This is a genomic window from Marinobacter sp. THAF197a (assembly GCF_009363275.1).
In the GTDB taxonomy this organism is placed as follows: Bacteria; Pseudomonadota; Gammaproteobacteria; order Pseudomonadales; family Oleiphilaceae; genus Marinobacter.
Map to the genome: position 1 here is coordinate 2,468,212 of NZ_CP045324.1, position 115,343 is coordinate 2,583,554.

Consider the following 115,343-nt stretch of genomic DNA (forward strand, 5'->3'; position numbering starts at 1 on the left):
GAATATCGATATCCAGGTCAGAACAGGCCTCGGCGATTCCGCCACAGATAACCTCGGGGCTCAGGGGCATCTGATCATCAGACATCTGAATCTCGGGCATCAGGTGGCGCACCCGAGCGGCCAGCATCCGGACCGGCTCCTGGTAGCGATTGCGCAGCTTGGTCACCAGATTATCAATGGCGACCTGTTGCTCCAGTTCTGAGTGATCCAGAAGGCTCAGGGAATCCTGATCGACTTCCTCAAGGGCAGAGCCGGAGTGCGAGGGTTTGAAGCGCCCAAATTCATTGAAGGCCTGGCTGACATACTGAAGCATCGAGACCGCCATGGATTTGCGGCGCAGTCTGAGCTCCCGCATGGCATCGAAGTACGCTGTCTGGTCCTGATTAGAACCAGCCCGATCCGCAAGGGCGAACAGACTGTCGTCTGCCTGCTCGAAGAAAGACCCCAGCACAGATTTCAGAGACTGACCGGATGCGTCACGTAACCGTATAAGAGCAGGCGGAAGCGAAAACCGGCCCACCGGTTTCTGGCCGGATAAATGGACAACCTTGTTATCGTGCGCCATGGAGATGCTCCGGTGTTGATCGGCGATATCGCTAGGAATTTCTATTAATGACATGATACGGCCGATCATCGTCACCTTGTGTCAGAATTTGTCACCTTTTGTGTAACAACGACCTGCGTCACATTTTAGCAGTTATTGGCCAGGGCATTTTGCGAAACGGCAGGCTGGCAGTAGAATTGCCGGGCTCGCAGATTTCAACTCATCCAGACCGCCGGAAACCCGACATGATTGCCCCTGAACTGCTCCGCCAGGCCCTTATTGAATCCGTTGCCCAAAGCCTTCGCGAGGACATTGGTGATGGCGACATTACCGCCATGCTGATTCCGGCGGATAAAACCGCAACCGGCCGGGTGATCACTCGCGAACCGGCACGCCTGTCCGGACGAGCCTGGGTTGAAGAAGTATTCCGGCAGGTGGACCCGGCAGTTGAACTGACCTGGTTTTTCAAAGACGGCGATGATCTGGCGGCCGATGACGTTATCTTCCGGATGGCGGGCCGGGCCCGATCACTTCTGACCGCAGAGCGAGCCGCCCTTAACTGGCTACAAACACTGTCTGGCGTCGCCACCACCTGCGCAGCCTACGCGACGAAGGTCGCCCATACCGGAGTGCGATTACTGGATACCCGGAAAACCCTGCCGGGCATGCGACTGGCGCAAAAGTACGCAGTCACATGCGGGGATTGCCACAATCACCGCCTGGGCCTGTGGGATGCCTTTCTGATCAAGGAAAACCACATTGCCGCCTGCGGCTCAATTGCCAACGCCATCAGTGAAGCCCGGCGCATTGCACCGGGCCGCCCGGTGGAGGTAGAAACGGAATCGATGGACGAGCTAAATCAGGCCCTGAGCGCGGGCGCCGACATCATCATGCTGGATGAATTCTCGCTTGAGGACATGGTTGAAGCCGTGCGAATTACCGCCAGCAAGGCAAAACTGGAAGCTTCCGGCGGCATCAATGCCCAGACACTGGTACCAGTGGCGGAAACCGGGGTGGATTACATCTCCATCGGCGCCCTGACCAAAGACGTCAGGGCGATCGACCTCTCCATGCGGCTGGACTGATTCCACCGCCTGGAGTCGAACTCAACGACCAGACAACAACCGGTCCATCTCTTCCAGCGCCTCAACAAGGCGCTGGCCTGACTGCGCCCGCCCCCGGAAATGCTCTTCCGCCATGGGCGCAATGCCAGACACCGCGGGTAACGGTTGCCCCGCCTCCACCAGCGCCTTCATCTTCTGCAAGAAGACAAACTGCAGCCACTGGGTGAACTCCATAGTGTCGAGGCAAAACGGCTGGGTACTTTGGAATGCATGCTCCGGTGGTGGGCTCGCTTCCCAGACGTCCATCCGCCGGAGCTCAATCTCGATTCTCAACAGGCTATCGGTTACCTGATCCACTCGATTACTCATGGTCACCTGATCAGTCGGCCAAGGGCTCAAGTTCAACCGACTCTCCATGCAATACCCGGTACAGGTCTTCAAACTGGCGGGTCAAGGCGTGCTTGGGCGCCATGTGAATGAGCGGCTGCCGGCTTTGATGGGATTCTTTCATTTTTACCGAGCTGGATAGCCGCACCGGCAACACTGGCAACCCCTCCTCCGTGAGTTCTTTCACCAGCTGCTTGGGCAGGCTGGCACGCGGCTGGAACTGGTTGGCAATGATACCCTCCACCACCAACTCCTGATTGTGATCTTCCTGCAGCTCTTTGATTTCATGCAGAATGTTGTACAACGCCTGACGTGAGAAATCATCACAGTCGAAAGGAATCAAACACCGCTGAGCCGCAATCAAAGCCGAGCGGGTGTAGAAATTCAGGGCGGGCGCGGTATCGATGTAGATCTCATCGAAAGATTCGCTGAGCTTTTTCAGAAATTCACGGAGCTTGTAGATCTTGTGCTTGGCTTCGAGTTTGCGCTCCAGGAAGTCCAGCTCCGGGCTGGACGGCAGAACAAACAGATTATTGAAAGATGAGGCATGCACAAACTCATCCGGGCGGCGGGTGAACATACTGAAGGCAACGGTCTGCTCCAGAAGGTCCGCTGCGGTATCTTTCAGTTCAGACGCCGGCTTGCCCAGCAGATAGTGTGTTGAGTTGCCTTGCGGATCCAGATCCACCACCAGGGTGCGCTTGCCCCGGGCCGCGCTGATCGCCGCCAGGTTACAGGTGATGCTGGACTTACCCACACCGCCTTTCTGATTGAATACAACCCGTCTCATGTCGTCTCTCCAATGGCCTTTATCGTTATAAATCCGTCACTACCATCCCATTACCGACTTCACAAACGGAATGGTCAATCTCCGCTGGGCCTGCAGGGAGTTCTCATCCAGTGTGTCCAGAATCCCAAGCAGTTTACCAAGGCGGCGCGGAGCCCGGCGCATGATAAATCCGGCCACATCATCGCTCATCACCAGACCACGCTGCTCGGCCCTGGCCATCAAAATTCTTGACCGGTCTTCATCCCGGTAAACACCGAGCTGAACCAATAAGCCGTGTGCCAGCCGGGAACCAAGGTCAGCGAGACCAAACGGCAACGCCGCCGGCACCTCCGACAGGGTCACCATCAACAGCCCCTGGCGGTCCAGAATCCGGTTGTACAGATGGAAAACGGCCTCCTCCCAGTGAGCATCACCCGCGATCAAGTCAAGATCATCCAGGCAGACCACATCATGCCCTTCCAATCCCGCAAGCGCCTCCGGCCCAAACGGCATCAACTCACCGATACTGATGCACACAGCGCTCTGGCCCCGCTGCTCGGCAAAATGACAGACCGCTTGCAACAAATGGCTTTTGCCAGTGTCGGAGTCACCACAGATCACCACAACAGGTGCTCCGGCCGGCTGCGTGCAAACCGCCTCCAGCCGGAGCGCCGCATCTAGATTGCGATCGCCATGGAAGTTATCAAACCGGGCGTCGTCACGGAGCTTCACCCCGAGAACCATCTGTGACGTGGTCATGAGCGTTTGGCTCTCCAAGCGCGCGCACCCCAAATCAGAATGTAATGGCAGCCGCTGAATATGGCCGACAAGGCAACCAGCCATATACCAACGTCCATTACCCAGGGCTGCATTGGCAGGTCCGCCATCAGAATGATAATCGCCAACGCCACGAGAATCTGAATAAAGGTATTGATCTTGCCCGGAATACTCGGCTCCATCTCAAAACGGCCAACACCATAGTGATACATCAATGCACCGCCGACAATGACCAGATCGCGGCCAAGTACCAGTGCGAAGAGCCAAAGCGGAATAATTCCGGTGATGGTCAGCATCAGGTAAGCGGTGATCAGCAATGCCTTATCAGCCAGCGGATCGGCAATGGCTCCGAGCCGGGAACGCCAATTAAACTGCCGCGCCAGAAAGCCGTCCAAAGCATCAGTTGCGGCAGCAAGAAAGAAAATCAACAGCGACTGGCGATAATTCCCCTCCAGCAATGCCCACGCGAACGGAATAATGAGCAGTATCCGCAGGAATGTCAGGGCATTGGGAATCCATCGCCAACGCTGCAAAGTCACGCGCAGACCTCCGCCGTCGCCTAGCTGCCGCCACCACGGACAACCGGAGCCGGCTGCCAGCGATAGTAAAGCACCTGGTACAGGGATTCGAACGCCTGCTCGGCATCCTGTTCGTCGCCGTCATCGAGTGGCTGGTAAACGAACATGGCACCCTCCGGGTACTGGTCGCCGGCCTCGCCCGGTTCCTCAGCACCGTTCGGTTCGGCAACTGGCGCTACTGAGGTCGCACTACGCGGTGCAGGTGCAGTTTCCTCTGGCTGCCCCTCCATGACCACAAAGCGGGGATCAAGCGCAATGTACTCTTTCAGCTGGTCCAGTTCGCCTGTAAAGGTCACCTGAACGGTCATACGCTCGTTACGCACTCGGGAGGCACCGACAGACACCACTGGCGTAAAGCTGTTCAGCGCTTTTCCGACATTGCCGTAGTCGGCCAGGGAATTCACCCCCTCCAGAACGATATCCACACGCGGAGCCTCACCTACCTCGCCGGCAGCAACCGCGTAGCGGCTGGCATATGCATCGGCCCAGCGACCAACAGCACGCCGAGCGAGTTCTTCCGGGTCTGCCGCGGTCACCGACTGTTCAGAAGCATCCATGCTCATACCGTCGAAGACCCAGCCTGCGCGCCATTGGCCACCAGAGCGACTAACACGCATCAATGCCAGGGCATCATGAGACAGATCCGACGATGCTTCCTTAATGCGGCCCACAAACTGGCCCCAGAGATCCGACAGCAGCGCCCGGTCTCCCTGGACACTCTGCGGCGGGAAGGCCAGGGGCAAGCCGCGCTCTTCCGCTGCCGCCTGGAATGCCCTGCGCCAATCCGCAACGGCGCTGTCACCCTGTGCGCCGTCATCCGCTGCTGCCGTCAGCAGCTTGCGTTCACCGCGGTCTTCAATCGCAGCCCAAACCAGTGTGAGCGGGCGATTGGCGCCCCAGACCGGGGCATTAATCGAAGCCAGGGCGCGATTGACGCCAACCGCCCCGAAGCTCATCTGCAACCGGGACTCGCCACGCTCACGACGTACCTGGTAGGACAGCAGCAGGGATTCTGCGTCTTTGAGCACATCGTCTACGCCCTCAAGTTGCAGTACGTCCCGCGTGCCCGAAACCCTGACCAAAACCCGCCGCAAACCCTCGGCATAACCTGTCTGAAGATCATTTGGGCCAGTACCGTCGACCGCCACCTCAATATTATACAATCCCGACACCGTGACTGCCGACGCAGTCCCGGCCAACAGCATTGACAATGCCCCGGCCATTACCAGCCACAGAGTCATTGCCCGGAAAGTCCGAACGTCATTTTTTTCCGTTCCAGTCATGTAACACCCTGCCGTTCCCATGATTGGCGCACAGGATACACCATCACCACATGCGAGAGTAGCAAGGCCCCGTTGCAGGTTGGCAATGATGTACCCTGAATATTTGCACGCATTGCCGAATTCCGGTTGGAGCGCCCGTGCGCACCTGTTAAAATCCGCCGCCTGACCCACAGGCCAACGGTTACATTTCCATGAGCGAACAGAAGCCTTCCCTCACCTATCGCGATGCCGGCGTTGATATCGACGCAGGTAACGATCTGGTCAACCGCATCAAGAACACGGCAGCCCGTACCCGCCGCCCCGAAGTCCTCGGCGGGCTTGGCGGCTTCGGCGCCATGGTTTCCATCCCGGCCGGTTACCGGGAGCCGGTACTGGTCTCGGGCACCGACGGCGTTGGCACCAAACTGCGCCTGGCCATGCAACTCGAAAAGCACGACAGCATCGGCATTGATCTGGTCGCCATGTGCGTGAATGATCTGATCGTAGGCGGCGCAGAGCCCCTGTTTTTCCTCGATTACTACGCTACCGGCAAGCTGAACGTGGATATTGCCGCCCAGGTCGTGGATGGCATCGGCAAGGGCTGCGAGTTGTCCGGATGTGCACTGGTGGGTGGCGAAACCGCCGAAATGCCCGGCATGTACGAAGGCGAAGACTATGACCTGGCCGGTTTCTGTGTGGGCATTGTGGAGCGCAGCGAAGTCATCGATGGTAGCCGCACCCAGCCGGGTGATGTGATGCTGGCCCTGGGCTCTTCCGGCCCTCATTCCAACGGCTACTCACTGATTCGCAAGATCATTGAAGTCAGCGGTGCCGACCTGAGCCAGCCCATGGGCGACAGCACCCTGGCTGACGCGCTGATGGCGCCCACCCGCATTTACGTGAAGAACATACTGCAACTGATTCGTGAAGTGGACGTGCGGGCCCTGTCTCACATCACCGGCGGTGGCCTGCCTGAAAATATCCCCAGAGTGCTGCCGGCTGGCACCGTTGCAGCCATCGACACCCAGAGCTGGGAACTGCCACCGGTATTCCAGTGGCTGCAAAACTCCGGCGGTGTCGCCAGTGAGGAAATGTACCGCACCTTTAACTGCGGTATTGGCATGATTGTCTGCGTTCCCGCCGACCAGAAAGAGCTGGCCATGGATGCCCTTAACGCCATGGGCGAGAAAGTATGGCAGGTAGGCGTCATTGAAGCGGCCGGCTCAGCCGATGATGAGCCTAAAGTGCGCTACGCACCGGGATTACTCACGGCATGAAGGCTGATCCCGCGCCACTCCCGACCATCCTGGTACTGGCCTCCGGCAGCGGCACCAACCTGCAGGCGTTGATTGACGCCTCGCGGAACAGGGACTTCCCGGGCGACATTGTGGCCGTAGGCTGCAACAAACCCGGTGCCTTTGCCCTGGAACGGGCAGCCCAGGCGAACATCAAAACCTTTGTGATCAATCACAAGGACTACGGCAGCCGTGAGGAATTCGACGGTGCCCTGATGGCCGAGATCCGCCGCCACAACCCGGATCTGATTGTGCTGGCAGGCTTCATGCGGATTCTGACCAAAGACTTTGTTCGGGCCTTCCGCGGCAAGATGCTGAACATTCACCCATCCCTGCTGCCAGCTTATACCGGCCTGAACACGCACCAGAGGGTACTGGAGGCTGGCGACAGGGTGCATGGCGTGTCCATCCACTTCGTAACCGAAGAACTGGACGGCGGGCCGGTGATTGCCCAGGCCGAGGTAGCCGTGCTGGAAAACGATACGCCTGACTCACTGGCGGAGCGGGTTCAGCAACAGGAGCACGTGCTATACCCGATCGTGGTTCGCTGGTTCTGTGAAGGCCGGATTCAACTGGCGAGTGACGGCGTGCTCTTTGATGGCGCCCCCCTGTCACAACCCATGCGCTTACCCGCCAGCTGAACAGATTGTCATCCCCCTCGGGCTTTTGAAAAGCTACACTGTCGCAAACACCTACAGTGAAAGAGGCTCCGGATGAAGACACTCAGAGCATCCTCGCGCATCGTTACCTGGCTGGCCGGACTCTGGTTCGGCTTGGCCTCGTTAACGGTTGCCGCAGCCGATACTCAAGACACGACCCCAGCCCTCTTCCCCCACGAGGCCACCTACTCTGCGTCCATGTCAAAAGGCATCAGCCTCAGCGGTGCTGGTACGCGCACCCTGACCGATCAGGGCAATAATGTCTGGCTGTATCGCACACAGGTAAGGTCGTTTATTGCAGATATAGACGAATCGGTGGTCCTTCTCTGGGAAGATGACCGCGTGGTTCCGCTTCGCTACCGCTACAGCCTCAAAGGCCTGATGATTCGGAATCGGGAACAGTCCATAGATTTCGACTGGCAGACAGGTATTGCAACAGGGAAGTACCGGGGCAAATCCTTTGAACTGGAGCTCAAGGACGGGGCCCTGGACCCACTGGGCTTCCAGCTGCAGATGCACCAGGATCTGAAAGCCGGTGAACGGGACCTGACTTACAACATCATTGATAAAGGCCGTTATAACGAGGATCGTTTTGCGGTTGTTGACGACGACAGCACCATCAACACCAATGGCCAGACAACACAAACCCTGAAGGTGGAAAAGGTGCGAGGCGAGGACTCCAAGCGCCAGACGCTGATGTGGATAGATCCGAACCAGGGCCACCTGCTGCTCAGATTACTGCAGGTGGAGCCGGATGGCAGCGAATACGAGCTGAAGCTGAAAGACGCGACCATTCGGGACTGATTACCCCTCGGGCGGCTCCGGCCCTAGCGGCCGGTTTCCGCCCAGACCGCTTTTACCTCATCTGCGATAATCCTCAGCCCTTCTGCCACCTGTGCGTCGTCCTGAGAGTAGGTTACGCGCAGGCATTCGTGACGGTGGCGCCAGTCATCTTCCGGCAAGCCCGGGAAGAAATAGTGGCCAGACACCACCAGCACCCCTCTCTGCTTCAGCCGCTGATACAGCTCCAGGCTGGAAATCGGCAGATCAGGAAACCACAGCCACAGGAACATCGCGCCTTCTGGCTTATGGATGTACCAGCGGCAACTGTCCTCACCCATGGCGTCACGAAAAACCTCCACAGCCCGCTCCATCTTGGCTTTATAGAACGGACAAACCACATCACGGCTCAGTGACAGGATCTCACCGGACCGCACCAATGGCTCCGCCAGCATGGCACCAAAACTTCCGGTCGCCAGGTTCATGATGGCGTTGATGCCAGACAGCGCCTTGATGATCGGCTCCGCCGCGATCACGATACCCGTGCGAGCCGCCGGCAGACCCAGCTTGGACAAACTCAGGCAAAGAATGATCTGCTCGTTCCAGGTGGGCTGGGCGTCCACAAAAAGCAGGCTGGGGAACGGTGTGCCGTAGGCGCCGTCGACAATCAACGGAATATCGTGCTGCCGGGCCAAGCCTTCGAGCCTTGCCAGCTCTTCATCAGTGACCACATTGCCGGTCGGGTTGGTGGGCCGGGATACGCAGATAGCCCCGGTTTCACCGGTGACTTCCACGGCATCGAAATCGACCCTGTATTTGAACTCATGGGCGTCGGTGAAGGAAATGTCGGGCCTGACCGCCTGAAACAGACCGGGCTCGATACCAGCATCGGCATAGCCAATATATTCCGGCGCCAGGGGCAGCAGGATGTGTTTGCGCTGCCCATCGCCATAGTCGCCGCCAAACATATTGAACAGCATGAAGAACGCCGCCTGACTGCCATTGGTCAGCGCGATGTTCTCGGGCTTCAGCCCCCAGTTGTATTCCTTGTTCAGCAACTCCGCCAGCGAGGCGATAAACTGCTTCTCACCCTGGGGGGGATCATAAATCCCTACCAGCCGGCGCATCTGCCCCTCATCTGCCGCGATGCCCGCCAGAATTTCCTGCACCCGTTCCTGAATCTCGGGAATATGCCCGGGATTACCGCCTCCCATCATGATCATCCCCTCACCGGAGGCCATGGCGTTACCCAGGTCATCCATCAGGGAGGTGATACCGGCGTCGGCGGTGAACTTACGACCAAAAGCAGAGAGTTTCATGGCGCTTATCCGTTCAACAGGCAATTCAATAGGTAGCTGATAAGTGTAGCGTGAGCCGGAACGGCTCAGCTATCGAGGGAAATACCGAGATTGCTGACGCCGTCGTTGGCAGCATCCGCCTTGAGTTCGGCGATAAAGTCTTCCAGTGGCGTGCGCTGGCGCTTGAGCGCGAGTACGGTGTCACGCTGGAAGATTTTGTCTTCCTTGAGCAGCGGGTGCTGTTCAAAAAGGCGTACCAGCTGGTCTTCATCCAGCTCTTCACCCTCGGACATTTCGACGAAGTCCATAATGGTCCTGGTGGCCAGCTGGGATGCGTCAGTTGCCCGGTGTTTGTTGGGGTTCAGGCGGTTGAGCAGTGCCTGTTCCAGCAACTGGCAAAAGTCGAAGGCCGGGTACACACCGTAGGCGTCGTAGTCGTCAACGTTGGGGCTCAGGCTTTCGAGCTTGGTGAGCAGCTGGGGGATGGCCGCTTCGGTGGCCTCCTGCTGGAGCGTGTCCCAGGCAAGGTCAAGCAGCTGGCGCATTTTGCCACCGCTTTTCATGCCGACGGCATCAGCGAACAGGGCGTAGTTGGGAAAGGCCCGTTCGGCCAGGGCCAGCAGGAAGGCGCATTCGCGCCAGCCCTGCAGTTGTGAGACGGCTTTAAGAAACTGGTTGGCGTTCATGTCCTGGGCAGGGTCACGCCGGTCTGGCCAAGGTACTTGCCGCCGCGGTCTTTGTAGCTGGTTTCGCAGATTTCGTCGGATTCGAAGAACAGCATCTGGGCGACGCCTTCGTTGGCGTAGATTTTCGCTGGCAGGTTGGTGGTGTTGGAGAATTCCAGGGTGACCTGGCCTTCCCACTCCGGTTCCAGCGGGGTAACGTTCACGATGATGCCGCAGCGGGCGTAGGTGCTTTTGCCCAGGCAGATGGTGAGTACGCTTCTGGGGATGCGGAAGTATTCCACGGTGCGCGCCAGGGCGAAGCTGTTCGGCGGGATGATGCAGACGTCGCCGGTGTAGTTGACGAAGCTGTTTTCGTCGAAGTTCTTCGGGTCTACGGTGGCGCTGTGGACGTTGGTGAAGATTTTGAATTCGTTGCTGCAGCGTACGTCGTAGCCGTAGCTTGAGGTGCCGTAGGAGATGACTCGGCCTTTTTCGTTTTCGCGAACTTGCCCGGCTTCGAAGGGTTCGATCATGCCGTGCTGTTCGGACATCCGGCGGATCCACTTATCGGACTTGATGCTCATGGTGAATTCTCGTTTCCAGCTGGGAAAAATTGGGGCGTAGTTTACCTTGTACTTCGGTGACTGTCGAAGCCTCGGCGTTCGTGCTCGCTGTAGCCTGTGAGCTTGGAGTCAGAGGAAGTGAGGGGCGCTTTCCAAAAAACGCTACGAGCACATCCATGTGCGCTTCGCTCCGGCCATCCATGGCCTCCGAGATTTTTGGAAAGCGCCCCTCACTTCCTCTACGCAGACTGCTCAGGAATCGCCTTACGACGGGCCTGATTAATCAGACAGGCTTAGGGCAAGACTAACTGAACAGGCGGCTCAGTGTTCCGTGACAGAAACACTGGAGATAGTCCCACCAAGATTGCGCTCCCGGGTAGACAGCTCCGCCCCCACCCTTCTGGCGATATCCAGGTACCGTCTGGCCACTTCGGAATCCGGTTCAGCCGCGACGGTCGGGGCGCCGCTGTCGGTTTGTTCGCGGATGGTCATGTGCAGGGGGAGCTGGCCCAGGAGGGTGGTTTCGTATTCTTCTGCGATGCGTTCGCCGCCGCCGTGGCCGAAGAGGGGTTCTTCGTGGCCGCAGTTGGAGCATATGTGCACGCTCATGTTTTCGACCACGCCCAACACCGGGATGTCGACTTTGCGGAACATTTCGATGCCTTTTTTGCCGTCCAGCAGGGCGATGTCCTGGGGGGTGGTGACGATGACGGCGCCGGTGACCGGGACTTTCTGGGCCAGGGTGAGCTGGATGTCGCCGGTGCCGGGGGGCATGTCGATGATGAGGTAGTCGAGTTCATCCCACAGGGTTTGCTGGAGCAGCTGCATGACGGCGCCGCTGACCATGGGGCCGCGCCAGACCATGGGGGTTTTGTCGGTGGTGACGAAGGCCATGGAGTTGGCTTGCAGGCCGTGGGCCTGCATGGGGACGAAGTATTTGTTTTCTCGTACGTCCGGGCGTTTGCCTTCGGGTACGCCGAGCATCATGCCGATGCTGGGGCCGTAGATGTCGGCATCGAGGATGCCAACCCGGGCGCCTTCGGCCTGCAGGGCCAGGGCAAGGTTGACGGCGGTGGTGGATTTGCCGACGCCGCCTTTACCGGAGGCGACGGCGATGATGTTTTTTACGCCGGGTACGGCCGGGAGGTCTTTGTTGGTTTTGTAGCTGTGGATTTTCTGGGCTACGTGGACTTCGGCGCTTTCAACGCCATCCACAAATTCCAGGGCGTTGGCTACGATCTGTTTGAGGCCTCCAGCGATGCCTTTGGAGGGGTACGGCAGTTCCACCATCAGGGTGACCTTGCCGTTGTCGTCGACGGTCAGGTTTTTCACGGCACCCAGTGCGTACAGGTCCTTGTTGAGATAGGGGTCTCGGTATTCTTTGACGGCGGTTTCTAGGGCCTGTTGGGAAATCTGGGTCATCGGGGTCTCCGGAATAAGCTCATAAGCTTGAATGCAGGTGAAAAATGATGGCTTGGAAGGTATCATCTGTGCCCGTTTCTGACCATATGGGGTCTTTACCTGGAACAATCAATTGCGATTGTCGCCGGAACCCCGTTTTTGTCTTTCCAACCCGACTCAACATAAGGTTCGGACATCACCATGACGCAAGCGAGCAAGCAACAGCGCGATATCCTGGTTACCAGCGCCCTGCCCTACGCCAACGGGCCCATTCATCTGGGGCACCTGCTGGAATACATTCAGACCGATATCTGGGTGCGCTATCAGAATATGCGTGGCCACAACTGCTACTACGTTTGCGCCGACGATGCCCATGGCACCGCCATCATGTTGCGGGCCGAGCGTGAGGGGATTACCCCCGAGCAGCTGATTGACCGGATTCGTCAGGAGCACCAGGAAGACTTTGCCGGCTTCCATATCCGTTTCAACAACTACTATTCCACCCATTCGGAGGAGAACCAGTTTTTCTCCGAGTACATTTACCGCCAGATCCAGCAGAACGGGAATATCGCCACCCGCAATATCACCCAGTTCTATGATCCTGAAAAGCAGATGTTCCTGGCGGACCGTTTCATCAAGGGCACATGCCCCAAGTGCAAGGCGGAAGATCAGTACGGCGATAACTGCGAAGCCTGTGGCGCCACCTACACCCCTGCCGAGCTGATCAATCCGCGCTCTGCGGTGTCTGGTGCCACCCCGGTGGAAAAAGAATCCGAGCACTATTTCTTCAAGCTGCCGGAGTTCCACGATTTCCTGAGCAAGTGGACCCGCAGTGGTGCCCTGCAGCCGCAGGTGGCCAACAAGCTGGCCGAGTGGCTGGATGCGGGCCTTCAGGAGTGGGACATCAGCCGGGATGCGCCCTATTTCGGGTTCGAAATTCCGGACGCGCCCGGCAAGTATTTCTATGTCTGGCTGGACGCACCTATCGGTTACCTGGCCAGCTTCAAGAACCTGTGTAACCGCGAGGGCATTGATTTCGAGCATTTCTGGAAGAAGGATTCCACCGCCGAGGTGTACCACTTCATCGGCAAGGACATCATCAATTTCCACGCCCTGTTCTGGCCGTCGATGCTCCACGATGCCGGCTTCCGCACGCCAACGGCGGTCTGGGCCCATGGCTTTGTCACGGTCAACGGCAAGAAGATGTCCAAGTCCCGCGGCACCTTCATTATGGCCCGCACCTATCTGGACCATCTGGACCCGGAATACCTGCGCTATTACTTCGCCGCCAAGCTGACTGGCGGTGTGGATGATATGGACCTGAACCTGGAAGACTTTGCTGCCCGGGTGAACTCGGATCTGGTGGGCAAGGTGGTGAACATCGCCAGCCGCAGCGCCGGGTTCATCACCAAGCGCTTTGACGGCAAGCTGGGCAAGGTCACCGAACAGGACAAGCTGAAAGAGTTTATCGATGCGGGCGAACAGATCGCCGAGTTCTACGAAACCCGCGAGTTCGGCCGAGCGATGCGCCGGATCATGGAGTTGGCCGACATTGCCAACCAGTACGTGAACGACGAGCAGCCGTGGGTGATCGCCAAGCAGGAAGGCCAGGATGACAAGCTACAGGCCATCTGCACCAACGCCATCAACATGTTCCGCCTGCTGATCACCTACCTGGCACCGGTACTGCCCAAGATGGCCCAGGCCTCCGAGTCGTTCCTGAATGACCGGCTGAACTGGAATCGCCGCCATGAACTTCTGGAAGATCATGGTATCGACAAGTTCAAGCCGCTGATGAACCGGGTGGATATGGTTCAGATCGAGAAAATGCTGGATGCCTCTAAAGAAGAGCTGCCAGCGGCGCTGGGCGACACCAACAAACAACCTGCGCAGGATCTGGAGCCGGTTGCCGATGAAATTGAGTTCCCGGATTTCGCCAAAGTGGATCTTCGCGTGGCAAAGATTGTCAAAGCCGAACATGTGGAAGGCGCAGACAAGCTTCTTCGCCTGACTCTTGATGTGGGGCATGGCGAGCGCAATGTGTTTGCTGGTATCAAGTCAGCTTACAAACCGGAAGATCTGGAAGGCCGTATGACCGTGATGGTGGCCAACCTGAAACCCCGGAAGATGAAGTTCGGCATGTCCGAAGGCATGGTCCTGGCGGCAGGCCCCGGGGGTAAAGAGATTTTCATTCTGTCGCCCGATTCCGGTGCCACGCCCGGCATGCGGGTCATGTAAGCAGCAACAGGCAGAGACACTCCGATGACAGAGTATTTGCTGATACTGGTCAGTACCATTCTGGTGAACAACTTCGTACTGGTGCAGTTCCTGGGGCTATGTCCGTTCATGGGGGTTTCCGGCAAGCTGGAAACCGCCATGGGTATGTCCCTGGCCACCACGTTTGTGCTGACTCTTGCATCGGTGTGCAGTTACCTGGCTTACACCTATTTGCTGGAACCCCTTGATCTTGCGTTCCTGAGAACCATCACGTTTATCCTGGTGATTGCCGTGGTGGTTCAGTTCACCGAAATGGTGGTCCGCAAGACCAGTCCCCTGCTCTACCGCGTACTGGGCATTTTCCTGCCGCTGATCACTACCAACTGTGCGGTGCTTGGCGTGGCGCTGTTGAACATCAACAAGAACAACAACTTCGTTGAATCGGTTTTGTACGGCTTCGGCGCTGCTGCAGGCTTCTCGCTGGTGCTGGTGCTGTTTGCCGCCATGCGGGAGCGGATTGCCGTGTCGGATGTACCAGTGGCCTTCAGGGGGGCGTCTATCGGCTTGATCACCGCAGGCTTGATGGCGCTGGCATTCCTGGGTTTCACTGGCCTGGTTGCGGTCTGACGGAGCGGTTGATTTATGTGGACAAGTTTCCTGATTGCCGTTGTGGTACTGCTCGCCCTGGCCCTGGTGTTCGGCGGATTGCTGGGCTTTGCTTCGGAGCGTTTCAAGGTTGAAGGCAACCCCCTGGTCGAGCAGATAGATGCTCTGCTGCCTCAAACCCAATGCGGCCAATGCGGTTTCCCCGGCTGCCGCCCCTACGCCGAAGCCATTGCCAACGGTGATGCCATCAACAAATGCCCGCCAGGCGGTGAAACCACCATCAAGGCGCTGGCCGACCTGCTGGATGTGGAACCTCAGCCGCTGGACGCCGAACATGGTGTGGCTCAGGCCAAGCGGGTTGCGGTTATTCGCGAAGACGAATGCATTGGCTGCACCAAATGCATTCAGGCTTGCCCGGTGGACGCCATTCTTGGCTCCGCAAAACATATGCACACCGTTATTGAGAGCGAGTGCACAGGCTGTGACCTGTGTGTGGAGCCCTGCCCCGTGGACTGTATTGACATGGTCACCATTGAGCCAGACATCCGAAGCTGGACCTGGTCTCCTCCGGAACCAACCATTATTGCTACTGATCGCCAGGGAGCCCGTGCCTGATGACGCAACTATGGGATTTTTCCGGCGGCGTTCATCCGTCTGAAAACAAACACCAGTCCACCAGCCGCCCCATTCGCATGGCCGGCATACCCGAGCGGCTGGTACTTCCGTTACAACAGCACATCGGTGAGCCGGCTGAAGTCATTGTTGAGGTTGGCGAGCGTGTACTCAAAGGCCAGAAGATTGCCGATGTCACCACTGGCATGGGCGTGCCGGTGCATGCGTCTACATCTGGCGTTATTGAAGCCATCGAACTGCGACCGGTTCCGCACCCTTCTGGCATGTCTGACTTGTGCGTGGTGCTGAAACCCGATGGTGAAGACCAGTGGTGCCAGCTTGAGCCCATCGGCGATTATCACAAACTGGACCGGGAGACGGTACTGGACTTGATCCGGGAAGCGGGCATTGCCGGTATGGGCGGCGCCGGCTTCCCTACCGACATCAAACTGCGCCCGCCCCGAGACCGAAAAGTCGAAACCCTGATCCTCAATGGCGCTGAATGCGAGCCCTACATCACCGCCGACGATATGACCATGCGCGAACGCGCCACAGAGGTTGTCAATGGCTTGAAAGTGATGGCCTGGATTCTTCGGCCGTCCCGCTGTGTGGTCGGTATCGAAGACAACAAGCCGGAGGCCATTGCCGCCATGCGGGAAGCGGTTCAGGGCACCCAGATTGAGATTGCAGTGATTCCCACCAAGTATCCGTCCGGTGGGGAAAAGCAGCTGGTCCAGATTCTGACCGGCCTGGAAGTGCCCAGCGGAGGCATTCCTGCCGATATCGGGGTAATGTGCCAGAACGTCGGTACCGCAATGGCGGTGTCCCGGGCTGTTTTCGAAGGTAAGCCTCTGATCTCTCGTATTGTCACCGTCACTGGCAAGGCCATTCGGGAGCCGGGCAACTTCGAGATACTGGTGGGCACTCCGGTCAGTTACCTGTTGGAAAGTGGCGGCCTGCAGGAGGGCCAGCTGAACCGACTGGTGCTTGGCGGGCCCATGATGGGGTACACCCTCACGACAGACACCATACCGCTGGTTAAAACATCCAACTGCATCATTGCCGCCACCGTTGACGAGTTGCCCGCACCACCACCGGAACAGCCGTGTATCCGCTGCAGCCAGTGTGCCGAGGCGTGCCCGATGGAACTGCTGCCCCAGCAGCTGTTCTGGTACTCGAAGGCCTCCGAATTCGAGAAAGCGGAACACCTGAACCTGTTTGATTGTATCGAGTGTGGCGCCTGCTCCTACGTTTGCCCAAGCTCCATTCCACTGGTTCAGTACTACCGCTACGCCAAGGATGAGATCCGCAAGCAGCGTGCAGAGCAGCTGAAATCCGACCACGCCCGCGAGCGCTTTGAAGCCCGCCAGGCCCGGTTGGAGCGGGAACAGCAGGAGAAAGAACTGCGGCGCAAGGAACGGGCAAAGGCGGCCGCCGAAGCCCAGGCTCAGAAACAGGCCGAAGCGGAACAATCGGTTGCCGAGGGTGAAGCCACCGATGAGCGGGCGGCAAAGGCAGCACTGGTGCAACAGGCCCTGGAACGCAAGAAAGCCAAGGCTGCCCAGGCAGCAGAACCGGCGCCCGCTGCTGTTGAGCAGCCGGACATCGAAACGCTGGAAAAACAGCTGATGCAGGCCGAAACCAAACTCAGCACCATGCAAGGGATGCTGGATGAAGCCCGTGCCCAGCAGGCCGACAACGTGGAGAAGCTGGAACGGGCTGTGGCCAAGAATCACGACCGGGTGGAACGGGCCCGCGAGGCCCTGGCCGAGGCCCGGGGCCAGATGGCCGCCAACACCTCGGATGCGTCCTCCGAGTAACCCACTGCAGGCTTATCGTTTATGGCATTAGTTCAACAGTCATCACCCCATGCCCGAAATGCCCGGCCGACATCCCGGGTTATGCTCTGGGTTATTCTGGCGGCCATACCCGGCCTGATTGCCCAGACCCTGTTTTTCGGCTGGGGTAACCTGATCAATGTGGTCTGGTGTATCGCCCTGGCCCTGGCGTCGGAAGCGGCGATCCTGAAGCTGCGCGGCAAGCCCATTTCGTTTTTCCTTAAAGACAACACCGCAGCAGTAACGGGTCTGCTGCTCGGCTTGTCGCTGCCACAGTTTGCGCCCTGGTGGGTTTCCGCCATCGCGGTAATTTCCGCCATTGTCGTGGCTAAACAGCTCTACGGCGGGCTGGGTTCGAACCCATTCAATCCGGCCATGGTGGGCTATGCCCTGGCACTCATTTCCTTCCCGGTGGCAATGACCACCAATTGGGCCCAGGCGGCAACCTTATGGGGCGGCGCACCGGGTTTTGGTGAAACCCTGGCCACTATCTTCTCCGCCAGCCAGACCACCATCGATGCCTGGACCATGGCGACGCCACTGGACGAATACAAACACAAGATCACCACCCACACCGCCGCCGAGGTACTGCAGCACCCCACCTTTGGCGATCTGGTTGCCCGTGGCTGGGAATGGGTCAACCTGGCCTTTCTGGCCGGCGGCCTGTTACTGATCTGGCTCCGAATCATCACCTGGCATATACCCGTCGCTTTCCTGGCCGCCATCGTTGTGATGAGCCTGGCATTCGGCAGCAATGCCGATCTGTATGCACCGTTGCAGCTTCACTTACTGGCCGGCGGCACCATGTTGGGCGCGTTCTTTATCGCCACCGACCCGGTATCCGCCGCCACCAGTCATCAGGGCAAACTCATCTATGGCGCCGGCATTGGCGTGCTGGTTTATCTGATTCGAACCTGGGGCAATTACCCCGATGCAATAGCGTTCAGTGTGTTGCTGATGAATTTCGCGGTGCCGTTTATCGACCACTACACCCCGCCCAGAACCTACGGTCATCACAAGGCCAAGCGTGGCGTGCCCAGCAAGAGTGGAGGTTAAGCGATGAATGCCATTACGACCTCTATCCGTCGCAGTGCCATCGGCCTCGGGCTGTTTGCCGTGATTACGGGTGGCACCATTGCCCTGACCCAGGGCATCACCAAAGACCGCATCCAGGAACAGGCCGAGCGGGCCGAAGCACGTGCCCTGTTTGAGATTATTCCCGAACACCAGCACGACAACGATATGCTGCGCGATGTCATCACCCTGCCCGCCAACGCTCGCCAACCGGGTAGTGAACCGGTCAGGGCCTGGGTCGCCAGACGCGACGGCCAGCCAATCGGCATGATTCTGCCGGCGGTTGCGCCAGATGGCTATGCTGGTGAAATCCGGCTGTTGGTGGGGATTGATCTGGACGGCCGCATACTGGGCGTGCGGGTCACCAACCATCGGGAGACCCCAGGGCTGGGGGACCGTATTGAAACCCGAAAATCCGACTGGGTGTACAGTTTTGACGGCCGCTCGCTGGGCAATCCGCCTGCCGACCAGTGGAACGTAAAAAAGAACGGTGGAGTGTTTGACCAGTTCACCGGTGCCACCATCACCCCCAGGGCGGTGGTCAAAGCCGTACAGCATTCGCTGGTCTACTTCCGCCAGAACCGGGATATTATCCGGGAGCGGCTGAACGAACCACCCGCGCCCAGAAACCGAACCCTGACTCCGGAAGCCATTGCCGGTGAATCCACTCCTGCGGAGCATTCCTGATCATGGCCACTAAATCATCCGCTGAAATCATCAGAGACGGCCTGTGGACCAATAACCCTGCCCTGGTTCAGGTGCTCGGCTTGTGCCCACTGCTGGCCGTAACCAGCACCGTGGTGAATGCCATTGGCCTCGGAATCGCCACGCTGATGGTACTGATTGGCTCCAACCTGTCGGTCTCCATCATCCGTAACTTCGTCAACGAATCCGTCCGCCTTCCAGCGTTTGTGATGATCATCGCGTCGTTTGTAACCTGTGCCGAACTGCTGATGCAGGCCTTCACCTACGAGCTTTACCAGATTCTTGGCATTTTCATTCCCCTGATCGTGACCAACTGCGCCATCCTCGGCCGTGCCGATGCCTTTGCCTCCAAGAACCCGCCACTACCGGCCCTGCTGGACGGCGCGATGATGGGTCTGGGCTTTTTGGCGGTGCTGGTGGTACTGGGTGGAATGCGGGAACTCGTAGGCCAGGGCACACTGTTTGCTGACATGCACTTGTTGTTGGGGCCCATGGCAAGCGATTGGGTGGTCCGCCCCTTTGAACACTACCCGGACATGCTGTTTATGGTACTGCCGCCGGGGGCTTTCGTTGGCCTCGGCCTGCTGATTGCACTCAAGAACGGCATTGATCACCAGATCAAAGAGCGCCGGAAGGCGGCAGAGCCCGCAAGCACCAGCGCAGGCAGCAAACGGGTACGGGTAACCGGCACCATTTCCTGAACAACGAATTTTGAGCCACCATGAACAAACAGAAGCGAATTGAGATTTTCACCCGGCTACGGGACGAAAACCCCAATCCCACGACAGAGCTGAACTACAGCACACCGTTTGAGCTGCTGATTGCCGTGATTCTGTCTGCTCAGGCAACGGACGTAGGGGTGAACAAGGCCACCGATAAACTGTATCCCGTCGCCAACACACCTGAGGCCATCTACGCCTTGGGCGTGGACGGCCTGAAGGACTACATAAAAACCATCGGCCTGTTTAACAGTAAGGCCGAGAACGTTATAAAAACCTGCAAGATTCTGATTGAGCAGCACAACAGTCAGGTACCGGACAACCGTGAGGCCCTGGAAGCCCTGCCCGGCGTTGGCCGTAAAACCGCCAATGTAGTGCTCAATACGGCGTTCCGACAGCCTGCGATGGCGGTTGATACCCATATTTTCCGGGTTTCCAACCGCACCGGTATTGCGCCGGGCAAAAACGTGGTCGAAGTTGAGAAACGACTGATGCGGCTGGTACCTAAAGAATTTCTGATGGATGCCCACCATTGGCTGATTCTGCATGGCCGATACACCTGTACCGCCCGCAAGCCCAAGTGCGGGGCCTGCCTGATTGAAGATCTTTGCGAATTCAAGCAGAAACGGGACTACCAGTAATCCAGCATTAAAAAAGCCGGCAAATGCCGGCTTTTTCGTAGGCAAACAGATTGCTTCAGCGTTTGCCCAGCATCTTCTCTTTCAGGTCTTTCTGAGCCGGCTTGTCAGACAGCCAGATACCAAACAAGGCTTTCTTGAACTCCAGGTCGCCCACGGTGTCGCGCTGTTCACCGTTTTTAAGCACCTGAACGCCCTGCTCCGGCACATAGACCAGATCAAAGACATCGCCTTCTTTGATCTCTTCCTGGAACACCGCCATGAACTGGTCCACTTCAGCCTGAATACCAGACAGGTCACCACCGGTGGACGCGTGGAATCCCTCCATAGTGGCTTCTGTCATCCGCTCGCTGGTGATCATGCCAGAGGTGATATGCAGGGTAATGGCCTGGGGTTCATCGGCATCAATAACAGCTTCAGCATCGGCCACTTTCTCCGGGACATAAAGGCCACCAACGTACAGATTCATAAACCACTTGGAGCGCGTGCCTGCGCCGTTAAGCTGCAACTCCTGGCCCATGGCAGAATAGGTGTCCGGCACATCGACACCGCCAACATTCAGGGCATAAGCCGGTGCAGCCAAAGCGCCTGTCAGCAGCAGAGATGCGCAACCTGTGATAAGCGTCTTCTTCATAGTCCTTTCCTTTCGATCATTATTATTGAATGTTTCATTCGTCCCCGGATTCGACACCCTATTCCCGCCGGGAGACGACATTCTAACAATGAAAATTAGAGGCCTATCGCCACCTGGTTCTCAATTGCTGCCACATTTAACAAAAAAGCCAGCCATGTTGCCATGGCTGGCTTTTTCCTCCTCCCTGGCCCCGGGCTATTTAAACAGCAAGCTACCAGACAAACCTTCTTTCTCCAGAATTTCCCTGAGACGCCGTAACGCCTCAACCTGGATCTGGCGCACTCGCTCACGGGTCAACCCGATTTCCTGGCCCACCTCCTCCAGGGTACTGATGGGGTAACCACGCAACCCAAACCGGCGGGAAAGCACTTCCTGCTGTTTGTCGCTCAGCTGGTCAATCCACTTTTCCAGGCAGGAACACATGTTGTTGTCCTGCAGCAGATCCGCCGGGTCCAGAGCGCCTTCGTCGGCCACCGTATCCAACAGCGATTTGTCGCTGCCCGCGCCAATCGGCGTGTCCATGGAGGCCACGCGCTCATTCAGGCCGAGCATGCGCTTCACATCCGCCACCGGCTTGTCCACCATGCGGGCTATTTCCTCGGCGGTGGGCTCGTGGTCCAGCTTCTGGGTCAACTCCCGGGCTGCCCGAAGATACAGGTTCAGCTCCTTGACCACGTGAATGGGCAGGCGGATGGTGCGGGTCTGATTCATGATCGCCCGCTCTATGGTCTGGCGAATCCACCAGGTGGCGTAGGTTGAAAACCGGAAGCCCCTCTCCGGATCGAACTTTTCAACAGCCCGGATCAGCCCGAGGTTACCCTCTTCAATCAGGTCCAGCAGGGTGAGACCGCGATTCACGTAGCGCCGGGCGATCTTCACAACCAGTCTCAGGTTGCTTTCAATCATGCGTTTACGGCCAGACTCTTCGCCTTTGCGGGCCAGCCGCGCGAAGTAGACTTCTTCCTCGGGAGTGAGCAGTGGTGAGAAACCGATTTCATTGAGGTACAGCTGCGTGGCATCGAGCTGCTTCTGACTGGTGAAATATTTTCCCTGGGTGGGAAAGTCGTCTTCCGCTTCTGCCATCGCGTCGTCTGCTGATGGCTTTTCAGGTTTGTCTTCCGCTAACAGATGATCGTCTGCGTCATCCAGATCTGCAACACGATCGATAATGATGTCTTCTTGCTCTGCTGACATGGTGTACCCCGCCTCTCAATAATCCTGTTTCGCCCGATACTTCTTGTTATTGCGGGCTGGTTCCGGTTGTGGTTTTCTTCAGGACATTAGCTTGTTGGCTGGCAATCACAGTTGCCGTTTTTATTTTTTACTTTGCGGTTTTCTGTCAGGCCTTACTGGCAATCACCTCAGAAACATCCAGCTTTCTGATCAATCAACGTCTTGGCAGGTATCTGGCCGGGTCAACCGGGTTGCCGTTCTTGCGAATCTCGAAATGCAACATCGGTTTGTCTGTACCAGAACTGCCCAGTTCCGCGATTACCTGTCCGGCTTTTACCTCCTCCCCTTCCTGCACCAAAATCTTCCGGTTGTGGGCGTATGCACTCAGGTAGTGCTCGTTATGATTGACGATAATCAGGTTTCCGTAACCCAGCAACCCATTACCGGCATACACCACACTTCCACTTGCCGCCGCCTTCACAGCATCACCGGGATTCCCGGCAATATCAATACCTTTATTGACTTTTCCTGACTCTGAGAAGTTTGCAATAACGGTGCCAGAGTGCGGCCAATTCCAGCGGATATCAGAAGCTACCTGACTACTCGTGCGTGTCTGGGGCGCTGGAGCCGCTGCTCTGGCAGCAGGTTTGGACGCCGTGGGCGCCGGTGCCCTGGTGCTGGGTCTGGGAGCAGGCGCAGATTGTCTGGGCGGAGGAGATGCCTGGGCGGTCTGGCGAATGGTGCCCTTCTTGTCGAGCCGGAGCACCTGCCCGGCTCTGATGTTCCAGGGTGGCGCCAGACCGTTGGCATCACCCAATTCCCGATAGTCCCGGCCATAACGCCAGGCAATGCCGTATAGCGTTTCCCCGGGTTTCACAACATGACTACCCCAATACACAGGGGGGTTGTAGAGGTCGTCGCCATAGATCGCGTTGGTGTTGCAGCCGGATAAGCCAAGCATTGCCAACAGCAGCAGGACAGCAGATACCGCAACGGGCAGGCCAGTGCGCCGCCGGCAGAACGCTTCCGTAGCAGGCGGGAGCCTGGTCGGAAAAACAGCTTGAATGTGCCGGCTAAAGAGAATCACGTAATAACAAACGCCTGATTATGATAAATCTATCTAAGAAACTGATCACTTTCGATGCAATTTCTCATGTTTCAGGACTAACTTACTAATATATTGCACATTTTATAATCAATTCCAAGTTACTCTGCGCACAGGTTTGTTACCGTCCGGAACGACATTTTGTGCGTCAGGTAACACTTTTATCGGTCAGGGCGCGACATTCTGGTGCCGTCGGGCCGATATCCTCCCAAACCATTCCAACGCAAGCACAACGACCAAACCCGCAATAGCCATGGTGATAGCCATCATTATCTGCGGGTCCTGGCCATACAGGCTGGCCCAGGTTTCCGGGCCTACCGGAGACTGGCTCACGGCGACTTGTTCACCAGCACTATTGGTGCGCCAACTCAGGGTTTTCTGCCATGGCCATACCTTGCTCAGTGCCCCCACCATAAAGCCCGTCAATAGCGCTAATACGGTGTCGTGAAAATGCCGGAACGCCAGGGTGATTATCCGGGCAACAGACAGAAGCCCAATCAGGCATCCTGCAGCAAACAATCCCAGATGGGCCAGCTCAACGGATTTTATCGCGGCCAGAACCGGCGCATACATCCCGATAATCAACAACAGAAAACTGCCAGAAACGCCGGGCAGGATCATCGCACAGATAGCCAGCGCCCCCGCCCCCAGGAACGCAATGCCCGTTGGTGCCAGCTCACTGGCGGGTAAGGTGGTTACCCACCAGGCAAACACGATGCCGCACGCAAGCGGAATCAGCAATACCGGCGCTACCCGGCGAACCTGCTGCCCCACGTGCCAGACAGAGGCAACAATCAAGCCGAAAAAGAAGCTCCAGATTAACACCGGGTGGGTATCCAGAAGCCAGGTGATCAGCGAGGCCAGGCTAACAATACTGGTCAACACACCGGCCAGCAGGCACACCAGGAAGGTACCATCCACCGAGCGCCAGAAGCCGGCCACATCCCCTTTCAGCAGGTTGCGGACAAAGGCCACCGGTGTGGCGCTAATGGCTTCCAGCAGGCGAAAATAGATGCCGGTTATGAATGCAATGGTCCCGCCAGACACCCCCGGCACGATATCCGCTGCCCCCATAGCCATGCCCCGCAGGAAAACCGCTGCAGGATGATGTTCACGGCTCGTTTCGCTATTGGTGGTAGGCTGCATCAGCGAACAACCCCACCCAGCAAGGGTACAAAATGAACCGGTTCCAGCTCGCGCCGCTCGAAACGGTCACCACGGCGGATGATCTCCACCAGAACCTGCTGGTGTTCGCCAACCGGGGCGATCAGCACACCACCGTCGGCCAACTGATCGAGCAATTCCTGCGGCACATCCACCGGCGCAGCGGTCACGATAATGCCGTCAAAAGGCCCCCGCTCGGGCCAACCCATACCACCATCTGCATGCTTGAGCATGACATTACGAATATTGAGCTGCCGCAGCCGGTCCCGGGCCCGCTCCTGCAACGGGCGTATGCGTTCAACACTGTAGATGTCATCGAACAACTGCGACAACACCGTGGTCTGATACCCGGAACCGGTGCCCAACTCCAGCACTCGGGCCGGCTGATGCGCCAGAAGCAACTCCGTCATGCGAGCAACGATGTAGGGCTGGGAGAGGGTCTGGCCATAGCCGATGGGTAGTGAGGTATCCTCGTAGGCGCGGTGGGCAAGGGCTTCGTCCAGAAAGATGTGTCGGGGTACCTGACCAATCACCTCCAGTACCCGATCTGATTCAATGCCAGCTTCCCGCAACCGCTGCACCAGTCGCAGGCGGGTGCGCCTGGATGTCATACCGATCCCTTCAAGTTGAGCGATCACGATGTCGCCCTCCTGGCACCTTCCAGCCCGTCTACCCAGTCCTGCAGCCCAGGCAAGGCTTCGTAACGGGTCATATCAATGTGCACGGGGGTAATGGAAACGTAACCCTCACGTATCGCGTGGAAGTCTGTGCCTGGCCCGGCATCGCCACCCTGGCCCGCGGCACCAATCCAGTAGCGCTGCTTGCCTCGAGGGCAAGTCATCGGAACAGCGCCTTCCGCTCGCTCCCGGTGGCCCAGGCGAGTAACCTGGATACCGGAGATTTCGTGCCAGGGCAGATCCGGAACGTTCACATTGAGGATAGAGCGAGGCCCCAAAGCCAGGGCTCGCTTGTCTTCCAGCAGCAACCGAACCACCCTTGCGGCGGTGTCGTAATGGAAATGGCCGTCGTTAACCAGCGACACAGCGATCGCGGGCAGACCAAGGTGACGCCCTTCGGTGGCTGCGGCCACGGTTCCGGAGTAGATAATGTCATCGCCCAGGTTGGCATGGGTGTTGATACCAGACACCACCCGGTCGAATGGCTGATCGAACAGACCGTTCACCGCCAGATGCACGCAATCGGTGGGCGTACCATCAACCGAGTGAAACCCGTTAGGGTGCTCTTCCACCGTCAGCGGACGGTTCAGCGTCAACGCATTACTGGCTCCGCTGTGATCACGGTCCGGTGCCACTACCTCCAGCACACCAAGGCCCCCAAGGCCTTCAAACAGGGCCACAAGACCCGGCGAATGCACGCCATCATCATTGGACAACAAAATACGCACAGTGTTCTCCGCTAGCTTTCTTGCTTATTATCACGGCTGAGGCTCATGTCCTGCAGCTCAAAAATATCTCCCAGCACCGTGGTGGCATACTGCCCCGGTGGCAGGAAAAACTGTAACCGCAGTGCATTGTCATCCAGCCACTGCCAGCTCAAATGCTCAGGCCGGGTTACCAGCCCCCGACGTTCCGGTTTCATTCGGGTACTGAGAAACAGCCGCTCGAACTCCGGGTGTTCCGCAACCACGGCCCGCTCAAGCTCGGCCAGCTCTCCGGTTGCCAGAGTGCCACCATCGCCCCACAACGGTCCGGTGGGACGGTCATCCTCAGAAGGCTCACCGGGCATGCCATTAAACCAAGTGCCTGCTTCAACCCGAGCAGCCAGAACTTCGTTGAACAGCCAGGAACGTGCCGCCGAAAAGTACAATACGTTTTTCGAACCACTTCCGCCACCGCCACGGCGGCCGCCTTTCTTCCGGTTCAAGCGGGAAGGATCAAGATTCACCGCCCGCTCCAGATTGCCGCCGCCAATACCAAACCGCTGCGGCCCGAAATAGTTCGGGGCTCCCCGCTCGCCCAGCAACGTCAGCGCCTGCTCCAACTCCGCTTTATTGCCGCTTACCTGCCTTAACACCAGATCAAACTGGTTACCCAGATGCTCGCCCCGGCGAAGCTTGCGGGCATGACGGCCACTCGCCAGCACCGCCCACCGGGCACCTATGGTTTGCAGCAGCGCGGCATCCTCGGCCTCCCGGCCCGGGCAGTAGAGGCTGAACCATTGCACCGTAACCGCATGGCGATCCTTCAGGCCACAAAAGCCCACCTCAAATGCCTTACAACCCGCCATGGCGGCCAACTCGCGAGCAACAAACTCGGTATTGTCGCCGGATTTCTCAAGACGCACACACAAGTGCTCACCGGCTCCTCCATGCACAGAACCCGGCACTTCGGAATCAGGCCAGAGTTTCTCTGTAACGCGAAAATCCTCTGGCACCGACTTCAGCTGCGCCTTGCCCGGGCGCTTGCCTGAAGAAGTGGGCCACTCAAGGCGCCAGCTGGGCGAACCGCTCTCCTGACTCACATGGCCACCGGTTCAAGCAAACACACTGCCTGGCAGGCAATGCCCTCACCGCGCCCGGTAAAGCCAAGCTTCTCCGTGGTGGTGGCTTTCACACTCACCCGATTCACCGGCACCCCCAGGTCCTCGGCAATATTCAGGCGCATGGCCTCCACATGAGGTGCCATCTTCGGCGCCTGGGCAATAATCGTGGTGTCGACATTCACCACCGCAAAGCCCTCTTCCAATACCCGCTGCATCACCCGCCGCAGCAGATCCCGGCTATCAGCCCCGGCCCACTCGTCGCTGGTATCCGGAAAAAAATGTCCGATATCCCCCAGCGCCACCGCACCAAGCAGTGCATCCGCCAGCGCATGCAACAACACATCGCCATCCGAATGGGCTTTCAGGCCATAACTATGGGGAATCTCAACGCCACCCAGAATGACAGAACTGCCCTCACCAAAGGCATGGACATCAAAGCCCTGACCAATGCGCATCATCGTCTCCGAGAAAAACAGAAATAAGCAATAGGCGGGAAAACCCTACAGCCGACCCAGAATAAACTCGGCCAGCGCAAGGTCAGACGGCACCGTAATCTTCAAGTTATCCGGCCGCCCTTCCACCAGAACAGGCATCTTACCGGAAAACTCCATCGTAGAGGACTCATCGGTAACCGGCTGGTTATTTTCGAGACAAGACTCCAGGGCCGCCCTGAGCGCACCAAACCGAAACATCTGCGGCGTCAACGCCCGCCACAACCGACTCCGATCCACCGTCTGCGCCACCTCTGGCGGAGCGCCGTCATCCGCCAGCTTCAAGGTATCCGACACCGGCGCCGCCAGCAGCCCGCCAACCGGGTGCTCAGAAACGGTATCAATCAGATTGGAAAGATCATCGGCATGCAAACAAGGCCGCGCCGCATCGTGCACCAGCACCCAATCCGACTCATCCGCCTGCTCCGCCAGCGCATGCAACGCCGAAAGCACCGAATCCGCCCGCTCCTTGCCCCCGGTACAACTCTGGATACGATCATCCTGAGACGACTCACTATCCGGCCACCAGTGATCTGCCGGATTCAACGGCACCATACAACCCTTGAACGGCGCGTTATCCAACAAACGGGAAAGCGTGATATCGAGGATAAAACGGTTATTGATCTTGAGGTACTGCTTGGGACATTCAGCTTTCATGCGCTGGCCGATGCCAGCGGCAGGAACAACAAGCCAAAGTTGAGGTTTCATAATCAGAATGCCCGCACTATGTCAGGAGAGCGCCGGGGAGTGTCTCTCCGGGAATTTCGAAGGCCATGGATGGCCTGAGAGAAGCGCACATGGATGTGCTCGTAGCGGTTCCCGGAGAGACACTCCCCGGTGCTCGGAACACCCAAAGTCGAAATCAGTTCTCGACCACGAGAAAAAACGTCTCGTCTTCACGAATAAGCCCGAGATTCATGCGGGCACGTTCCTCCACGGCTCCCTGCTCATTACGAAGATTCCGCACCTCCGCATAAAGCCGGTCATTACGCCCCGCCAACCCGGCATTCTCAGCCCGCTGCTCAGCAATCGCCTTCTCCAACGACCAAACCTGCGCAAAGCTACCCTCCCCGACCCACAGGCGAACCTGCAGCAGGAGAATCAGCACTACCAGAATGGCCCAAAGCGTTTTCATGCCCAATTAGCTCAGAAAATAACCAGATTTATCGAAAGAGTCGAAGGTCAAGTATAGACCTTATAGTAGATTAGCAACAAATTCTTGTAAGTCACTGTACAAAAAGGCCATCGTGTCCGAATTTTCATCCGGAACGCGATGGCCTTAACATTTTGTTACTTACCAGCGAGCGCTGGCAGGTTCAAAAATGCCGCGGGTCTTAACCCTGACCCTTGATCTCGCTCAGGCCGCGATACGGTGCCTTACCTTCCAGCGCCTCTTCAATACGCAGCAGCTGGTTGTACTTGGCAACCCGGTCTGAGCGGCACAGAGAGCCGGTCTTGATCTGGCCAGCACAGGTAGCAACCGCCAGGTCAGCGATGGTGGTGTCTTCGGTTTCACCGGAACGGTGAGAGATCACCGCCGTGTAACCGGCATCCTGAGCCATCTTGATGGCATCCAGAGTCTCGGACAGGCTACCAATCTGGTTGAACTTGATCAGAATGGAATTGCCCACACCCTTCTCGATACCCTGCTTCAGGATCTTGGTATTGGTTACAAACAGATCATCACCCACCAGCTGCACCTTGCTGCCCAGCTTGTCGGTCAGTACCTTCCAGCCGTCCCAGTCGCTTTCGTCCATACCGTCTTCGATGGACACAATCGGATAACGCTCGCACAGGCCGGCCAGGTAATCGGCGAAGCCTTCGGAATCAAAGCTCTTGCCTTCGCCGGACAGCTGATACTGACCGTCTTTGTAGAACTCGGAGGAGGCACAGTCCAGAGCCAGAGTTACGTCTTTGCCCAGCTCATAGCCAGCGTCTTCCACGGCTTGCTTGATCGCAGCCAGGGCCGCTTCGTTGGACGGCAGGTTCGGCGCAAAACCACCTTCATCACCTACGGCGGTGTTCAGGCCCTGAGATTTCAAAACTTTCTTCAAGCTGTGGAAGATCTCGGCGCCAACACGCAGGGCTTCAGCAAAGCTCTTCACCGCAACCGGCTGCACCATGAACTCCTGGATGTCCACGTTGTTATCCGCGTGCTCACCACCGTTCAGAATGTTCATCATCGGTACCGGCATGGAGAATTCGCCGGAGGTGCCGTTGACGTCGGCAATGTGCTCATACAAAGGCTTGCCCAGAGAAGTCGCAGCGGCCTTCGCGGCAGCCAGGGAAACCGCCAGGATGGCGTTGGCGCCCAGGTTTGCCTTGTTCTCGGTGCCGTCCAGGTCAATCATAATCTGGTCCAGGCTGCGCTGGTCGGCAGAGTCCTTGCCAACCAGAGCTTCACGAATCTGGCCGTTGATGGCCTCAACCGCTTTGCGAACACCTTTACCCAGGTAACGGGACTTGTCCCCGTCACGCAGTTCCAGCGCTTCGCGCGAACCGGTAGAAGCACCGGAGGGCGCACAGGCACGACCCAGTGTGCCGTCCTCAAGAATCACATCCGCCTCTACTGTCGGGTTACCGCGCGAGTCCAAAACTTCACGAGCTTTGATGTTGGCAATCTTGGTCATGCGAAAATTTCTCCAGATTTTCTGTATCTAAACGGTTCAAGTTGTAAGTTCAGCCTAGAGCAGGTGGGGGATGGCTTTCCGAAACTGTGCGGAGCCATGGATGGCGGAGCCCAAGCGTCACATGGATGTGCCGAAGGAGCGTGTTTCGGAAAGCCATCCCCCACCTGCTCGTACTCCCGAACAGGACAAAAACGAACACCGCCAATCAGGCGGTGTCGATAGGTGTAAAACTTTTTACCAGGTCATCTACAGCTTTCACCCGCTGCAGGAACGGCTCCAGCTGGCTCAGGCGCAATGCACAAGGACCGTCGCATTTGGCGTGATCCGGGTCTGGGTGCGCTTCCAGGAACAGGCCGGCCAGCCCCTGAGACATCCCCGCCAGTGCCAGGTCAGTTACCTGGGCCCTGCGACCGCCCGCAGAATCCGCACGTCCGCCAGGCATCTGCAGCGAGTGGGTCACATCGAACATCACCGGTACCTTCATCGATTTCATGATGCCGAAGCCCAGCATGTCCACCACCAGGTTATTGTAGCCGAAGCTACTGCCGCGCTCGCACAGGATAACCTTGTCGTTGCCGGCCTCTTCACACTTGGTGATGATGTGCTTCATTTCCTGGGGCGCCAGGAACTGGGCTTTCTTGATGTTGATGACCGCGCCGGTTTTGGCCATGGCCACGACCAGATCGGTCTGGCGGCTCAGGAATGCAGGCAGCTGGATGATATCGCAGACTTCTGCCGCCGGCGCTGCCTGTTCCGGTTCGTGCACATCAGAAATGATCGGCACGCCAAACTTGCTTTTGATGTCCGCCAGGATCTGCAGCCCCTTCTCGAGGCCAGGGCCCCGGAAGGAGTTGATAGACGAGCGGTTGGCTTTGTCGAAGGAGGCTTTGAAAACATACGGAATGCCCAGGCGACCACAGACATCCACGTACTTTTCAGCAACCTCAAAGGCAAGCTCCCGGGATTCAAGCACGTTCATACCGCCAAACAGTACAAACGGGTTGTTGTTGGCAACCTCAATGCCCGAGACGTTTACCTTGCTCTGCGCCATGCTCAGGATCCCTTCTTGTTGGCCAGTGCCGCCTCAACAAAGCCCTTGAACAGCGGGTGGCCGTCGCGGGGTGTTGAGGTGAATTCCGGGTGGAACTGACAGGCCACGAACCAAGGATGTTCCGGCGCTTCCACGACTTCCACCAGCTTGCCATCTGCGGAACGGCCAGAGATTTGCAGGCCGGCTTCCTCAAGGCTGGGCAGGAAGTGGTTGTTGACTTCATAGCGGTGGCGATGCCGCTCGCGAATGGTCTTCTTGCCGTAGCAGGCGGCAATGGTGGAACCGTCTGTCAGAATGCAGTCCTGGGCGCCCAGGCGCATGGTACCACCAAGGTCAGAGGCTTCGGTGCGCGCTTCGGTAGCGCCACTGGCGTCCAGCCATTCGGTGATCAAACCAACCACCGGCTCCGGCGTGTGCTCGCGGAACTCGGTACTGTGGGCGTCTTTCAGGCCAGCCACATTGCGGGCGTATTCGATAACGGCCACTTGCATACCCAGACAGATGCCCAAGTACGGAACCTTGTTTTCACGGGCGTACTGAACGGTGCGAATCTTGCCTTCCACGCCCCGCTCACCAAAACCACCCGGCACCAGGATGGCATCGGCAGATTCCAGCACGGAGGTGCCGTCACGCTCGATGTCTTCGGAGTCAATGTAGTTGATATTGACCTTGGTGCGGGTCTTGATGCCGGCGTGCAGCAGGGATTCAATCAGCGACTTGTACGCGTCCAGCAGCTCCATGTACTTGCCGACCATGGCAATGGTGACTTCCTGCTGAGGATTCATCAACGATTCCACAACGGCATCCCACTCGCCCAGATCTGCTTCACGGGCATCCAGGCCGAAGCGCTCGATTACCAGCTGGTCCAGGCCATATTCGTGCAACATGCGCGGAATGGCATAGATGGACTTGGCGTCCTGCATCGGTATAACCGCCCGCTCTTCCACGTTGGTGAACAAGGCAATCTTGCGACGAGAGCTGGCATCCACTTCATGCTCGGAGCGGCACAGCAGGATATCCGGCTGCAGGCCGATGGAGCGCATTTCTTTTACGGAATGCTGGGTCGGCTTGGTTTTGATCTCGCCGGCGGTCGCGATGTAGGGCACCAGGGTCAGGTGCATGAAAAGCGCGCGCTGCGATCCTACTTCCACCTTCAGCTGACGGCAGGCCTCCAGGAACGGCAGGGATTCGATATCCCCGACCGTGCCGCCCACTTCAATCAGGGCCACGTCGGAGCCGGCTGCGCCTTCCACCACACGGCGTTTGATTTCGTCGGTAATGTGCGGGATCACCTGCACGGTGCCGCCAAGATAATCACCACGACGCTCTTTACGGATAACTTCCTCGTACACCCGGCCGGTGGTGAAGTTATTGCGCTTGCTCATGGGGGTACGAATAAAGCGCTCGTAGTGGCCCAGGTCGAGGTCGGTTTCCGCGCCGTCTTCGGTGACAAAAACCTCACCGTGCTGGAACGGGCTCATGGTGCCGGGGTCCACGTTGATGTACGGGTCCAGCTTGAGAATAGTGACCTTCAGGCCGCGTGCCTCGAGGATGGCTGCCAATGAGGCAGACGCAATACCTTTGCCTAATGAGGACACGACACCGCCGGTGACGAAAATATAACGCGTCATGCAGATTCCGTGATTATCTGGTTCGGTGAAGGAGGGAGATTGTTCATCTCAAGATGGGTCGCCAGACTACCAGAAAGCCCCCCTGTACTCAATCACAATCCCTCTCCACAATCAGCCGCCAGCCGGTGGCAGGGGCGCTTCCCGAGTATTGTTCAGAACACCACAAATCGCCAACGGCAATCAGCTCACTGCCACCGGGTGTTTCGTGGTAAACCAGCGGCAGTAAAGCCCTCTCCCAGGGCGGCACTCCTTGCTCCTGCAACCAGGTTTTCAATGATCGAGAGTGCCCGGCCTCCTCAAAGCGAAGCCTTTCGCCGCCCTGCCTCGTAGATACCCGTATTGGCGGGGGCGCTGCTTCCGGTGTAATGGCTGTTGGCGCGAGCCGCAGTGTCCAGGGACCCCAGCGCAACGGGCGGCCGGGTTCAAGGCCAGCGGAGTGCGCTGGCACTTCCACGTTTGGCACCAGGTACAGGTAGCCCCGATATCGCCGCAAACTGAAACCATCACCACGAATCTCCGGCGTCCGGTCTTCGCCGGCCTGAATCAACTCCGCCAGCGACTGGTCCCAATCTGCCAGGGCAGGCATTCTCCAACCCTGCTTGTGAATCCACCACCGAACCAGGTTTTTCTGCTCCAACGGGCTCAGCACCTGAACCGACGCCAGCCGGAGCTGGCCCGCATCGGAACACGCCTGCCACTGCAATTCCGCCAACCGATGACTGAGCGAATCGCTTTCGGCGCAGGCCCTGGCACTGTGCTCCACACGTTTCAGCAGGCCTGGCCAGCGCTCCTTGAGCCCCGGCAGCACAGCGTGGCGCAGGTAATTGCGATCAAATGCCAGGCTGGTATTGCTGGGATCTTCCACCCAGGAGAGACCGACATCCCGGGCAACCTGCTCCAGCCGGTCTCGGCTTACCGCCAGCCAGGGTCGAAACAGGGCTCCCTGGCCAAGGGGGCGGCTCTCGGGCATGCCCGCCAGCCCCGTTACACCGGTTCCCCGGAGCAAACGAAACAACACCGTTTCGACCTGATCGTCTGCGTGGTGGGCCATCAACAACAGGTCGCCCGCACCAAGCACCCGCCGAAACACGTCATATCGGGCCATCCTGGCCGCTTCCTCCAGACCACCAGAGCCGGACTCGCCCACTGTAACGTCCACACGCTCAACCAGGAGGGGAACCGCCAACCGCTCACAGAGCGACCGGCAGAACTGCTCAGTCTGCGAGTGATTAGGCTGCAGTTGGTGATTAATGTGCAGAGCAGAGACATTGCGGTGGCAGGCTGCCGCCACATGCAATAACAAAACGGAGTCCAGGCCACCACTGAGGGCGACCAGGATGCGGGAGCTGTCAGGAAGTGCGCTGACCGGTCCGAGAAGATCCTCGGGCCAGCCAGATTCCCGGGCGGTGTTACCGCCCGCTTTCATATTTGGTTAAGCGCTCGTACCGGCGAGACACCAGCTCGTCCAACGGCAACCGGCTCAGTTCCGCGACACCCTTGGCCAGCCTGGCCTTCAGGGTTTCCGCCATTTTCTCCGGGTTGCGGTGAGCACCGCCCAGGGGCTCTTCAATCACGTTGTCAGCAACTCCCAACTCCTTCAGGCGCTGAGCGGTAACACCCATGGCTTCAGCGGCCTGAGCCGCGTACTCGGCGCTTTTCCAGAGGATAGAGGCACAGCCTTCCGGCGAAATAACCGCATAAGTGGAGTACTGCAGCATATTCAACTGATCGCACACACCAATGGCCAGGGCACCACCGGAACCGCCCTCACCGATCACCGTAGAAATAATCGGTGTTTTCAGTCGGGACATGACAGCCAGGTTAAAGGCAATGGCCTCACTCTGGCCGCGCTCTTCGGCGCCGATTCCGGGATAGGCGCCCGGCGTGTCGATAAAGGTGAGGATCGGCATCTTGAAGCGCTCGGCCATTTCCATCAGGCGCAGGGCCTTGCGGTAACCCTCCGGGCGCGGCATGCCGAAGTTGCGCTTGACCTTGTCACGCACTTCGCGGCCTTTCTGATGGCCGATCACCATTACCGGCTTGTTGTCCAGCCGGGCGGTGCCGCCAACAATGGATAAATCGTCGGCGTAGCGGCGATCGCCGTGCAGCTCGTCGAAATCTTCGAAAATCAGATCAATGTAATCCTGGGTGTAGGGCCGGCGCGGGTGCCGGGCCAAACGGGCGACATCCCAGGACTGCAAATCAGAAAATATGCTTTCTGTCAGACTGACACTCTTCTTCTTCAACCGACTGATTTCATCGGTGATATTGATGTCGGTGTCGTTGCCCACCATGCGAAGCTCTTCAATCTTGGCTTCCAGGTCGGCGATCGGCTGTTCGAAATCAAGGTAATTAGGGTTCATGATGTTCCATCATTTGATTGCCAGGCAGGTTTCACCCCACCAAAACCAGAATTTGGGACAAAGATAGCAGTGCAACCGGCACAGCTAAAGCGGACATTGGTATTAATCATAGACCAGTTCCACGGACTTCTCGCCTACCAGGTGCCTGAGCTCGAACAACAGGTTGTCATCCGGCTGTACTCGCCAGGACTCACCCAGCTCAATACGGGTTCTGGCCTCGGCACTGCTGTATTCAATCCACACCGGGCTGCCTTCGTTGCGGAACGGGCGCAGGGTATCGTCCAGTTTGTCCAGCAGCCCGTTCTGCAGCTGTTCCGCATGCAGGGCCAACCTGATGCCACGGCTGAACTGCTGCCGGGCGGTAGCCACGTCCATCACTGAGCTGACGCGCATTTTCATTTGCCCGGAGTAGTCATCGTGGCTGACCTGCCCCTCCACAACGATCACCTGATCTGATTGCAGGAGCTCCCGGTTCTCGAAAAACGCCTCGGAGAACAGGGTAGCTTCGATGCGAGCGCTACGGTCATCCAGGGTAATAAAGCACATGGTGGACCCGGTGCGGGTTTTCATGGTGCGCTGGGCAACCACCAGGCCAGCCACCCGCTGGGGTGACTTGTTGGGCTTCAGATCCGCGATGGAGTTACGGACAAAACGCCGGACTTCCCGCTCGTATTCATCAAACGGATGACCCGTAAGATAGATACCCAGGGTATCCTTCTCGCCCTTTAGGCGTTCTTTTTCAGGCCATTCCCGCACGTGGGCCACATCGGCGTAGGGGTCTTCACCCTCACCGCTGCTCTCCAGCATTTCGCCAAACATATCCATCATGCCGGCGGCATCGTTTCGGGATTGCTGGTCTGCCTGCTGCACGGCCTTGTCGATACTGGCCATCAGCTGCGCCCGCCCGGCACCCAGTTTGTCCATGGCCCCGGCCCGGATCAGCGCCTCCATGGCGCGCTTGTTGACCTTCTTCAGATCAATCCGGCGGCAGAAATCGAAAATATCCTGGAATGGGCCGTCTTTGGCGGCCTCCACGATGCTATCAATCGGGCCCTCGCCCAACCCTTTGATGGCGCCTAGACCATAAACAATCTGCCCGTCGTCATTGACGGTAAAGGTGTACGCGGAACGGCTGACGTCCGGCACCAGCAGGTCCAGCTTCATGTTCCGGCACTCTTCCACCAGCGTGACCACCTTATCGGTGTTCTGCATATCGGCGGTGAGTACCGCGGCCATGAATTCGGCCGGGTAGTGGGCCTTGAGCCACAAGGTCTGATACGACACCAGAGCATAGGCGGCGGAGTGGGATTTGTTGAAACCGTAGCCGGCGAACTTCTCCACCAGATCGAAGATGTTCTCCGCAAGGGTTTCATCGATGCCATTATTGGCACAACCCTCCAGGAAGAATGCCTTCTGCTTGGCCATCTCTTCCGGCTTTTTCTTACCCATGGCCCGGCGCAGCATGTCGGCGTTGCCGAGGGTGTAACCCGCCATTACCTGGGCAATCTGCATGACCTGCTCCTGGTAGAGGATAACCCCGTAAGTGGGCTCCAATACCGGCTTCAGGCCTTCATACTGGTAATCCGGATGCGGGTACGACAACGGCTGCCGACCATGCTTACGGTCGATAAAGTCGTCTACCATGCCCGACTGCAGCGGCCCGGGACGGAACAGGGCCACCAGGGCGATCATGTCTTCCAGGGAATCCGGCTGCAGGCGGCGGATCAGGTCTTTCATGCCGCGGGATTCGAGCTGGAAAACGGCAGTGGTTTCCGCCTTTTTGAGCAACTCGAAGGAGCGCTTGTCGTCCAGCGGGATGGTGGCAATGTCCAGTTCTGATTGACCCTGCGCCTGCCGGCGCGGGTTAATCATGTGCAATGCCCACTTGATGATGGTCAGGGTGCGTAGCCCCAGGAAGTCGAACTTCACCAGGCCCGCGTCTTCCACATCGCCTTTGTCAAACTGGGTGACCAGGCTGCCGCCTTCGTCGTCACAGTACAGGGGCGAGAAATCGGTAATCTTGGTAGGCGCAATCACCACGCCACCGGCGTGCTTGCCAGCGTTACGGCATACGCCCTCAAGCTTGAGGGCCATCTCCCAGATTTCCTGGGCTTCTTCGTCCTGCTCCAGGAACTCCTTGAGCTGTGGCTCCTGCTCGATGGCCTTGTTGAGGGTCATGCCCACTTCAAATGGAATCAGCTTGGACAGCTTGTCGGCCAGACCGTAGGACTTGCCCTGTACCCGCGCCACATCCCGCACCACCGCCTTGGCCGCCATGGTACCGAAGGTAATGATCTGTGAAACCGCTTCCCGGCCGTATTTCTCAGCCGTGTATTCAATCACCCGGTCCCGGCCTTCCATGCAGAAATCGACGTCAAAGTCGGGCATGGACACCCGTTCCGGGTTCAGGAACCGCTCGAACAGCAGGTCGTACTCCAGTGGGTCCAGGTCGGTAATCAGCAGCGCGTAGGCCACCAGGGAACCGGCACCGGAACCCCGGCCGGGCCCTACCGGTACACCGTTGTTCTTGGCCCACTTGATAAAGTCCATAACGATCAGGAAGTAGCCGGGGAAGCCCATCTGAATGATGATGTCCAGCTCGAACTTCAGGCGCTTGTAATACTCTTCCCGCTTCTGGTCATACTCCGGATCATCCTTGCTCAGGATGGTTTCCAGGCGCATCTCCAGACCTTCCTCGGACACATGCCGGAAGTACTCGTCCATGGTCATGCCATCGGGAATCGGGTAGTTCGGCAGGAAGTATTCGCCCATGCGGACCTTCACCGAACAGCGGCGGGCAATCTCGACCGTGTTTTCAACGGCTTCGGGGATGTCCGAAAACAGTTCGATCATCTCTTCCGCGCTGCGAAGATACTGCTGGTCGCTGAATCGCCGGTCCCGACGGGGGTCATCCAGTGTTCGGCTCTCACCGATACAGACCCTGGCCTCGTGGGCTTCGAAATCGTCCGCCGTCAGGAAGTGCACATCGTTGGTGGCAACCACCGGCAGGCCCAATTCAGCGGCCAGCTCGACGCTCAGGTGCAGACAATCCTCATCACCTGCCCGCTCGGTACGCTGCAGCTCCAGGTAGTAGCTGCCCGGATACAAATTCTTCCAGTATTGAGCCCGCTCCCGGGCCAGTTCCGGCTTGCCCGCCAGCAGGGCCTTGCCCACATCGCCCATTTTGGCGCCGGAAAGCGCAATCAGACCCGCCGCGCGGGCTTCCAGCCAGGCTTTCCGGATAATCGGCTTGCCATAGCGCTGGCCCTCGGTGTAGCCCAGGGAAATGATTTCGGTAAGGTGCAGATAGCCTTTCTCATCCCGCGCCAGCAAGGTGAGCCGGAACGGGTTTTCCGGCTCGTCCGGGTTTTCCAGCCAGAGATCGGCACCGATAATCGGCTTCACCCCGGCACCCATGGCCGCCTTGTAAAAGCGCACCAGCGAGCACATATTGGATTGTTCGGTGAGCCCCACGGCCGGCATGCCCAACTCGGCCACACGGCTGATCAGTGGCTTGACCCGCACCAGGCCATCCACCATGGAGTATTCGGAGTGTACGCGAAGATGTACGAACGTTTGTGCCATGGTCAGCTACCGATCAGTTGCATCAGATCTTCTTCGGTTTGGGGACCAAAGCGTGTTTCTATCAGTTTGCCCGCTGGGTCCACCACGAAGGTGGCGGGCAATGCCATCGGCATCTTCCAGCCAAAGTCGGGGCCCGGATCCTGGCCCAGCATGGTGAATTCGATGCCCATTCTCTGGCCCAGGTCCACCAGCGCGGCGCCTTCAACGCCGTCAAAATTGACGCCCAGCACCGAAATTCTCGGTGACTTGTCGAGGTGATTCAATTCCGGAATCTCCTCCAGGCAGGGCTTGCACCATTCGGCCCAGTAGTTCACCAGCACCCACTGGCCACGGTAACTGTCCCAGTCCACCGCCACACCATCGGCACGTTGCAACTCCGTTCTCTCGCAACCCGCCAGGGCCAGCACCATAATAACGGCTGGAATCAGCAGCAAGTGCCTGGGCCATTCAGAAACCTTGGGACGGGGAACGGACGGGTGCCGAGGGTACTGCAAGGTAAATCCTCCTGTTAGACTACGGCCCTCGTTAAAGACCGTACTCATCACTATTAACCGGGCATGACCATGACAGAACCAACCCGCATTTTCCATAACCCACGGTGTTCAAAATCACGCCAGACCCTTGAGCTGCTCCAGCAAAAGGGTATCGAGCCGGAGATTATACGCTACCTCGAGACACCACCGACAGAGCAGGAACTGTTACACATTCTTGATCTACTGGGTTGTGAACCGCGCCAGCTCATGCGCACCAAGGAATCCGAGTACAGAGAACTTGGCCTGAACGCCCCGGAACTGACCCGGGAAGAACTGGTCAAGGCCATGGTAAATACCCCGAAACTGATCGAACGCCCTATCGTTCTGGCCAATGGAAAGGCAGCCCTCGGGCGTCCGCCAGAGAAGGTACTGGATATTCTTTGAGCCACCCCCTGGAGCAGACATGAGCAACGCTACACCGTACCTTCTTGTGCTTTACTATAGCCGCAACGGCCAGACCGCCGAGATGGCCAACCAGATTGGCCGCGGCGTCGCCCGGGCGGAGGGCATCGAGGCGAAAATCCGCACGGTTCCACCAGTGTCACCAGACACCAACGCCAGCCTGCCACCGGTGCCGGACAGCGGCGCCCCTTACGCCACCCGTGAAGATCTCGCAAACTGCGCCGGGCTGGCCCTGGGCAGCCCTACCCGGTTTGGCAATATGGCGGCCCCGCTCAAACACTTTCTCGATGGTACCGGCGATTTATGGCTTAACGGCAAGCTGGTTGGTAAACCTGCGGGCGCCTTCACCTCTACCGGCAGCCTGCATGGCGGCCAGGAAACCACCTTGCTGACCATGATGATGCCATTGCTGCACCACGGCATGGTACTGTGCGGATTGCCTTACTCCGAAAGTGCCCTGAATGAGACCTCGACCGGCGGCACACCCTACGGCCCCACCCACTGGGCAGGCACCGGGGCACAGCAAGCGCTGAGTGACCATGAAAAGACCCTGTGCCAAGCCTTTGGTGAGCGCATCGCCCGGCTGGCGCTCAAACTGGCCAGTTGACGACTAACTGCTCCTGATTTCTCAACCATCCGGAACCATCTATGATCAAGAATGAAAAAGCAAAAACCACGGCCCGCCTGACCATTGCCCTGTACCTTGCGGTCTTGGCTACCTTGCTGGTGACCACCTTCTACCCGGCGCCGGTAGAAGGCGTGTCCATTCCCCTGATGCTGACCGTCAAACTGCTGCCGCTGCTGGCGTTTGCAGTACCGGTATTCCGGGGGCACAATCGCGGGTACATCTGGATGGCCTTCGTGGTGATTTTTTATTTCACACAGGCCGTGGTCTCCGCCTGGCTGAGCGAAGGAGCCCCAGGCCCGATGATTCTCACAGTGCTTACATTCCTACTGTTCACCGTCGCCATGGTTCACCTGAAAGTAAACCGGCCGGTTGCCAACTGAGTGCCCACAACACCCGGAGAGCACAACGATGGCTGATCAAGCGCCCCCCATGCCAGCACCACCACATCGGCACACCCTCACCCTGCGAGACATCTGCTCTGCCCTGGTGGAAAGTGGCGAAATCAGCCAGCAGGATGCTGAGAAGGTGCTCACGGCCAACCTGGGGGCCGCTACCCAGGACGGACGAACTTCTCCGCGGCACCCCCTGGAACTGGTTGCCATTGCCAGCATTACCAGCCTCAGGGATGGCCGAACCCTGGATCTTGATCGACTGACCAGCTGGCTGGCCCGATGGGCAGGCCAGGATTACTACCACATAGACCCGCTCAAGATCGACACGCCGGCCATCGCCCGGGTGATGTCCTACGCCTTTGCCCAGCGCCACGGCATTCTGGCGGTAGAGATACGCCAGGATGAAGTGCTGATTGCCAGCACAGAACCATTCAAAACCGAATGGGAAAGCAACCTTCGGCAGGCCATTCGCAAGGACATTCGCCGTGTCGTTGCCAACCCGGAAGACATCCGGCGCTACACTGTGGAGTTCTACCAGCTCGCCAATTCCGTGAGCAAGGCCAGCGGCAGCCAGGCCCCGGGTGCCGCCAGCAATCAGAATTTCGAACAACTGCTGGACATAGGTTCCAACGAAAATCCGGATGCCAATGACCAGCACGTGGTCAAGATTGTCGACTGGCTGTTGCAGTATGCCTTTGACCAGCGCGCCTCAGACATTCACATCGAACCGCGCCGGGCGGTCACTCAGGTGCGTTTTCGTATTGATGGCGTGTTGCATAACGTCTATGAGTTTCCGGAACATGTCGGGGTGGCGGTCACCAGCCGTCTGAAAATTCTCGGGCGCCTGAATGTGGCCGAGAAGCGCCGGCCCCAGGACGGCCGAATCAAAACCCGGAAACCCGATAACAGCGAGGTGGAGTTGCGTCTGGCCACCATGCCCACCGCCTTTGGCGAGAAGATGGTGATGCGGATTTTTGATCCGGAGGTGCTGCTGAAATCCTTCGAGCAGCTGGGCTTCAGTAAAGAAGACCGGGAGCGCTGGCAGGCCATGACCGCCCGCCCACATGGCATTGTACTGGTGACCGGCCCTACCGGTTCCGGCAAGACCACCACCCTGTACTCCACCCTCAAACAGCTGGCGTCGCCGGAACTGAACATCTGCACCATTGAAGACCCCATTGAGATGGTGGAGCCAGCGTTCAACCAGATGCAGGTGCAGACCAACATCGACCTGACGTTCGCCCACGGCGTTCGGGCCCTGTTACGGCAAGACCCCGACATCATCATGATTGGTGAAATCCGCGATCTGGAAACCGCCGAGATGGCCGTGCAGGCGGCTTTGACCGGCCACCTGGTGCTCTCCACCCTGCACACCAACGACGCCCCGAGTGCCATTACCCGACTGATGGAACTGGGCATCCCGCCCTACCTGATCCGGGCCACGGTGCTGGGGGTGATGGCCCAGCGCCTGGCCCGCACCCTGTGCCCCCACTGCAAGGCCCCGGGTGAGGCCGACGAGCAGGCCTGGCAAACACTGACTCGCCCCTGGAAAGCGCCGGTTCCCCGCCAGTTTTATCATCCGGTGGGTTGCCTCGAATGCCGCAATACCGGCTATATGGGCCGCGCCGGGGTCTATGAAATCATGACGCTTTCCGACCACCTGACTCGCCAGATCAATGATCGCTGCGAGCTCGAGCAGTTAAGGCTGGATGCCTACAAAGAAGGCATGAAATCCCTGCGGCTCAGTGGTGCACAGAAAGTGGCCTCCGGCCAGACCACCGTTGAGGAAATCCTGCGGGTGACCCCGGAAAGCCAGCGCTGAACCCGCGTTAACCCGGGCGCAGACCGCACTGCTCCAGCAGTTCCTGCCAGTGCCGGGTGTGCCGCATCATGGCCTGGTCCAGCTCCCGCCAGAGGCTGGCTTCCGCATCGGCTGATAAATGGCGCTGGTACCAGTCCTGAAAGCTCGCCGGCATAACGGCAGTTTGCTGGTCCGCCAGCTCGGCCAGAGCCCCGATCAGCGAATCCCGGGCCCGGCTGACATCGCTCATGTAGGGCTGGATTTCACCAATGTACACATTGAAGAAGAAATTTCGGACGATTTCCGATTGATTATTCGGCCGGCCATTCAGACATAGTGGACGCTCATCAAGGCGCGCTTTCAGGGTCTCTGTTCCTGCATTGAGGGTTGCAATCAACAGCCGGGCGCTGTTGATCACCTGCCCGGCGCGAAACTCCGATTGCCAGCGTTGGTGCACTCCGCCAAGTGCATCGAGGGGAACATCGAGCTGCTGGACCGACAAATCCGATACGGCCTGGTTCAACTGGCCCAGATCCCGCACCAGATCAGACACCGGGTTTCCCTCCGCGGCCACAGGATAAAACCCTTTGGACAGGGTCAACAGGCGCTCAATCTCTTCCGTTCCCCAGGTGGCATTCCATATGGCCACCTGCAATGATGCCCGCTTGCTCTCGACCGCATCCTGAAGGGTTTTCTCCAGGCGCTCGTCGTCGATCTCTGCCATGCAGTCTTCCGCGGCTCGGATAAACCGGACCTCGTAACGCAGCCGGTTAAGAGGCTGCATCACCCGGCCCATCACCGAATTTCGCTCGCCAACCACATACTGAAGTTCACACCCGTACAGCGACAGAAAGTCCAGCATGCCCAGATCCAGCTCAGGCATATCAAGCACACGTTCGCGGCGACGGGGTACGGTGGAGGCAGGAGGAAGATCAGAGGGCACCGATACCGATGGCGTATCCAGTACCCGGCCCAGACGCTCCAGGTACTCTTCCATCATCGGCTCGGCTTCGGAGAACGGATTACAGCCGGCCAGAAACAAGGCACAAACACCCGGAATAAGCCATTTCAGACATGAATTACCGGGCATTCGACCACCTCCTAACGTTTACGCAGTAGCGCGTCTACCTCCGCAAAATCACGGGCAACAGGCCGGCCGGTATCCGGGAGTTCCCCATCACGCACCAGCCAGACGGTTTTCAGGCCCGCCTCTTCAGCCGCCGCAAGCTCGGCTTCCACGTCCGACAGGAACAGCACGGTCGCCGGCTCTACACCCAGCTCGGCAAGAATATTGCGGTAAGACTCTGCTTCTTTTTTGCCGCCCACACCGGTGTCGAAGTATCCGGAGAAAAACGGCGTAAAGTCGCCCTCGTTACTGAAACCAAAAATCAGTTTCTGGGCCTTCACGGAACCAGAGGAATATACGAACAGCCTTAGCCCCCGATCATGCCAGCGCTGAAGATAATCCGCCGCATCCGGGTATATATCGCCCTTCAGCTCTCCGCTGTGGTAGCCCTGCTCCCAGACCATACCCTGCAATGCCTTGAGCGGCCCCTCTTTGCGGTCCTCGCTTATCCAGGCCTGGAGGACATCAATCAGGCCTTCCACATCTTTGCTGTCGACACCACTTTTTTCGGCAACCAGGGCCAGCTGTTCAGCCACAGCCGGCGTGGTGTGATGGTTTGTGCGGATAAACTCCGGCAAGTGTTTACTGGCGTAGGGAAACAGCACATCGTGCACGAATGAGATCGAGCTGGTCGTGCCCTCTATATCGGTCAGAACTACCCGAATCATCCTGCCACTCCCGCAAGCCTTTCGTATCGGGGCAGTCGACTGGCAATATCCTCGCCAGTAAAACTCGCGACCCAGCCTTCGGGGTTGGTGAACAGGCGAATGCAGGTGAACTGCGGCTCTGGCCCCATATCAAACCAGTGGCGTGTGCCATCTGGCACACTGATCAAATCGTTCTGCTGGCACAGCAGGGCATACACCTGATCGCCAAAGTGCAGATAGAACAGGCCCTGGCCCCGCACGAAAAACCGCACTTCATCCTCGCTGTGGGTATGCTCGTCCAGAAACTTCTGGCGGAAGGCTTCCTTTTGCGGGTTGTCAGGGTTGAGGCTGACCACATCGGCGGTCTGGAACCCGCATTCCTGCTTCAGGTGCTCAACCTCGTCACTGTAGGCCTCCAAAATCTGCTCCTGGCTGGCATCTGCCGGCAGATCACGGGTTGGCCACTGTTCGAAACGCACCCCGTGGCGGGCGAGCGCATCACCGATAGCCCTTGGGTCGGTCATCACGGTGTGGGCCTCGTCCGGCTGGTTCTGGTGGAATATGCTCAGGGTAGTCATGGGCGGACCCTCATGGTTTCAAGTTCACATTCAAAGAGAAATTCGAAGGCTTCCACATGGCGCAGGCAATCCGCCATGGTCTTGCCCCAGGTGTAGAGGCCGTGGCCGCGAATCAGGTAACCCGGTTGTTCCGGGTGGGCCAGAAACCAGGCCCGGGTATCTTCGGCCAACGCTGGAATATCCTGGGTGTTGTCAAAAACCGGAATGCTCAGCGCACCCTCGTGGGTCTCAATACCGGAAAATGCTTTCTGCAGCTCGTAGCCTTCAAGCTCCAGCGACTGACCGGCAGGAATCAAACGGCTCAACACCGTGGCTTTTACGGAATGGGTGTGCAAGACGGCACCGGCCTCCGGGAACACCTGGTAAAGCACGGTATGCAAAAGGGTTTCTGCGGAAGATTTACACTGGCTTTGAACCGGCCGGCCGTCAAGATCAACCACCATGACGTCCGCCGTGGTCAGCTGCCCTTTGTGGCGGCCAGACACCGTAATGGCCACATGGTCACTGTCAATCCGCGCAGAATAATTGCTGCTGGTGGCGGGCGACCAGCCACGGCTGTACAGGAACTGGCCTGCGTCCACGATGGACTGGGCCGCTGTGGCGTATCGGGTTACATCAAACACACGCATTCTCCCGGTTGAAACGTGCCCTGCCGGGCACGCAATGGCCGCCATTATAGGACGGCCATCGCTCCCCGAAAACCGCTTTGGCTCAGACCGTCAATGGCAGTCGGCGCTGGCGCTTTCCGGTCAGGGCAAACAGGGCATTGCCCAGGGCGGGGATCACCGGGGGCACCCCTGGCTCACCGACGCCGGTCGGGTCTGCCTCGCTATCAACAATATCCACCACCACCTCAGGTGTCTGGTGCATCTGCATCAGGCGGTAGTCGTGGAAGTTGCTCTGCCGGATCTCGCCATTGTCGAAGTTGATCTCACCGTAGAGCGCGGCGGTCAGGCCAAAGAGGATGCCACCTTCGATCTGGTCTTCAACAATCCTGGGGTTAACCACCTGCCCGCAATCCACGCTGCAGACCACCTTGTACACCCGTATTTCACCGTTCTCGATTCCGGCTTCAACCACCTGGGCCACGTAGGTACCAAAGCTCTTGAACAAGGCGAGCCCCCGGGCCCGACCTTCCGGCGCTGCCTCGCCCCAGCCCGCTAGCCGGGCGGCGCGCTCAAGCACCTCGCGGTGGCGCGGCTCGGCATCCAGCATCTTCATGCGGAATTGCAGCGGGTCTTCGCCCGACTCATGGGCCAGCTCATCCATGAAGGTTTCCACCGCAAACCCGTTGTGGGAATAGCCCACCGAGCGCCACCAGGTAATGGGTACACCGGGATCGGTATGGGTATGGCGAACACTGACATTCGGCACCTGGTACGGGTATTCAATGGCCCCTTCAATGGCCGAAATATCTTTCGGTGTGGCAATGCCCTCGGCCATCAGCCCTACCCGCCCCAGGGTGTCGTAGAGGAACTTGGGCGCCCAGGGATACTGTGCGGGTGCGGCATTGCGCACGTACCAGTCCAGAACCTGCGGGCCGACGATCTGATGGTGCCAGCCGGTCAACTCACCGTCGTTCAGGCTGCCTTTCATCCGGTGCAACATGGCGGGGCGCAGGAAACCGTGGCGAGTATCTTCTTCCCGGGACCAGATCAACTTGACCGGAACCTTCAGTTGATAGGCCACAGCGGCAGCTTCTTCGATATAGTCCTGGGTGAGGCGACGGCCGAACCCGCCGCCAAGGAATGTGGTGTGAATAGTGATCTTGCCCGGTGACAGATCGGTATGACGGGCCGCCGCAATGCGCCCCAGGTCTGGCGCCTGGGTGGGTGCCCAGACATCCATTCCACCATCGCGATACCAGGCCGTGGCATTCATCGGCTCCATGGTGGCATGAGCCAGGTAGGGCTGCTCGTACTCGGCCTCTACCACCTGTTTTGCACGCTCGGCTGCCTTTTCTACATTTCCCTCACTGCGCTCTTTGACCCCGGGGTCTTTACTGGCAGCCTGTCGGTAACTGTCAAAAACAGCCTCTGTATTGGTGTCCAACGCGTCGGATAAGTCCCACTCTACCCGCAATTTCTGCTGGGCCTTTCTTGCCTGCCAGTAGCGCTGGGCAACCAGGGCAACGCCGCGTTCCGTGATAAATGCATCGGTCACACCTGGCATACCGATAACTTCATCCCGGTTGAAGCTGCTGGCCTTACCGCCATAGCGGGGGCTGCGGGTCATCACCGCATAGACCATGCCCGGAAGCTCAACATCCATACCGTAGACGGCAGTACCCGTCGCCTTGGCACGGGCATCCAGCTTGCCGCCCTTACGGCCGATGTACTTCCACTCAGAGCGGGGTTTGAGGGGCACGTTGCCCCGGATGACTTCCCGGTCCGCCAACTCAACCAGTTGACCGTAACGCAACGAATCAACTCCGTTGGGATGCACCACCCGGCCATCCTGTGTAGTGCACTGGTCCGCGTCTACTTCCCACACCCGGGCAGCCGCCATAATCAACATCTGCCGTGCTTGCGCGCCCGCTACCCTCAGTGGCACCCAGCTCGAGGCCAGGCTGGTGCTGCCACCGGTCAGCTGCAAACCAAACAAGGGGTTTCGGTATTCCGGCGCCACCGGGGCAAACTTGACTTTGATCCTGCCCGGCTCCACGTCCAGCTCTTCGGCCACCAGCGTGGTCAAACCGGTGTAGGTGCCCTGCCCCATTTCAACCCGGGCCAGGGTAAAGATGATCTCATCATCACGGGTCAATTCCAGCCAGATATCGGGCTTCCACTCACCGGTCTCGGGCTGGTAGCCGGTCTGGACAGAGGCACATCCCGGGACAGACACCGCCAGTATCAAGCTGCCTGAAGCACCCGTACTGACTTTCAGAAAATCACGACGATTCATGGTCATGTCAGGCGTCCTCCCCGGCGGGTTCGTACTGGCCAACCGAACCGGCGACCGTCTCAACGGCGGCCACAATGCGGGAATAGGTACCGCACCGGCACAGGTTTCCGGTCATGGCGGTCACAATGTCCTGACGAGATGGCGACGGATTGTTGTCCAGAAGGTGCGCTGCGGTCATGATCTGGCCCGACTGACAGTATCCGCACTGGGGAACGCCCTGATCAATCCAGGCCTGTTGCAACGGGTGCAACTGGCCACCTTCGGACAGCCCTTCAATCGTGGTTACAGAAGCACCGTCTACCGACGCCACCGGTGTTGAACAGGAGCGCGCTGGCTGACCATTAACATGAACCGTGCAAGCGCCGCACAAGCCGGCACCGCAACCAAACTTGGTGCCTTTGAGCCCAACTTCATCCCGAATCACCCACAACAGAGGCGTATCGGAATCAACATCAACTGTGTGCCTTTGGCCGTTAATCGTCAGGCTGAATGCCATGGGCCTTTCCTTTTATTATTTGCTGGAAGACGAATTCGTTCACTTGATCACTTCTTTGCCATCCTGGTCTACCCAGATCTTGCGATCACCGGTGTTCATTTTGCCATTGGAATCCCAGACTTCACGATCTTTGGTGGCACTCTCCACCTTGCCGTTGTCGTCCCAGATCACCCGGTCTTTGCAACCCGCCAGAGTGAACAGGCCGGCCATAACAATCACCACCAGAGAACCCTTTTTCATCATCAATAACCTCATCAGCTGTTTGAAATGCAGTACCGTGACTCGTTGATCACCGGCGGCCATGCAATTCCCGATTATTCTGTTTGTCCCGGTCGCTCTTGCGAACCATGACATAGACCGCGCCGGTTCCACCATGGTGTTTCTGGGCCGAGTGAAAGGCCAGTACGCTGTCCAGTTCCGGAAGCCACTTCGCCAGGTAGCTTTTCAACTGGGCAATGCCATCTGGGTTGCGCTCACCCTTACCGTGCAGAATGATGACTGAACGCAAGCCGTAGCGCACGCAATCGTTGATGAACGCAAATACCTCCCGGCGGGCCTCCTCGACGGTCATCCGGTGCAAATCCAGCCTGGCCTCGATCGGGTACTGACCCAGCCGAAGCTTGCGGAACACACCATGCTGAATACCGGGCCGCATCCAGCTAAGGACGTCATGGGCCGTCAGCGGCTCAACCATGTCAGAAGTCAGCGGGTTCAGGTCACGAACCGGCTTTTCAACGGCCGCTTTCTGCCGTTCCAGATGCCCGGGCGTCAGCTCCCTGGGGGTCGACACTTCGGCCCGATTGGGTTTCCGAATACGCCGGACATCCTTCATCTCTTCAAGAAACGCCAGGCGTTCATCTTTACTGGTCATGAGCTATCTGTTTCTGGATTGACGAATGTCAGAACTCTACCACCGTGCCGGGCTACCATAAAGAAAAGCCCTGAGACACGTTTCGACCAAAATCGTAGGGCATAACATGGCTCCGCTGAACTACACTGCAAGCTGACAACAATAACTACGGAACAGCGGCGAAGGCCGACCAACTCCGACCCACGACGGATTGCGATATGGCAGCAGCGAACCAGGACACATCCCGCCCCCAGAACACCCGAGCCATCATGACATTTCTGCGGGAACATGCACCTTTTTCCAGCATGGATGACACCCACCTGGCCCATTTTGCTGAACATGCCACCCTGAGGTTCTACGCCGATGAAGACGTGGTGCTCTCGCCGGATGACGGCGTAGTAAAGCGCTTTTACATCGTTAAACAAGGCCGTATTCGGGGCGAACGCCACAACGAAAAAGAGGATCGGGCAGAAACCACCTTCGAAATCAGCCAGGGCGAATGCTTCCCCCTCGCGGCCCTGATTGGCGAGCGCCCTACCCGCACCCTGCACCGGGCCTCGGGAGACACCTTCTGCCTGAGCATTGAACAAAAAGCGTTCATCACCCTGTTCTCCGAAAGCGAACCCTTCCGGGACTTCTGCCTGCGCGGCGTCAGCAGCCTGCTGGATCAGGTCAACCAGCGTATCCAGTCCAAGGCGATGGCCTCGATCGGGTCCAGCAACAGCCTGGATACCCCGCTTGAACGTTACGCCCTGCGCAATCCTATCGTTTGCTCGCCCGACCTGCCGGTGCGCAAGGCAGTGGCCCGCATGCATGAGAATAATGTGGGCAGCATCATTATTACGGATGACAACCGCCACCCCAAGGGCATATTCACGCTGCGCGATTTGCGCACCATGATTGCCGAGGAGCGAGGCCCCCTCGACACCCCTATCCGGCAGGTCATGACCGCCGATCCCTGCTGCTTGCCCTCAACGGCCGATGCCTTTGAAGCGGCCATGTTGATGGCCGAGCACCACTTTGCACATCTGTGCGTGATCGATGAGGAAAATCATCTGATTGGGGTGGTCTCCGAGCGGGACCTGTTCTCCCTCCAGCGCGTGGACCTGGTAAACCTGGCCCGAACTATCGGTACAGCCACCCACCTGCGCACGCTGGTGAGCCTGCGTACCGACGTTTCCCGCCTGGTGGATTCCATGCTGGCCCACGGCGCGGACTCCGGGCAGGTGGTCAAGATCATCACCACGCTCAACGATGTGACCGTTCGGCGGGTACTGGAACTGAACCTGAAGAAAAACGATCCCGGTATCCCTTTCACCTGGCTGACCTTTGGCAGCGAAGGCCGGCAGGAGCAAACACTGCTGACCGACCAGGACAACGGTATCCTGTTCGAGACGCCCGAGGGCATGACCGAGGACCAGGTTAGGGAAAAACTGCTGCCGTTCGCGCGCAAGGTGAATGATGAATTGGCCGAGTGTGGCTTTACCCTGTGTAAAGGCAACATCATGGCAAGCAACCCGAAACTGTGTCTGAGCGATCGGGAGTGGGATGACTGGTTCGTTCGGTTTATCGACGCCTCCACCCCCCAGAATCTGGTGTACTCATCCATCTTCCTGGATATGCGCTCAGTATTCGGGCCAACGGAGCCATTGCACCGATTGCTGGAGAAAGTTCTGGACAGGATTCGCAAGAACGCCCTGTTCCAGAAGATGCTGGCAGGCAATGCGCTGCAACGCAAACCACCGCTCACCATGTTCAGGAACTTTCGCTATCTGAATGACGAGAAAAAGCATTCCCTGGACCTGAAAAGACAAGGCCTGGCGCCGTTTGTCGAATCCGTCCGGGTGTTCGCCCTGGCCCACGGGGTGGAAGCTGCCAATACCCTGGAGCGAATGGACGCCCTGTCCCGCAAGGGGGTTTTTGACGCCAAAGATGCGAACGCGTGGAAAGAGGCGTACAGCCTGATCCAGGCCATCCGTATGCGTGCCCACCAGGAGATGCTGGACAGGGGCGAGGAACTGACCAACTACATTGATCCGGACGACCTGAACCCGCTGGATCGAAGGATTCTGAGGGAGTCTTTCCGCCAGGCCCAACGGCTCCAGCAGAAGCTGGAAGTCACTTACCAACTCTAGGTACCGGAAGCACCATGCTCGACTACATCAAGCAATGGCTGGCACAGCGAAGGGGCGGCGCCGTTGGCAACCACGATCCAGACAACCTGCCCACGCCGAAAACGGTGAGCGACCAGCCGCTGTCCCGGTGCCGCCTGATCGTACTGGACCTTGAGACCACCGGACTGAATGCCTCGAAAGATGAAGTTATCGCCATCGGCGCTGTGGCTATTGAGGGCGGGGTCATTCACCTGAATGATCAGTTTGATCTGATCCTGCGCCGACCGGAGCTCGATATCCGGGAAACCGTGCTGATCCATGGTATCGGGCCGGAGGCCCTGACCCAGGGCCACGAAACCGAAGATGCCCTGCTCTACCTGCTGGAGTGGATGAACGGCGACCCAATTCTTGCCTACCACTCCGCATTCGACCAGAAATTCCTCGAAAAAACCCTGAAAGCCCAGCTTGGCTACACCGTCCCCCACATCTGGATGGATGTTGCCGAGCTACTACCGGCGATATTCCCAAAAGCAGAAACCAGGGGGCGCAGCCTCGACCACTGGGCCGACTTCTTCAAACTCGAAGTCAGTGAACGGCATCACGCCGCTGCCGATGCCATGGTGACCGCAGAACTGACACTCATGGCCCTGAACCGGGCGCAAAAAAATGGCGTCAAGAACCTGAAAGAACTGGCGGAAAAGCTGCATTATCAGCGCCGTTTACAGAACATGCACCGCTACTGACAACCTGCTTCAGCACCTGATGTCCTTGACCGATTACAAGGCAAGTTACTGAGAGTTAGACCATTTGCCAATATCCATAATTCCATTGACCAGTAAAGTCGGAGGAGACAACAAGTCGGAGAAGTACTACATGAATAATAAATTCTCTATCCGCAACACCTCACAATTAACCCACCCAACCTCCACAACAACAATACAGGAGTGATGTGTATGTCAGGTCATAGCTACGACGCTGAAAATTACTGGAAGGCGAACCTGCGCCTGATATTCGGGAGCCTGATCATCTGGGCCCTGGTGTCTTATGGCTTCGCCATTCTGTTACGTCCCATGCTGGCGGGAATTCCGGTCGGTGGCACCGATCTCGGTTTCTGGTTCGCCCAGCAAGGCTCCATTCTTACCTTCATTGCCCTGATCTTTTTCTACGCCTGGCGTATGAACAAGATCGACGAGCAATTCGGCGTACATGAGGAGTAAGACACCATGAGCCAATTTGCAATCAACCTGCTTTTCGTCGGGGGTTCCTTCCTCCTGTATATCCTGATCGCTGTGTGGGCGAAAGCCGGCAGCACCAGCGATTTCTACGTTGCCGGCGGCGGCGTTCACCCGGTCACCAACGGTATGGCGATCGGTGCCGACTGGATGTCTGCAGCGTCCTTCATTTCCATGGCGGGCCTTATCGCCGCCGGTGGTTATGCAAACTCCACGTTCCTGATGGGCTGGACCGGCGGCTACGTTCTGCTGGCCATGCTGCTGGCTCCTTACCTGCGTAAGTTCGGCAAGTTCACGGTTCCCGAGTTCATTGGTGACCGCTACTACAGCGCCAACGCACGTCTGGTCGCCGTTATCTGTCTGATCGTTGCCTCCGTCACCTACGTTATCGGCCAGATGGCCGGTGCTGGTGTTGCCTTCTCCCGCTTCCTGGAAGTAGACGCCACCAACGGCCTGATGATCGCAGCGGTTGTGGTGTTCATCTACGCCGTACTCGGTGGCATGAAAGGCATCACCTACACCCAGGTGGCCCAGTACTGCGTTCTGATCATCGCCTACACCATTCCGGCGGTGTTCATTTCCCTGCAACTGACCGGCAACCCGATCCCGATGTTCGGTATGTTCTCAACCCATACTGAATCCGGTCTGCCATTGCTTGAAAAACTGAACATGGTGGTCACCGACCTTGGCTTCCGGGAATACACGGCAGACATCGACAACAAACTGAACATGGTTCTGTTTACCCTGTCCCTGATGATCGGTACCGCTGGCCTGCCCCACGTTATCATCCGTTTCTTCACCGTTCCCAAGGTTGCGGACGCTCGTTGGTCCGGCGGCTGGGCCCTGGTCTTCATCGCCCTGCTGTACCTGACTGCTCCGGCTGTTGCTTCCATGGCGCGCCTGAACCTGATGACCACTATCTACCCGGAAGGCACCGCAGCCCAGCCCATCGAATATGATGCGCGTCCTGGCTGGATTGCTACCTGGGAAGAAACCGGTCTGATCAAGTTCGAGGACAAGAACAACGACGGCCGCATCCAGGTGTATAACGACGGCAATGCCGATTTCGCAGCCACCGCAGCTGAGAGGGGCTGGGAAGGCAACGAGCTGTCCGTTAACAACGACATCCTGGTACTGGCCAACCCGGAAATCGCCAACCTGCCCGGCTGGGTTATTGGTCTGATTGCTGCCGGCGGTCTGGCTGCGGCTCTGTCAACGGCGGCAGGTCTGTTGCTGGCTATTTCCTCGGCGGTGAGCCACGACCTGATCAAAGGCCGAATCAACCCCAACATCACCGATAAGGGCGAACTGTTGGCGGCACGGATCTCCATGGCCGTTGCCATCGTCGTTGCCACCTGGTTGGGCGCCAACCCGCCCGGGTTCGCGGCACAGGTGGTCGCTCTGGCCTTTGGTATCGCTGCTGCCTCCCTGTTCCCGGCGCTGATGATGGGGATTTTCTCCAAGCGCGTAAACAACGTAGGCGCTACCCTGGGTATGTTGGCCGGTCTGATCTTCACCCTGGTCTACATCTTCATCTACAAGGGCTGGTTCTTCATTCCGGGAACCAACAACCTGCCGGATACCGCCGAGTTCTGGGTACTGGGTATTTCCCCGCTGTCCATCGGTGCGGTTGGTGCTCTGGTCAACTTTGCGGTAGCCTTCGGGGTATCGAAAGTGACCGCCGAGCCGCCTGTTGAAATCCAGGAGCTGGTTGAAAGCGTCCGTTACCCACGCGGTGCCGGTAGCGCTCAAGACCACTAAGCTGAAAGACAGCCTGATTCATTGAAACTAATGACGGGTTGAGACCGAACGGGCTTCCTCACTGAGGGAGCCCGTTCTTTTTTGAGTTAAGGAATCCAATCCTATGTTCTGGACTTTTGTTGCCACTATTGTTTGCGGTCTCGGAGCTGCGGGCATCGCCATGGGCATCCGCGCCGCCACCGCAAAGCGTGCACCCCGATGGATCATTCCGGTGTTTGCAGGTGCCGGCATGCTCGGCTACCTTGTTTATGGCGAATATACTTGGTATGACCACAAGCGATCATTACTCCCTGAAGAAGCGGTTGTCGTGGCGACTGAGCAGGAGAAGATTTTCTTCCGCCCCTGGACCTTCGTATTTCCCTATGTCACCGCCTTCTCCACCGTCGACACGAGTGATTTCCGCCGGGATACCAGCGACGATGATATTGTTCGCTTCACCCTCTACCGTTTTGAGCAAACCGTGACAGACGCGGTATCACACCGGGCTCACCTGATCCATTGCCAGAGCCGGGAGCTGGCCCCCCTTGGTTCAGATGGCGTGCCACGAGTGGACAATATGAAGTTGCTGACCGCAAACGATCCTCTTTACAGAACCGTGTGCGGTAACTGACATCGGATAACCGGATAACAACAAAGCATGATTAGCGCCTGGCTGCTGATAGTTATATCCATTAGCTACATTTCCCTGTTGTTCGTCATTGCCTGGGCGGGTGACCGACACCCGGGATTGTATCGACGCAGGCTGGCGCGAACCCACATCTACGCTCTATCACTGGCGGTCTACTTTACCTCCTGGACATTCTACGGTGCCGTCGGGCGAGCCACCCAGGAAGGCTTTGCCTTTCTTCCCATCTACCTGGGGCCGCTACTGGTATTCCTGTTCTTTGCACCGCTCTTGCGGCGCATTATTTACATCAGTAAACGCAACAACAGCACCTCCATTGCCGACTTTATCGCCTCCCGTTACGGCAAGTCTCAGGTGCTGGCGGCCATGGTGGCGATCTTTGCCCTGATTGGCAGCGTTCCCTATATTGCCCTGCAGCTCAAAGCCATTGCGCTGGGCTTTAACGTATTGACCGAGGGGGGAATCGGCTACCAGGAACTGAGCACAGCTGCCTGGAATGACTCCGCCTGGTACATCACCCTGGCCCTGGCAGTCTTTACCGTGTTATTCGGCACCCGACACCTTGAATCAACCGAGCATCATCGAGGCATGATCCAGGCGGTCGCCTTTGAATCACTGATCAAACTGGTGGCCTTCATCGCCGTTGGCCTGTTTGTTGGTTACGGGCTTTATAATGGTTTTGGCGACCTGTTCAGCCGGGTGAAACAGGCCGACCTGGTGGGCACCCTGACCACCAGTTCCCTTGAGACACCTGCGTTCCTGACTCAAACCCTGATCGCCATGCTGGCGATTGTCTGCCTTCCCCGCCAGTTTCACGTCATGGTCGTGGAAAATGCTGATCACCGTGATTTTGAGACAGCGCGATGGGCCATGCCGATTTACCTGGTCATTGCCAGCGCCTTTGTACTGCCCATTGCAGCTGCTGGACTACTGAACTCCGATCTCGCCGGCGGTGATCCCGACATCATCATCCTGCAACTGCCCATCGTGGCGGGTGAGCAATGGCTGGCCGTGCTAGCCTTTCTCGGCGGCGGCTCAGCCGCAGCGGCCATGGTTATTGTCTGTTCTGTGGCCATTGCCACCATGGTCAGCAACGAAATCATCATGCCCGGGCTGTTGCGTTTTTTCCGGCCCGGCATGAACCGCAGGACAGACCTGAGCTTCCTTTTGCTCACCATTCGCCGGGTAGCCATCTTTGTCGTGCTGTTTACCGCTTACGGTTTTTACCGGATGGCGGGCGCAGATTACAGCCTCACCGCTTTCGGCCTGCTGTCCTTTGCCGCCGCCGCCCAGTTTGGGCCAGCCCTGGTGGGCGGCATCATCTGGCGGCGCGGGAATTTTACCGGGGCCGCCTGGGGCCTCGGCCTTGGCTTCCTGATGTGGTGCTACACCCTGCTGTTACCAGCCCTGGTGTCCACCGGCTGGATTGCCGACACGCTGATCGAACAGGGGCTGTTTGGCCTGAACTGGACCCGCCCGACTGCCCTGTTCGGCTCTGAGCTGGACCAGATCAGCCACGGCATTATCTGGAGCCTCGGCATTAACACCGGCACCTACATCCTGCTGTCACTGGTAACCCGGCAGCGCATCCGCGAACGGATCCAGATTGCCGCCTTCTTCCATGAATCCCAGCCAAAACCGGAAAGCGCACAACATCAGAGCTGGCAGGGCGAGGTCCTGACCTCCGATCTCCAGGCCCTGACCGATCGATTCATGGGTGAGGAACGCTCCGAGAGCGTCTTCCGCAATTACGAGCGCCGCAACGCCATCAGGCTGTACCCGCACCGGCCCGCCTCTACCCACCTGATGAAATACATCGAGCGCCAACTGGCCTCGGTTATTGGTGCGTCTACCGCCCGTGTCGTCCTGGAGTCCACCCTGACCGGGCGGGATATGCAGATCGAGGATGTGGTCAGCATCGTAGATGAAGCGTCCCAGGCCATGACCTTCAGCCGCGAGCTGCTGCAATCTGCGATCGAAAACATCAGCCTGGGTGTATCGGTGGTCAATCATCAACAGCAGTTGGTGGTTTGGAACCATCGCTACCTGGAGCTGTTCAATTACCCCAAAGGATTCGTCCGGGTTGGCCGGCCGGTGGAAGACCTGATGCGTTACAACCTGACCAACGCCAACCTGTCAGCCAGGCGCATAGATGACATCATCGATAACCGCTGCAACAGCATGCGCGAAGGCAAACCCATGTCATACGAACGCCAGCGCCCGGACGGCACCGTTGTCCGGGTGGATGGTAGCCCCATCCCCGGGGGTGGCTATGTCACCACGTTCCAGGACATTACAGCCATGCGTCGCACCGAGCAGGCCCTGAAGGAGACCAATATCTACCTGGAGCAACGGGTACGGGAACGTACTCAGGAACTGCAGGTGATTAACGAACAGATGCTGAAAGCAAAATCGGTCGCGGAACAGGCCAACCAGAGCAAGACCCGGTTTCTTGCCTCGGCCAGCCACGACCTGCTTCAACCATTGAATGCGGCACGACTATTCACCTCCGCCCTGTCAGGCAAGGTTATTGAGGGTGATACCCGTGAACTGGTTGAGCACATCGACAGCTCACTTGGCGCGGCTGAAGAGATCATCAGCACCTTGCTCGATATCTCCAAGCTGGACGCCGGGGCACTGGAGCCGGATATCGGCGTGTTCCCGGTCAACGAACTGCTCCGCCACCTGGCAACGGAATTCTCTGCTATCGCCAAAGATCAGGAGCTGGACCTGCATGTTGTTCCCAGCAGCGCCTGGGTACGATCAGACGTCAAGTTGCTACGCCGGGTAGTCCAGAACTTCCTGTCCAACGCCATTCGCTACACGGCCAGTGGCAAGATACTGATGGGCTGCCGTCGGCTCAAAGGCTACCTGCGCATTGAGGTCTGGGACACCGGCCCAGGAATGTCCGAAGACCAGCTCACCCATGTTTTCGAGGAGTTCCGGCGCTTCCAGCATGGCCGTGACAAGAAGGGGCTGGGTCTTGGCCTGGCCATTGTGGACCGCATCAGCGGCATGCTGAACCACCCGGTCACCGTGCACTCAGTTCAGGGCAAAGGGAGCGTTTTCGGTATCACCGTACCACTTGCGCCACCAGACCTGAGCCGCGCCGAATCCAATAAGCCCGGCGCCAGCACAAGGCGGGTATCCAGTCTCGGAGGTTTGCATGTTCTGTGTATCGATAACGATCCGGCCATACTGCAAGGTATGGTCGCGTTACTGGGCAACTGGCAGTGTGATGTGACTGCGGCCGAAAGCCTGGAAGATGCCCTGGAAAAACTGGCAGACCGCTTACCGGATATTATACTTGCCGATTATCAGCTGGATGATAACCGCAATGGGCTGGATGCCATGGACAGCATAAGAGACAAACTAGGCCATGGCATACCGGGTATTCTGATTACCGGTTATATGGCGCCAGAGGTACGCGAAGACGCCGGAAACCGCGGCTATCAGGTTCTCTACAAGCCGGTTAAACCGGCGGCACTGAGAGCGCTCGTCAACAAATTACTTAAACAGAAGCGCGCATGAACCAGACCGACAGGAAAGACGCGATCAACCCCTTTGGAAAACTCAACTTCCTGGTGGTTGATGATTTCGAGAACTTCCGTCTATCGATGCGCCAGATGCTCAGAAGCTGTGGCGCAGACAAAATCGAGCTGGTGGCCCACGCCACCCCGGCAATCCAGTACTGCACCTACAACCACGTAGATGTTGTCCTGTGTGATTACAACCTGGGGGAAGGCAAGAACGGCCAGCATATTCTTGAGGAGCTCCGACACAAGAAGCTTCTGAGCCGCTCCTCCCTGTTCTTGATGGTGACCGCCGAAACGTCCAAAGAGATGGTCATGGGCGCCCGTGAATACCAACCGGATGCTTACCTGACCAAGCCGTTGAACCGCGCCATGCTGGAGAAGCGCCTTGGCGCCCTGGTTCAGCAACGTAGTGCCTTGCTACCGATTACCCGTGAAATGGATCGGGAGAACTACCCTGAGGCCATTTCACAATGCCTACAGCTTCTGCCCAAACAACCAAGGTACAAAACCTGGCTAATGAAAACCCTGGGCGAACTGTATTTCATCGTCGGCGATCTGTCACACGCCCTGAAAGTGTATGACGAGGTACTCGCGCAGCGGGAGCTTTCCTGGGCCCGACTGGGCCGTTGCAAAGTATTGCTGGGTAACAGAAACTTTGACGACTCTGTGGAAGGCCTGAAAGCCCTGATCGCCAAACACCCCGATTACATGGAAGCTTACGACCTGTTGGCCGAAGGACTGGAAAAGCAGGGTAAAGCAGTGCAAGCCCAGCAGATCCTGGAAAAAGCCGCAGAGCACTCACCAAACGCCCTGCTACGCCAGAAACACCTGGCGCTGCTGGCCAGTACCAACCAGGACATAGACACCGCCTCACAGGCCTGGCGGCAGACTGTGACACTGGGAACCTATTCGATTCACGATAACTCTGAACACTACCTGTCGCTGGCCCAAAGCCTCTCCGACCTCAGTGAAGGACACCCGGAAGCCGAAGGTGCGGAACATGCGGCAGAAGCCCTGAATGTGCTGGCGAAGATGGAAAAGCGTTTCGCCGACGACGACAGCATCGGTTTGAAAAGTCGTATTGTGCAATGCCGTGTTCACGCCGGACAGGGCAACCAGAAAGCTGCAGAAAAGCTGCTGGGCGACTTACAGACAGAATTGGAAACACTGGAAGACATCCCGGCAGATCTAGGTCTCGACTATGCCAAGACCCTGTTCAGGTTGGGACATGATGAAGACGCCAAGTCGTTGCTGTCGGATCTGGCGGCCCGTTACGGTGACAACCCGGAAACTCTGCAGAAAATTGAAAACCTTCTCGATGAACCCGTTGGCTTCCGCCAGAAAATAGAAGCCCGGGGATACAACCGAGATGGAATCAAAGCATTTGAATCCGGCGATCTGGACGGCGCGGTCGAGGCTTTCAACCGAGCCCTGGCGATCGTTCCGGATCATGCCGCTCTGAATCTCAACCTGATTCAGGTGTTACTGCGAAAGTATGATCAGGCTCCGGAAGATCATAGCCTGCTCACTACCTGCCAGGAATGCCTCAGGCGGCTCGAAGGCCTGCCTGAACAACACAGACAGCACCGCCGTTACAGCGCACTGGCCAGAAAACTGAAAGGACTGACTGCATGACTGACCACAACATCGACTTTTCAATGGTACTGGCTTCAGCCGTGCATGACATGAAAAACTCCCTCGGCATGCTGCTGAACACCCTTGATGAACTCCGTACCGAACATGAAGAGTCGCTGTCGGGCTCCAGCAAGTTCAATATGCTGCAGTACGAGGCCGAGCGTATGCACAATGACCTTGTTCAGTTGCTGGGTATCTATCGGCTGGGTGAGAACAATCTGTCAGCCCACATTGATGAACACTTTGTACCGGATTTTCTCTCCGAGCATATGGCACGACACGTCCCCCTGCTTGATGGCCTGGGCATCGATTACGCCATTGAAGCCGATGACATCAATGGTTTCTTCGATGACGATCTGCTTACCGGGGTGCTTAACAACACCATCAATAACGCCATCCGCTATACCAAAACCAAAATCCGCCTGACCGCCCGGGAACAGGATGGCTATCTGGTGCTTGGTGTGGAAGATGACGGCACAGGCTATCCGGAGAGCATGCAACATACCGGAACGCTCAGCTTCAAATCCCTCGACTTCAACAGCGGCAGCACAAGCCTCGGTCTTTTCTTCGCGTCTTCCGTGGCTAAGCTGCATACGGAAGGCGACCGCACCGGTTCAATAACGCTGCACAACGGCGGGAAATATGGTGGAGGGGTGTTTGAAATCTGGCTGCCCTGAACGTGCCTTCCTAGAAAAATCAAATGAGCGTCGCAAAACAGACTCTCTGGCGCCCTCTCCCCTGTTTATTTTTTGAACTCCGCTTATAGTGCGACAAGCAATCCTGCATTACCAATGCAGCTACAGAATCGTGATGGCGGAGCAAGGACAGGGAGCACACATACAATGGCACGGGCGCACGCACTGATTATCGAAGATTCGTCAACTGCCAGGATCATCCTGGCCCGACTCCTCGAACGATCAGGCATCAGTAGCAAAGGGGTCTCAACCGCAGAGGAAGCATTCTCGTTACTCCAGCACGAGTCCTATGACGTTATCTTTCTGGATCACCTTCTACCGGGCATGAACGGATTCCAGGCTCTGGAACAACTCAAAAGCCAGCCTCACACACGCGACATACCTGTTTTCATGTACACCTCACAGAACGCCGAGCGCTACATTGACGAAGCAAAGACCCTTGGCGCTGCCGGAGTTATTCGCAAGCAGATTGATCGAGAGCACCTGCAGAAAACTCTGGATACCTTACTGGTAAACAGCCCGGAACCCGAGTACAGCGAAGCGTTCAGAATCGCTGTGGAGGAAACTGGCAGAACGGCACAGGAGAATACCGAGCAGGCTACCCGTAAACTCACCGGTCGGATGTCGACCCTGGAAGTAGCCTATGAAGAGCTTGAGGAAGAATTAAGAGAGCTCAGGCAAGCCAGCGAAAACGCCCAGCGCCAACACACCGATCGTATCAACCGCCAAAGCCGAAGCATCCGATGGCTGATGGCTACAGCAGTGTTACTGGTCGTAGCGCTGGTATGGGTTAGCAGCTGGCAGGCCAACATCCTGGACAATCACATTGAGCGTACCAATGAACAGTTTGAGTTGATGCACAGCATTGTAGGTGGGGTGATCGAATTGATCAGCCGATAACGGGCCCAAAATAAAAAAGCCCCAACATCAAGGATGCTGGGGCTTTTGGTATTAAGAGCCTGACGATGACCTACTCTCACATGGGCGAACCACACTACCATCGGCGCTGGTCTGTTTCACTTCTGAGTTCGGGATGGGATCAGGTGGTTCCAGACCGCTATGGTCGTCAGGCAAAACGGATGATCACTGGGGGACGAGATGGAACGTGATATTGATTTCGTTTGAGCGTGGCTTTCGCGTGGCTCTGCGTTATCCGCAATTGTCTTGGGTGTTATATAGTCAAGCCGCACGAGCAATTAGTACTGGTTAGCTCAACGCCTCACAGCGCTTACACACCCAGCCTATCAACGTCCTGGTCTTGAACGGCTCTTCAGGAGGCTCAAGGCCTCAGGGAGATCTCATCTTGGAAGGGGCTTCCCGCTTAGATGCTTTCAGCGGTTATCCTGTCCGAACATAGCTACCGGGCAATGCGTCTGGCGACACAACCCGAACACCAGCGGTTCGTCCACTCCGGTCCTCTCGTACTAGGAGCAGCTTTCCTCAAATCTCCAACGTCCACGGCAGATAGGGACCGAACTGTCTCACGACGTTCTAAACCCAGCTCGCGTACCACTTTAAATGGCGAACAGCCATACCCTTGGGACCGGCTTCAGCCCCAGGATGTGATGAGCCGACATCGAGGTGCCAAACACCGCCGTCGATGTGAACTCTTGGGCGGTATCAGCCTGTTATCCCCGGAGTACCTTTTATCCGTTGAGCGATGGCCCTTCCATACAGAACCACCGGATCACTATGACCTACTTTCGTACCTGCTCGACGTGTCTGTCTCGCAGTCAAGCGGGCTTGTGCCATTACACTAACCGTACGATGTCCGACCGTACTTAGCCCACCTTTGTGCTCCTCCGTTACGCTTTGGGAGGAGACCGCCCCAGTCAAACTACCCACCACACAGTGTCCTCAACCCCGATAAGGGGTCAGAGTTAGAACCTCAAACATGCCAGGCTGGTATTTCAAGGTTGGCTCCACCGGAACTGGCGTCCCGGGTTCAAAGCCTCCCAGCTATCCTACACAAGCATGCTCAAAGTTCACTGTGAAGCTATAGTAAAGGTTCACGGGGTCTTTCCGTCTAGCCGCGGATACACCGCATCTTCACGGCGATTTCAATTTCACTGAGTCTCGGGTAGAGACAGCGCCCCCATCGTTACGCCATTCGTGCAGGTCGGAACTTACCCGACAAGGAATTTCGCTACCTTAGGACCGTTATAGTTACGGCCGCCGTTTACCGGGGCTTCGATCAAGAGCTTCGCACGAATGCTAACCCCATCAATTAACCTTCCGGCACCGGGCAGGCGTCACACCCTATACGTCCACTTACGTGTTTGCAGAGTGCTGTGTTTTTAATAAACAGTCGCAGGGGCCTGGTATCTTCGACCGGCTTCCGCTCCACCCGCAGGGGCTTCACGTACACACCGGCGTGCCTTCTCCCGAAGTTACGGCACCATTTTGCCTAGTTCCTTTACCCGAGTTCTCTCAAGCGCCTTGGTATTCTCTACCTGACCACCTGTGTCGGTTTGGGGTACGGTCTCGAATAGCCTGAAGCTTAGAAGATTTTCCTGGAAGCAGGGCATCAATGACTTCGCGCCCTTGGGCACTCGTCGTCGCGTCTCAGGATTGTGGACCCGGATTTGCCTAAGTCCACTCCCTACTCGCTTAAACCGGGACAACCGTCGCCCGGCTCACCTAGCCTTCTCCGTCTCTCCATCGCAGCTATCCAAGGTACGGGAATATTAACCCGTTTCCCATCGACTACACCTTTCGGTCTCGCCTTAGGGGCCGACTCACCCTGCGCCGATTAGCGTTGCGCAGGAACCCTTGGTCTTCCGGCGTGCGGGTTTTTCACCCGCATTGTCGTTACTCATGTCAGCATTCGCACTTCTGATACCTCCAGCATGCTTCTCAACACACCTTCGCAGGCTTACAGAACGCTCCCCTACCCCGCATACAATGTATGCAGCCGCAGCTTCGGTGACCAGTTTGAGCCCCGTTACATCTTCCGCGCAGGCCGACTCGACTAGTGAGCTATTACGCTTTCTTTAAAGGATGGCTGCTTCTAAGCCAACCTCCTAGCTGTCTGAGCCTTCCCACATCGTTTCCCACTTAACTGGTACTTTGGGACCTTAGCTGGCGGTCTGGGTTGTTTCCCTCTTCACGACGGACGTTAGCACCCGCCGTGTGTCTCCCGGATAGTACTCACAGGTATTCGGAGTTTGCATCGGGTTGGTAAGTCGAGATGACCCCCTAGCCGAAACAGTGCTCTACCCCCTGTGGTATTCGTCCGAGGCGCTACCTAAATAGCTTTCGGGGAGAACCAGCTATCTCCGGGCTTGATTAGCCTTTCACTCCGATCCACAAGTCATCCCCTGGCTTTTCAACGACAGTGGGTTCGGTCCTCCAGTGCCTGTTACGGCACCTTCAACCTGCTCATGGATAGATCGCCCGGTTTCGGGTCTATGCCCAGCGACTAATTCGCCCTATTCAGACTCGGTTTCCCTACGGCTCCCCTAAACGGTTAACCTCGCCACTGAACATAAGTCGCTGACCCATTATACAAAAGGTACGCCGTCACAGAACAAGTCTGCTCCGACTGCTTGTACGCATACGGTTTCAGGGTCTATTTCACTCCCCTCACAGGGGTTCTTTTCGCCTTTCCCTCACGGTACTGGTTCACTATCGGTCAGTCAGGAGTATTTAGCCTTGGAGGATGGTCCCCCCATGTTCAGTCAACGTTTCTCGTGCGCCGACCTACTCGATTTCACTGGACTCAGGTTTCGGATACGGGGCTATCACCCACTATGGCGGCACTTTCCAGAGCCTTCTCCTACCAGTTGTCCAGCTTAAGGGCTGGTCCCCGTTCGCTCGCCGCTACTTAGGGAATCTCGGTTGATTTCTTTTCCTCGGGGTACTTAGATGTTTCAGTTCCCCCGGTTCGCCTCTTGCACCTATGGATTCAGTACAAGATACCGACCCGAAAGTCGGTGGGTTTCCCCATTCAGAGATGTCCGGATCACAGCTCGTTTGCCAGCTCCCCGAACCTTATCGCAGGCTTCCACGTCTTTCATCGCCTCTGACTGCCAAGGCATCCACCGTATGCGCTTAGTTGCTTGACTATATAACCCCAAGACAACTGCGTTCCATCTATCGACCGCCTGGTAAACCAGGATGCCAATAAGTGGAGACAGTTCCTTGAAGCGATATAACAACCACTTCAACGACAACACCGGATAACGCTTGAAATCGCTATCACTTTGAACAGTTTCTCTCGGAGATAATGAGAGAAATCTATTCGTGTTCTATCTCGTCCAATTTGTTAAAGAGCAAATCTGACCCAGTGATCAGAAAGGAAGGCTTCATCGATATGAAACATTCGTTTCTGTACACTGCTAACCGGAGTTAGTCAGTTAATCGTCGATCGTTCAGGCTTTTTTGGTGGAGCTGAGCGGGATCGAACCGCTGACCTCCTGCGTGCAAGGCAGGCGCTCTCCCAACTGAGCTACAGCCCCTCATCGAAACCACTCACCAAGCCGACCAAATGCCGTACTCGGAAAATCGTTCAGATCTAGGCGCTTTCAGGTGTAGCGTGCGAGTAGCACGTGAGCCTGGAAGCAACGACGAGCTGAGCGATTTTGGTGGGTCTGGGTGGACTTGAACCACCGACCTCACCCTTATCAGGGGTGCGCTCTAACCACCTGAGCTACAGACCCAAACATACGGGACTGCAAAGCCCCTTTTGCTCTCTTTATTAGCCAACCAAGTAATTCGTGTGGACTCTGACCGAAGCTCTCGGCTTCGTTTAAGGAGGTGATCCAGCCGCAGGTTCCCCTACGGCTACCTTGTTACGACTTCACCCCAGTCATGAACCACACCGTGGTAATCGTCCTCCCGAAGGTTAGACTAACTACTTCTGGTGCAATCCACTCCCATGGTGTGACGGGCGGTGTGTACAAGGCCCGGGAACGTATTCACCGCGACATTCTGATTCGCGATTACTAGCGATTCCGACTTCACGGAGTCGAGTTGCAGACTCCGATCCGGACTACGACGCGTTTTAAGGGATTGGCGCACTCTCGCGAGTTGGCAGCCCTCTGTACGCGCCATTGTAGCACGTGTGTAGCCCTGGCCGTAAGGGCCATGATGACCTGACGTCATCCCCACCTTCCTCCGGTTTGTCACCGGCAGTCTCCCTGGAGTTCTCAGCATTACCTGCTAGCAACCAGGGATAGGGGTTGCGCTCGTTACGGGACTTAACCCAACATCTCACGACACGAGCTGACGACGGCCATGCAGCACCTGTCTCAGAGTTCCCGAAGGCACCAATCCATCTCTGGAAAGTTCTCTGGATGTCAAGGCCAGGTAAGGTTCTTCGCGTTGCGTCGAATTAAACCACATGCTCCACCGCTTGTGCGGGCCCCCGTCAATTCATTTGAGTTTTAACCTTGCGGCCGTACTCCCCAGGCGGTCAACTTAGTGCGTTAGCTGCGCCACTAAGACTTCAAGAGTCCCAACGGCTAGTTGACATCGTTTACGGCGTGGACTACCAGGGTATCTAATCCTGTTTGCTCCCCACGCTTTCGCACCTCAGTGTCAGTGTTGGTCCAGGTAGCCGCCTTCGCCACTGGTGTTCCTTCCTATATCTACGCATTTCACCGCTACACAGGAAATTCCACTACCCTCTACCACACTCTAGTCAGACAGTTCGAAATGCCGTTCCCAGGTTAAGCCCGGGGCTTTCACATCTCGCTTACCTAACCACCTACGCGCGCTTTACGCCCAGTAATTCCGATTAACGCTTGCACCCTCCGTATTACCGCGGCTGCTGGCACGGAGTTAGCCGGTGCTTCTTCTGCGAGTAACGTCAATCCTCAAAGGTATTAACTTTAAGGCCTTCCTCCTCGCTGAAAGTGCTTTACAACCCGAAAGCCTTCTTCACACACGCGGCATGGCTGGATCAGGGTTGCCCCCATTGTCCAATATTCCCCACTGCTGCCTCCCGTAGGAGTTCGGGCCGTGTCTCAGTCCCGATGTGGCTGATCATCCTCTCAGACCAGCTACGGATCGTCGCCTTGGTAGGCCTTTACCCCACCAACTAGCTAATCCGACTTAGGCTCATCCAATAGCGCAAGGTCCGAAGATCCCCTGCTTTCTCCCGTAGGACGTATGCGGTATTAATCCGGGTTTCCCCGGGCTATCCCCCACTACTGGGCAGATTCCTAAGCATTACTCACCCGTCCGCCGCTCGTCAGCGGGGTGCAAGCACCCCCTGTTACCGCTCGACTTGCATGTGTTAAGCCTGCCGCCAGCGTTCAATCTGAGCCATGATCAAACTCTTCAGTTTAAATCATACAAGAACCCGAAAGTTCTTAATTCTTGCTCAAGACAAAACTCAATTTCGACGAGTCACTGTCCTGATATTTCGTATCCGAAATACCTCGGCCAGCGCCCACACGAATTACTTGGTTAACTTTTTAAAGAGCGTTTGAGCTGTTGCTCAATCAAGGCCGCGTATTCTACATCGTTCCGCTGCCCTGTCAACCGTTTATTTTTCGCCGTTTCCGCTTCCGAAAACCGCCGAAAAACTGTCCGGCTTACTGCCTGTTTCGAGGTGCGCATTCTACACTGAACCGCCTTCCTGTCAACCGCTTTCTGAAGAATCTTTCGAACTTTTTCTTCAGTGCTTTCAAGCAGTTATCGCCGAGGCTTTACCCCTTCTCAGTGGCCAGCCCCTCAAGCGAGATGCGCATTCTACAGACCTCAGCCGAGGAGTCAACGGTGGATTTGAACTTTTTTCGGAAGGCCACTTTCCAGCCCTCAGAAAGCCCTTATCCACCCTCTCAGTCTAGTTCCACTTTAACCTGCTGCGCTACCTTGATTGCACGCTGGCGCGCTTCTTCTATAGTACTGCCTTTGGCGAGGGCAACACCCATACGCCGCCGCCCTTTCAACTCCGGCTTACCGAACAAGCGAACCTGGGTATCAGGCTCTGCCAGGGCATGTTCCAGCCCCGAGAACACCACGTTATCGGAATCGCCCTCCGGCAGGATGACCGCCGACGCGGTTGGGCCCTGTTGGCGAATGGCAGGGATGGGCATACCCAAAATGGCGCGGGCATGCAGCGCGAACTCTGAAAGGTCCTGGGACATCAAGGTGACCAGGCCAGTATCGTGGGGTCTGGGAGAAACCTCCGAGAACCATACCTGGTCGCCCTTAATGAAAAGCTCAACACCGTAGATGCCGTAGCCACCCAGATTCTCTACCACTGCCCGTGCAATCTCTGTTGCTCGGGTAAACGCCGCATCGGACATAGGGTGTGGCTGCCATGACTCACGGTAATCGCCGTCTTCCTGCCTGTGACCAATCGGATCACAGAATGAAATACCATCGCGATGCCTCACTGTCAGCAGGGTGATTTCATAGTCGAAGTCCACAAAGCCTTCGACGATCACCCGACCCTTGCCCGCCCTACCACCGGTTTGGGCGTACTCCCAAGCAGCCTCTACCTCCGCTGCACTCTTCACCGTACTCTGACCTTTACCGGACGAGCTCATAACCGGCTTCACCACCAATGGCAACCCGACCTCATCAATGGCAGCCAGATACTCTTCCCTGGTACCGGCAAAACGGTACTTTGATGTGCTCAGCCCAAGCTCCTCAGCCGCAAGCCGGCGGATACCTTCGCGATTCATGGTCAGATTAACCGCCCGGGCGGTGGGCACCACGCTGTAGCCTTCTTCCTCCAATCGAACCAGCTCGGCGGTGGCAATCGCCTCAATCTCCGGAACGATCAGGTCAGGCTTCTCCGCTTCAACGATGGCGCGCAACGCTGCACCATCCAGCATATCGATAACGTGGCTCCGATGCGCAACCTGCATGGCGGGCGCATTCTCGTATCGGTCGACTGCAATCACTTCTATGCCGAAACGTTGCAGCTCTATAACCACCTCTTTCCCGAGCTCCCCGGCACCGCAAAAAAGCACACGGGTAGCCGATGGCTTCAGAGGCGTGCCAATACGCACCGTTCTGTTTGAACCAGTCATATAGTTTGATGTCCTGTTACTGTCAGAGTGCGACCTGCTTTTCCCGTTCCGCCACTTTCAGCAGAACCTCCCGTCGCTCGTCATTACTCATGGTGGTCCAGCGGAGGATTTCATCTCCTGTGCGCTGGCAACCGATACACATGTCATTTTCGTCCAGCGCGCAAACATTCACGCATGGCGATCGAACCTTGTCGGCCACCTTCATCTTCAGATATCCACCTTTGTCAGTGTCGCCAGGTAGCGCTCTGCATTTTTTACATAGTGCATTGCGCTGAACTCGAGCATCTTTTTCTGGTTATCGTTGAGTTCGCGGCGAATTTTCCCTGGAGAGCCCACCACCATCGAGCCATCCGGCACTTCCATACCCTCCGGGATCAGAGTATTTGCTCCGATCAGACAGTGTTTGCCAATCTTCGCGCCGTTCAGAATCACCGCATTGATCCCAACCAGGGAGTAGTCGCCGATCTCGCATCCGTGCAGCATGGCTTTGTGGCCAACCGTCACCCCACGCCCAAGGGTTAGCGGAATGCCCGGGTCGGTATGCAGTACTGAGCCATCCTGTACGTTCGTTTCGGGGCCGATCGTAATCAGTTCGTTATCACCACGAATGACAACATTGAACCAGATACTCGATTTTTCCATCAGCTTTACGCGCCCGATCACCGTGGCGTTGTGGGCGACAAACTGGCCATCGCCTTCCTTTTCTGGCTGATATTGATCAATTCTGTAAAACATCAATCTCTCCGGCTAATTCAACGGGGTGGCTCGAGAATATCGATTCCGGCATCGTACACAGCATTCAGAAAATCGACCAGCACCACCGCAGACAACCCCCATATCTGATACTGCTGCCAACGATAGCAGGGCACGTACAGAGTGCTGTTCAGAAAACTGAGCGTGTCGGTACGCTCCCTTTGATCTTCCAGGAACCAGGAGATCGGAACTCGGAAGACACTTTCGATCTCGTGGGGGTTTGGCTCCAGGGGATGATCGCCTGGCACAACGCCCACGTATGGAGTGACAAGGATACGGTGCAGCGACATAACCTGGCTTAACGGCGCAATGACTTTTACCTGATCCGGGGGCAGACCGATTTCTTCGTGGGTTTCACGCAGTGCGGTTGCAATCAGGGAGGCGTCGTCAGGATCCCGCTTGCCGCCAGGATAGGCCACCTGCCCCCGATGCGTTTTGAGGTTGGATGACCTCAGGGTAAAAATCATCTCCGGATCACGCTCGTTATCCGTAATAGGCACCAGGATACCGGCTTCAGGGTAGTCCAGTGCCAGTTGTCTGGGCGCGTAATTCGACAATCGCTCGGTTAACAGGTCTTGCACTCTTTACTCCGGCAACTTCCTGATATTGAGTGAGACACAGGCAGTCCGGATCGTTAAACTGACTACCAACGGACACTCAGTATACGGGGAAAACGATGAAGTATTGCAGCACTTGCGGCCAACCGGTTGAGCAACGCATTCCCGAAGGCGACAATCGGCACCGTTATGTTTGCATCAGCTGCGAGACCATACATTACCAGAACCCGCGGATTGTCGCCGGTACGGTTCCCGTATGGGAAGGCAGAATCCTGCTATGTCGCCGAGCCATCGAACCCCGGTATGGCTATTGGACTCTGCCGGCCGGCTTCATGGAAAATGCAGAAACGACGATAGAAGCAGCAGCCCGGGAAACCCGCGAGGAAGCACTGGCGGAAGTGGACATTCAGGGGCTTTACTCCATCATCGATGTTCCTCACATCAACCAGGTCCACATGTTCTACCGTGCCACACTTAAAGACGGCCTATTCGGCGCCGGAGAAGAATCTCTGGAATCAAAACTGTTCGAGCCGGGCGATATTCCCTGGGATGAGATATCTTTCCCCACGGTACGCAAAACGCTTGAGCTGTTCCTTGTGGACATGAAGTCTGACGCCTATAACGTCCATGTCACTGATATTCGCCACCCTATGGCCAAAAAAGCCTGATCAGAACGTTTCCAGGCGATACACCTCGTAGGCAGGTTCTTCATAAGGATGGGCCTGCTTGAGTGCATCAAGGGCAGGCTTGATGAGTTCATCGCTGCACACCAGTTCCACCTTGAATTCCCGAACACGCTCAAGCTCTCCCTGGCTGCCCAGAAACGGATCGCTTCCCGCCAGGGGTCGGAACTGCCCCTCACCTTCACACTGCCATGCGCAGCTGTCGTAATCACCGATTCTTCCCGCGCCAGCATCAAATAATGCCTGCTTGGTTTGCTCAAGATGGCTCTCCGGCACGAAGTAGCAAAGCTTGTACATAGGCACCCTCAAATTGGTCAACTTTTATCCGGAACAAGGCATTACAAACTTACCCACAGAATCTGTGGATAACTCTGGGGAAAGTTTTTGGGAATCGGCCTCCAACCCCCACAGTTACTGACCTCCCCTTAAATTGGCGACAAAATCGCCCGTTTGTTTTTATTTATATTTTTCAATACCTTACGATGCTAGAGCAAAAAATGAACGCAATTCTTGGACTTTGTTCACAGTTCAGCCAGCAAAGCACCAGGAATGTGCATAAAGTTCTCTAGTCAAGGCCTTGACTGACAAATTTCAGAACTTTTAGCGATTTTATTTGCTCACTTTTTGCGCAGCAAGCCTCATCATTGAGCATAAAAAAACCGGTCCGAGAAATGCCCCTTCAGGGACACTCTTCAGACCGGTTTCCACCACGCCCGGATTGACTGGCTTAATCAGCCAAGCCAGCGCCTCGCATTCCTGAACATGCGGATCCAGGGACCATCTTCCTGCCAGCCATCTGGCCGCCAGGAGTGCTGCACCGCCCGGAAAACACGCTCTGGGTGCGGCATCATGATGGTCACCCGGCCATCCCGGGATGTAACACCAGTAACGCCAGCCTCTGAACCGTTGGGATTATAAGGATACCGCGAGGTCTGCTGGCCCCGATTGTCCACATACCGCATGGCCACCAACTCGTTGTCCGCAAGGGACTGAGCCGAATTACCGGAGGCAAACTCCACTCGACCCTCACCATGGGCAACGGCAATCGGCATGCGAGAACCGGCCATGCCATCAAGGAACGCAGACGGTGACTGCGCCACCTCCACCATGACCAGGCGGGCCTCAAACTGTTCAGACTGGTTACGTACAAAACGCGGCCAACCTTCGCTTCCCGGAATCAGTTCATGCAGGTTGGAAAGCATCTGGCAACCATTGCAAACGCCCAACGCGAGAGTGTCCTGACGGTTGAAGAAGGCAGCAAACTGATCTCGCACCCGATCATTGAACAGAATGGACTTGGCCCAACCCTCACCGGCGCCCAGAACATCACCGTAGGAGAAACCACCGCAGGCAACCAGGCTCTGGAATGTCTCGAGCGTAATGCGACCGGACAGCAGATCGCTCATATGGACGTCTACTGCCTCGAAACCGGCCCGATCAAACGCCGCAGCCATTTCAACCTGGCCGTTAACGCCCTGCTCCCGAAGCACCGCAACCTTCGGCCGTGCACCGGTACTGATATACGGCGCAGCAATGTCTTCATTGATGTCATAACTAAGCTCAACACTCAAACCGGGATCGTTCTCGTCCAGCAGGTTGTCGAACTCTTCCTGGGCGCAGTCCGCGTTATCCCGCAGCGACTGGATACGGTAACTGGTTTCCGCCCAAAGACGCTGCAGCTCGGTACGGGATTCATCCACCACGATGTCACCACCGAACGTCAGGCGCACGCGGTCCTTATCATTCAGTGTGCCCACAACGCTTGTATGGTCGCCCAGACCGGCGGCCGAGAACTGCTGCAGGACGAAGCTGGTGTCGTCACGGCGAACCTGGATCACAGCGCCCAGTTCTTCGTTGAAGAGCTCACGGGCAAACTGGGAGCGGTCTTCGGCAAGACCATCCAGCTTGATGTCCAGACCTGTCCGGCCTGCAAACGCCATTTCCGCCAGCGTGACAAACAGGCCACCGTCTGAGCGGTCATGATACGCCAGCACCTTGCCGTCTGCGTTCAAGCCCTGCACGACTGCAAAGAAAGCCTTGATGTCTTCCGGATCATCCAGATCAGGTGCTACGGCGCCAACCTGACGATACACCTGCGCCAGTGCAGAACCACCAAGGCGATTCTGACCGGCGGCCAGATCAATCAGAATAAGGTCTGTCTCACCGGCATCCGATCGCAACTGGGGAGTAAGTGTGCGGGCAACGTCGGTTACCGGCGCAAAACCACTGACAATCAGAGACAGCGGTGCGGTAACACTCTTCTGCTCACCGTTGTCCTCTTCCCAGGTGGTTTTCATCGACATGGAATCTTTACCCACCGGAATGGTAATACCCAGGGCCGGACACAGTTCCATACCAACGGCTTTTACAGTCTCGTACAGGTTCTCGTCTTCACCCGGGTGACCAGCCGCGGCCATCCAGTTAGCCGATAAACGAATGTCAGAGAGCTTACCGATTGCCGCCGCCGCCAGGTTGGTAATCACTTCACCTACGGCCATTCGGCCTGAAGCCGGAGCATCAATCACCGCCAGCGGCGTGCGCTCGCCCATGGCCATGGCCTCACCGGTGCGCACGTCGAAGGATGCCGCGGTAACGGCCACATCGCTAACCGGCACCTGCCAGGGACCAACCATCTGATCGCGTGCGACCAGCCCGGTAATGGTGCGGTCACCAATGGTAATCAGGAAGCTCTTGGAGCCCACCGACGGCAAGCGGAGTACGCGACGAATGGCATCGTGCAAATCGATCTTGGTGGAATCGAAGATCGGTTTGGTAAACGACGAACGCGCAACACTGCGATGCATTCTCGGCGGTTTGCCAAACAACACTTCCATTGGCAGATCGACAGGCTTGTCATCAAAATAGGAGTCGCCCAGTTCCAGGTGGTGCGCTTCGGTAGCTTCACCGATCACGGCATAAGGACAGCGTTCACGGCGGCAAAGGGCATCGAACAAGTCCAGATTTTCCGGTGCCACGGCCATCACGTAGCGTTCCTGGGATTCGTTACACCAGATTTCCAGGGGTGACATGCCCGGCTCGTCACTCGGGATGTCACGCAATTCGAACTTGCCGCCCCGGCCACCATCTTTGACCAGTTCAGGCATGGCGTTGGAAAGACCACCCGCGCCCACATCGTGGATGAAGCAAATCGGGTTGTCTTCCCCCATCTGCCAGCAACGGTCAATCACCTCCTGGCAACGGCGTTCCATCTCGGGGTTGTCCCGCTGAACCGACGCAAAATCCAGATTCTCATTGCTGGAACCGGAATCCATGGAGGACGCAGCGCCACCTCCAAGTCCGATCAGCATGGAAGGGCCGCCCAGCACGATCAGTTTGGCGCCGACCGGGATATTGCCCTTCTCGACGTGATTCTCGCGAATGTTACCCAGGCCGCCGGCAATCATGATGGGCTTGTGGTAACCACGCACTTCTTCGCCCGCCGCACCGGGAACCTTCTCTTCAAAGGTCCGGAAGTAACCCGCCAGGTTGGGCCGGCCAAACTCATTATTGAAAGCGGCACCACCGATGGGACCTTCAATCATGATATCCAGCGGCGAGGCGATCCGGTCCGGCTTGCCGTAACCAAACTCCCATGGCTGCTCGTCGCCCGGAATATTAAGGTTGGAAACGGTAAAGCCGGCAAGGCCCGCCTTGGGCTTGGAACCACGGCCGGTCGCACCTTCATCGCGGATCTCGCCACCGGAGCCTGTTGCGGCGCCGGCAAAGGGTGAGATCGCAGTCGGGTGGTTATGGGTTTCCACCTTCATCAGAATATGCACCGGTTCCCGGTTATAACTGTAAACACCGGTTTCCGGCGCCGGGAAGAAACGGCCCGCCTCGCTACCGGTAATAACTGCAGCGTTGTCCTTATAGGCGGAGAGCACACCTTCGCTGTTCATCTCGAAGGTGTTCTTGATCATTGCAAACAGGGATTTTTCCTGGCCTTCGCCATCAATATCCCAGGAGGCGTTAAAGATCTTGTGGCGGCAATGCTCCGAGTTTGCCTGGGCAAACATCATCAGCTCGACGTCTGTCGGATCACGCTCAAGGTCGGTGAACGCCGTTACCAGGTAATCGATTTCGTCGTCGGCCAGGGCAAGGCCGAGGCGCCCGTTTGCCTCAACCAAAGCACCCCGGCCACCGGCCAACACCGGCACCCGGCCGAGGGGCCGGGGCTCGTCATGACTGAACAGCAACTCGGCGCCACCCGTCTCATGGAATACTTTCTGGGTCATTCGGTCATGCAGCAGGGTTGCAATTTTTTCTCGCTGTTCGAGGCCAAGCTTGCTGGAAGAGCGCACGTAGTAAGCGATACCGCGTTCAATTCTGCGAATCTGTCGCAGGCCACAGTTGCGAGCGATATCGGTGGCCTTGCTGGACCACGGAGAGAGTGTGCCCGGGCGCGGGACCACCAGAAACAAAACACCATCTGGCTGCTCCAGTTCGACACTGGGCCCGTAGGTAAGAAGGCGATCAAGTATTGCCTGTTCCGCATCGGAAAGGTCGGCATCGAGATCCACAAAGTGCATGAATTCGGCGTATACATGCTCCACATCAGGAACAAGTTGCTGAATCCGGGAGTGCAGCTTTCTGGAACGGAAAGGCGAGAGCGCGGGAGCGCCGCGAAGTTCAAGCATGATATCAACCTGTATCGCGCGAATCGGGGGACGTCTGAAAGGCCGCCATGATACTTGAAACCGAACGCAGGATACAGCGCAAGGTAGGTTCTTTAGCAGCTGTACAATTAACATTGTTTTGCACAGTAATTAATCAGTTTGATTGACCCCGCTGAAGTCTCAGGGGATCATTGGTCAGGCGCATGGAAAGCCTCAGGCATCATAAAACAGGAAAAACAGTGACCCGGTCACATCCTCCTGAACATTGAGCTATATGGAGATCAGGGATTTGTCGCGATTTTTCAGGCATCTTCGCAGTACCAGTTTTCCGCTGGCGTTAGTGTTGACCACAGCATTGTCCGCGACCGGCTGTTCCCGCCCGACCACGCTCCAGGAGGTCAGGGACGTGGGTGTGCTTCACGTGATTACCCGCGTAGCCCCTTCCATCTACTACGAGGGCCGAGACGCACCAACCGGATACGATTACGAGCTTGCCCGCCGGTTCGCTGAAGAACTGGGGGTCGAACTGCGTGTGCGGGTGGCCGAAGACAACACCGAGATTCTCTCCGTACTCTCGCGTAACTACGCCCACATCGGCCTCGCCGGCCTGGCCGAGCAACCCGATTTTGAAAGCAGGTATCGCGCAGTTCCCATCGGCGTGCAGGCGCAATCGGTTGTGGTTTATAACCGTGACTTCCCCCGTCCAGCCTCACTGGCTGACCTTGGCGGTGAAACCCTGCACCTGCTCGCTGACAGCAACCATGAGCACCTGATTGCCGATGACCCGGAAGGTGCCCTGATTCACCGGCACATCCATCCTGGGCTGGATGCTGCGGGGCTGCTGGCGAGGGTTGAATCCGGAGAAATTGCCTACGCTGCCGTTTCATCGAATGAGCTGGACCTGAACCATGTCTACTTTCCCATGGTCAAGGAAGGGTTTGCTCTAGGTGAGCCCAGAGACCTGGTGTGGCTGTTCCCGATTGCCCAGGATGAGACACTGGCAAACGCTGCCACAGAGTTTCTGGAGAGAGCGCAGGGTAATGGCTCGATGGCCCAACTGGCAGAACGCTTTTACGGCCACCTCGACCGTTTGAACTATGTAGGCGCGCGCACATTTATGCACCACGTGGAAAATCGCCTGCCGAAGTACCAGTCGCTGTTCCAGGACTACGCAAGAGACATTGACCTCGACTGGCGACTGCTGGCTGCGATCGGTTACCAGGAATCCCACTGGCGCCCGAATGCAGTGTCACCCACCGGGGTTCGGGGCTTGATGATGCTCACCCGCACCACCGCCAGCTACATCGGCATCAACAACCGCCTTGATCCTGAAGAGAGCATTGAAGGTGGCGCCCGCTATTTCAAGATGGTGCACGCCAAGATCCCCGAGCGTATTCCGGAGCCTGACCGCACCTGGTTCGCCCTGGCGTCTTACAATGTCGGGTTCGGCCACCTGGAAGATGCGAGAAGGTTGACGGAATCCGCCGGAAGAAATCCAGATCGCTGGATGGATGTTAAAGAATTTCTGCCGCTGCTGGCCCAGAAAGAGTGGTACACCAAAACCCGCTTTGGCTATGCCCGCGGCCACGAACCGGTGGTGTACGTTCAGAACATTCGCCGGTATTACGATGTACTCACCCGCATTACGGAACCCGACCAACCCAAACCTGACGCTGATCAGGAAGTGGTGTGGCTTGATCGGCAGCCTGGAGAAACAGCCGCACAGGCAGAATCACCTGAGACGCCGGGGCCGGATTTGCGGGCAGCCTTGCCGCCGGAACTGGGGATGATTCCGCCCACTCTGTAAGTGGGCAAATGCTCCCCCAGACTCACCACGAGAACTCATCGCCCCATTCTTCCTCACGCGCTTGCAGCGCCCGCTCTACCTGATTAGCAGAGAAGCCTCTGCGACTCAGGAATCGTGACTGCCGTAGCTTCTCCGGCAAATCATCGTCCAGCCGCCCCAGGCCGTAACGTTTGGCACGCAAGCGGACAGCTCGCTGGCACCAGTCTTCCTCTGAGACTTCATCGAGACATTCCGGAGTGAGATGAACGCCCCGCTGTTGCAGCTCTGCCAGAATCCTCAAGGGCCCATAGCCAAGGTCCATTCTCTGCCGGGCATACACATCGGCAAAGCGCTGATCGTTCAGCCAGCCTTCGCGCTCATACTCATCCAGGACAGTATCAATCAGATCGCCTTCAATACGCCGTTGCCGCAGCTTTAATACCAGCTCGTAACGACTGTGCTCTCTGCGGGCAAGCAGGCGCAGTGCCGCAGAGCGGGCTCTGTATTCCGGGTCCTGATCTTTTTCGTGTTTTGCCATAAAGCCCCTTCCCGCAAATGCATCCAAAACGCTAGACTAGCGGCCGATTCTTTCAACTACCCGGCCCACGCCTGTGAGCCGATGAACGGTGGCGGCCCACTTTGCCGCCACTGCTGACTGGTTTCAATCCCGAAGGATACCTTTGTATGGCTGCATTCATTCAGAAACTGTTCAAGTCTCGCAAGGCCAACCCGGCAACCGCACCCCGGACACCGGCAAAATCTGAACCCAGTCAACCCTCACAGGAAGAAACCAGGCAGCTCCTAAAAAAACAGCAGGAACAACAACTCGGAAGCAACCCGGACCAGGCCCAACTGGCCACATTGGCGATTGACGGGTTGACCGCAACCATCCGGCTTGAAGCTGCCGCCGCTCTTACAGATGAGATCCAGCTACAGCAAGTCCAGAAACGGGCCAAGGGCCGGGACAAAAGTGTTTACCAGACCGTCAAGCAGAGCCTTCAAAGCCTGAAGGAACAGCAAGCTGCCGAAACCGCCGTTCGCCAGAGAATCAAAACCCTGATCGGCCAGGCTGAAGATCAGGCCGCCAGTGAAGACCTCAAACTCTATCAGGCGCGGCTGGAAGCACTGCAGGATAACTGGAGTGAGGTCCAGTCAAGCGCCACAGCAGAGCAATCCCAGCAGTTTCTGGAAGCCGTGCACCAGTGCCGGGAGCGCCTGAAACAGATGGAACAGGCGCGGCAGGAAGAGGCACGCCACCGGGAACAGGCACTTCAACGCTCAGAGACACTGGCCCTGCTTGAGCAGACCCTGAGCGACCTGACTTCCCAGGAATCCAGCGCCCTACCCTCCCTATCCGCCCTGGATGCCCTGCAAAAGACCCAGGAAAACCGATGGCTGGAAGCCACCCGGGATACCCAGGTAGAGAAGCAGGAGCAAAAAGATTACGAATCGCGAATGCTGGCGCTGCGCAACTATCTCAGCGCCGTTCGCAGGTTTACCCAGGCCAGGGACACTCTCTCTGAACTAACACAGGTAGCAGGTACTGAAGAGGCTGACGATGGCCATCGTCAGAAAGCCCTTGAGCTGCTGAAGGAAATTGAGTGGCCATCAGACTTCCCCCAGCCAGCTGAGCTTGCGCCGGTTCGCAAACTGGCGGGCAAACCACGGCCAGCACAGCCGGCCGGCGGCAACCGGGACGAGCAGAAAGCCGCTTCCGAGGCACTGCACAACACCCTTCCGAAGCTGGAATCGGCCCTCGAGGCCAAGCAGTTCAAAGAATCCAAGCAGCTGCTCAAGCTCGCCCAGAACCAGTTCCAACAATTGGACGGTCGCCAGCGCAAACAGCTTCAGGCCAGGATGCAACTGCTCACCGGCCAGTTCCGGGAGCTGAGCGACTGGCAAGGGTTTGCGACGGAACCCAAACAACTCGCTCTCTGTGAACAGATGGAGCACCTCGCGGATCAGCCCATTGAGCCGGAGATCAAAGCCGAGCGCATCAAAGAACTGCAGAACGAATGGCGCGACTTGGGCGGCTCATCCGACCGGTCGCTCTGGAGCCGTTTCAAGGCGGCGTCCGATACAGCTTACGAGCCCTGCAAAGCCTACTTTGAGGCAAAATCGGATCTGAAACAGGCCAACCTGCACACGCGGGAGGCGATCTGTGACCAACTGGAGCACTTCCTGGCCAATGCCGACTGGTCTTCTATTGACTGGAAGGCGGCAGAACGCATTCACCAAACCGCCCGCCAGGAATGGAAAAGCGCCTGGCCGGTGGATTTCAAAGACAATCGCCTGGTTCAGAAGCGTTTTGACGAGCTTCTCAAACAATTGGAACGCCCGCTTGACGATGAACGCCTTAAGAACGAAGCTCTGAAACAGGCCATTGTTGACCGCGCCAGGGCACTGATTGAGCACGAACCCCTACAGGAAGCCATGGAGCAGGCGAAGGCCCTGCAAACCGAATGGAAAGCCATCGGCATTACCCGCCACCGGGAAGATCGCAAAATGTGGCAGGCATTCCGCAAAGCCTGTGACCAGATTTTCGCGCGCCGTGATGCCCAGCGTTCAGCACGTCAGCAGGCGACAGAAGAGGCGGACCAGGCCGCACAGGCCGTGCTGGCTCAATACCAATACCTGGACGCAGAAGCCAATGAAGCCATGCTGAGTGAAGCCCGGGCTGCGGTAAAGCAGGTTGCCGGCGGCGCGCTTTCGGGTGAGGTTAGAGAACGGGTTCAGCAGCTGCGGCAACGGCTGGATAGGATTACCCAGGCTAGAGCAATGGCCAATACTCTCGAGTCCTGGAAAACGCTGATCACCGACAAGGCCCAGGGGCGCCTGGCCGACGATGCCCTGCCGCCCCATTGGGCCAAATTGAGCAACGGGACCGACCGATTAGCTGGCAAAGATCTGGCCATACGGGCCGAAATTCTGGCGGGCGCACCGACTCCGGAACACGACCAGCAGCGCCGGATGGAAATTCAGGTTCAGAGGCTGGCCGAGGGGCTCGGTAATGGCGAGACCGAAACGCCCCTCAAAGAACTGGAAAGACTGGTGGCCCTATGGTGCAGCCAGCCTGGCGGCGATGATGTAACGCCGGAAAATGCCGACCGCCTGAACCGGGCGTTGGATGCCATGCTTGCGTCGGACTGAACTCAATCCCGCTGGTGCTCACTGACAAAATCCCTGGCCTGCTTCACCGCGGCCAGGGATTTTTGTTTCATCTCTTTCAACTCTTCATCCGCCAGATAAAACATCATATCAATCGTGTGCCGATAGTAGCGGGCGGGCAACCGGTTCAAAGCCACACACATCACGTCTGTCAGGTAATCCGCCGTGTCCGTTTCCTGCCGAGTGGCATCAATGGCATCCAGCACCAGCCGTTCGTAGAAGTTGTCGATCGCGTCTCTCAGTGACATAACCACACCTATGCCTGCTTGCTGATGATCTACTCTTCAACATAGAAGGCGAACCGCCTGCTGTCATTGTGACTGAGCAATTTAGCCAATGGGATTGGCAGCGCCTGTCATTACCCAGCGCAGCGAGTAACCGCTATGGTTACTGCTCTGAATCTAACGTGCCCGGAAAACAATCAACAGAGGAACAACCATGACAACCGAGGCGTACATCTTCGATGCCGTCCGCACGCCACGCGGCCGCGGAAAGAAAGACGGATCTTTGCACAGCGTCAAACCCATCTCCCTGCTGACCACCGTGCTCAAGGCCCTGCAGGAGCGTAACCAGCTCGATACCGCCCAGGTAGACGACATCGTGATGGGTTGTGTCACCGCCGTGGGCGATCAGGGCGCGGATATTGCCAAAACTGCCGCACTCGCAGCCGACTGGGACGAAAAAGTGGCCGGCGTCACCCTGAACCGCTTTTGTGCCTCCGGCCTGGAAGCCGTGAATCTGGCCGCCATGAAAGTGCGTTCCGGCTGGGAAGACATGGTAGTTGCCGGTGGTGTAGAGGCGATGTCTCGCGTTCCGATGGGCTCCGATGGCGGCGCCTGGGCAACCGACCCGGAAACCAACCTGCACACCGGTTTCATGCCCCAGGGCATCGGTGCCGATCTGATCGCCACTCTGGAAGGCTTCAGTCGCGAAGATGTCGATGGCTTTGCCGTAAAATCCCAGCAAAAAGCGGCCAGCGCCTGGGAAAAGGGCTACTTTGCGAAATCCATTGTGCCAGTCACCGACCAGAACGGCGTGGTGATCCTGGACCGGGACGAGCATGTACGCGGTAACACCACCGTGGAATCCCTGGCCGGCCTCAAGCCTTCGTTTCAGATGATGGGCGAAATGGGCTTTGATGGCGTGGCCCGTGAGAAGTATCACTACGTGGAGAAGATCAATCACGTGCACCACGCCGGCAATTCCTCCGGCATTGTCGACGGCGCCACCGCCATGCTGATCGGCAGCGAAGCCAAAGGCAAAGAACTGGGCCTGAAGCCCCGCGCACGCATTGTCGCCACAGCGGTTACCAGCACCGACCCCACCATCATGCTCACCGGCCCTGCCCCCGCCGCCCGAAAGGCGCTGGAGAAAGCCGGTATGACGGTGGACCAGATCGACCTGTTTGAAGTGAACGAAGCCTTCGCCTCGGTGGTGATGCGGTTCCAGAAAGAGTTGTCCGTTCCGGACGAGAAAGTGAATGTAAACGGCGGCGCCATCGCCATGGGCCACCCGCTGGGCGCTACCGGCGCCATCATCCTCGGCACCCTGCTGGATGAACTGGAACGCCGTGAACTGCGCTACGGCCTGGCCACCCTGTGTGTGGGCGGCGGCATGGGCATTGCCACCATTATCGAGCGCGTCTGAACGCCACTTTCAAATAAAAGGAACCGACCATGAGTGCCATCCAATACGAACTGGGTTCAGACCAGATTCTGACCCTGACCATCGACATGCCGGGCCAGTCCGCCAACACCATGAATGGTGAATTTCGGACCGCCCTGACCGAAACCGTCAATAAGGTCAAAGGTGACCTGGACAACATTAAAGGTATCATTCTCGCCTCCGCCAAGAAGACCTTCTTCGCCGGCGGCGACCTGAACGAACTGTACAAAGTCACTCGCGAGCAGGCCAAAGAATTTGAAGACATGGTCAACGGCCTGAAAGCCGACATGCGAGTGCTGGAAACCTGTGGCAAACCAGTGGTGGCTGCCATCAACGGCACCGCTTTGGGTGGTGGCCTGGAACTTGCCCTGGCCTGCCATCACCGCGTTGCCATTGATGACGACCGCACCCAACTGGGCTTGCCAGAGGTGACCTTGGGCCTGCTACCCGGCGGTGGCGGTACCCAGCGTCTGCCCCGGATGATCGGCCTGGAAGCCGCCTTCCCGTTCCTGATGGAAGGAAAGAAGGTGAACCCCAAAGCAGCCCTGAAAGCCGGAATCGTGAATGAACTGGCCAGCTCATCGGGAGACATGATCGCCAAGGCCCGGGCCTTCATCGAAGCCAACCCCAAGAGCCAGCAGCCCTGGGACCAGAAAGGCTTCCGATTCCCCGGCGGCGCCCCGCATCACCCTGCCATGGCGCAGAAGCTGGCCATCGCACCCGCGATGCTCAAGCAGAAAACCAAAGGCTGTTACCCTGCCCCTGAACGTATTCTGGCCGCCGCCGTGGAAGGCGCCCAGGTGGACTTCGACAACGGCAGCCTGATTGAAACCCGTTACTTTGCCGAGCTGGCCACCGGTCAGGTGGCCAAGAACATGACCGGCACCTTCTGGTTCCAGCTTAACGCCATCAAGGCTGGCGGCAGCCGCCCAGCCGGTGTTGAAAAAGAAACTTTCAAGAAAGTCGGGGTATTGGGTGCCGGCATGATGGGTGCCGGCATTGCCTACTCCACCGCCAGCCGCGGCATTGAGGTGGTGCTGAAGGATGTTTCCGTGGAAAACGCGGAAAAGGGCAAAAGCTATTCCGCAAACCTGCTGGCCAAGAAAGTCAGTCGCGGCCGCATGACCGAAGCCCAGAAAGACGAGCTGCTGGCCCGCATTAAAGCCACGGCTTCCGCCGACGACCTGGAAGGTTGCGATCTGATCATCGAAGCCGTGTTCGAAGACAGCGATCTCAAAGCCAAGGTAACCCAGGAAGCCGAGCCGAAAATGGTGGCCAACGGCATCTTTGCCTCCAACACCTCCACCATTCCCATTACCCAGTTGGCCAAGGCTTCTGCCAAGCCGGACAACTTCATCGGTCTGCACTTTTTCTCCCCGGTAGACAAGATGCAGCTGGTGGAAATCATCGTTGGCGAGCAAACCTCCGACGACACCCTGGCCCGGGCCTTCGATTACGTGCAGCAAATCGGCAAGATCCCCATTGTGGTGAACGACAGCCGCGGCTTCTTTACCTCCCGGGTCTTCGGTACGTTCGTGAACGAGGGCATCAGCATGCTGGCTGAAGGCATTCATCCCTCAAGTATCGAGAATGCAGGGCTTTTGGCCGGTATGCCCGTGGGGCCGCTGGCCATCTCCGACGAAGTCAGTATGACGCTGATGCAGCACATCCGCGCGCAAAGCAAGAAAGACACCGAAGCCGCCGGCGGCACCTGGCAGCCACACCCGGCCGAAGCTGTCATCGATGCCATGGTCGACACCCACGGCCGCAAGGGCAAAGCCGCCGGTGCCGGTTTCTACGAGTACCCGGAGAAAGGTAAAAAGTACCTGTGGCCAGAACTGGAGAACCTGTTCGTGGATCAGGCCAAGGCCCGCAGTGTGCAGCTGCAGGACCTGAAAGACCGCATTCTGTTCATGCAGGCGATCGAGACCATTCGATGTCTCGAGGAAGGCGTGCTGACAACCGTGGAAGATGCCAACATTGGCAGCATCTTCGGCATCGGCTACGCCCCCTGGACCGGCGGTGCCATCCAGTTCGTCAACCAGTATGGGGTTCGTGCTTTCGCTGAACGGGCACAGCAGCTGGCGGACCAGTATGGTGAGCGCTTCACGCCACCAGCACTGCTTTTGCAAAAGGCAGAAAACAACGAGTCCTTCGCCTGACCCAACCGGCCGGAGGGATTCCTCCTCCGGCCGTTTTACGCCCCCATCCTCTTTACTTCCTGCAACCTGCCCCAATCTGAAAAGATAGGCAGCAACGTATATGGACATATTGTCACGAAGCGATACCCATGGCCTATGGCAACAGGTGTAGCGGTTGCCTACAATAAATTCATTACGGGTCAGAGTCGTCGTCACAGTCATCGGCGTCTGAACATGTTAGGCTGAAATCCGATTGTTCAGCCGTCCAGTATCGTCAGGTAGCATTTATGGCCATTGCGGAAAAACTCATGCAGCGTCACACCAAGCCATCCAGAACCAGCAGGGTGGGCGCTTGCACAGCACTGACACTCTCTTTGCTGATGTCTGGCATGTCCGTCGCGCAGGCAAAAATTGACGACACGGCAGTTTACCAGCCCGTAGCCCCGACCATTGACCAGGCCCGGGCCAACATCCTGATTGCCCGCCAACTGCAATTCACACATTTCCGTAATCTTGGCATCAGTGATGAGCTTTCTGGCGATGTGTTCGATGCGTACCTGAAATACCTGGATGGCCAGCGCATCTATCTGTCCCAAAAAGATATCGAACTGCTCGCCAGGGCCAAATCCCGGCTTGGCTCCGCCCTGAAAACAGGCCAGCTTCAGCCAGGGTTCGAGATCTACAACCTGGTTCAACAGCGCATCATCGAGCGGCTTCAGTTTGCCCTGAATGTTATTGATAACGGCCTGGATGAGCTCGATTTCAACACCGATGAACGCATTCGGGTGGATCGCTCCAAGGCCGACTGGGAACCAGACCAGGAAGCCCTCGATGCCCTCTGGATCAAACGAATCAAAAATGCCGTGCTGGCCCAGCGCCTGAACGGTACGGAAGACGACACCATCAAAGACAACCTGCGCCGCCGCTATGAAGGTCAGCTGAAACGCGCCTACCAGGCCCGCAGCGAGGATGCGTTTCAGGCGTATATGAATGCCTTTGCCGGCATGTGGGACCCACACACGTCCTATTTCTCACCGCGCACGTCTGAAAACTTCAACATCAACATGAGCCTGTCACTTGAGGGCATTGGTGCGGTCCTGCAATCCGACAACGAATACACCAAAGTGGTTCGCCTGGTGCCTGGCGGCCCCGCCGCCAAGCAGGGCCAACTGCAAACGGCAGACCGTATCATCTCCGTGGCTCAGGAGGGCGAAAAGCCGGTTAACGTCATTGGCTGGCGTCTGGACGAGGTGGTCGACCTGATACGTGGCCCCCGTAACTCCACCGTTACGCTGGAAGTGATTCCTGCCAACGCCGCCGACGAGAGCGTCACCCGCACCATTGCCATCAACCGGGACGAAGTCAAACTGGAAGAACAAAGCGCCAGCAAGGACATCATCGAATTGGATCGTTCCGGTGAAACCTACCGGGTTGGCGTGATCACCATTCCGACCTTCTATGCGGATTTCCAGGCCATGCAGGCCGGCGACCCCAACTACAAGAGCACCACGCGGGACGTACGCAGACTGCTGGACGACCTCAAGGAACAGGGCGTGGATGGCGTGGTCATGGACCTGCGCAACAATGGCGGCGGCGCCCTGCATGAAGCCAATGACCTGGTAGGCCTGTTTATCGACAAGGGCCCGACCGTACAGATTCGCAACGCGAACAACGACGTGCAGATTCTCAACGACGAAGACCCCTCGGTTGCCTACGACGGCCCGCTGGTGGTCCTGGTGAACCGCATGAGCGCCTCGGCCTCCGAGATCTTTGCCGGCGCCATTCAGGATTACGGCCGCGGCCTGGTGGTCGGCTCTCAGACGTTCGGCAAGGGCACGGTGCAGGCCGTGCGGCCACTGAACCATGGTCAGCTGAAGATCACCCAGTCCAAGTTCTATCGGGTGTCTGGTGGTTCCACCCAACACAAGGGGGTCATTCCGGATATCGAGATTCCGTCACGGGTCGACACGTCGCGAATTGGCGAAGACGCGCTGGATCATGCCCTGCCCTGGGACCAGATCGAAGCCGTGCCCCACACCCGTTACTTTGATTTCAGCGGTGTGATTGACGAGCTGCGCAAGCGTCATGAAGCCCGGTTCTCTGCCAGCCCGGAATTCAGCCTGCTGGAGCAGGAAATTGAATTCCTGACCAAGCAACGTGAAATGACCTACGTCAGCCTGAATATGGATGAACGCAAGGCGCACCACGAACAGATCGAGCGGACTCGGCTGACCATTGCCAACGCCCGCCGGGAACTGCGCGGAGAAGAGCCGTTCAAGACCCTGGATGAGCTAGAACAATGGCAGGACGAACAGGCCGCTGATCTCGACAGCACCGACGAAGAGCTGGACTTTGTGATCCGGGAAGGCGGCCATATCATGGCCGACCTGCTCGAGCTTGATCAGCGTACCGCGTCTATCCTGAAGCCAACGCAATTTGCCGCCAAGGCTGAAGCCAGGTAGTCGCCATGACTGACCCGGCAGCGAAGGATCAACCGGAAAGCAGCCAACGGGCCCGCGTCCTGCAGGATATGCTGCTGGACGCGCTCCATGCCATGCGCTCCATGGAACAGGTGGAGAGCATTGAACCGTCCGGCGGCCGGAATAAAACCTCCGATGGCATGCTCGACCGCATTGTAGGCTTTACCGGTTCGGCACTCCGGCTGGGTGCCCGGGCCACCGATACCTCGTTGCGGGTTGGCCGGGCACTGATCAATTCCCAGGACCAGCTGCGAACCATGCTCGCTGCCGGCCAGTCCCTGAAAGACATCCGGGAAGTTGCCGGCCTCACCCTGTCTGAGATGAGCGAGGCGCTGAACCTCAAGGATAAGTCCCTGCTTGAGGCCATCGAAAACGGCACCTCTACTCTGTCTTTCGAACTGATCCTGCGCCTGGCAGCGCTGATCGCCAGGAACGACCCCATTCCGTTTATCATGCGCACCACCCGGAACTATAATCCGGAGGTGTGGCAGATTCTGAACGACTGGGGCATCGGCCGCATTCCCCTGCAGTTCGAGCGGGAGCGGGAATTTATCAATATCTTCCGGCGCCATGATGACGCCCGCAATCTCTCGGACGAAGGGTTCCGCAAGGTATTGGAGTTCACCCGCCATAGCTTCGAGATGTCGATGCACTTTATCGAACAGCAGGAAGCCGAGATGGAGGAACTGAAGGCAAGCCTGCAGCCCTCCGGGCCTACCGAGAAAAAAGCGCCCTCAGGCAAATAATGCACGCATACCGGTGATGTTCGGATTCCTGACCGCACCTTTTTCCGTAACAATCGCATCAATCAGGCTGGCTGGCGTCACATCAAACACCGGGTTGAACACCTCAACGCCAGCCGGTGCCAGCGGAATTCCCCGGATTTCCCGAACCTCGGTGCCATCACGCTCTTCAATGGGAATATCCTGGCCAGACGCCAACGCCATATCCACCGTGCTGGAGGGTGCCACCACCATGAAACCGACCTTGTGATGACGGGCCAGAACCGCCAGATTGTAAGTACCAATCTTGTTCGCCACATCGCCATTGGCGGTAATTCGATCGGCACCGACCACCACCCACTTCACCTTTCCCGACGCCATGATGGCCGCCGCAGCGCCATCGGCGTTCAGGGTGACCGGAATATTGTCGCGGGTGAGCTCCCACGCCGTCAGCCGGCTGCCCTGCAACCAGGGCCGGGTTTCGTCCGCGTACACACGGCTCAGCAGCTTTTCCTCGTGCAACCGGCGTATCACACCGAGCGCCGTGCCATAGCCGCCGGTTGCCAGGGCACCAGTATTGCAGTGCGTCAGCACCGTCATGGCCTTTTCAGGCGCCATGACTTCCAGCGCATGGTCCGCCATAGCAAGGTTCGCCGCCAGATCTTCCTCATGAATGTGCACTGCCTCGGCGGCCAGCTGACGGGTGGCTTCAGCCAGGGATTCACAACGCTCAAACACGCCTTTCATGCGCTCAAGAGCCCAGAACAGGTTAACCGCCGTTGGCCTGGATTGCGCCAGCTCGTCAATGGCCTTGTGCACCTCTGCCCGCCAATCGCCTGCGCCCGCGTGCCTGGCGGCCAGGGCAACACCATAGGCGGCACTGATGCCGATCGCAGGGGCTCCACGCACCACCATATCGGTAATGCACTGGGCGACACCGGAAGCGCCTTCAGCTTTAATCCAATGCTCTTCTGCGGGCAGCAGGCGTTGGTCCAGCAACTCGAGGCTATCGCCCTGCCAGCGCAGGGCCACGGTGCCCATCGATCGATTGGCAGTGTGTTTTGCCATAGTCAACTCCATTCCGGTAACTGAAAACCGCCAGTATAACGCCAAGGCGCCCGTTTGCCTGCCCGGTTTGAGCATCAATGCCCTTCCGGCAAGGCATGACCTTGCCGCCGGGGTAGTTCTGCCATCGGCAGCTGGTTATACTTTGCAGCTGAATGTCAGGGCTTGGCCAAGCCCCACAACACAAAGGCAGGTTAATGACGGCAGACACCATCACTGCAGCCGATAGTCGAATCAACGCCCGCTGGCTGATTCCCGTAGAACCCTTCGGCGTTGTGCTGGAGCACCAGGCGGTGATCCTGCAGGGCAGCCGCATTGCAGACGTGCTGCCACAATCAGAGGCAGACCAGAAATACCGCACCCGCGAAACGGTTAACCTTGACCGTCATGTGGTCATGCCGGGGCTAATCAACCTGCACGGCCACACCGCCATGTCGCTGTTCCGGGGCCTGGCCGATGACCTGCCGCTGATGACCTGGCTGAACGACCACATCTGGCCCGCCGAAGGCAGGTTCGTCAGCGAGCCGTTTGTGCTGGACGGCACGCGGCTGGCGATGGCGGAAATGCTGCGTACCGGTACCACCACCTTCTCTGACATGTACTTCTTTCCGGAAGTGACGGCCCAGGCGGCCCATGATGCCGGAATGCGCGCCCAGGTCTGTTTTCCGCTGATGGACATGCCCACGGTCTGGGGTTCCGGGCCGGACGAGTACCTGCGCAAAGGGGCGGCCCTGATCGAACAATGGCAGGGTGACGAATACATCATGCCGGCGATTGGCCCCCATGCCCCCTACACGGTCTCTGACCAGCCGCTGAAAGACGCCGTCGCCCTGGCCGGAAAAACCGGAGCGGCCATCCAGCTGCACCTGCACGAGACCGCCTTCGAAGTAGATGAAGCCATGAAAGCCACGGGCTCACGCCCCGTTACCCGGATGGCAGAGCTAGGGGTTCTTGGCAGGAATACCCAGTGCGTGCACATGACCCAGATTGACGATTCGGACCTGGAACAGCTGGTGCGCTCAGGCGCCCACATCGTGCACTGCCCGGAATCCAACCTGAAACTGGCCAGCGGCCTGTGCCCGGTGCAGAAACTGATGGACCACGGTATCAATGTCACCATCGGCACGGATGGCGCCGCCAGCAACAACGATCTGGACCTGTTCGGTGAACTGAAAACCGCAGCCATGGTCGCCAAGGTCGTGGCCGGGGATGCCTCGGCATTGTCCGCCCACCGGGCGCTGGAAATGGCCACCCTGAGCGGTGCCCGCGCGCTCGGCAGGGAACAGGAGTTGGGTTCCCTGGTAGCAGGCAAGCTGGCCGATCTGATTGCCGTGGACCTGAGCGATCCTTTCCTGCAGCCGGTCTACGACCCGGCATCCCACCTGGTTTACAGCAACCATGGCCGGGCAGTAAGCCACAGCTGGATTCACGGCGTACCTCAATTACAGGACGGTCGCCTGACCCGTATCGACGTACCTGACCTGATGCTTCGGGTCAGTGAATGGCGGCAACAGATTCTCAGTTAACCTTTTCACCCAGGTGTAGCACCATGAGCAACCAGAACGTAGACCAGAACGAGATTGCCAAGTTTGAGGCCCTGGCCAGCCGTTGGTGGGACCCCACCAGCGAGTTTAAACCGCTGCACGACATCAATCCCCTGCGGTTGAATTACATTGACGAGCGGGTAGCCCTGGCCGGCAAAAAGGTGCTGGACGTCGGTTGCGGCGGCGGCCTGTTGTCGGAAGGCATGGCCCTGCGCGGTGCCCATGTAACCGGTATCGATATGGGTGAAGCGCCCTTATCAGTGGCCAAACTGCACGGTTTGGAATCGGGTGTGAATGTTGATTACCGGCAAACCACCGTCGAAGAGCTGGCGCGTGATCCGGAACATGCCGGCCAGTATGACGCGGTCACCTGCCTGGAAATGCTGGAGCATGTGCCGGACCCCGCTTCGGGTATCCGTGCCTGCGCCGCCATGTTGCGCCCGGGCGGCCACATGTTTGTCTCCACGATTAACCGGAACCCGAAGTCTTTCCTGTTTGCCATCGTGGGTGCGGAATACGTGCTCAACATGCTGCCCAAGGGCACCCATGAGTGGAAAAAGTTTATCCGGCCTTCCGAGATGTCCGACTACCTGCGCCATGCTGGCCTGGAAGTTCAGGAACTCACCGGCATGACCTACAACCCGCTAACCAAGGTGTACAAACTGGGCCGGGATGTCGACGTCAATTACCTGATGCACGCGCGGGATATTCGTGAAGACTGACGTTCTCCCTTCAGCCGTACTGTTCGATCTGGACGGCACGCTGATTGATACCGCCCCGGATTTCATCCGCTGCCTGAATATGCTGCGACAACAGCACGAGCTGGCGCCCTTGCCGGCGGAGCATATCCGGCGTTCGGTATCTAACGGCGCCCGGGCGATGATCCGGGTCGGCTTTGGCCTGGAGCCGGAACACCCGGATTACCTGGAAAAGCACACGGCGTTTCTGGACTTGTATGAAGCAGGTGTCGCCATCGAAACCACGCTGTTCGAAGGCATGGACGAGTTGCTGCTTGATCTGGAAGGCCGGTCTATTCCCTGGGGCATTGTTACCAACAAACCCGCCCGGTTTGCCATCCCCCTGATCGAAGCCCTCGGGCTTGCAGAACGATGCGCCACGCTGATTTGCCCGGACCATGTGGCCGAGCGCAAACCTCACCCGGAATCGCTGTTCCTGGCATGCCGTGAGATTGGCGCAGAGCCGAAACAGGCGATCTACGTGGGTGACCACGAACGGGACATTGAAGCAGGCCGGAACGCAGGTATGCGTACCATCGCCGTTCGCTACGGCTACATCGAGCAACCGGAGTCGGTTGACCTGTGGCAAGCTGATATCATCGTCGATACCGTCAGCGACCTGGCAAAGCTGTTACAATAGCCGCCGATTCATTTCCATCACCGGCCCCAAGCTGGCCAGTAACCGCCTGAACACGGAGACAGGTTATGCAAGATTACCAGGCACCCGCCGATCTTCTGAAAGACCGCATTGTCATGGTAACCGGAGCCGGTAGCGGCATCGGCCGCGCCGCTGCCAAAGCCTATGCTGCCCATGGCGCCACCGTCATCCTGGTTGGCCGCACCGTAGGCAAGCTGGAAGAGGTTTACGATGAAATTGAAGCCGCCGGGCACCCGCAACCGGCCATCGTGCCGATGAATTTCGAGGGTGCGGCGGTCAAGGAATACGAAGAACTGGCGATGACCCTGGAAGAGAACTTCGGCCGGCTTGACGGATTGCTGCATAACGCCGGCATTCTGGGCTCCCGCAGCCCGGTAGAGCTTTATGATCCGGAAACCTGGAACAAGGTGATGCAGGTAAACGCCACGGCCCCGTTTTTACTCAGCCGGGCAATGATTCCCCTGCTGCGCAAATCCGATGATGCCTCGATGATCTTTACCTCGTCGGGCGTTGGCCGCCAGGCCCGGGCCTACTGGGGTGCCTATGCGGTATCGAAATTTGCCGTCGAAGGCCTTAGCCAGCTGCTGGCGGATGAACTGGATGACAACCGCCACAACATCCGGGTAAACAGTCTGAACCCCGGTGCCACCCGTACCAATATGAGAGTGCTGGCTTATCCGGCAGAAAACCCGAACCAGAACCCGGCGCCGGAAGAACTGATGCCGGTGTACCTGTACCTGATGGGCAAAGACAGCCAGGATATCAACGGCCAGCAAATCGACGCGCAGCCGAAGAAATAATGGAACTCCTGTTTTACACCACCTCCCAGTGCCATTTGTGCGAGCTGGCGGAAGCGCTTTTGGTCAGCACGCCCATGCCGGAGCCGATCCCTGTGGATGTGGTAGACATAGCCCAGTCTGAAGAACTGGTTGAGCGCTACGGCACACGCATTCCGGTGCTACGCCGTAACGACACCGGCGCGGAGCTGGACTGGCCGTTCACCAGGGACCAGTTACTCACGTTTCTGCAATGAGGATCCGCTGACATGCTGATGATCATCTCCCCTGCCAAGACTCTGGACTACGACAGTCCGTTGGCGACGGAAACCTATACACAACCGGATTTTCTGGACGACGCCTGCGAGCTGATCGACCAGCTCAAAGCACTGGAGCCGCATCAGGTCAGCAACCTGATGAGCATCAGCGACAAACTCGGCCAGCTTAACGCCGAAAGGTTCCGCACCTGGCATACCCCCTTTACACCAGACAATGCCCGCCAGGCGATCCTGGCCTTCAAGGGCGACGTCTATACCGGGCTGGACGCGGAAAGTTTCTCTGAACAGGATTTCGCCTTCGCCCAGAAGCATCTGCGCATGCTGTCCGGCCTCTACGGTTTGCTCAAACCACTGGACCTGATGCAACCGTACCGCCTGGAGATGGGCACCAGGTTCGAGAACCAGCGAGGCAAAGACCTGTACGCCTTCTGGGGCAGCAAGATTACCGAGGCCCTGAACGAGCTGCTGGCGCAAGATGACCAGGTTCTGGTTAACCTTGCCTCCAACGAGTACTTCAAGAGTGTGCAAAAGAAGCAGCTTGACGGCCGCCTGATTACCCCCCAGTTCAAGGACTGGAAGAACGGTCAGTACAAGATGATCAGTTTCTACGCCAAGAAGGCCCGGGGCCTGATGTGCCGCTATGCGATTCAGAATCAGATCACCCAGGCCGACGACCTCAAGGGTTTTAACCTTGAAGGCTATTATTTCAGCGAAGACCAATCCGATAAAAACAACTGGGTTTTCCTGCGGGATGAACAGTAACCGTACCTGTTGATATCGGAGTAACCATGAACGAAGCAGTCTTCTCCCAGATCGCCATGCTGGTGTTTCTGACGGGCCTTATTGTCTGGATGGGTTTCATCGTTTGGGACCTGGCCAAAAAATCCCAGGCTGGGAAGTTCGGCACCATTGCCCTGTTTACCGTGCTGGGCGCCGGCGTTGTGGGGTTTATCGTGAAAACCGTGCTGGTAGAAATCATGCAGATCTGATCTGCCCGGATCGCCGTCACTTTACGGCCACCACCGTGTGGCCGTATCATCCCCTGCCCTTTTGCAACGCTCCGAACAAACAGCAAGGATTCAGCCCCAATGTGGTTTCGTAACGCCCGGATTTTCCGTTTCACCAAGCCTTTTGATATCACCGCCGAAGCCCTGGAAGAAAAGCTGCAGGCGGATGCCTTCAAGCCCTGCGGCCCCCAGGAAACCACCCGCCAGGGTTGGGTACCTCCCCTTGGAAAACACGGTGAGCAATTGGTGCACAGCGCTAACGGTTACCACCTGATCGCTCTGCGCAAGGAAGAAAAGATTCTGCCAGGCCCGGTAGTCAAGGAAGCCGTAGAAGAGCGGGCCGAGGCCATCGAGCTGGATCAGGGCCGCAAAGTGCGCAAGAAGGAAAAAGAGGAAATCAAAGAGCAGGTCATGCTGGAAATGCTGCCCCAGGCGTTTTCCCGCAACCGCCGCTGCTTTGCCTACCTGGCACCGCAGGACGGAGTGCTGGTGGTGGATGCCGGCTCTGCCAAACAGGCGGAAGACCTTGCCTCAACCCTGCGCAAGAGCCTGGGCTCGCTGCCGGTTCGGCCGCCGGCGGTGGAGCAGGCTCCTGCCTTCACCTTCACCGGCTGGCTGACAGAAACCATCGATCACCCTGCCAATATCGTGCTGGGTAGCGAATGCGAACTCAAGGATCCTTCAGAAGACGGCGGCGTGGTGCGTTGCAAGGGCCTGGACCTGAAAGCCGATGAAATTCGCAACCACCTCGAAACCGGCATGCAGGTGACCAAGCTGGCGCTTACCTGGGATGACAACGTCTCGTTTATTCTGGATGAAGAACTGGGCATTCGCCGGCTGAAGTTCGGTGAAACCCTGCAGGACCAGCTGGATGATGTGGATGTGGACGACGCCATGGCCAAGTTCGACGCCGCCTTTTCGCTGATGACCCTGGAACTCTCACGGATGATTCCCGGGCTGCTGGAAGCACTCGGTGGCGAAGACCGCTCCGCCATCGTCGAGGAATAAAACGGACGGGGGCCTTACAAGTGGCCCCCTTTCCCCAGCCGCTCCTTCTGCCAGTCTTTCACTGGTTCATTCAGCACCAACCGCAAATCCATCACTTCTTCTTCCGGGTTGTACTTGGTTTCAAAGCCAAGATGCTCTGCCAACTTCAGCATGGGGCGATTGTCCGGCAACACGTTGCCGATCATTTCCATGGTGCCCCGGGCACGACAGTAGTCGATCATTTTCTGCATCAGTGCCACGCCCAGCCCCTCGCCTTTCATCCGGTCGTCCACCATCACGGCAAACTCACAGCGCAGGTTGTCTGCGTCTGTCCAGGTGCGAACAGTGCCAAGGGTTTCCTCTCCCTCACCGTCCAGCCGCGGTGCATTGGCGATAAACACCATTTCACGGTCGTAATCGATCTGCACCATCTGGGCGACGTCTTCCCGGGAGAAATGTTTTCGGTACTGGAAGAACCGGTAACGAATGGACTCTGGTGACTGATGTTCGTGGAATGAACGGTGGGCCGGCTCATCTTCCGCCAGCACCGGGCGGATAATGACTCGCCGACCGGATCTCGGCAGCACAATCCACTCTTCCAGCTCCCTCGGGTATGGCTGGATGATCGGTTTGCCCCGGCGGTCATCCAGATCAATAGCAATGTTTACCGCCACCGCCCCCTGCTCGTTGAACAGCAGTGGCGCAATCTCCAGGCCCCGAATCTCCGGGATGTCGATGACAATCTGAGACAGAGTGACCAACGTCTCCGACACGGCACGAATGTCTTCCTCAGGCTTGAGGCTGTGCTCCTTCAACAGCTTGTACATGTAGGTGCGGCGCAGCAACTCGCGGGCCAGCACCATGTTCAGCGGCGGTAAGGCAATTTGCCGGTCGGTCATGATGTTGATCTGAGCCCCCGCCGCACCGCACACCACCAGTGGGCCGAACAAGTTGTCCCGGGTGATCCCCACACTGAATTCAATGCCGCCCACATGCTGATACGACCGCTGCACGGCAAAACCGAGAAATCCGCTGCGGGGGAAGTGCTCCCGGTACTCATCCATCAGGAAGCGGCAGCTATCAATAATCGCTTGCTCACTGTTGAGCTTTTTGACCGTGCCTTTGTATCGGCGCTGGGTAGGGCTCAGGTCCAGAAACGGAAAGCAGCCCTGTTCATGCACCACCGTAATATCAATGGGCCGGCGCTCCACCGCAAACACTTCGAGCACCTCTTCCACATCGTCACAGTAAACGGTGTCGATGGTGTTGATGCCATAATCACAGATCACCCGCCGGGCTTCGCGGTTGGACAGATGCCTCCGGCCATCGCTCAGTGCCCGGGCCACGAGTTTCCGGGTATTGGCACGGTCGGCGAAATGGTCGGTGAAGGATTCCGGTGTTTCTGTCAGCAGCCTCTGCACCCGCTGGTGACGGACGTGCTGCATAAAGGCCATGACCGCCTTCTCAGGATTGAAGAACGACGGCAGGCCGGCACGATAAAATTCTTCACGGGAATCCATCACCGTGCTCTGCCCCAGCCAGCAGGTGAAAATATTCAGCCGTGTGCCCTTGGAGGCCTGCACCACCGCATCGGCAATCTGCAGGCTGTCCTCGATCAGGGTTGGCGCATACATCACCAACACGTTGGCCACGTTCGGGTCTTTGGCGAGAATCTTGATCGCCTTGCCATAGAGTTCTGGCGTGGCGTCGTAGTTGAGGTCGATCGGGTTTTTCCGGGTCCAGTAGGCCGGCAGCAACTCCGCCAGGGCATCAACGGACTGCTCCGACAGTTCCGCCAGCTCGCCGCCCAGGTCGGCCAACCGGTCCACCGCCAGCACACCGGGGCCAACCCCGTTGGCCATGATCGCCAACGATTCGCGCCGCAGCGGGCGCATTCGGGTCAGGGTTTCCAGGGCATCAAACATCTGGCCCAGGCCGTCCACCCGTAACACACCGGCTCTCTGCAGCATGGCATCGTAAATCGGGTCACTGCGTTTGATGCCAGCCGGTAACTCATGGGCGAACCACTCCGACTCCGGCACCCGGCCGGATTTCACCGCAATAACCGGTTTGGTCCGGGAGGCTACCCGTACCGCCGACATAAAGCGGCGGGGATTGGGAATATTTTCGATGTGCAAAAGGATAGCGCGGGTCTGGGTGTCCTGGGCCAGGTAATCGATCAGGTCGTCGTGATCAATGTCCATGCCATCGCCCAGTGTCAGGAAGTAAGAAAACCCGACACCCCGGGCAAAAGCCCAGTCAATCACCGAACTGGCAATGGTGCCGGACTGCCCCACAAACGCCACCCGTCCGGGAATGGCGCCCATGTGCGCATAGGTGGCGTTAAGATGACGTGCCGGCACCATCAGGCCGATGGTATTGGGCCCCAATACCCGAATGCCGGTTTCCCGGGCCGCGTCCCGCACCGAATACATCAACGGCTGCCCGGTTTTACTGTGGGTACGTGACATACCGCCGGTCATCACAATGGCAGTACGCACACCACATTCGCCGAGCTTTCGAATCATTTTCGGCACAGTATCCGGTGGCGTACAGATAATGGCCAGATCCGGGCTAAAATCCAGTTTCGAGACCTTCTTGACGCAAGGAACCCCGTGCACGTTGTCGTAGTCGGTCTGGTTGACCACCACCAGGCGGCCTGGATAGCCGCCACCCAGCAGGTTCCGGAGTACCATACCACCGAGGTTCTCGGCCCGTTCGGAAGCACCAATCACAGCAATGGATTCAGGATTGAACAGGCTTTCCAGATAGCGGGTACTCAAGGTGACTCTCCCTGACCATGGGCGACGAAGATATGGATAAGAATCTCAATAAAACAGGATACTTATCAATGTATAACTTATCTTAGATGGGTATTTCCTGATGTAAATCCGGTATCACAACCATTAGACCAAAGAAATACGACAAACTTCGGTTTTCCCTGATAACATGGCCTGAAAAATAAGCATATTCGGGTTCAGGCTAGACGTATGACCACGGCATTTTTCTCCCACGATGACTGCATGAAGCACAATATGGGCCCGGAGCACCCGGAATGCCCTGAGCGAATCTCCACCATCCTCGCGTATCTGGCAGACACTCACCTGGAACGGGATCTGGACTGGGTTCGACCGGAAGAAATTACCCGTGACCAGCTGTTAACGGTGCACCCCGAGACTTACCTTCAACAGCTAGATATGATGCAGCCTACCCGGGGCCGGGTGTTTACCGATCCGGACACCGCCATGATGCCGGATACCCTGCGCGCCGCCCGACTGGCCGCCGGCGGCAATATCCAGGCGGTCGATATGGTAATGAGTAGTCAGGTGACCAACGCGTTTGTCTGCGCCCGCCCACCCGGGCACCATGCCGAGCGCTCCAAATCCATGGGGTTCTGCTTCTATAACAACGTGGCACTGGCAGCCATGCGCGCCCTCACCTTCCACCACCTGGAACGGGTTGCGATCGTTGATTTCGATGTGCATCAGGGCAACGGCACCGTGGACATCGTTAGCGGAGACGAACGCATCCTGATGTGCTCCAGCTTCCAGCACCCTTTCTATCCACACTCCCATGTGCATCGCCAGGCGGACAACATTATCAATGCGCCGATCGAGGCCAACTGCTCGGCTCTGGACTACCGTAAAGCGGTGGAAGCAGCGTGGCTTAAGAAATTGCAGGATTTCCGCCCGCAGCTGGTACTGATTTCCGCCGGTTTTGACGGCCATAAACTCGACCCGATGGCAGAACTGAATCTGGAAGTGGACGACTATCGCTGGTTGACGGAAATGCTGATCAGCGTGGCCCATGACCACGCAAACGACCGGATTGTGTCAACTCTGGAGGGGGGATATCACCTGAAAGCGCTGGCCGAAAGCGTCACCGCCCACCTGGACCTGCTCAGCACGGTTTACTGAGAAGTCCCGCTCCATTCAGCCTGAGAAATCCATACCCGGGCCGTTCGCCTGCTGTAACTCGGGGCGCTCGCCCTGCCGTTGCAAGCGAATAGTGGTACGGCGATTATCCGCGTGCCGGCGGGAAACCGGGAACTGGTCACCGTGCCCACGCACAATCAGAAGGTCATCATCGATACCGCGGGATCGCAGATAGTCCGCCACCACATTCGCCCGCTCTTCGGACAGCGCCCGGTTATCGATGCGGCTGCCAACACTGTCTGAATGGCCGTCCACAAATATCCGCTCAACGGTGGAATCCGCCATTACGTAGGTCACGATGTTATCCAGCAGCTGCCTGTCGGTATCAGACAGGCTGGTACTGCCGCTGACAAACGGCACTCGGGAACGACGAATCTGGTCGTAGTTCACCGGCAGCAGGCTGGATACGCACTCCCGGTAGCCCGAGTACGGGCCTGAGAAATTAACGTTGGAAAGTTGGACCCGCACGGGCCGGTCATCATAACGGGCAGCTCGTGTGACGGTCGGGCGCATCCCCTGCAACAAGCCCTGAGTCATCAGCGTTGCCTCACGACTGCTGACCGTGACCGCCCTGGGCTGGTCAGAGACCGTTACCGAGCCGATGGCCCGGGGCGCCACGCCAGGACGCCAGGCTGGCGCTTCCACCACTAGCTGGCCGCGACCGGGGCGCATCACCGGGATCTCGGATTCCAGATAGAAACTCAACGCTTCGCCGGCCCGATGGCGGAAAACCGCCCTGCCGTATCCCGGTACCTCGTGTACCAGGGAACACTCAAACACAGATTCCGACAGGTACCACTGGCTGTTCTCAATGCCGGCACCGTAGCTTGTCGCCAAAACAGGCGTAGCTGCCACAGCAAGCAAAGCCGACACGCCTGCAGCTGTCAGCTTTTGATGAAGTAAATGGCGAAGCGAATAAGTCATTGTGAGAGCGCCTCGAAAACCGGGTCTGTTTCCAACATGACTGTTTAACGGCGTTCAAAATGATTACTTGAGCCACAAAGGGGCTGGATTAGCAAAAACATTCCCATCCGCCTTCTGATATAATCCGCAAAATTTTTTGGCTGCTTTGCGGATACCATCATGACCAGAACACTCACCATCACCCGCCCCGACGACTGGCACCTGCACGTGCGCGACGGTGCTGTACTGAACAGCGTGGTGCCGGCCACCGCCGCCTGCTTTGGCCGGGCGATCATCATGCCGAATCTGGTGCCACCGGTAACCGATGCGGCCGCAGCCATGGCTTATCGTGAGCGTATCCGGGCAGCTGCGGGCGGCACCGGCTTTGAACCGCTGATGACGCTGTACCTGACCGAAAGTATGACCCCCGAAACCATTCGGGAAGCCAAGGCCGCCGGCGTTGTCGCTGCCAAACTCTACCCCGCGGGCGCCACCACCAATTCCGAGTCCGGTGTTACCGATATCCGCAATATTTACCCGGTTCTTGAAGCCATGGCTGAGTGCGGCATGCTGCTTCTGGTTCACGGCGAAGTGACGGACGCCGACATTGATATCTTCGACCGGGAAAAAGTGTTTCTTGATCGGGTCCTGAGCCCAACCATCGAGGCCTTCCCAACCCTGAAAGTGGTGCTGGAGCACATCACCACGGCGGATTCCGCCGAGTTTGTGCGCGCCCATACCGGCGGCAACCTGGCCGCCACCGTGACGCCACAGCACCTGATGTACAACCGGAACCATATGCTGGTGGGAGGTATCCGCCCTCATCTGTATTGCCTGCCGATCCTGAAACGGAACAAGCATCAGCTGGCGCTGCGCGAAGCGGTTGCCAGCGGCGATCCTCGCTTCTTCCTGGGCACAGATTCCGCACCCCACGCCCGCGACAAAAAGGAAGCCGCCTGCGGCTGCGCCGGTTGCTATTCTGCCTACGGCGCCATTGGCCTGTACGCAGACGTCTTTGAGGAACTCGGCATTCTCGACAAACTGGAAGCCTTTGCCAGTTTCAACGGCGCCGACTTTTACGGCCTGCCACGAAACACCGACACCATTACCCTGGTACGTGAGCCCTGGACCATGCCAGAGCAACTGCCGTTGGCCGACGGTAACATCGTACCCTTGAAGGCCGGTGAAACCGTTCACTGGCGCATGGCGTAACTCATCATTCATTCATAACACGAACATCGGAGTTCGAGTGTCAGAAGAAAACAAGCCGCCACATCCTATGTCCCAACGCTTCCGTGGCTTCCTGCCTGTGGTTGTCGATGTTGAAACCGCCGGTTTCAATCCGGAGCGGGACGCCCTGCTGGAAATTGCCGCCGTCATACTGACCATGGACGACGATGGCTTGCTGCGCCGGGGGGAAACCCACGTACAGCAGATTGACCCCTTCGAAGGCGCCAACCTGGAGCAGTCTGCCCTGGACTTCACCGGCATCGACCCCTGGAACCCGGAACGTGAGGCAGTTCCTGAGCGGGAAGGCCTGAGCGAAATCTTCTCCCCGATCCGAAAAGCGGTGAAAGCCCACGACTGCAAGCGCGCGGTACTGGTCGGCCACAACGCCACCTTTGACCACAACTTTGTATTTGCGGCTGCCTTGCGGGCCGACATCAAACGCAACCCGTTCCACCCCTTCTCCACCTTTGATACAGCAACTCTGGCTGGCCTGGCCTATGGCCATACGGTGCTGGCACAGGCTTGTAAACTGGCGGGCATCCCTTTCAGTAACAAGGAAGCCCACTCCGCAGCCTACGATGCAGAAAAAACCGCAGACCTGTTCTGCGGCATTGTGAACCGCTGGAAAGAGCTGGGCGGCTTTCCGCCGCCACTCATTGAGCCCGAGGAAAAAGCGACAAGCTGACCGCCAGAACCAAAAAAACCCGCCAAAGCGGGTTTTTTCTTGCCTGGAGACAGCTTACCAGTAGATACCTCGCATAATGGCCGCGAACGCCACCTGCTCGGTCGACACCTTGGGCTTCTCACCAGACTTGCTACCAGCGGCAGACGGAGAATCCGGGAACATCCGGTAACCGGTGTTCATGATAATCTCACCCATCTTCGGCGCCAGGGCATGCAGAACCTGGGCAAAGACACCCAGGCGAGTCGCAATACGCTTCGGCCGGTAAACGATGGCATCCGCCACCATCTGCGCCGCTTCATCCGGTGACAGCGTGGGTACCGAATCGTAAATCTTGGTCGGCGCAATCATCGGCGTTTTCACCAACGGCATGTTGATGGTGGTGAACGTGACGTTGCGGTCAGACCACTCCGCCGCCGCACACCGGCTGAAGGCATCCAGCGCTGACTTGGACGCCACATAGGCCGAGAAACGTGGTGCGTTGGTCAGTACCCCAATGGACGAGATATTCACCACATGGCCACGGCGGCGCTCCAGCATAGCAGGCGCAAAGCCCATGATCAGACGCACTGAGCCGAAGTAGTTCAGCTGCATGGTGCGCTCGAAATCGTGGAAACGGTCAAACGACAAAGACAGCGAGCGTCGGATAGACCGGCCGGCATTATTCACCAGTACGTCTACATGGCCGTGATTATCCAGAACCGTCTTCACAAAGCGATCACAGTCTTCCATGTCGGAAAAATCGCACTGGTAGGCGTGGATATTACCGCCACGGGCTTCCAGATCGGCTGCCACTTCGTCCAGGGTTTCCTTGGTGCGGGCGCCAATCACCAGGATTGCACCGGCTTCCGCCAGCTTCTGGGCAGTTGCCAGACCAATACCGGAAGTGGCACCGGTGACAACACACACCTTGCCTTCCACTGTTCCCTTCAGGGTGCGGTCCTTGAACAGATCCGGGTCCAGGTTACGCTCCCAGTAGTCCCAGATCACAGGCGCATAGCTTGGCAGGCGCGGCACGTCGATGCCGGTGCCTTTCAGAGCCCTTTCAGTTTCACGGGCATCAAAACGGGTCGGATAGTTGATGAACGACATTACCGACGGCGGGATGCCCATATCATCCAGAACGGCACTGGCAATGCGCTTAACAGGCGGCAGATTCTTGATGCTCTGGCGAATGAACGGAGGAATAAAACCAAACATCCGGGAATCAATACGCATCCCCATCTTGGGAGCGTGGCCCGCCTCGCTGAAGATATTGAGGATTTCACCCACTTTGTAGGGATCAGAGTCCACCAGGTGGAAACACTTGCCGTCTTCCCCTTCGAGATGGGCAATGTGATCCATGGCGTTCACCACGAAATCGACCGGCACGATGTTCAGGCGGCCGCCCTCGATACCAATGGTCGGTACCCATTGTGGCAAGGCGTGGCGAATCTTCTGGATCATCTTGAAGAAGTAGTAGGGGCCGTCAACCTTGTCCATCTCGCCGGTTTCGGAATGGCCAATCACCATGCCGGGGCGATAGATACGGAACGGCACCTTGCATTCATCGCGCACCACTTTTTCGGACTCATGCTTGGTGCGCAGATAGGGGTGATCCAGCTTCTCGGCTTCCTCAAACATGTCTTCCCGGAAGGTGCCCTTGAACAGGCCTGCCGCCGCTATGGATGACACATGGTGGAAATGCTTGGCCGCCATGGCCTCAGCCGCCTGAACCGCCGCCCGGGTGCCCTCGATGTTGGTGGCCGCCTGGGACTCTTCATCGGCGCCCATGTCATAGACCGCCGCCAGATGGAAAAAGTGATCGACATTTCCCTTGAGGGATTTCAGGGCCTTGGCATCGATTCCGAGGTTCTTGCTGGTCAGATCACCAATGACCGCCTTTACCCGGGACTCATCCACACCCCACCGCTCGCGCAGTTTTTCGAGTTTGCCCTGAGACTGTTCACGTACCAGGACATACACGGTACCGCCTCGGGCGAGCAGCTTTTCAACCAGAAAGCGGCCGATAAACCCGGTACCGCCTGTCAGGAAATAATTCATAGGTACTCCATCCTGCCTGTTGCTCTGTTGTTGTCATTACACCAGCACGAGTAAGACTAAAGTCTTATCTGCATTCCATTGGCCGGCATTGTACTTAATTGCAACTTTCATGTATCGAACTTTTTTAGAGTTTTTACTCTGTAACCCTTTGTTTTTGTTAGAGCCTTTACTCTAAAAACCGGCCTTCCGCCTGGCAGAAAATGTCCCTGTTGCCGACACACTGAGTTTGAGATTAGCACAGTAACCACCTGCTGCGAGCCTTGCGAGCACAATTACCGATGGGCAATGCAAGGCTCGCCCGGCAATGCGATAATCGGGAACTTACCGCGCCTGACGGCGTCACTAACTAGCCACGACCCTGAGAGTTACCAAACCAGCATGCAAAACGACAGCCCGAATACCGAACGCTACATTGCCATCGCCCGCGCCTGCCTGAAAGCCATCAACGACACCGCCGCCAACAGTGGTAGTCGGGAGGAGAAAATCCAGGCGGTCTATCAGGCGATCGACAAAGCTTTCCAGGCGGAGTTTTCCGAATATCGGCAATCCGTTGCCATCATGGCAACCGTACTTGAACGTATCGCGTCGGGCGAACTGGACGCCGACAAAGCCGCCAGCCTTGCCCGCAAAACCCTGGACCAGCAACCCGCTGGCACCCAATCCGGGATCATGCACTGAGCAAAACCCCCACTTTGACCGGACAGAAGAGGCACCATGACAGCTGACCGCCCCGTGTTCCAGAACCTGTACCGTTTCCAGTTTGTTTTGTTATTTTTACTTGGCAGTGTGCTGCTCAGCCCTCTGGCTGTTGCCGGCGCATCGCCGACCAAAAGCCCCAACGACCCTAACGAATACCGGTTTCTGGAACTGGACAACGGCCTGCGGGTGATTCTGGCCTCAGACCCCGAAGCCGACAAAGCTGCAGCCTCAATGAATGTCGCCGTTGGCAGCGGCAACGACCCCGCCGACCGCGAGGGTCTGGCACATTTCCTGGAACATATGCTGTTCCTGGGAACCGAGAAGTATCCGGACCCGGGCGAGTACCAGCAGTTCATTCGCAGCCATGGCGGCAGTCATAACGCCTTTACCGCATTTGCCGACACCAACTATTTTTTTGATGTCGAGGCAGAATTCCTTGAGCCGGCCCTAGACCGCTTCGCCCAGCAGTTCTCCCACCCGCTGTTCACACCGGAGCTGGTCGACCGGGAACGTAACGCCGTGCACTCGGAGTACACCGCCAAGCTCAAGGAAGATGGCCGCCGGTTCCTGTCTGTTCTGAAGGCCGGGGGCAACCCCGATCACGCCTTCAATCAGTTTGCCGTCGGTAACCTGACAACCCTGGAAAACACTGAAGAGAATCCCCTGAGACCAGACCTGATCCAGTTCTGGCAGGACCAGTATTCAGCCAACATCATGACACTGGCAGTTTACGGCCCGCAGCCCCTCGACCAGTTAGAGCAGATGGTCCGGGAACGCTTTATCGCCATCGAAAACCGGAACCTGACGGCCAAGACACACCCACAGCCGCTGTACGTTGAGAGCAGATTGCCCGAACGCATTACTGCTGAAAGCCTGCGAGATTCCCGCAGCATGACGCTGTCGTTCCCGATCCCATCGCAGCGGGACAATTACCGGACCAAACCGGCATCCTATGTGGCCAATCTACTGGGCCACGAGGGCCCCGGCAGCCTGTTTGACACCCTCAAACAGGCGGGTCTGGTGGAGTCGTTGTCCGCCGGGCTGGGAATGGATACCGGGGATCATGCCACGCTGGACATCCGTATGTCTCTCACGCGCGAAGGCCTTGAACGGCAGGACGAGATCATCGCGCTGGCGTTTCGGTACATCGATAAGGTCCGGCAATCCGGAATCAACGAAGACCGCTTCGAGGAAATGAAACAGCTTGCGGTGATTGACTTCCGGTTTCGCGAGCGTAGTGAGCCGATGCGCGAGGCCATGCGCCTATCCAGCCTGTTACGGGACTATCCACCGGAAGATCTGCTGAGCGCGCCTTGGCTAATGGATCGTTACGCTCCGGAACAGTACAAAGCGCTTCTGGAACGCCTGACACCCGATAATCTCAAAGTCTGGGTGTCTGCCCCCAACCGGAATTTCGAAGCGCCACAATTTACGCAGTGGTATCAGACACCCTGGCAGAGAGCGCCGCTCAGCGTCGAAAGTGAAGTAGAGTCCACGCTTGCTGAGCGCCTGGCCCTGCCCGCCGCCAATCCCTTTGTTCCGGAAAACCTGGAGCTGGTACCCGGAAACACCATGGCCCAGCCAGTGCTGCTGGACGAACTGGATGGCCTGGCTGTCTGGTACGCCAGGGACACCCAGTTCAACACGCCCAAAGCCAACCTGTTTATCAGCCTGCGCACTCCGCAGGCGAGATCCTCTGCCCGCAACGAGGTGCTAACCCAATTGCTGGTGGACGCCATCGATACCAACCTGAACGCCTGGGCCTATTCCGCGCGGCTGGCCGGGCTGGACTACAGTATTTACCCACATCTTCGGGGTGTGACCATCCGGGTGGGTGGCTATAACGACAAGCTCTACAAGTTGGTGAACCGGATTCTGCTGGAATTTGCAGATCCCAAGTTTACTGAGCAGCGTTTCGACGTTGCCCGGCAGAGACTGATCGATGGTCTTGAGAACAAAGCCAAAGACCGGCCGGTTCAGCAAACCTCGGAATTCATTCAAACGGCCCTCATTGATGGCACCTTTCCGGTACCGGATAAACTCGCTGCCGCGCGTGAAGTCACCCTGGACGAACTGGAAGCCTTTGGCGCCCGCCTGGTAGCACAAACAGACCCGGTAATGCTGGCCCACGGCAACCTGACGGAGGCAACGACACTGAATATGGCACGGCAGGTTCAGGCCATGGTATTAAACAATCGGGAGCGCACCACGGTCGACCGCTCGCAGATGCGCCAGCTGCCGCAGGGACAAACCCTGGCGACGCTGAACCTGGAACATCCGGATACTGGCTATACGCTGTACTTGCAGGGGCGCGACACCTCCTATGAGGAGCGGGCAAGGTTCCGCCTGCTGGCGCAGATTCTGAGCAGTCCCTTCTATGAGGACATCCGTACCAACCGCCAGCTGGGCTACATCGTTTATGCCACCGCTTTCGAGATACTGGAAACACCGGCACTGGGGCTGGTTGTGCAATCTCCGGAAGCAACGGCTGAAGCTATTGACCAGGCGGTGATGGAATTCGCTGAAGGGTACGCAGACCGATTGGCAGAGTTAACGTCCGAGCGACTGGCTCGGGAGAAACAAGCGGTGATCAGCCAGTTGCTTCAGCGAGACCGGCAGTTAAGTGAGGTGTCGGGCCGTTACTGGCGGGAAATAGACCGGGGGAACACCGCCTTCGACAGCCGGGAGCGCCTCGCGGACGCCATTCAAAAAGTCACCCTGGATCAGCTGAAAACGACCTTCCGCAGCGCCATGATAGAGCGCCAAAGGGCACTGCTGGTGGTTACGGGCGATGAGGGCGAGAACAGCCGGTCCGTTCTTGACCAACTGCGCCAGCGGGATGCTGTGCCAGCCCGAGTTGAACGTTAACGTTCGCCAACCATATGCCGGAAGCGTTGCCAGTCTTCCGGCTCGTCTACATCCCAGCGGGGTTCCAGCAGGTAAACGCTGAGCCCCGCAGCATCCATCCTCTGCAGGGTTTGCTGCATAACATCTGGCGTACCCCAGGCAATACCTTCCAGCGCACCGGGCGCCAGCCTGCGAGCACCGATTAACACATAACCACCATCATCCGACGGGCCCAGCACAACATCGTAGTGCTCCAGAGCCGCTACCGCGGAGCGCACATAACCGGGGTCTACTGAAGGACAATCACTGCCAATCACCACGGCCCGGTGATGAGATGCAATACCCTGGCCCAACGCCCTGGCCATTCGCTCCCCCAGATCGCCACCTTGCTGAAAAGACTGGGGCAATTTGGCTGCTTCGATATTGGCCAGCAAGGGAGCAGCTTCTTCAGGCGGCTGATCCAACGGACGATCCCACCAGAAGCTAACGTCATAGCCCGTGGCACACAGATTATCCAGTACCTCCAGACTCAGGGTGATATGAGCCTGTAGCGCGCCCTCAATACCGAGGGCCGGAATTAACCGGGTTTTGACCCGGCCCGCCTGCGGCCACTTGGCAAACTGCATGAGAACCGCCGGTGATTGATCAGTGTTTTGCATGGCGCACGTTCCTCCGCCAAAGGGCCGCCAGGGTTTCGGGGCTGTCACCCCGCCAATAACGCCAACGCAGGCGCCACATCAGCACAATTGTGGGCCACACACCGCCCTGCTCCCAGCGCCGGCTGTCGGTAATTACCGGCGACGAAATACAGTAAGGGCGTGCCACCAGTTTCAGGCGTTTGGACAACTCCACGTCTTCCATCAATGGCATGGCGCGATAGCCACCCAACGCCTCGAACACGTCCCGACGCACGAAAATACCCTGATCTCCCGTGCAAACGCCGGTGAGCCGGGAGCGCCAGTTCATAAACCAGGCAATCACAGAAAACATGGTGTGCCGGCCGCTCAGACGAACATCAAATCGCCCCCAGGGGCGACCAAGGCACTGGCTTTCACTTAATTGCTCGAGGGCATCGGGGGGCAGGCGCGTATCCGAATGCAGGAATAGAATCAGGTCGCCACGGGCAACGGCAGCGCCCGCGTTCATTTGCACTGCCCGCCCCGGTTCAGATACCAGCAACCGGTCACACAACGGGCGCGCCAGGTCAGCCGTGTTATCGGGGCTGCCGCCGTCTACCACAATCACTTCGTGGCCGGCCTGGCGGATGGGCTGTAGCCTCTGCAAAGATTCTTCAATACCGGCCGCCTCCCGCCACACGGGCACGACCACACTTAAAGACAAAGCAATCCGGGTATTGGCATCCATAAAAGCGACAGACCAAGAGAACAAGGCCCAACCATAACCGGACACCCCTTGAGCCACAAGCCCTTGCCGGCTATCATACCGCCTCTTCTGAAATGCCCCCGTAGCTCATCTGGATAGAGCGTCCCCCTCCTAAGGGGAAGGTAGCAGGTTCGAGTCCTGCCGGGGGTACTCAAGCCCTTGATTTACCTGAAGTACCTTCCCTCAGTTCACCAACTTTGCGCACAAGATTGCACACGATTTAGTGCAAAGTGCTCTCAGTAACGAAAACCCCACTTTGCACAACACCAAGATTATCAGTCAGTTACGAGCCTCACGTCAATACCCGAGTTTGTGATAGTCGTGATCTCGCCGCTGATTTGCGTCTTTTCTTGCCGTCTCGATTTTCGGCTACAATTAAAACAATGACTTAGAGTTGCCGGATGACCCTCCCACCAAACAGAGGGAAGCTCGATACCTTCCCTTAATCGGAGGGATGAGCTGAATTGCAGGCATAAAAAAACCCCAGGCCGTGGCCCAGGGTCTACATTCCGCTGTGTACTGCCGGTATTACTGCTTCATGATGGCCTCAAGCTTGGCCTTCAGCTCCTTACCTCGGTCATTGAGGCTGAAGAGTGCTACACGGAAGTCAGCAGGGTCTGGCCGGTAAGATGCAACGTCAATACCTGCCTTTCCGGGTCTTGCACGATCAGTGAGGTTCCGCATGTTCCTTGAGGCACGGCTTTTACCCAACTTGAAGCGGGTGTCAACCTGACTCACGGTTGCTTCATCGTTATCACAGAGGTGAAGGAAGCAGAGGATGGTTCCAACGGGGATGTCCTCCTCGTAGTCTCGAAAAAGGGATATTGCGTTTATCAACCGGTTCGTATTCATAGGCCTGTTTCTTCCTGTTCCTGTTCAGCGGGCGATGAAGTAGACACCCCCGAGTTCAAAGCAGGGGCTTCCCGCTTCCTTGTGTTCGATGAACTCACTTTCCCTGTCAGTGGCCGTCCATGTCGACGCTTGGCCAAGCCGTTCACTGTTGAAGACTTCATTTTTTGTTAGGCACTCCAACAGAAAATCCTGAACGACAAAAGTAAAGTCCACTATTAAGTTTCTCCTGATGTAACGACCATGTCAACGTCGAGATAGACACAATTTCAGTGACTTCTCGAATTAAGCGGGTGATTATATGTAAAGGAAGGCGGCTGTCTATACCAAGGAGCAAGATTAATGTCACATTTTATGCATGACAGCCGTCACAAAAACGTCAGGCTGCAAGGCGGGCCTGAACACTCGCTGGAAGATCAAACACATAGTCGTCTAGGAGCTGCTGCCGGCGTCTGGAGCGATGCAATCTGGAGTCACGGCGCTGCTGTCGGAGCGTGTCTTTGGTTCGCTTCTGCATGGTGATAGTCCTCAGTCAATCAGGTGGTCAAGGAAGATTACGATTAGCATGAGTCCAGCCCATCCCAGAGGGTGAGCCAGAGTGAAAGCCAGGAATTTATCCATCAGTTAAGCCTCAAGGACATGCCCCCTGCCCGGAGACCTCGGAGACGATCAACAGAGAACCGCCGGTAACCCCCTGCGTTCCTGTCCCAGATGGTCACAAGCTCCAGGGTATCCGCTGCCTGGGGGTCGAGACCCTTGGTCAGATACCGGTGGACACCCAAGCGACCGTTCAACTCTCGGATGCGACCGGAGCGGGTCTCGAAGGTGACACCCACGAACTTACCTTCCTGTTCATACAGCAGGTCAGTCATCAGGTTGCGGGCCTTGATTTGTGCTTGCAGTTTGCTCATGTTCAGTTCCTCATCTCACACAGTCGGTGTATGTAATTTGCTTTGTTCGTGACCCATTCGTCACGCGGTAGGTGCATCCCGGTGTCGCCCGTCCAGTCATTGAACTCTTCGTCATAGAACCCGATGGGTGCCGGATGTTCTTTCTGGAGGTCTCTCAGCTCGTTGGCCCAGGTCTGCCACTGATCGTCAGAAACCAAGCTGGTGCCCATCCAGTAGTACAGGTAGCTGTGAACCAGCATCTGGGCTCTACGTCTGCGTATCAGCTCTACAGGAGGTCCAGCAGCATCAGGCACTGGATGACCTCCTCAGGTAGTGGATATTCGGTCATCGCGTCACCCTTGACTCGTTATAGGTGACCTCCCAGTCCTTACTGGTTGGTGTCACCCTCAGTAGTTTCATGAAGGACACGTTATGGGCGATACCATTGGTCACCAGTACACGCTCCACACCCCGGAACAATGAGTTCTCCTGCGTGATTGGGAACCACAGGTCGTTGACCTGCAGTTTCCCGCTGGTGAAGTGAATAGCTCGATTGCCATTCACCTCGGAGACGATGATTACGACTGTTTCCCTCCCCATCATGCCACCTCATCCAGAACAACGAGGTCTGCAGTCAGACCCCGGATACCCTCAGCCACACGGGCGGTGACCACGTAGTCAACCTCCCATCCCATATTGGTCTTCTTCATGACCATGGCTGCGCCCACAACCTCGGGGTTCGCAGCTTCAATCTTGGCCATGGTGGCCTGCAGGTCAGCGCCGGGGCATGACCCACGGATGATAGTGATAGTGCTCATGCTGCAATCTCCTCGGCAGCTGGTTTGTTATCCACAAGCCATGTCCGCAGGGCATCCATGACCTGCTTCAGGCGGTTGACCATGTGTTCATCGAATGGGATGTCGATCAGGTGATTGGCCAGTCCATCGCCATCACGACCATACACACCCATAGCAGTGCGGATTGCATTCTCACTCGTAGGGTCAGCGTCATCCCAGTAGCCATCCTTTCCGTCATCAAAGAGAGTCACGAAGCGGGTGTCGAACTTGGTGAACGACTCGAAGTCAGCGCCCCCAAGCTTCAGTGCGGCCAGAGTCCCGGCCATGGTCTGAACCTCAAGGTCAGCCTCTACGAAGGCATCAAGGTCACCCTTCAGTGCGAAGTAGTAGGACAGGACAGCAGGCACGAACTCCCAGTCAAACGGCTCGTTGCCGCCGTGAATCCATGCTGTGTCCTCCCAGAGCTTATCCATGACCGGTGCCCAGATGACGGCGTACTCCCGCATCTCAGCGGTGCCGTTGGCTCCCCAACGCTCGGCAACCCAGCGGTTCAGAGCTTCAGGCTTCTCCACATCCCGGAGGTCACAGATGTTTTCCCAGATAATTGCGCAGGTGAGCATGCTTTCGTGGGTGTATGCAGTCATGGCTTCAGGCCTCAAACTTGGCACGTACAGTGCGTTCAATCAGGTCAGCATCAGGGTGGTTCGAGCAATCAGACACACTTTCATGTGGTTCATTGGCCCATATCATGTGGAAGGCCAGCTTGCGGTTATCCTTGGTGAACTGGATGGACGTCATGTCACAGCACATGGCCAGCTTCAGGTAGGCACGTTCGGTCATGTCCGGTAGAACCCTCTCCCACTCCTCACCATCGAATATGGCCCGGAGTTGGTAGCCCATGGCCTCGGCCTCGGCTCGCAAAGCCAGGGCGAATTGCTCTTTGACCATCCACTGCTCGGAGACCTTGCGCGGGTAGTAGTTCGCGTTTACAGGCACCTCGGGCAGCTGGGTCTTGTAGACCTCAACCGCGTGGGTGGCGTCATCGGCAGTGACCCGGAGTTCTTGCTCACAGTAGTTCTTGCCGAGGGCAGCGAAGGAGACGTCGTAGGTGGGCATGTCATCAGCTCCAGTCGATCTGGTTGAGGAAATCAGCGAGTTGTTTGTACTGGTTCTGGGTCTCAGGGTGCATGGAGGCCAGTCGCTCAGACCCAGCGAACTTGATCAGCTCCCGAGCGTGTGACTGGAAGTCACAGTCCTCGTTCTGGCAGAGGTCTAACCGGCAGGCGTACTCCTCGCCGTTGTCGAAGTTCACAGTGATCTTGGTCTTGTCGTACCCAGAACCCGGTGGGTTATCGTTCGCAGCCATCCGGGCAGTCTGCTCGAATTTCTCGAAGGGCATGACGGTGTTGTCGGTCATAAAGCGGCGGCTCTCAGACCAGTGGACAAGGACAGATACAGGCTTCATGGCTCAATCCTGATGATAGTGATAGTGAAAAAGGTAGGGTCTGCCTTACGACAGACCCGAGGTCAATTCTTTATGGTCAGACGTTGACCACGTTGATTCGTCCAAACTTCTCCTTGTACCGCTTGGCAAAGGAGCCGTGGACATTGATCGCAACGCTGGGGCCTTCGGCCTTGGCGCCATTGCATAAACCACAGGCCAGACAGGTCAGGCCGCTGGTCTCACTCAGGCACAGCACCTCACCCGGAAGCAGTGGGCTGTCCTCAGTCTTCACCCGGAAGGTACGCCGCCCGAACTTCTGATGCATGGCTGCAGCCTTGGGTGTATCTGCAGACACCATGCAGTACCGCAGGATGTCAGAGTTGAACTTCGGGTGTGCAATCTGGTGGGTGTAACCAGTGGTTCCAGCTGAGATAGCAGAGACGCCGTGCCATACGATTGCAGGCACTGCAGCTGGGTCACCATAGGAACCAAGGCGTACCATCCTGCCCTTGAACAGTGGGACAGTCTCGGCGCTCAGGAACTCATAGTTCCCACGCTTGTATGCCCTGTACACAGCCAGCGGCCCTTGGTGGGTGATGACATAGCATGACCCGCCCAGTGAGTGACGATGAGGGCAGGCACCACACACAGAACCATCCAGACCAGCCTTGGCTGCTACCTGGGGTTCGACATCTGAACGGAGAATCCACGTCTGAACCATGGGGCCGGTCTTGTCGTTCCGGCTGTTGAACGTGGCGATGGCGACGATTGGCTGGCCGTCCAGTTCAGACGGGCCTTGGTACAGGATTACACCGGCAGTTCTCATGATGTCATTACCTCAGGTTAGATTCGAGATCGGGTCAATTAGATGTATTCAATGCCAAAAGACTTGACGGCATTCTTCAGGGCTGTGTCGATGTGGTCATCGTTTGCGTACTGGTAGACCTCATCGAACCAAGGCTGACGGTCAGCCAGCGGTATGGCCCACAGCCAGTCCCAGCGGTAACGTACTGGTGATAGTCCCTGGGCCTTGTACTCGGCAGCGTCAGGCTTATCCACCACAGACAGGAGCAGGAGGATTAACCGCTGGTAGTGGTCGGGTGTAATCTTCATGTCATTACCTCGGGTTGGAACTGATGTCAGGACTATTAGCCCAGAAGAAAGATAGCTCGACCGTCGCGCTTGTTGTTCGCTTCAGCCTTTGACTTGATGTAGAACAGATCGTTCCTCACCTCCGGTTTGACCCAGATGTGGCGAGGAGCATGGTGTACAGCACGGTTCAGTAAAGCTTTGAAGGTCATGATGATAGTCCCTGAATGTAGAAGTACTTGATGTAGTGGTGAGTACCATTCCAACAGACCCGTGAGTAAAGCCGTGGGTTATTCAGACCGCCAAGGGCGCAGTATCCCTTGTGGCTAATCTCTGTGTGCATGGTGTTATCTCGCTTGGTTAGATTCCGCGACTGCTCACTCAGAGAATGACCAGCCGGAATATAACGGGGGCTGTTTAACGTCACCGTGACGTATCGTTTGTATATTGACCCTCACTGGTGATAAGCCAGCTCCTCGTTGGTACTGAGGACTCGGGTGGGTCTATCTGTGCGGTGTGTTACCAGACGTGGAGACTCTCTTCGCTTCAACGTGGTTAGTGGCTTCACTTGCTCCACCGTTTCCCCGCGTAGTCCGAAGACCAGTGAGCAGGGTGACTGTATCCACTAGTCTCTCGACCCATGTTTCTTGTCGCTCAATCGGTTAACTGGGAGGGATAAGTGCCCTTTGCCAGACCCGCTCGGGCTAGGTAGGCGCTCTTGAGCTTGGCCATACCATCGAAGCCGTCATCCTGAACCGTCAGGCCGTCCGCTGTTTAAGGAGTCGCGGCAACTCATGGAGGAATATGGTGGGTCTTCCCTGACCCGAGGCTTCCCGCCTCAACTTCCTGCTCAATCCTTGGAGCCTATTCTACACGTTCTCGATTCGGTGTCAAGCTCAATTTCAACCTGACCTCAGTTCTTTCAGTTATGACCTGCAGTTGGTGTAGCCCCGCGTTCTCACTCTGTTCTGCCTCGTTTAACGACTGCTTTTTGTTCTGGCGTCACTCAGTTGGCGTCCCGTCGTGGCTGCTAAGAGCCGGACTGCTGGTCTAACTGTTAAAGAGCTGGAGGTCTGGCCGGTGGCCGTTGCCTCATTCGATGGAGCTATTGAATCATACCGGTATGCCCGACGTCAACAATTATTTTGAGGTCAGGACAAAAAGAATTACCCCGGGTTCTTCCCTCCTTTATACGCAAAATCATGATAGTGGCTGAGCTGGAGGCTTAACCACATGATATAGTGTGTGTTTGAGCTGGGAGACACAACATATTGTGTTACTTGAGGTGCGTATAGGGTGTGGGTCTTGGACGTTACAATATAACATTAAGTCATGGCCTGAGGTCTGGCCTACGGTCTGACCGGTGGTGATAGTCCCTTGTACCTTCCCCTACCTGAGGGGATGACACCCAGTGATACCAAGGGATAGGCCGGAGGTCTGGCCGGTGGTTGCACAGGAGGAAAGACCCCATGCCCTGACCGGAGGTCAATCGAGGGGGGTGTACGGGGGGTTTTCCGGGCGCTGGCCTTTACATAAGAGCGCTCAGGTTTATACAACAAAACAAACGTGGGGTTATGACGGACGGTGGGACTCCAGGTATGACCGGAGGATGTCCAGGAGGGTATAACTTGAGGTTGTGACCAGGGGTTGGCCATAGACTTGCCTTGAGGTTCGTTCGGCTTACGCCTCACTCACCCCCAAGTCGGGACTGAAAACGTGAATCTTATCGCTGCCTACAGTTAGACCCTGTTGGTCTTCACGGTAGTAGTACTGGTACTGGGGTCAATGAGCCAGGGGTCATACCAGGGGTTATGACCATAGGTTTGACTCACCCCCAAGAACTAAAGGTAAGACCAGGGGTAGTAAAAAAAAGCCCTAACCTCAGGTTTAACTGTAGGTTAGGGCTAGGGGTACAACTAGGAGGAGGCAGAACATGAGGAGGAGAACCATGGGTAGAACCCCCACATAGACTTATAGTTATATGACCTTGGGGTTCCACCTTTGGGACGACATTATTCTAGGCCTTGTGCCACAAGGGCTCCAGACCATCGCTTACCCATGAATTTCTGTAGAGATTTTGATCAATTCCCTGTGCATGGTCGATGAAGTCCTGAAGTTCTGCCTTCAGTAACTCCTCTTTCCGTGCTTCCTCGGCACCGTGACTGTCCTGCTCCAGCATGTCCTGGAAGTACTTGACCAGGAT

At 57.4% G+C, this 115,343-nt stretch carries 106 protein-coding genes, 3 tRNA genes and 3 rRNA genes (2 of these 112 only partly in view); 46 read left to right on the top strand and 66 right to left on the bottom strand.

Features of this window, described 5'->3' with window-relative positions; genetic code table 11:
- On the bottom strand, positions 1-565 hold the 5' portion of the coding sequence (locus FIV08_RS11465) for a DUF1631 domain-containing protein (protein WP_152438393.1). It extends 1,757 nt beyond the left edge of the window; only the first 565 of its 2,322 coding nucleotides appear in the window; its start codon is at positions 563-565; its stop codon lies beyond the left edge, outside the window.
- 224 nt (positions 566-789) lie between these two features.
- On the opposite strand from FIV08_RS11465, the gene nadC reads away from it, so the two are divergent.
- On the top strand, positions 790-1,629 hold the full coding sequence (gene nadC, locus FIV08_RS11470) for a carboxylating nicotinate-nucleotide diphosphorylase (RefSeq protein WP_152438394.1): 840 nt from the start codon (positions 790-792) through the stop codon (positions 1,627-1,629).
- 21 nt (positions 1,630-1,650) lie between these two features.
- On the opposite strand, the gene FIV08_RS11475 is transcribed toward nadC, so the two are convergent.
- The 5 genes from FIV08_RS11475 to FIV08_RS11495 are packed head-to-tail and all read right to left on the bottom strand — an operon-like array spanning position 1,651 to position 5,360.
- Positions 1,651-1,977 (bottom strand): YqcC family protein, encoded by a 327-nt coding sequence (locus FIV08_RS11475; protein WP_152438395.1) that lies wholly within the window; start codon positions 1,975-1,977, stop codon positions 1,651-1,653.
- 10 nt (positions 1,978-1,987) lie between these two features.
- Positions 1,988-2,785: a ParA family protein gene (locus FIV08_RS11480; RefSeq protein ID WP_152438396.1), complete on the bottom strand. Its 798-nt coding sequence runs from the start codon at positions 2,783-2,785 to the stop codon at positions 1,988-1,990.
- A 39-nt stretch (positions 2,786-2,824) separates the two neighbouring features.
- On the bottom strand, positions 2,825-3,523 hold the full coding sequence (gene hda / locus FIV08_RS11485) for a DnaA regulatory inactivator Hda (protein ID WP_152438397.1): 699 nt from the start codon (positions 3,521-3,523) through the stop codon (positions 2,825-2,827).
- Positions 3,520-4,074: a CDP-alcohol phosphatidyltransferase family protein gene (locus tag FIV08_RS11490; protein ID WP_152439649.1), complete on the bottom strand. Its 555-nt coding sequence runs from the start codon at positions 4,072-4,074 to the stop codon at positions 3,520-3,522. The genes hda and FIV08_RS11490 overlap by 4 nt, the downstream gene beginning before the upstream one ends.
- A gap of 26 nt (positions 4,075-4,100) precedes the next feature.
- Entirely contained in the window at positions 4,101-5,360 is a 1,260-nt protein-coding gene (locus FIV08_RS11495) for a DUF2066 domain-containing protein (protein ID WP_152438398.1), read from the bottom strand.
- 233 nt (positions 5,361-5,593) lie between these two features.
- Here FIV08_RS11495 and purM point away from each other — a divergent pair, with 233 nt between their 5' ends.
- The 3 genes from purM to FIV08_RS11510 all read left to right on the top strand — a co-directional run bounded on the left by purM (position 5,594) and on the right by FIV08_RS11510 (position 8,139).
- Positions 5,594-6,658 carry a phosphoribosylformylglycinamidine cyclo-ligase gene (gene purM, locus FIV08_RS11500; RefSeq protein WP_072677039.1) on the top strand — a complete coding sequence of 355 codons (1,065 nt, stop codon included), beginning with the start codon at positions 5,594-5,596 and terminating at the stop codon, positions 6,656-6,658.
- A complete protein-coding gene (purN, locus tag FIV08_RS11505; RefSeq protein ID WP_152438399.1) occupies positions 6,655-7,317 on the top strand; it encodes a phosphoribosylglycinamide formyltransferase in 663 nt (220 codons plus the stop codon). The genes purM and purN overlap by 4 nt, the downstream gene beginning before the upstream one ends.
- 72 nt (positions 7,318-7,389) lie before the next feature.
- Positions 7,390-8,139: a DUF3108 domain-containing protein gene (locus tag FIV08_RS11510; protein ID WP_152438400.1), complete on the top strand. Its 750-nt coding sequence runs from the start codon at positions 7,390-7,392 to the stop codon at positions 8,137-8,139.
- Positions 8,140-8,162: 23 nt separating this feature from the next.
- On the opposite strand, the gene FIV08_RS11515 is transcribed toward FIV08_RS11510, so the two are convergent.
- The 4 genes from FIV08_RS11515 to apbC all read right to left on the bottom strand — a co-directional run bounded on the left by FIV08_RS11515 (position 8,163) and on the right by apbC (position 12,063).
- Positions 8,163-9,434, bottom strand: a complete 1,272-nt coding sequence (locus FIV08_RS11515; protein ID WP_152438401.1) for a valine--pyruvate transaminase — start codon at positions 9,432-9,434, stop codon at positions 8,163-8,165.
- Positions 9,435-9,499: 65 nt separating this feature from the next.
- On the bottom strand, positions 9,500-10,099 hold the full coding sequence (locus FIV08_RS11520; protein ID WP_106693700.1) for a YjaG family protein: 600 nt from the start codon (positions 10,097-10,099) through the stop codon (positions 9,500-9,502).
- Complete coding sequence (gene dcd / locus FIV08_RS11525; RefSeq protein WP_022990087.1) at positions 10,096-10,662, bottom strand: dCTP deaminase; 567 nt, start codon at positions 10,660-10,662, stop codon at positions 10,096-10,098. The genes FIV08_RS11520 and dcd overlap by 4 nt, the downstream gene beginning before the upstream one ends.
- A 300-nt stretch (positions 10,663-10,962) precedes the next feature.
- The gene (apbC, locus tag FIV08_RS11530; protein WP_152438402.1) at positions 10,963-12,063 is read right to left on the bottom strand and encodes an iron-sulfur cluster carrier protein ApbC; all 1,101 of its coding nucleotides are present in this window, start codon (positions 12,061-12,063) and stop codon (positions 10,963-10,965) included.
- Between the two features lie 180 nt (positions 12,064-12,243).
- Here apbC and metG point away from each other — a divergent pair, with 180 nt between their 5' ends.
- Genes metG through nth form a run of 8 tightly spaced genes read left to right on the top strand, consistent with a single transcriptional unit; the run spans position 12,244 to position 20,454 of the window.
- Complete coding sequence (metG, locus tag FIV08_RS11535) at positions 12,244-14,280, top strand: methionine--tRNA ligase (protein ID WP_152438403.1); 2,037 nt, start codon at positions 12,244-12,246, stop codon at positions 14,278-14,280.
- Positions 14,281-14,304: 24 nt separating this feature from the next.
- Complete coding sequence (gene rsxA / locus FIV08_RS11540; protein WP_058090326.1) at positions 14,305-14,886, top strand: electron transport complex subunit RsxA; 582 nt, start codon at positions 14,305-14,307, stop codon at positions 14,884-14,886.
- 15 nt (positions 14,887-14,901) lie between these two features.
- A complete protein-coding gene (gene rsxB, locus FIV08_RS11545) occupies positions 14,902-15,480 on the top strand; it encodes an electron transport complex subunit RsxB (protein WP_061332676.1) in 579 nt (192 codons plus the stop codon).
- Positions 15,480-17,297 carry an electron transport complex subunit RsxC gene (gene rsxC / locus FIV08_RS11550; protein WP_152438404.1) on the top strand — a complete coding sequence of 606 codons (1,818 nt, stop codon included), beginning with the start codon at positions 15,480-15,482 and terminating at the stop codon, positions 17,295-17,297. Before rsxB ends, rsxC begins: the two co-directional genes overlap by 1 nt.
- Before the next feature lie 21 nt (positions 17,298-17,318).
- Positions 17,319-18,371, top strand: a complete 1,053-nt coding sequence (gene rsxD / locus FIV08_RS11555) for an electron transport complex subunit RsxD (RefSeq protein WP_152438405.1) — start codon at positions 17,319-17,321, stop codon at positions 18,369-18,371.
- A gap of 3 nt (positions 18,372-18,374) precedes the next feature.
- Positions 18,375-19,076: an electron transport complex subunit RsxG gene (gene rsxG, locus FIV08_RS11560; protein WP_152438406.1), complete on the top strand. Its 702-nt coding sequence runs from the start codon at positions 18,375-18,377 to the stop codon at positions 19,074-19,076.
- A 2-nt stretch (positions 19,077-19,078) separates the two neighbouring features.
- Positions 19,079-19,795 carry an electron transport complex subunit E gene (locus FIV08_RS11565; protein ID WP_152438407.1) on the top strand — a complete coding sequence of 239 codons (717 nt, stop codon included), beginning with the start codon at positions 19,079-19,081 and terminating at the stop codon, positions 19,793-19,795.
- Positions 19,796-19,815: 20 nt separating this feature from the next.
- The gene (nth, locus tag FIV08_RS11570; protein WP_072677028.1) at positions 19,816-20,454 is read left to right on the top strand and encodes an endonuclease III; all 639 of its coding nucleotides are present in this window, start codon (positions 19,816-19,818) and stop codon (positions 20,452-20,454) included.
- Between the two features lie 55 nt (positions 20,455-20,509).
- Here the strand turns inward: nth and FIV08_RS11575 are convergent, their stop codons facing one another.
- From FIV08_RS11575 to FIV08_RS11655, 17 genes are all read right to left on the bottom strand, one after another.
- The gene (locus FIV08_RS11575) at positions 20,510-21,085 is read right to left on the bottom strand and encodes a chalcone isomerase family protein (RefSeq protein ID WP_152438408.1); all 576 of its coding nucleotides are present in this window, start codon (positions 21,083-21,085) and stop codon (positions 20,510-20,512) included.
- Between the two features lie 195 nt (positions 21,086-21,280).
- Positions 21,281-22,279 carry an RNA polymerase sigma factor RpoS gene (gene rpoS / locus FIV08_RS11580; RefSeq protein WP_106693692.1) on the bottom strand — a complete coding sequence of 333 codons (999 nt, stop codon included), beginning with the start codon at positions 22,277-22,279 and terminating at the stop codon, positions 21,281-21,283.
- Positions 22,280-22,472: 193 nt separating this feature from the next.
- Positions 22,473-23,219 (bottom strand): peptidoglycan DD-metalloendopeptidase family protein, encoded by a 747-nt coding sequence (locus tag FIV08_RS11585; protein ID WP_152438409.1) that lies wholly within the window; start codon positions 23,217-23,219, stop codon positions 22,473-22,475.
- A gap of 312 nt (positions 23,220-23,531) precedes the next feature.
- Positions 23,532-24,509, bottom strand: a complete 978-nt coding sequence (locus FIV08_RS11590; RefSeq protein ID WP_152438410.1) for a DUF368 domain-containing protein — start codon at positions 24,507-24,509, stop codon at positions 23,532-23,534.
- Positions 24,509-25,165, bottom strand: a complete 657-nt coding sequence (locus tag FIV08_RS11595) for a protein-L-isoaspartate(D-aspartate) O-methyltransferase (RefSeq protein ID WP_138435507.1) — start codon at positions 25,163-25,165, stop codon at positions 24,509-24,511. The genes FIV08_RS11590 and FIV08_RS11595 overlap by 1 nt, the downstream gene beginning before the upstream one ends.
- Positions 25,162-25,932 carry a 5'/3'-nucleotidase SurE gene (gene surE / locus FIV08_RS11600; protein ID WP_152438411.1) on the bottom strand — a complete coding sequence of 257 codons (771 nt, stop codon included), beginning with the start codon at positions 25,930-25,932 and terminating at the stop codon, positions 25,162-25,164. Before surE ends, FIV08_RS11595 begins: the two co-directional genes overlap by 4 nt.
- Before the next feature lie 11 nt (positions 25,933-25,943).
- Positions 25,944-27,008, bottom strand: a complete 1,065-nt coding sequence (gene truD / locus FIV08_RS11605; protein ID WP_152438412.1) for a tRNA pseudouridine(13) synthase TruD — start codon at positions 27,006-27,008, stop codon at positions 25,944-25,946.
- Positions 27,005-27,484, bottom strand: coding sequence for a 2-C-methyl-D-erythritol 2,4-cyclodiphosphate synthase (ispF, locus tag FIV08_RS11610; protein WP_152439650.1), 480 nt, complete (start codon positions 27,482-27,484; stop codon positions 27,005-27,007). The genes truD and ispF overlap by 4 nt, the downstream gene beginning before the upstream one ends.
- Positions 27,485-27,529: 45 nt before the next feature.
- Positions 27,530-28,228 (bottom strand): 2-C-methyl-D-erythritol 4-phosphate cytidylyltransferase, encoded by a 699-nt coding sequence (gene ispD, locus FIV08_RS11615; protein ID WP_152438413.1) that lies wholly within the window; start codon positions 28,226-28,228, stop codon positions 27,530-27,532.
- A 154-nt stretch (positions 28,229-28,382) separates the two neighbouring features.
- Positions 28,383-28,655 (bottom strand): septum formation initiator family protein, encoded by a 273-nt coding sequence (locus FIV08_RS11620; RefSeq protein ID WP_022990067.1) that lies wholly within the window; start codon positions 28,653-28,655, stop codon positions 28,383-28,385.
- A gap of 199 nt (positions 28,656-28,854) precedes the next feature.
- On the bottom strand, positions 28,855-30,150 hold the full coding sequence (gene eno, locus FIV08_RS11625; protein WP_152438414.1) for a phosphopyruvate hydratase: 1,296 nt from the start codon (positions 30,148-30,150) through the stop codon (positions 28,855-28,857).
- Between the two features lie 205 nt (positions 30,151-30,355).
- Positions 30,356-31,201 carry a 3-deoxy-8-phosphooctulonate synthase gene (gene kdsA / locus FIV08_RS11630; RefSeq protein ID WP_152438415.1) on the bottom strand — a complete coding sequence of 282 codons (846 nt, stop codon included), beginning with the start codon at positions 31,199-31,201 and terminating at the stop codon, positions 30,356-30,358.
- Positions 31,202-31,203: 2 nt separating this feature from the next.
- Positions 31,204-32,832 (bottom strand): CTP synthase, encoded by a 1,629-nt coding sequence (locus FIV08_RS11635; RefSeq protein WP_152438416.1) that lies wholly within the window; start codon positions 32,830-32,832, stop codon positions 31,204-31,206.
- An 88-nt stretch (positions 32,833-32,920) separates the two neighbouring features.
- Positions 32,921-34,258, bottom strand: coding sequence for a tRNA lysidine(34) synthetase TilS (gene tilS, locus FIV08_RS11640; RefSeq protein WP_152438417.1), 1,338 nt, complete (start codon positions 34,256-34,258; stop codon positions 32,921-32,923).
- A complete protein-coding gene (gene accA / locus FIV08_RS11645; protein WP_061332660.1) occupies positions 34,242-35,195 on the bottom strand; it encodes an acetyl-CoA carboxylase carboxyl transferase subunit alpha in 954 nt (317 codons plus the stop codon). The genes tilS and accA overlap by 17 nt, the downstream gene beginning before the upstream one ends.
- A 102-nt stretch (positions 35,196-35,297) precedes the next feature.
- Positions 35,298-38,780 (bottom strand): DNA polymerase III subunit alpha, encoded by a 3,483-nt coding sequence (gene dnaE / locus FIV08_RS11650; RefSeq protein ID WP_072677018.1) that lies wholly within the window; start codon positions 38,778-38,780, stop codon positions 35,298-35,300.
- Positions 38,781-38,782: 2 nt separating this feature from the next.
- A complete protein-coding gene (locus FIV08_RS11655; protein WP_228715411.1) occupies positions 38,783-39,274 on the bottom strand; it encodes a TlpA family protein disulfide reductase in 492 nt (163 codons plus the stop codon).
- 69 nt (positions 39,275-39,343) lie between these two features.
- Between FIV08_RS11655 and arsC the strand changes: the two genes are divergently transcribed.
- Genes arsC through FIV08_RS11675 form a run of 4 tightly spaced genes read left to right on the top strand, consistent with a single transcriptional unit; the run spans position 39,344 to position 42,557 of the window.
- Positions 39,344-39,697, top strand: coding sequence for an arsenate reductase (glutaredoxin) (gene arsC / locus FIV08_RS11660; protein WP_072677017.1), 354 nt, complete (start codon positions 39,344-39,346; stop codon positions 39,695-39,697).
- Positions 39,698-39,716: 19 nt separating this feature from the next.
- The gene (gene wrbA / locus FIV08_RS11665) at positions 39,717-40,322 is read left to right on the top strand and encodes an NAD(P)H:quinone oxidoreductase (RefSeq protein ID WP_152438419.1); all 606 of its coding nucleotides are present in this window, start codon (positions 39,717-39,719) and stop codon (positions 40,320-40,322) included.
- Between the two features lie 41 nt (positions 40,323-40,363).
- On the top strand, positions 40,364-40,723 hold the full coding sequence (locus FIV08_RS11670) for a DUF2069 domain-containing protein (RefSeq protein ID WP_152438420.1): 360 nt from the start codon (positions 40,364-40,366) through the stop codon (positions 40,721-40,723).
- 28 nt (positions 40,724-40,751) lie between these two features.
- Entirely contained in the window at positions 40,752-42,557 is a 1,806-nt protein-coding gene (locus FIV08_RS11675; RefSeq protein WP_152438421.1) for a GspE/PulE family protein, read from the top strand.
- 7 nt (positions 42,558-42,564) lie between these two features.
- Here FIV08_RS11675 and FIV08_RS11680 read toward each other — a convergent pair whose 3' ends face one another.
- From FIV08_RS11680 to smrA, 8 genes are all read right to left on the bottom strand, one after another.
- Positions 42,565-43,626, bottom strand: coding sequence for a DUF3080 domain-containing protein (locus FIV08_RS11680; protein ID WP_152438422.1), 1,062 nt, complete (start codon positions 43,624-43,626; stop codon positions 42,565-42,567).
- A gap of 11 nt (positions 43,627-43,637) precedes the next feature.
- The gene (gene mtnC / locus FIV08_RS11685) at positions 43,638-44,330 is read right to left on the bottom strand and encodes an acireductone synthase (protein WP_152438423.1); all 693 of its coding nucleotides are present in this window, start codon (positions 44,328-44,330) and stop codon (positions 43,638-43,640) included.
- Positions 44,327-44,887 (bottom strand): 1,2-dihydroxy-3-keto-5-methylthiopentene dioxygenase, encoded by a 561-nt coding sequence (locus FIV08_RS11690; RefSeq protein WP_152438424.1) that lies wholly within the window; start codon positions 44,885-44,887, stop codon positions 44,327-44,329. Before FIV08_RS11690 ends, mtnC begins: the two co-directional genes overlap by 4 nt.
- Positions 44,884-45,510 (bottom strand): methylthioribulose 1-phosphate dehydratase, encoded by a 627-nt coding sequence (locus FIV08_RS11695; RefSeq protein WP_152438425.1) that lies wholly within the window; start codon positions 45,508-45,510, stop codon positions 44,884-44,886. Before FIV08_RS11695 ends, FIV08_RS11690 begins: the two co-directional genes overlap by 4 nt.
- Before the next feature lie 88 nt (positions 45,511-45,598).
- Complete coding sequence (locus FIV08_RS11700; protein WP_152438426.1) at positions 45,599-47,797, bottom strand: xanthine dehydrogenase family protein molybdopterin-binding subunit; 2,199 nt, start codon at positions 47,795-47,797, stop codon at positions 45,599-45,601.
- Between the two features lies 1 nt (position 47,798).
- Entirely contained in the window at positions 47,799-48,287 is a 489-nt protein-coding gene (locus tag FIV08_RS11705; RefSeq protein ID WP_152438427.1) for a (2Fe-2S)-binding protein, read from the bottom strand.
- A gap of 39 nt (positions 48,288-48,326) precedes the next feature.
- Complete coding sequence (locus FIV08_RS11710; protein WP_152438428.1) at positions 48,327-48,590, bottom strand: hypothetical protein; 264 nt, start codon at positions 48,588-48,590, stop codon at positions 48,327-48,329.
- Positions 48,577-49,158, bottom strand: coding sequence for a DNA endonuclease SmrA (gene smrA, locus FIV08_RS11715; RefSeq protein WP_061332649.1), 582 nt, complete (start codon positions 49,156-49,158; stop codon positions 48,577-48,579). Before smrA ends, FIV08_RS11710 begins: the two co-directional genes overlap by 14 nt.
- A 197-nt stretch (positions 49,159-49,355) precedes the next feature.
- Between smrA and FIV08_RS11720 the strand changes: the two genes are divergently transcribed.
- From FIV08_RS11720 to FIV08_RS11760, 9 genes are all read left to right on the top strand, one after another.
- On the top strand, positions 49,356-51,272 hold the full coding sequence (locus FIV08_RS11720) for a putative nucleotidyltransferase substrate binding domain-containing protein (protein ID WP_152438429.1): 1,917 nt from the start codon (positions 49,356-49,358) through the stop codon (positions 51,270-51,272).
- 14 nt (positions 51,273-51,286) lie between these two features.
- Positions 51,287-51,994 carry a PolC-type DNA polymerase III gene (locus FIV08_RS11725; RefSeq protein ID WP_152438430.1) on the top strand — a complete coding sequence of 236 codons (708 nt, stop codon included), beginning with the start codon at positions 51,287-51,289 and terminating at the stop codon, positions 51,992-51,994.
- A gap of 210 nt (positions 51,995-52,204) precedes the next feature.
- Complete coding sequence (locus FIV08_RS11730) at positions 52,205-52,468, top strand: DUF4212 domain-containing protein (RefSeq protein WP_058090360.1); 264 nt, start codon at positions 52,205-52,207, stop codon at positions 52,466-52,468.
- A gap of 6 nt (positions 52,469-52,474) precedes the next feature.
- Positions 52,475-54,244: a sodium:solute symporter family protein gene (locus FIV08_RS11735; RefSeq protein ID WP_152438431.1), complete on the top strand. Its 1,770-nt coding sequence runs from the start codon at positions 52,475-52,477 to the stop codon at positions 54,242-54,244.
- Positions 54,245-54,347: 103 nt separating this feature from the next.
- A complete protein-coding gene (locus FIV08_RS11740) occupies positions 54,348-54,854 on the top strand; it encodes a hypothetical protein (protein WP_152438432.1) in 507 nt (168 codons plus the stop codon).
- A 27-nt stretch (positions 54,855-54,881) separates the two neighbouring features.
- Positions 54,882-58,400: a PAS domain-containing hybrid sensor histidine kinase/response regulator gene (locus FIV08_RS11745; RefSeq protein WP_152438433.1), complete on the top strand. Its 3,519-nt coding sequence runs from the start codon at positions 54,882-54,884 to the stop codon at positions 58,398-58,400.
- Positions 58,397-60,040, top strand: a complete 1,644-nt coding sequence (locus FIV08_RS11750; RefSeq protein WP_152438434.1) for a response regulator — start codon at positions 58,397-58,399, stop codon at positions 60,038-60,040. The genes FIV08_RS11745 and FIV08_RS11750 overlap by 4 nt, the downstream gene beginning before the upstream one ends.
- Complete coding sequence (locus FIV08_RS11755) at positions 60,037-60,717, top strand: sensor histidine kinase (RefSeq protein ID WP_072677002.1); 681 nt, start codon at positions 60,037-60,039, stop codon at positions 60,715-60,717. The genes FIV08_RS11750 and FIV08_RS11755 overlap by 4 nt, the downstream gene beginning before the upstream one ends.
- A 165-nt stretch (positions 60,718-60,882) precedes the next feature.
- Complete coding sequence (locus tag FIV08_RS11760) at positions 60,883-61,635, top strand: response regulator (protein WP_152438435.1); 753 nt, start codon at positions 60,883-60,885, stop codon at positions 61,633-61,635.
- A 57-nt stretch (positions 61,636-61,692) separates the two neighbouring features.
- On the opposite strand, the gene rrf is transcribed toward FIV08_RS11760, so the two are convergent.
- The 9 genes from rrf to FIV08_RS11810 all read right to left on the bottom strand — a co-directional run bounded on the left by rrf (position 61,693) and on the right by FIV08_RS11810 (position 70,060).
- Positions 61,693-61,806: ribosomal RNA gene (gene rrf / locus FIV08_RS11765) — 5S ribosomal RNA — on the bottom strand.
- 104 nt (positions 61,807-61,910) lie between these two features.
- Positions 61,911-64,802 (bottom strand): 23S ribosomal RNA (locus FIV08_RS11770).
- A 317-nt stretch (positions 64,803-65,119) separates the two neighbouring features.
- Positions 65,120-65,195 (bottom strand) — tRNA-Ala (locus tag FIV08_RS11775).
- Positions 65,196-65,319: 124 nt separating this feature from the next.
- Positions 65,320-65,396, bottom strand: a tRNA-Ile gene (locus tag FIV08_RS11780).
- 90 nt (positions 65,397-65,486) lie between these two features.
- Positions 65,487-67,027, bottom strand: a 16S ribosomal RNA gene (locus FIV08_RS11785).
- Together the 16S, 23S and 5S rRNA genes with 2 tRNA genes alongside form the textbook arrangement of a ribosomal RNA operon.
- A gap of 496 nt (positions 67,028-67,523) precedes the next feature.
- Positions 67,524-68,726 (bottom strand): formate-dependent phosphoribosylglycinamide formyltransferase, encoded by a 1,203-nt coding sequence (purT, locus tag FIV08_RS11795; protein WP_152438436.1) that lies wholly within the window; start codon positions 68,724-68,726, stop codon positions 67,524-67,526.
- A gap of 22 nt (positions 68,727-68,748) precedes the next feature.
- Positions 68,749-68,931 (bottom strand): DUF1289 domain-containing protein, encoded by a 183-nt coding sequence (locus FIV08_RS11800; RefSeq protein ID WP_072676999.1) that lies wholly within the window; start codon positions 68,929-68,931, stop codon positions 68,749-68,751.
- A 2-nt stretch (positions 68,932-68,933) separates the two neighbouring features.
- Positions 68,934-69,461: a gamma carbonic anhydrase family protein gene (locus tag FIV08_RS11805; protein WP_152438437.1), complete on the bottom strand. Its 528-nt coding sequence runs from the start codon at positions 69,459-69,461 to the stop codon at positions 68,934-68,936.
- 17 nt (positions 69,462-69,478) lie between these two features.
- Positions 69,479-70,060, bottom strand: a complete 582-nt coding sequence (locus FIV08_RS11810) for an NUDIX hydrolase (RefSeq protein WP_058090203.1) — start codon at positions 70,058-70,060, stop codon at positions 69,479-69,481.
- A gap of 95 nt (positions 70,061-70,155) precedes the next feature.
- On the opposite strand from FIV08_RS11810, the gene FIV08_RS11815 reads away from it, so the two are divergent.
- Positions 70,156-70,704 (top strand): NUDIX hydrolase, encoded by a 549-nt coding sequence (locus FIV08_RS11815; protein ID WP_152438438.1) that lies wholly within the window; start codon positions 70,156-70,158, stop codon positions 70,702-70,704.
- Here the strand turns inward: FIV08_RS11815 and FIV08_RS11820 are convergent, their stop codons facing one another.
- Positions 70,705-71,016: a YqfO family protein gene (locus FIV08_RS11820; RefSeq protein WP_152438439.1), complete on the bottom strand. Its 312-nt coding sequence runs from the start codon at positions 71,014-71,016 to the stop codon at positions 70,705-70,707.
- Positions 71,017-71,450: 434 nt separating this feature from the next.
- The gene (purL, locus tag FIV08_RS11825; protein ID WP_152438440.1) at positions 71,451-75,356 is read right to left on the bottom strand and encodes a phosphoribosylformylglycinamidine synthase; all 3,906 of its coding nucleotides are present in this window, start codon (positions 75,354-75,356) and stop codon (positions 71,451-71,453) included.
- Positions 75,357-75,624: 268 nt separating this feature from the next.
- Between purL and mltF the strand changes: the two genes are divergently transcribed.
- Positions 75,625-77,142, top strand: a complete 1,518-nt coding sequence (gene mltF, locus FIV08_RS11830) for a membrane-bound lytic murein transglycosylase MltF (protein ID WP_228718364.1) — start codon at positions 75,625-75,627, stop codon at positions 77,140-77,142.
- Between the two features lie 22 nt (positions 77,143-77,164).
- Here the strand turns inward: mltF and FIV08_RS11835 are convergent, their stop codons facing one another.
- Positions 77,165-77,659 carry a regulatory protein RecX gene (locus FIV08_RS11835; RefSeq protein ID WP_152438442.1) on the bottom strand — a complete coding sequence of 165 codons (495 nt, stop codon included), beginning with the start codon at positions 77,657-77,659 and terminating at the stop codon, positions 77,165-77,167.
- Between the two features lie 146 nt (positions 77,660-77,805).
- Here FIV08_RS11835 and FIV08_RS11840 point away from each other — a divergent pair, with 146 nt between their 5' ends.
- Positions 77,806-80,271 carry a DUF349 domain-containing protein gene (locus FIV08_RS11840; protein WP_152438443.1) on the top strand — a complete coding sequence of 822 codons (2,466 nt, stop codon included), beginning with the start codon at positions 77,806-77,808 and terminating at the stop codon, positions 80,269-80,271.
- Between the two features lie 2 nt (positions 80,272-80,273).
- Here FIV08_RS11840 and FIV08_RS11845 read toward each other — a convergent pair whose 3' ends face one another.
- On the bottom strand, positions 80,274-80,537 hold the full coding sequence (locus FIV08_RS11845; RefSeq protein WP_058090209.1) for a late competence development ComFB family protein: 264 nt from the start codon (positions 80,535-80,537) through the stop codon (positions 80,274-80,276).
- A gap of 190 nt (positions 80,538-80,727) precedes the next feature.
- Here FIV08_RS11845 and FIV08_RS11850 point away from each other — a divergent pair, with 190 nt between their 5' ends.
- From FIV08_RS11850 to FIV08_RS11865, 4 genes are all read left to right on the top strand, one after another.
- Entirely contained in the window at positions 80,728-81,936 is a 1,209-nt protein-coding gene (locus FIV08_RS11850; RefSeq protein WP_072676992.1) for an acetyl-CoA C-acetyltransferase, read from the top strand.
- Positions 81,937-81,965: 29 nt separating this feature from the next.
- The gene (locus FIV08_RS11855) at positions 81,966-84,116 is read left to right on the top strand and encodes a 3-hydroxyacyl-CoA dehydrogenase NAD-binding domain-containing protein (protein WP_152438444.1); all 2,151 of its coding nucleotides are present in this window, start codon (positions 81,966-81,968) and stop codon (positions 84,114-84,116) included.
- A gap of 266 nt (positions 84,117-84,382) precedes the next feature.
- Positions 84,383-86,557, top strand: a complete 2,175-nt coding sequence (locus FIV08_RS11860) for a carboxy terminal-processing peptidase (protein WP_152438445.1) — start codon at positions 84,383-84,385, stop codon at positions 86,555-86,557.
- 5 nt (positions 86,558-86,562) lie between these two features.
- Positions 86,563-87,321 carry a helix-turn-helix domain-containing protein gene (locus FIV08_RS11865; protein WP_152438446.1) on the top strand — a complete coding sequence of 253 codons (759 nt, stop codon included), beginning with the start codon at positions 86,563-86,565 and terminating at the stop codon, positions 87,319-87,321.
- Here the strand turns inward: FIV08_RS11865 and mtnA are convergent.
- Positions 87,310-88,365, bottom strand: coding sequence for an S-methyl-5-thioribose-1-phosphate isomerase (mtnA, locus tag FIV08_RS11870; protein WP_152438447.1), 1,056 nt, complete (start codon positions 88,363-88,365; stop codon positions 87,310-87,312). The genes FIV08_RS11865 and mtnA overlap by 12 nt on opposite strands.
- Positions 88,366-88,559: 194 nt before the next feature.
- Here mtnA and FIV08_RS11875 point away from each other — a divergent pair, with 194 nt between their 5' ends.
- From FIV08_RS11875 to rdgC, 8 genes are all read left to right on the top strand, one after another.
- Positions 88,560-89,888 (top strand): TRZ/ATZ family hydrolase, encoded by a 1,329-nt coding sequence (locus FIV08_RS11875; protein WP_152438448.1) that lies wholly within the window; start codon positions 88,560-88,562, stop codon positions 89,886-89,888.
- 23 nt (positions 89,889-89,911) lie between these two features.
- On the top strand, positions 89,912-90,628 hold the full coding sequence (ubiG, locus tag FIV08_RS11880) for a bifunctional 2-polyprenyl-6-hydroxyphenol methylase/3-demethylubiquinol 3-O-methyltransferase UbiG (protein ID WP_152438449.1): 717 nt from the start codon (positions 89,912-89,914) through the stop codon (positions 90,626-90,628).
- Positions 90,618-91,283, top strand: a complete 666-nt coding sequence (locus FIV08_RS11885) for an HAD family hydrolase (RefSeq protein WP_152438450.1) — start codon at positions 90,618-90,620, stop codon at positions 91,281-91,283. The genes ubiG and FIV08_RS11885 overlap by 11 nt, the downstream gene beginning before the upstream one ends.
- 65 nt (positions 91,284-91,348) lie before the next feature.
- The gene (locus tag FIV08_RS11890; protein WP_152438451.1) at positions 91,349-92,101 is read left to right on the top strand and encodes a YciK family oxidoreductase; all 753 of its coding nucleotides are present in this window, start codon (positions 91,349-91,351) and stop codon (positions 92,099-92,101) included.
- Positions 92,101-92,334, top strand: a complete 234-nt coding sequence (locus FIV08_RS11895; protein WP_058090219.1) for a glutaredoxin family protein — start codon at positions 92,101-92,103, stop codon at positions 92,332-92,334. Before FIV08_RS11890 ends, FIV08_RS11895 begins: the two co-directional genes overlap by 1 nt.
- Before the next feature lie 12 nt (positions 92,335-92,346).
- Positions 92,347-93,117 carry a peroxide stress protein YaaA gene (yaaA, locus tag FIV08_RS11900; RefSeq protein WP_152438452.1) on the top strand — a complete coding sequence of 257 codons (771 nt, stop codon included), beginning with the start codon at positions 92,347-92,349 and terminating at the stop codon, positions 93,115-93,117.
- Between the two features lie 26 nt (positions 93,118-93,143).
- Positions 93,144-93,344: a DUF2788 domain-containing protein gene (locus FIV08_RS11905; RefSeq protein WP_058090221.1), complete on the top strand. Its 201-nt coding sequence runs from the start codon at positions 93,144-93,146 to the stop codon at positions 93,342-93,344.
- A 99-nt stretch (positions 93,345-93,443) separates the two neighbouring features.
- Entirely contained in the window at positions 93,444-94,370 is a 927-nt protein-coding gene (gene rdgC, locus FIV08_RS11910) for a recombination-associated protein RdgC (RefSeq protein WP_152438453.1), read from the top strand.
- A gap of 14 nt (positions 94,371-94,384) precedes the next feature.
- Here the strand turns inward: rdgC and FIV08_RS11915 are convergent, their stop codons facing one another.
- Positions 94,385-97,132, bottom strand: coding sequence for a GNAT family N-acetyltransferase (locus tag FIV08_RS11915; RefSeq protein WP_152438454.1), 2,748 nt, complete (start codon positions 97,130-97,132; stop codon positions 94,385-94,387).
- 207 nt (positions 97,133-97,339) lie between these two features.
- On the opposite strand from FIV08_RS11915, the gene FIV08_RS11920 reads away from it, so the two are divergent.
- A complete protein-coding gene (locus tag FIV08_RS11920) occupies positions 97,340-98,266 on the top strand; it encodes a histone deacetylase family protein (RefSeq protein WP_072676983.1) in 927 nt (308 codons plus the stop codon).
- A 15-nt stretch (positions 98,267-98,281) separates the two neighbouring features.
- Here the strand turns inward: FIV08_RS11920 and FIV08_RS11925 are convergent, their stop codons facing one another.
- Positions 98,282-99,208 (bottom strand): flagellar protein MotY, encoded by a 927-nt coding sequence (locus tag FIV08_RS11925; protein WP_152438455.1) that lies wholly within the window; start codon positions 99,206-99,208, stop codon positions 98,282-98,284.
- Between the two features lie 159 nt (positions 99,209-99,367).
- On the opposite strand from FIV08_RS11925, the gene pyrC reads away from it, so the two are divergent.
- Complete coding sequence (gene pyrC / locus FIV08_RS11930) at positions 99,368-100,399, top strand: dihydroorotase (protein ID WP_152438456.1); 1,032 nt, start codon at positions 99,368-99,370, stop codon at positions 100,397-100,399.
- 37 nt (positions 100,400-100,436) lie between these two features.
- Entirely contained in the window at positions 100,437-101,102 is a 666-nt protein-coding gene (gene rnt, locus FIV08_RS11935) for a ribonuclease T (RefSeq protein WP_152438457.1), read from the top strand.
- A 54-nt stretch (positions 101,103-101,156) separates the two neighbouring features.
- On the opposite strand, the gene FIV08_RS11940 is transcribed toward rnt, so the two are convergent.
- The gene (locus FIV08_RS11940) at positions 101,157-103,142 is read right to left on the bottom strand and encodes an SDR family oxidoreductase (protein WP_152438458.1); all 1,986 of its coding nucleotides are present in this window, start codon (positions 103,140-103,142) and stop codon (positions 101,157-101,159) included.
- Between the two features lie 378 nt (positions 103,143-103,520).
- Between FIV08_RS11940 and FIV08_RS11945 the strand changes: the two genes are divergently transcribed.
- Positions 103,521-103,820, top strand: coding sequence for a hypothetical protein (locus FIV08_RS11945; protein WP_061333122.1), 300 nt, complete (start codon positions 103,521-103,523; stop codon positions 103,818-103,820).
- Between the two features lie 36 nt (positions 103,821-103,856).
- Entirely contained in the window at positions 103,857-106,709 is a 2,853-nt protein-coding gene (locus tag FIV08_RS11950) for an insulinase family protein (RefSeq protein ID WP_152438459.1), read from the top strand.
- Here FIV08_RS11950 and FIV08_RS11955 read toward each other — a convergent pair.
- Together FIV08_RS11955 and FIV08_RS11960 are read right to left on the bottom strand one after the other, a co-directional pair.
- Positions 106,706-107,347 carry a TIGR04282 family arsenosugar biosynthesis glycosyltransferase gene (locus FIV08_RS11955; protein ID WP_152438460.1) on the bottom strand — a complete coding sequence of 214 codons (642 nt, stop codon included), beginning with the start codon at positions 107,345-107,347 and terminating at the stop codon, positions 106,706-106,708. The genes FIV08_RS11950 and FIV08_RS11955 overlap by 4 nt on opposite strands.
- Positions 107,334-108,053: a TIGR04283 family arsenosugar biosynthesis glycosyltransferase gene (locus FIV08_RS11960; RefSeq protein ID WP_152438461.1), complete on the bottom strand. Its 720-nt coding sequence runs from the start codon at positions 108,051-108,053 to the stop codon at positions 107,334-107,336. Before FIV08_RS11960 ends, FIV08_RS11955 begins: the two co-directional genes overlap by 14 nt.
- Positions 108,054-108,147: 94 nt before the next feature.
- Between FIV08_RS11960 and FIV08_RS11965 the strand changes: the two genes are divergently transcribed.
- Positions 108,148-108,221: transfer RNA gene (locus tag FIV08_RS11965), tRNA-Arg, on the top strand.
- A 378-nt stretch (positions 108,222-108,599) separates the two neighbouring features.
- Here FIV08_RS11965 and FIV08_RS11970 read toward each other — a convergent pair.
- From FIV08_RS11970 to terL, 12 genes are all read right to left on the bottom strand, one after another.
- Complete coding sequence (locus tag FIV08_RS11970; RefSeq protein WP_152438462.1) at positions 108,600-108,923, bottom strand: hypothetical protein; 324 nt, start codon at positions 108,921-108,923, stop codon at positions 108,600-108,602.
- A 376-nt stretch (positions 108,924-109,299) separates the two neighbouring features.
- Positions 109,300-109,437 (bottom strand): hypothetical protein, encoded by a 138-nt coding sequence (locus FIV08_RS19730; protein ID WP_172972275.1) that lies wholly within the window; start codon positions 109,435-109,437, stop codon positions 109,300-109,302.
- Positions 109,438-109,540: 103 nt separating this feature from the next.
- A complete protein-coding gene (locus tag FIV08_RS11975; protein WP_152438463.1) occupies positions 109,541-109,831 on the bottom strand; it encodes a hypothetical protein in 291 nt (96 codons plus the stop codon).
- 2 nt (positions 109,832-109,833) lie between these two features.
- On the bottom strand, positions 109,834-110,124 hold the full coding sequence (locus FIV08_RS11980; RefSeq protein ID WP_152438464.1) for a DNA ligase LigA-related protein: 291 nt from the start codon (positions 110,122-110,124) through the stop codon (positions 109,834-109,836).
- A gap of 31 nt (positions 110,125-110,155) precedes the next feature.
- A complete protein-coding gene (locus FIV08_RS11985; RefSeq protein ID WP_152438465.1) occupies positions 110,156-110,413 on the bottom strand; it encodes a hypothetical protein in 258 nt (85 codons plus the stop codon).
- Positions 110,410-110,628 (bottom strand): hypothetical protein, encoded by a 219-nt coding sequence (locus tag FIV08_RS11990; RefSeq protein ID WP_152438466.1) that lies wholly within the window; start codon positions 110,626-110,628, stop codon positions 110,410-110,412. The genes FIV08_RS11985 and FIV08_RS11990 overlap by 4 nt, the downstream gene beginning before the upstream one ends.
- Positions 110,625-111,251: a hypothetical protein gene (locus FIV08_RS11995; protein WP_152438467.1), complete on the bottom strand. Its 627-nt coding sequence runs from the start codon at positions 111,249-111,251 to the stop codon at positions 110,625-110,627. Before FIV08_RS11995 ends, FIV08_RS11990 begins: the two co-directional genes overlap by 4 nt.
- Positions 111,252-111,255: 4 nt before the next feature.
- The gene (locus FIV08_RS12000) at positions 111,256-111,723 is read right to left on the bottom strand and encodes a hypothetical protein (RefSeq protein WP_152438468.1); all 468 of its coding nucleotides are present in this window, start codon (positions 111,721-111,723) and stop codon (positions 111,256-111,258) included.
- Between the two features lie 4 nt (positions 111,724-111,727).
- A complete protein-coding gene (locus FIV08_RS12005) occupies positions 111,728-112,072 on the bottom strand; it encodes an LPD25 domain-containing protein (RefSeq protein WP_152438469.1) in 345 nt (114 codons plus the stop codon).
- A gap of 76 nt (positions 112,073-112,148) precedes the next feature.
- Complete coding sequence (locus FIV08_RS12010) at positions 112,149-112,877, bottom strand: hypothetical protein (RefSeq protein WP_152438470.1); 729 nt, start codon at positions 112,875-112,877, stop codon at positions 112,149-112,151.
- A 38-nt stretch (positions 112,878-112,915) separates the two neighbouring features.
- On the bottom strand, positions 112,916-113,164 hold the full coding sequence (locus tag FIV08_RS12015; protein WP_152438471.1) for a hypothetical protein: 249 nt from the start codon (positions 113,162-113,164) through the stop codon (positions 112,916-112,918).
- Between the two features lie 1,993 nt (positions 113,165-115,157).
- On the bottom strand, positions 115,158-115,343 hold the end of the coding sequence (gene terL, locus FIV08_RS12020; protein WP_152438472.1) for a phage terminase large subunit. 1,518 nt of this gene lie beyond the right edge of the window; 186 of the gene's 1,704 nt are visible here — the last part of the coding sequence; the start codon falls outside the window, past its right edge; its stop codon occupies positions 115,158-115,160.

What these genes read in the sequence shown, in the direction of transcription:
- nadC (WP_152438394.1), top strand. Translation starts at nt 790, where the DNA reads ATGATTGCCCCTGAACTGCTCCGCCAGGCCCTTATTGAATCCGTTGCC.
- FIV08_RS11475 (WP_152438395.1), bottom strand. Translation starts at nt 1,977, where the DNA reads ATGAGTAATCGAGTGGATCAGGTAACCGATAGCCTGTTGAGAATCGAG.
- FIV08_RS11480 (WP_152438396.1), bottom strand. Translation starts at nt 2,785, where the DNA reads ATGAGACGGGTTGTATTCAATCAGAAAGGCGGTGTGGGTAAGTCCAGC.
- hda (WP_152438397.1), bottom strand. Translation starts at nt 3,523, where the DNA reads ATGACCACGTCACAGATGGTTCTCGGGGTGAAGCTCCGTGACGACGCC.
- FIV08_RS11495 (WP_152438398.1), bottom strand. Translation starts at nt 5,360, where the DNA reads ATGACTCTGTGGCTGGTAATGGCCGGGGCATTGTCAATGCTGTTGGCC.
- purM (WP_072677039.1), top strand. Translation starts at nt 5,594, where the DNA reads ATGAGCGAACAGAAGCCTTCCCTCACCTATCGCGATGCCGGCGTTGAT.
- purN (WP_152438399.1), top strand. Translation starts at nt 6,655, where the DNA reads ATGAAGGCTGATCCCGCGCCACTCCCGACCATCCTGGTACTGGCCTCC.
- FIV08_RS11510 (WP_152438400.1), top strand. Translation starts at nt 7,390, where the DNA reads ATGAAGACACTCAGAGCATCCTCGCGCATCGTTACCTGGCTGGCCGGA.
- FIV08_RS11515 (WP_152438401.1), bottom strand. Translation starts at nt 9,434, where the DNA reads ATGAAACTCTCTGCTTTTGGTCGTAAGTTCACCGCCGACGCCGGTATC.
- FIV08_RS11520 (WP_106693700.1), bottom strand. Translation starts at nt 10,099, where the DNA reads ATGAACGCCAACCAGTTTCTTAAAGCCGTCTCACAACTGCAGGGCTGG.
- dcd (WP_022990087.1), bottom strand. Translation starts at nt 10,662, where the DNA reads ATGAGCATCAAGTCCGATAAGTGGATCCGCCGGATGTCCGAACAGCAC.
- apbC (WP_152438402.1), bottom strand. Translation starts at nt 12,063, where the DNA reads ATGACCCAGATTTCCCAACAGGCCCTAGAAACCGCCGTCAAAGAATAC.
- metG (WP_152438403.1), top strand. Translation starts at nt 12,244, where the DNA reads ATGACGCAAGCGAGCAAGCAACAGCGCGATATCCTGGTTACCAGCGCC.
- rsxA (WP_058090326.1), top strand. Translation starts at nt 14,305, where the DNA reads ATGACAGAGTATTTGCTGATACTGGTCAGTACCATTCTGGTGAACAAC.
- rsxB (WP_061332676.1), top strand. Translation starts at nt 14,902, where the DNA reads ATGTGGACAAGTTTCCTGATTGCCGTTGTGGTACTGCTCGCCCTGGCC.
- rsxC (WP_152438404.1), top strand. Translation starts at nt 15,480, where the DNA reads ATGACGCAACTATGGGATTTTTCCGGCGGCGTTCATCCGTCTGAAAAC.
- rsxD (WP_152438405.1), top strand. Translation starts at nt 17,319, where the DNA reads ATGGCATTAGTTCAACAGTCATCACCCCATGCCCGAAATGCCCGGCCG.
- rsxG (WP_152438406.1), top strand. Translation starts at nt 18,375, where the DNA reads ATGAATGCCATTACGACCTCTATCCGTCGCAGTGCCATCGGCCTCGGG.
- FIV08_RS11565 (WP_152438407.1), top strand. Translation starts at nt 19,079, where the DNA reads ATGGCCACTAAATCATCCGCTGAAATCATCAGAGACGGCCTGTGGACC.
- nth (WP_072677028.1), top strand. Translation starts at nt 19,816, where the DNA reads ATGAACAAACAGAAGCGAATTGAGATTTTCACCCGGCTACGGGACGAA.
- FIV08_RS11575 (WP_152438408.1), bottom strand. Translation starts at nt 21,085, where the DNA reads ATGAAGAAGACGCTTATCACAGGTTGCGCATCTCTGCTGCTGACAGGC.
- rpoS (WP_106693692.1), bottom strand. Translation starts at nt 22,279, where the DNA reads ATGTCAGCAGAGCAAGAAGACATCATTATCGATCGTGTTGCAGATCTG.
- FIV08_RS11585 (WP_152438409.1), bottom strand. Translation starts at nt 23,219, where the DNA reads ATGCTTGGCTTATCCGGCTGCAACACCAACGCGATCTATGGCGACGAC.
- FIV08_RS11590 (WP_152438410.1), bottom strand. Translation starts at nt 24,509, where the DNA reads ATGCAGCCTACCACCAATAGCGAAACGAGCCGTGAACATCATCCTGCA.
- ispF (WP_152439650.1), bottom strand. Translation starts at nt 27,484, where the DNA reads ATGCGCATTGGTCAGGGCTTTGATGTCCATGCCTTTGGTGAGGGCAGT.
- ispD (WP_152438413.1), bottom strand. Translation starts at nt 28,228, where the DNA reads ATGAAACCTCAACTTTGGCTTGTTGTTCCTGCCGCTGGCATCGGCCAG.
- FIV08_RS11620 (WP_022990067.1), bottom strand. Translation starts at nt 28,655, where the DNA reads ATGAAAACGCTTTGGGCCATTCTGGTAGTGCTGATTCTCCTGCTGCAG.
- eno (WP_152438414.1), bottom strand. Translation starts at nt 30,150, where the DNA reads ATGACCAAGATTGCCAACATCAAAGCTCGTGAAGTTTTGGACTCGCGC.
- kdsA (WP_152438415.1), bottom strand. Translation starts at nt 31,201, where the DNA reads ATGGCGCAGAGCAAGGTAAACGTCTCGGGCATTGAGGTTGCCAACAAC.
- FIV08_RS11635 (WP_152438416.1), bottom strand. Translation starts at nt 32,832, where the DNA reads ATGACGCGTTATATTTTCGTCACCGGCGGTGTCGTGTCCTCATTAGGC.
- tilS (WP_152438417.1), bottom strand. Translation starts at nt 34,258, where the DNA reads ATGAAAGCGGGCGGTAACACCGCCCGGGAATCTGGCTGGCCCGAGGAT.
- accA (WP_061332660.1), bottom strand. Translation starts at nt 35,195, where the DNA reads ATGAACCCTAATTACCTTGATTTCGAACAGCCGATCGCCGACCTGGAA.
- dnaE (WP_072677018.1), bottom strand. Translation starts at nt 38,780, where the DNA reads ATGGCACAAACGTTCGTACATCTTCGCGTACACTCCGAATACTCCATG.
- arsC (WP_072677017.1), top strand. Translation starts at nt 39,344, where the DNA reads ATGACAGAACCAACCCGCATTTTCCATAACCCACGGTGTTCAAAATCA.
- wrbA (WP_152438419.1), top strand. Translation starts at nt 39,717, where the DNA reads ATGAGCAACGCTACACCGTACCTTCTTGTGCTTTACTATAGCCGCAAC.
- FIV08_RS11670 (WP_152438420.1), top strand. Translation starts at nt 40,364, where the DNA reads ATGATCAAGAATGAAAAAGCAAAAACCACGGCCCGCCTGACCATTGCC.
- FIV08_RS11675 (WP_152438421.1), top strand. Translation starts at nt 40,752, where the DNA reads ATGGCTGATCAAGCGCCCCCCATGCCAGCACCACCACATCGGCACACC.
- FIV08_RS11680 (WP_152438422.1), bottom strand. Translation starts at nt 43,626, where the DNA reads ATGCCCGGTAATTCATGTCTGAAATGGCTTATTCCGGGTGTTTGTGCC.
- mtnC (WP_152438423.1), bottom strand. Translation starts at nt 44,330, where the DNA reads ATGATTCGGGTAGTTCTGACCGATATAGAGGGCACGACCAGCTCGATC.
- FIV08_RS11690 (WP_152438424.1), bottom strand. Translation starts at nt 44,887, where the DNA reads ATGACTACCCTGAGCATATTCCACCAGAACCAGCCGGACGAGGCCCAC.
- FIV08_RS11700 (WP_152438426.1), bottom strand. Translation starts at nt 47,797, where the DNA reads ATGACCATGAATCGTCGTGATTTTCTGAAAGTCAGTACGGGTGCTTCA.
- FIV08_RS11705 (WP_152438427.1), bottom strand. Translation starts at nt 48,287, where the DNA reads ATGGCATTCAGCCTGACGATTAACGGCCAAAGGCACACAGTTGATGTT.
- FIV08_RS11710 (WP_152438428.1), bottom strand. Translation starts at nt 48,590, where the DNA reads ATGGCCGCCGGTGATCAACGAGTCACGGTACTGCATTTCAAACAGCTG.
- smrA (WP_061332649.1), bottom strand. Translation starts at nt 49,158, where the DNA reads ATGACCAGTAAAGATGAACGCCTGGCGTTTCTTGAAGAGATGAAGGAT.
- FIV08_RS11720 (WP_152438429.1), top strand. Translation starts at nt 49,356, where the DNA reads ATGGCAGCAGCGAACCAGGACACATCCCGCCCCCAGAACACCCGAGCC.
- FIV08_RS11725 (WP_152438430.1), top strand. Translation starts at nt 51,287, where the DNA reads ATGCTCGACTACATCAAGCAATGGCTGGCACAGCGAAGGGGCGGCGCC.
- FIV08_RS11730 (WP_058090360.1), top strand. Translation starts at nt 52,205, where the DNA reads ATGTCAGGTCATAGCTACGACGCTGAAAATTACTGGAAGGCGAACCTG.
- FIV08_RS11735 (WP_152438431.1), top strand. Translation starts at nt 52,475, where the DNA reads ATGAGCCAATTTGCAATCAACCTGCTTTTCGTCGGGGGTTCCTTCCTC.
- FIV08_RS11740 (WP_152438432.1), top strand. Translation starts at nt 54,348, where the DNA reads ATGTTCTGGACTTTTGTTGCCACTATTGTTTGCGGTCTCGGAGCTGCG.
- FIV08_RS11745 (WP_152438433.1), top strand. Translation starts at nt 54,882, where the DNA reads ATGATTAGCGCCTGGCTGCTGATAGTTATATCCATTAGCTACATTTCC.
- FIV08_RS11750 (WP_152438434.1), top strand. Translation starts at nt 58,397, where the DNA reads ATGAACCAGACCGACAGGAAAGACGCGATCAACCCCTTTGGAAAACTC.
- FIV08_RS11755 (WP_072677002.1), top strand. Translation starts at nt 60,037, where the DNA reads ATGACTGACCACAACATCGACTTTTCAATGGTACTGGCTTCAGCCGTG.
- FIV08_RS11760 (WP_152438435.1), top strand. Translation starts at nt 60,883, where the DNA reads ATGGCACGGGCGCACGCACTGATTATCGAAGATTCGTCAACTGCCAGG.
- purT (WP_152438436.1), bottom strand. Translation starts at nt 68,726, where the DNA reads ATGACTGGTTCAAACAGAACGGTGCGTATTGGCACGCCTCTGAAGCCA.
- FIV08_RS11800 (WP_072676999.1), bottom strand. Translation starts at nt 68,931, where the DNA reads ATGAAGGTGGCCGACAAGGTTCGATCGCCATGCGTGAATGTTTGCGCG.
- FIV08_RS11805 (WP_152438437.1), bottom strand. Translation starts at nt 69,461, where the DNA reads ATGTTTTACAGAATTGATCAATATCAGCCAGAAAAGGAAGGCGATGGC.
- FIV08_RS11815 (WP_152438438.1), top strand. Translation starts at nt 70,156, where the DNA reads ATGAAGTATTGCAGCACTTGCGGCCAACCGGTTGAGCAACGCATTCCC.
- FIV08_RS11820 (WP_152438439.1), bottom strand. Translation starts at nt 71,016, where the DNA reads ATGTACAAGCTTTGCTACTTCGTGCCGGAGAGCCATCTTGAGCAAACC.
- purL (WP_152438440.1), bottom strand. Translation starts at nt 75,356, where the DNA reads ATGCTTGAACTTCGCGGCGCTCCCGCGCTCTCGCCTTTCCGTTCCAGA.
- FIV08_RS11835 (WP_152438442.1), bottom strand. Translation starts at nt 77,659, where the DNA reads ATGGCAAAACACGAAAAAGATCAGGACCCGGAATACAGAGCCCGCTCT.
- FIV08_RS11840 (WP_152438443.1), top strand. Translation starts at nt 77,806, where the DNA reads ATGGCTGCATTCATTCAGAAACTGTTCAAGTCTCGCAAGGCCAACCCG.
- FIV08_RS11845 (WP_058090209.1), bottom strand. Translation starts at nt 80,537, where the DNA reads ATGTCACTGAGAGACGCGATCGACAACTTCTACGAACGGCTGGTGCTG.
- FIV08_RS11850 (WP_072676992.1), top strand. Translation starts at nt 80,728, where the DNA reads ATGACAACCGAGGCGTACATCTTCGATGCCGTCCGCACGCCACGCGGC.
- FIV08_RS11855 (WP_152438444.1), top strand. Translation starts at nt 81,966, where the DNA reads ATGAGTGCCATCCAATACGAACTGGGTTCAGACCAGATTCTGACCCTG.
- FIV08_RS11860 (WP_152438445.1), top strand. Translation starts at nt 84,383, where the DNA reads ATGGCCATTGCGGAAAAACTCATGCAGCGTCACACCAAGCCATCCAGA.
- FIV08_RS11865 (WP_152438446.1), top strand. Translation starts at nt 86,563, where the DNA reads ATGACTGACCCGGCAGCGAAGGATCAACCGGAAAGCAGCCAACGGGCC.
- mtnA (WP_152438447.1), bottom strand. Translation starts at nt 88,365, where the DNA reads ATGGCAAAACACACTGCCAATCGATCGATGGGCACCGTGGCCCTGCGC.
- FIV08_RS11875 (WP_152438448.1), top strand. Translation starts at nt 88,560, where the DNA reads ATGACGGCAGACACCATCACTGCAGCCGATAGTCGAATCAACGCCCGC.
- ubiG (WP_152438449.1), top strand. Translation starts at nt 89,912, where the DNA reads ATGAGCAACCAGAACGTAGACCAGAACGAGATTGCCAAGTTTGAGGCC.
- FIV08_RS11890 (WP_152438451.1), top strand. Translation starts at nt 91,349, where the DNA reads ATGCAAGATTACCAGGCACCCGCCGATCTTCTGAAAGACCGCATTGTC.
- FIV08_RS11895 (WP_058090219.1), top strand. Translation starts at nt 92,101, where the DNA reads ATGGAACTCCTGTTTTACACCACCTCCCAGTGCCATTTGTGCGAGCTG.
- yaaA (WP_152438452.1), top strand. Translation starts at nt 92,347, where the DNA reads ATGCTGATGATCATCTCCCCTGCCAAGACTCTGGACTACGACAGTCCG.
- FIV08_RS11905 (WP_058090221.1), top strand. Translation starts at nt 93,144, where the DNA reads ATGAACGAAGCAGTCTTCTCCCAGATCGCCATGCTGGTGTTTCTGACG.
- rdgC (WP_152438453.1), top strand. Translation starts at nt 93,444, where the DNA reads ATGTGGTTTCGTAACGCCCGGATTTTCCGTTTCACCAAGCCTTTTGAT.
- FIV08_RS11920 (WP_072676983.1), top strand. Translation starts at nt 97,340, where the DNA reads ATGACCACGGCATTTTTCTCCCACGATGACTGCATGAAGCACAATATG.
- FIV08_RS11925 (WP_152438455.1), bottom strand. Translation starts at nt 99,208, where the DNA reads ATGACTTATTCGCTTCGCCATTTACTTCATCAAAAGCTGACAGCTGCA.
- pyrC (WP_152438456.1), top strand. Translation starts at nt 99,368, where the DNA reads ATGACCAGAACACTCACCATCACCCGCCCCGACGACTGGCACCTGCAC.
- FIV08_RS11940 (WP_152438458.1), bottom strand. Translation starts at nt 103,142, where the DNA reads ATGAATTATTTCCTGACAGGCGGTACCGGGTTTATCGGCCGCTTTCTG.
- FIV08_RS11945 (WP_061333122.1), top strand. Translation starts at nt 103,521, where the DNA reads ATGCAAAACGACAGCCCGAATACCGAACGCTACATTGCCATCGCCCGC.
- FIV08_RS11950 (WP_152438459.1), top strand. Translation starts at nt 103,857, where the DNA reads ATGACAGCTGACCGCCCCGTGTTCCAGAACCTGTACCGTTTCCAGTTT.
- FIV08_RS11955 (WP_152438460.1), bottom strand. Translation starts at nt 107,347, where the DNA reads ATGCAAAACACTGATCAATCACCGGCGGTTCTCATGCAGTTTGCCAAG.
- FIV08_RS11960 (WP_152438461.1), bottom strand. Translation starts at nt 108,053, where the DNA reads ATGGATGCCAATACCCGGATTGCTTTGTCTTTAAGTGTGGTCGTGCCC.
- FIV08_RS11970 (WP_152438462.1), bottom strand. Translation starts at nt 108,923, where the DNA reads ATGAATACGAACCGGTTGATAAACGCAATATCCCTTTTTCGAGACTAC.
- FIV08_RS19730 (WP_172972275.1), bottom strand. Translation starts at nt 109,437, where the DNA reads ATGCAGAAGCGAACCAAAGACACGCTCCGACAGCAGCGCCGTGACTCC.
- FIV08_RS11975 (WP_152438463.1), bottom strand. Translation starts at nt 109,831, where the DNA reads ATGAGCAAACTGCAAGCACAAATCAAGGCCCGCAACCTGATGACTGAC.
- FIV08_RS11985 (WP_152438465.1), bottom strand. Translation starts at nt 110,413, where the DNA reads ATGATGGGGAGGGAAACAGTCGTAATCATCGTCTCCGAGGTGAATGGC.
- FIV08_RS11990 (WP_152438466.1), bottom strand. Translation starts at nt 110,628, where the DNA reads ATGAGCACTATCACTATCATCCGTGGGTCATGCCCCGGCGCTGACCTG.
- FIV08_RS11995 (WP_152438467.1), bottom strand. Translation starts at nt 111,251, where the DNA reads ATGACTGCATACACCCACGAAAGCATGCTCACCTGCGCAATTATCTGG.
- FIV08_RS12000 (WP_152438468.1), bottom strand. Translation starts at nt 111,723, where the DNA reads ATGCCCACCTACGACGTCTCCTTCGCTGCCCTCGGCAAGAACTACTGT.
- FIV08_RS12005 (WP_152438469.1), bottom strand. Translation starts at nt 112,072, where the DNA reads ATGAAGCCTGTATCTGTCCTTGTCCACTGGTCTGAGAGCCGCCGCTTT.
- FIV08_RS12010 (WP_152438470.1), bottom strand. Translation starts at nt 112,877, where the DNA reads ATGAGAACTGCCGGTGTAATCCTGTACCAAGGCCCGTCTGAACTGGAC.
- FIV08_RS12015 (WP_152438471.1), bottom strand. Translation starts at nt 113,164, where the DNA reads ATGAAGATTACACCCGACCACTACCAGCGGTTAATCCTCCTGCTCCTG.